Source organism: Massilia hydrophila (assembly GCF_020208145.1).
In the GTDB taxonomy this organism is placed as follows: Bacteria; Pseudomonadota; Gammaproteobacteria; order Burkholderiales; family Burkholderiaceae_D; genus Telluria; species Telluria hydrophila.
On record NZ_JAHYBX010000001.1, the window covers coordinates 342,091 to 455,469 of the forward strand.

At 63.3% G+C, this 113,379-nt stretch carries 112 protein-coding genes (2 of these 112 cut by a window edge); 64 read left to right on the forward strand and 48 right to left on the reverse strand.

What is annotated here, in order from left to right:
- Positions 1–803 carry the start of an Rne/Rng family ribonuclease gene (locus LE190_RS01475; RefSeq protein ID WP_225237052.1) on the reverse strand. It extends 2,239 nt beyond the left edge of the window, so 803 of the gene's 3,042 nt are visible here — the first part of the coding sequence; its start codon is at positions 801–803; its stop codon lies off the left edge, out of view.
- 677 nt (positions 804–1,480) lie between these two features.
- Between LE190_RS01475 and LE190_RS01480 the strand changes: the two genes are divergently transcribed.
- The 4 genes from LE190_RS01480 (at position 1,481) to LE190_RS01495 (ending at position 4,753) form a co-directional block, all read left to right on the forward strand.
- Positions 1,481–2,470 carry an RluA family pseudouridine synthase gene (locus LE190_RS01480; RefSeq protein WP_439847465.1) on the forward strand — a complete coding sequence of 330 codons (990 nt, stop codon included), beginning with the start codon at positions 1,481–1,483 and terminating at the stop codon, positions 2,468–2,470.
- Positions 2,471–2,654: 184 nt separating this feature from the next.
- Positions 2,655–3,314, forward strand: coding sequence for an HAD-IIIA family hydrolase (locus tag LE190_RS01485; protein WP_225237054.1), 660 nt, complete (start codon positions 2,655–2,657; stop codon positions 3,312–3,314).
- Between the two features lie 2 nt (positions 3,315–3,316).
- The gene (locus tag LE190_RS01490; RefSeq protein ID WP_225237055.1) at positions 3,317–3,703 is read left to right on the forward strand and encodes a Rieske (2Fe-2S) protein; all 387 of its coding nucleotides are present in this window, start codon (positions 3,317–3,319) and stop codon (positions 3,701–3,703) included.
- 48 nt (positions 3,704–3,751) lie between these two features.
- Complete coding sequence (locus tag LE190_RS01495) at positions 3,752–4,753, forward strand: S49 family peptidase (RefSeq protein ID WP_225237056.1); 1,002 nt, start codon at positions 3,752–3,754, stop codon at positions 4,751–4,753.
- A gap of 233 nt (positions 4,754–4,986) precedes the next feature.
- Here the strand turns inward: LE190_RS01495 and LE190_RS01500 are convergent, their stop codons facing one another.
- On the reverse strand, positions 4,987–5,325 hold the full coding sequence (locus tag LE190_RS01500; RefSeq protein ID WP_225237057.1) for a hypothetical protein: 339 nt from the start codon (positions 5,323–5,325) through the stop codon (positions 4,987–4,989).
- Positions 5,326–5,564: 239 nt separating this feature from the next.
- Between LE190_RS01500 and LE190_RS01505 the strand changes: the two genes are divergently transcribed.
- The 3 genes from LE190_RS01505 to LE190_RS01515 all read left to right on the forward strand — a co-directional run bounded on the left by LE190_RS01505 (position 5,565) and on the right by LE190_RS01515 (position 8,668).
- Entirely contained in the window at positions 5,565–6,275 is a 711-nt protein-coding gene (locus LE190_RS01505) for a pseudouridine synthase (RefSeq protein WP_225237058.1), read from the forward strand.
- A 202-nt stretch (positions 6,276–6,477) separates the two neighbouring features.
- Positions 6,478–7,596: a phospholipase A gene (locus tag LE190_RS01510; RefSeq protein ID WP_225237059.1), complete on the forward strand. Its 1,119-nt coding sequence runs from the start codon at positions 6,478–6,480 to the stop codon at positions 7,594–7,596.
- A gap of 76 nt (positions 7,597–7,672) precedes the next feature.
- Positions 7,673–8,668, forward strand: coding sequence for a fumarylacetoacetate hydrolase family protein (locus LE190_RS01515; RefSeq protein ID WP_225237060.1), 996 nt, complete (start codon positions 7,673–7,675; stop codon positions 8,666–8,668).
- 75 nt (positions 8,669–8,743) lie between these two features.
- Here the strand turns inward: LE190_RS01515 and LE190_RS01520 are convergent, their stop codons facing one another.
- Positions 8,744–9,883, reverse strand: coding sequence for a hypothetical protein (locus LE190_RS01520; protein WP_225237061.1), 1,140 nt, complete (start codon positions 9,881–9,883; stop codon positions 8,744–8,746).
- A 319-nt stretch (positions 9,884–10,202) separates the two neighbouring features.
- On the opposite strand from LE190_RS01520, the gene LE190_RS01525 reads away from it, so the two are divergent.
- The 26 genes from LE190_RS01525 (at position 10,203) to LE190_RS01650 (ending at position 44,337) form a co-directional block, all read left to right on the forward strand.
- On the forward strand, positions 10,203–11,354 hold the full coding sequence (locus LE190_RS01525; protein WP_225237062.1) for an MraY family glycosyltransferase: 1,152 nt from the start codon (positions 10,203–10,205) through the stop codon (positions 11,352–11,354).
- A 180-nt stretch (positions 11,355–11,534) separates the two neighbouring features.
- Positions 11,535–12,485: a dTDP-4-dehydrorhamnose reductase gene (gene rfbD, locus LE190_RS01530; RefSeq protein WP_225238031.1), complete on the forward strand. Its 951-nt coding sequence runs from the start codon at positions 11,535–11,537 to the stop codon at positions 12,483–12,485.
- 111 nt (positions 12,486–12,596) lie between these two features.
- Positions 12,597–13,142, forward strand: coding sequence for a dTDP-4-dehydrorhamnose 3,5-epimerase (rfbC, locus tag LE190_RS01535; protein ID WP_225237063.1), 546 nt, complete (start codon positions 12,597–12,599; stop codon positions 13,140–13,142).
- Between the two features lie 312 nt (positions 13,143–13,454).
- Positions 13,455–15,767: a polysaccharide biosynthesis/export family protein gene (locus LE190_RS01540; RefSeq protein WP_225237064.1), complete on the forward strand. Its 2,313-nt coding sequence runs from the start codon at positions 13,455–13,457 to the stop codon at positions 15,765–15,767.
- A gap of 14 nt (positions 15,768–15,781) precedes the next feature.
- On the forward strand, positions 15,782–16,978 hold the full coding sequence (locus LE190_RS01545) for a GumC family protein (RefSeq protein ID WP_225237065.1): 1,197 nt from the start codon (positions 15,782–15,784) through the stop codon (positions 16,976–16,978).
- Positions 16,979–17,322: 344 nt separating this feature from the next.
- Positions 17,323–18,420 carry a dTDP-glucose 4,6-dehydratase gene (rfbB, locus tag LE190_RS01550; protein WP_225238032.1) on the forward strand — a complete coding sequence of 366 codons (1,098 nt, stop codon included), beginning with the start codon at positions 17,323–17,325 and terminating at the stop codon, positions 18,418–18,420.
- A complete protein-coding gene (gene rfbA, locus LE190_RS01555; RefSeq protein ID WP_225237066.1) occupies positions 18,417–19,331 on the forward strand; it encodes a glucose-1-phosphate thymidylyltransferase RfbA in 915 nt (304 codons plus the stop codon). Before rfbB ends, rfbA begins: the two co-directional genes overlap by 4 nt.
- A gap of 23 nt (positions 19,332–19,354) precedes the next feature.
- The gene (tviB, locus tag LE190_RS01560) at positions 19,355–20,632 is read left to right on the forward strand and encodes a Vi polysaccharide biosynthesis UDP-N-acetylglucosamine C-6 dehydrogenase TviB (protein WP_225237067.1); all 1,278 of its coding nucleotides are present in this window, start codon (positions 19,355–19,357) and stop codon (positions 20,630–20,632) included.
- 26 nt (positions 20,633–20,658) lie between these two features.
- Positions 20,659–21,684, forward strand: coding sequence for an SDR family oxidoreductase (locus LE190_RS01565; protein ID WP_225237068.1), 1,026 nt, complete (start codon positions 20,659–20,661; stop codon positions 21,682–21,684).
- A gap of 57 nt (positions 21,685–21,741) precedes the next feature.
- Positions 21,742–22,857 (forward strand): DegT/DnrJ/EryC1/StrS family aminotransferase, encoded by a 1,116-nt coding sequence (locus LE190_RS01570; RefSeq protein WP_225237069.1) that lies wholly within the window; start codon positions 21,742–21,744, stop codon positions 22,855–22,857.
- The gene (locus LE190_RS01575; RefSeq protein ID WP_225237070.1) at positions 22,857–23,555 is read left to right on the forward strand and encodes a WbqC family protein; all 699 of its coding nucleotides are present in this window, start codon (positions 22,857–22,859) and stop codon (positions 23,553–23,555) included. Before LE190_RS01570 ends, LE190_RS01575 begins: the two co-directional genes overlap by 1 nt.
- Positions 23,552–24,535: a hypothetical protein gene (locus LE190_RS01580; RefSeq protein ID WP_225237071.1), complete on the forward strand. Its 984-nt coding sequence runs from the start codon at positions 23,552–23,554 to the stop codon at positions 24,533–24,535. The genes LE190_RS01575 and LE190_RS01580 overlap by 4 nt, the downstream gene beginning before the upstream one ends.
- Positions 24,536–24,545: 10 nt before the next feature.
- The gene (locus LE190_RS01585) at positions 24,546–25,106 is read left to right on the forward strand and encodes a GNAT family N-acetyltransferase (protein ID WP_225237072.1); all 561 of its coding nucleotides are present in this window, start codon (positions 24,546–24,548) and stop codon (positions 25,104–25,106) included.
- 27 nt (positions 25,107–25,133) lie between these two features.
- The gene (locus tag LE190_RS01590; RefSeq protein WP_225237073.1) at positions 25,134–26,648 is read left to right on the forward strand and encodes an oligosaccharide flippase family protein; all 1,515 of its coding nucleotides are present in this window, start codon (positions 25,134–25,136) and stop codon (positions 26,646–26,648) included.
- On the forward strand, positions 26,648–27,559 hold the full coding sequence (locus tag LE190_RS01595; RefSeq protein WP_225237074.1) for a glycosyltransferase family 2 protein: 912 nt from the start codon (positions 26,648–26,650) through the stop codon (positions 27,557–27,559). Before LE190_RS01590 ends, LE190_RS01595 begins: the two co-directional genes overlap by 1 nt.
- Positions 27,559–28,089 carry a serine O-acetyltransferase gene (locus LE190_RS01600; RefSeq protein WP_225237075.1) on the forward strand — a complete coding sequence of 177 codons (531 nt, stop codon included), beginning with the start codon at positions 27,559–27,561 and terminating at the stop codon, positions 28,087–28,089. Before LE190_RS01595 ends, LE190_RS01600 begins: the two co-directional genes overlap by 1 nt.
- A gap of 50 nt (positions 28,090–28,139) precedes the next feature.
- Complete coding sequence (locus LE190_RS01605; protein WP_225237076.1) at positions 28,140–29,492, forward strand: hypothetical protein; 1,353 nt, start codon at positions 28,140–28,142, stop codon at positions 29,490–29,492.
- Between the two features lie 40 nt (positions 29,493–29,532).
- Entirely contained in the window at positions 29,533–30,486 is a 954-nt protein-coding gene (locus LE190_RS01610) for a polysaccharide deacetylase family protein (protein ID WP_225237077.1), read from the forward strand.
- Positions 30,483–31,244 (forward strand): formyl transferase, encoded by a 762-nt coding sequence (locus LE190_RS01615; RefSeq protein ID WP_225237078.1) that lies wholly within the window; start codon positions 30,483–30,485, stop codon positions 31,242–31,244. The genes LE190_RS01610 and LE190_RS01615 overlap by 4 nt, the downstream gene beginning before the upstream one ends.
- Entirely contained in the window at positions 31,244–32,365 is a 1,122-nt protein-coding gene (locus LE190_RS01620; protein WP_225237079.1) for a glycosyltransferase family 4 protein, read from the forward strand. The genes LE190_RS01615 and LE190_RS01620 overlap by 1 nt, the downstream gene beginning before the upstream one ends.
- Positions 32,366–32,377: 12 nt before the next feature.
- Positions 32,378–34,363: an asparagine synthase (glutamine-hydrolyzing) gene (gene asnB / locus LE190_RS01625; RefSeq protein WP_225237080.1), complete on the forward strand. Its 1,986-nt coding sequence runs from the start codon at positions 32,378–32,380 to the stop codon at positions 34,361–34,363.
- Between the two features lie 133 nt (positions 34,364–34,496).
- Positions 34,497–35,660 carry a glycosyltransferase family 4 protein gene (locus LE190_RS01630; protein WP_225237081.1) on the forward strand — a complete coding sequence of 388 codons (1,164 nt, stop codon included), beginning with the start codon at positions 34,497–34,499 and terminating at the stop codon, positions 35,658–35,660.
- Between the two features lie 149 nt (positions 35,661–35,809).
- Positions 35,810–38,602: a YjbH domain-containing protein gene (locus tag LE190_RS01635; RefSeq protein ID WP_225237082.1), complete on the forward strand. Its 2,793-nt coding sequence runs from the start codon at positions 35,810–35,812 to the stop codon at positions 38,600–38,602.
- Positions 38,603–39,343: 741 nt separating this feature from the next.
- The gene (gene flhB, locus LE190_RS01640; protein ID WP_225237083.1) at positions 39,344–40,519 is read left to right on the forward strand and encodes a flagellar biosynthesis protein FlhB; all 1,176 of its coding nucleotides are present in this window, start codon (positions 39,344–39,346) and stop codon (positions 40,517–40,519) included.
- A gap of 148 nt (positions 40,520–40,667) precedes the next feature.
- Positions 40,668–42,788 (forward strand): flagellar biosynthesis protein FlhA, encoded by a 2,121-nt coding sequence (gene flhA / locus LE190_RS01645; RefSeq protein ID WP_225237084.1) that lies wholly within the window; start codon positions 40,668–40,670, stop codon positions 42,786–42,788.
- 406 nt (positions 42,789–43,194) lie between these two features.
- Positions 43,195–44,337, forward strand: coding sequence for an MraY family glycosyltransferase (locus tag LE190_RS01650; protein ID WP_225237085.1), 1,143 nt, complete (start codon positions 43,195–43,197; stop codon positions 44,335–44,337).
- A gap of 30 nt (positions 44,338–44,367) precedes the next feature.
- Here LE190_RS01650 and LE190_RS01655 read toward each other — a convergent pair whose 3' ends face one another.
- The 3 genes from LE190_RS01655 to LE190_RS01665 form a co-directional block, all read right to left on the reverse strand.
- Positions 44,368–44,604 carry a hypothetical protein gene (locus tag LE190_RS01655; protein ID WP_225237086.1) on the reverse strand — a complete coding sequence of 79 codons (237 nt, stop codon included), beginning with the start codon at positions 44,602–44,604 and terminating at the stop codon, positions 44,368–44,370.
- A 440-nt stretch (positions 44,605–45,044) separates the two neighbouring features.
- Entirely contained in the window at positions 45,045–45,197 is a 153-nt protein-coding gene (locus LE190_RS01660) for a PEP-CTERM sorting domain-containing protein (protein ID WP_225237087.1), read from the reverse strand.
- A 36-nt stretch (positions 45,198–45,233) separates the two neighbouring features.
- Positions 45,234–45,911 (reverse strand): L-type lectin family protein, encoded by a 678-nt coding sequence (locus tag LE190_RS01665; RefSeq protein ID WP_225237088.1) that lies wholly within the window; start codon positions 45,909–45,911, stop codon positions 45,234–45,236.
- 284 nt (positions 45,912–46,195) lie between these two features.
- Here LE190_RS01665 and flhF point away from each other — a divergent pair, with 284 nt between their 5' ends.
- From flhF to motD, 5 genes are all read left to right on the forward strand, one after another.
- Positions 46,196–47,665 carry a flagellar biosynthesis GTPase FlhF gene (gene flhF, locus LE190_RS01670; RefSeq protein WP_225238033.1) on the forward strand — a complete coding sequence of 490 codons (1,470 nt, stop codon included), beginning with the start codon at positions 46,196–46,198 and terminating at the stop codon, positions 47,663–47,665.
- Positions 47,658–48,470 carry a MinD/ParA family ATP-binding protein gene (locus LE190_RS01675; protein WP_225237089.1) on the forward strand — a complete coding sequence of 271 codons (813 nt, stop codon included), beginning with the start codon at positions 47,658–47,660 and terminating at the stop codon, positions 48,468–48,470. The genes flhF and LE190_RS01675 overlap by 8 nt, the downstream gene beginning before the upstream one ends.
- A 166-nt stretch (positions 48,471–48,636) precedes the next feature.
- The gene (locus LE190_RS01680; protein ID WP_225237090.1) at positions 48,637–49,374 is read left to right on the forward strand and encodes an RNA polymerase sigma factor FliA; all 738 of its coding nucleotides are present in this window, start codon (positions 48,637–48,639) and stop codon (positions 49,372–49,374) included.
- On the forward strand, positions 49,356–50,099 hold the full coding sequence (locus LE190_RS01685; RefSeq protein WP_225237091.1) for a flagellar motor protein: 744 nt from the start codon (positions 49,356–49,358) through the stop codon (positions 50,097–50,099). The genes LE190_RS01680 and LE190_RS01685 overlap by 19 nt, the downstream gene beginning before the upstream one ends.
- Before the next feature lie 9 nt (positions 50,100–50,108).
- Positions 50,109–50,864, forward strand: a complete 756-nt coding sequence (motD, locus tag LE190_RS01690) for a flagellar motor protein MotD (protein WP_225237092.1) — start codon at positions 50,109–50,111, stop codon at positions 50,862–50,864.
- Between the two features lie 230 nt (positions 50,865–51,094).
- Here motD and LE190_RS01695 read toward each other — a convergent pair whose 3' ends face one another.
- A complete protein-coding gene (locus LE190_RS01695; protein WP_225237093.1) occupies positions 51,095–52,207 on the reverse strand; it encodes a M35 family metalloendopeptidase in 1,113 nt (370 codons plus the stop codon).
- A 283-nt stretch (positions 52,208–52,490) separates the two neighbouring features.
- On the opposite strand from LE190_RS01695, the gene LE190_RS01700 reads away from it, so the two are divergent.
- The gene (locus tag LE190_RS01700; RefSeq protein WP_225237094.1) at positions 52,491–55,058 is read left to right on the forward strand and encodes an EAL domain-containing protein; all 2,568 of its coding nucleotides are present in this window, start codon (positions 52,491–52,493) and stop codon (positions 55,056–55,058) included.
- A 101-nt stretch (positions 55,059–55,159) separates the two neighbouring features.
- Here the strand turns inward: LE190_RS01700 and LE190_RS01705 are convergent, their stop codons facing one another.
- The gene (locus tag LE190_RS01705; protein WP_225237095.1) at positions 55,160–55,510 is read right to left on the reverse strand and encodes a translation initiation factor Sui1; all 351 of its coding nucleotides are present in this window, start codon (positions 55,508–55,510) and stop codon (positions 55,160–55,162) included.
- A 175-nt stretch (positions 55,511–55,685) separates the two neighbouring features.
- Between LE190_RS01705 and LE190_RS01710 the strand changes: the two genes are divergently transcribed.
- Positions 55,686–56,135 carry a hypothetical protein gene (locus tag LE190_RS01710; protein WP_225237096.1) on the forward strand — a complete coding sequence of 150 codons (450 nt, stop codon included), beginning with the start codon at positions 55,686–55,688 and terminating at the stop codon, positions 56,133–56,135.
- A gap of 77 nt (positions 56,136–56,212) precedes the next feature.
- Here the strand turns inward: LE190_RS01710 and LE190_RS01715 are convergent, their stop codons facing one another.
- The 3 genes from LE190_RS01715 to flgA form a co-directional block, all read right to left on the reverse strand.
- A complete protein-coding gene (locus tag LE190_RS01715) occupies positions 56,213–56,683 on the reverse strand; it encodes a flagella synthesis protein FlgN (protein ID WP_225237097.1) in 471 nt (156 codons plus the stop codon).
- Positions 56,684–56,689: 6 nt separating this feature from the next.
- Positions 56,690–57,019: a flagellar biosynthesis anti-sigma factor FlgM gene (gene flgM / locus LE190_RS01720; RefSeq protein ID WP_225237098.1), complete on the reverse strand. Its 330-nt coding sequence runs from the start codon at positions 57,017–57,019 to the stop codon at positions 56,690–56,692.
- A gap of 133 nt (positions 57,020–57,152) precedes the next feature.
- Positions 57,153–57,878 (reverse strand): flagellar basal body P-ring formation chaperone FlgA, encoded by a 726-nt coding sequence (flgA, locus tag LE190_RS01725; RefSeq protein ID WP_225237099.1) that lies wholly within the window; start codon positions 57,876–57,878, stop codon positions 57,153–57,155.
- 158 nt (positions 57,879–58,036) lie between these two features.
- Here flgA and flgB point away from each other — a divergent pair, with 158 nt between their 5' ends.
- From flgB to flgL, 11 genes are all read left to right on the forward strand, one after another.
- A complete protein-coding gene (gene flgB, locus LE190_RS01730) occupies positions 58,037–58,453 on the forward strand; it encodes a flagellar basal body rod protein FlgB (protein WP_225237100.1) in 417 nt (138 codons plus the stop codon).
- Positions 58,454–58,486: 33 nt separating this feature from the next.
- A complete protein-coding gene (flgC, locus tag LE190_RS01735) occupies positions 58,487–58,888 on the forward strand; it encodes a flagellar basal body rod protein FlgC (protein WP_225237101.1) in 402 nt (133 codons plus the stop codon).
- An 18-nt stretch (positions 58,889–58,906) separates the two neighbouring features.
- Positions 58,907–59,620, forward strand: coding sequence for a flagellar hook assembly protein FlgD (locus LE190_RS01740; protein WP_225237102.1), 714 nt, complete (start codon positions 58,907–58,909; stop codon positions 59,618–59,620).
- Positions 59,621–59,656: 36 nt separating this feature from the next.
- The gene (locus LE190_RS01745) at positions 59,657–61,192 is read left to right on the forward strand and encodes a flagellar hook protein FlgE (RefSeq protein ID WP_225237103.1); all 1,536 of its coding nucleotides are present in this window, start codon (positions 59,657–59,659) and stop codon (positions 61,190–61,192) included.
- A gap of 190 nt (positions 61,193–61,382) precedes the next feature.
- Positions 61,383–62,123 carry a flagellar basal-body rod protein FlgF gene (flgF, locus tag LE190_RS01750; protein ID WP_225237104.1) on the forward strand — a complete coding sequence of 247 codons (741 nt, stop codon included), beginning with the start codon at positions 61,383–61,385 and terminating at the stop codon, positions 62,121–62,123.
- A gap of 64 nt (positions 62,124–62,187) precedes the next feature.
- Positions 62,188–62,970 carry a flagellar basal-body rod protein FlgG gene (gene flgG, locus LE190_RS01755; protein ID WP_225237105.1) on the forward strand — a complete coding sequence of 261 codons (783 nt, stop codon included), beginning with the start codon at positions 62,188–62,190 and terminating at the stop codon, positions 62,968–62,970.
- Between the two features lie 23 nt (positions 62,971–62,993).
- Entirely contained in the window at positions 62,994–63,641 is a 648-nt protein-coding gene (locus tag LE190_RS01760; RefSeq protein WP_225237106.1) for a flagellar basal body L-ring protein FlgH, read from the forward strand.
- An 8-nt stretch (positions 63,642–63,649) separates the two neighbouring features.
- On the forward strand, positions 63,650–64,759 hold the full coding sequence (locus tag LE190_RS01765) for a flagellar basal body P-ring protein FlgI (protein WP_225237107.1): 1,110 nt from the start codon (positions 63,650–63,652) through the stop codon (positions 64,757–64,759).
- Between the two features lie 21 nt (positions 64,760–64,780).
- Complete coding sequence (gene flgJ, locus LE190_RS01770; protein WP_225237108.1) at positions 64,781–65,746, forward strand: flagellar assembly peptidoglycan hydrolase FlgJ; 966 nt, start codon at positions 64,781–64,783, stop codon at positions 65,744–65,746.
- Between the two features lie 224 nt (positions 65,747–65,970).
- Positions 65,971–67,932, forward strand: coding sequence for a flagellar hook-associated protein FlgK (flgK, locus tag LE190_RS01775; protein ID WP_225237109.1), 1,962 nt, complete (start codon positions 65,971–65,973; stop codon positions 67,930–67,932).
- 18 nt (positions 67,933–67,950) lie between these two features.
- A complete protein-coding gene (flgL, locus tag LE190_RS01780; protein WP_225237110.1) occupies positions 67,951–69,156 on the forward strand; it encodes a flagellar hook-associated protein FlgL in 1,206 nt (401 codons plus the stop codon).
- Positions 69,157–69,168: 12 nt separating this feature from the next.
- Here flgL and LE190_RS01785 read toward each other — a convergent pair whose 3' ends face one another.
- The 14 genes from LE190_RS01785 to fliF form a co-directional block, all read right to left on the reverse strand.
- Complete coding sequence (locus LE190_RS01785) at positions 69,169–69,582, reverse strand: hypothetical protein (RefSeq protein ID WP_225237111.1); 414 nt, start codon at positions 69,580–69,582, stop codon at positions 69,169–69,171.
- 131 nt (positions 69,583–69,713) lie between these two features.
- On the reverse strand, positions 69,714–70,547 hold the full coding sequence (gene fliR / locus LE190_RS01790; protein ID WP_225237112.1) for a flagellar biosynthetic protein FliR: 834 nt from the start codon (positions 70,545–70,547) through the stop codon (positions 69,714–69,716).
- 13 nt (positions 70,548–70,560) lie between these two features.
- Entirely contained in the window at positions 70,561–70,830 is a 270-nt protein-coding gene (fliQ, locus tag LE190_RS01795) for a flagellar biosynthesis protein FliQ (protein ID WP_225237113.1), read from the reverse strand.
- A 9-nt stretch (positions 70,831–70,839) separates the two neighbouring features.
- Positions 70,840–71,580 carry a flagellar type III secretion system pore protein FliP gene (fliP, locus tag LE190_RS01800; protein ID WP_225237114.1) on the reverse strand — a complete coding sequence of 247 codons (741 nt, stop codon included), beginning with the start codon at positions 71,578–71,580 and terminating at the stop codon, positions 70,840–70,842.
- Positions 71,570–72,190, reverse strand: a complete 621-nt coding sequence (gene fliO, locus LE190_RS01805; RefSeq protein ID WP_225237115.1) for a flagellar biosynthetic protein FliO — start codon at positions 72,188–72,190, stop codon at positions 71,570–71,572. The genes fliP and fliO overlap by 11 nt, the downstream gene beginning before the upstream one ends.
- 167 nt (positions 72,191–72,357) lie before the next feature.
- Entirely contained in the window at positions 72,358–72,795 is a 438-nt protein-coding gene (gene fliN, locus LE190_RS01810) for a flagellar motor switch protein FliN (protein ID WP_225237116.1), read from the reverse strand.
- A gap of 54 nt (positions 72,796–72,849) precedes the next feature.
- On the reverse strand, positions 72,850–73,836 hold the full coding sequence (gene fliM / locus LE190_RS01815) for a flagellar motor switch protein FliM (RefSeq protein ID WP_225237117.1): 987 nt from the start codon (positions 73,834–73,836) through the stop codon (positions 72,850–72,852).
- 12 nt (positions 73,837–73,848) lie between these two features.
- Positions 73,849–74,388, reverse strand: coding sequence for a flagellar basal body-associated protein FliL (gene fliL, locus LE190_RS01820; RefSeq protein WP_225237118.1), 540 nt, complete (start codon positions 74,386–74,388; stop codon positions 73,849–73,851).
- 117 nt (positions 74,389–74,505) lie between these two features.
- Positions 74,506–76,113 (reverse strand): flagellar hook-length control protein FliK, encoded by a 1,608-nt coding sequence (locus tag LE190_RS01825; RefSeq protein WP_225237119.1) that lies wholly within the window; start codon positions 76,111–76,113, stop codon positions 74,506–74,508.
- Positions 76,114–76,129: 16 nt separating this feature from the next.
- Positions 76,130–76,570 (reverse strand): flagellar export protein FliJ, encoded by a 441-nt coding sequence (gene fliJ / locus LE190_RS01830; RefSeq protein ID WP_224948019.1) that lies wholly within the window; start codon positions 76,568–76,570, stop codon positions 76,130–76,132.
- A gap of 50 nt (positions 76,571–76,620) precedes the next feature.
- Positions 76,621–78,021 (reverse strand): flagellar protein export ATPase FliI, encoded by a 1,401-nt coding sequence (gene fliI / locus LE190_RS01835; RefSeq protein WP_307734645.1) that lies wholly within the window; start codon positions 78,019–78,021, stop codon positions 76,621–76,623.
- A gap of 6 nt (positions 78,022–78,027) precedes the next feature.
- A complete protein-coding gene (locus LE190_RS01840; protein WP_225237120.1) occupies positions 78,028–78,729 on the reverse strand; it encodes a flagellar assembly protein FliH in 702 nt (233 codons plus the stop codon).
- Positions 78,729–79,733, reverse strand: coding sequence for a flagellar motor switch protein FliG (fliG, locus tag LE190_RS01845; protein ID WP_225237121.1), 1,005 nt, complete (start codon positions 79,731–79,733; stop codon positions 78,729–78,731). Before fliG ends, LE190_RS01840 begins: the two co-directional genes overlap by 1 nt.
- Complete coding sequence (gene fliF, locus LE190_RS01850) at positions 79,726–81,432, reverse strand: flagellar basal-body MS-ring/collar protein FliF (RefSeq protein ID WP_225237122.1); 1,707 nt, start codon at positions 81,430–81,432, stop codon at positions 79,726–79,728. The genes fliG and fliF overlap by 8 nt, the downstream gene beginning before the upstream one ends.
- A gap of 185 nt (positions 81,433–81,617) precedes the next feature.
- On the opposite strand from fliF, the gene fliE reads away from it, so the two are divergent.
- A complete protein-coding gene (gene fliE / locus LE190_RS01855) occupies positions 81,618–81,980 on the forward strand; it encodes a flagellar hook-basal body complex protein FliE (protein WP_224948023.1) in 363 nt (120 codons plus the stop codon).
- A 70-nt stretch (positions 81,981–82,050) separates the two neighbouring features.
- On the forward strand, positions 82,051–82,395 hold the full coding sequence (locus tag LE190_RS01860; RefSeq protein ID WP_225237123.1) for a hypothetical protein: 345 nt from the start codon (positions 82,051–82,053) through the stop codon (positions 82,393–82,395).
- 29 nt (positions 82,396–82,424) lie between these two features.
- Here LE190_RS01860 and LE190_RS01865 read toward each other — a convergent pair whose 3' ends face one another.
- The gene (locus LE190_RS01865) at positions 82,425–83,561 is read right to left on the reverse strand and encodes a GGDEF domain-containing protein (RefSeq protein WP_225237124.1); all 1,137 of its coding nucleotides are present in this window, start codon (positions 83,559–83,561) and stop codon (positions 82,425–82,427) included.
- Positions 83,562–83,784: 223 nt separating this feature from the next.
- Positions 83,785–84,246: an RrF2 family transcriptional regulator gene (locus tag LE190_RS01870; RefSeq protein WP_225237125.1), complete on the reverse strand. Its 462-nt coding sequence runs from the start codon at positions 84,244–84,246 to the stop codon at positions 83,785–83,787.
- Positions 84,247–84,435: 189 nt separating this feature from the next.
- Here LE190_RS01870 and LE190_RS01875 point away from each other — a divergent pair, with 189 nt between their 5' ends.
- On the forward strand, positions 84,436–85,065 hold the full coding sequence (locus tag LE190_RS01875) for a response regulator transcription factor (protein ID WP_225237126.1): 630 nt from the start codon (positions 84,436–84,438) through the stop codon (positions 85,063–85,065).
- Positions 85,066–85,092: 27 nt separating this feature from the next.
- Here the strand turns inward: LE190_RS01875 and LE190_RS01880 are convergent, their stop codons facing one another.
- From LE190_RS01880 to LE190_RS21890, 8 genes are all read right to left on the reverse strand, one after another.
- A complete protein-coding gene (locus LE190_RS01880; RefSeq protein WP_225237127.1) occupies positions 85,093–85,848 on the reverse strand; it encodes a flagellar brake protein in 756 nt (251 codons plus the stop codon).
- Positions 85,845–86,225, reverse strand: coding sequence for an EscU/YscU/HrcU family type III secretion system export apparatus switch protein (locus tag LE190_RS01885; RefSeq protein WP_225237128.1), 381 nt, complete (start codon positions 86,223–86,225; stop codon positions 85,845–85,847). The genes LE190_RS01880 and LE190_RS01885 overlap by 4 nt, the downstream gene beginning before the upstream one ends.
- A complete protein-coding gene (gene fliK, locus LE190_RS01890) occupies positions 86,222–87,445 on the reverse strand; it encodes a flagellar hook-length control protein FliK (protein ID WP_225237129.1) in 1,224 nt (407 codons plus the stop codon). The genes LE190_RS01885 and fliK overlap by 4 nt, the downstream gene beginning before the upstream one ends.
- Positions 87,446–87,458: 13 nt before the next feature.
- Positions 87,459–87,788, reverse strand: coding sequence for a flagellar protein FliT (locus tag LE190_RS01895; protein WP_225237130.1), 330 nt, complete (start codon positions 87,786–87,788; stop codon positions 87,459–87,461).
- A gap of 4 nt (positions 87,789–87,792) precedes the next feature.
- Positions 87,793–88,230 (reverse strand): flagellar export chaperone FliS, encoded by a 438-nt coding sequence (gene fliS / locus LE190_RS01900; RefSeq protein ID WP_225237131.1) that lies wholly within the window; start codon positions 88,228–88,230, stop codon positions 87,793–87,795.
- A gap of 138 nt (positions 88,231–88,368) precedes the next feature.
- Positions 88,369–89,862 (reverse strand): flagellar filament capping protein FliD, encoded by a 1,494-nt coding sequence (gene fliD / locus LE190_RS01905; protein WP_225237132.1) that lies wholly within the window; start codon positions 89,860–89,862, stop codon positions 88,369–88,371.
- Between the two features lie 62 nt (positions 89,863–89,924).
- On the reverse strand, positions 89,925–90,293 hold the full coding sequence (locus LE190_RS01910) for a flagellar protein FlaG (protein ID WP_225237133.1): 369 nt from the start codon (positions 90,291–90,293) through the stop codon (positions 89,925–89,927).
- A gap of 75 nt (positions 90,294–90,368) precedes the next feature.
- Positions 90,369–92,804, reverse strand: a complete 2,436-nt coding sequence (locus LE190_RS21890; protein ID WP_307734646.1) for a flagellin N-terminal helical domain-containing protein — start codon at positions 92,802–92,804, stop codon at positions 90,369–90,371.
- A 258-nt stretch (positions 92,805–93,062) separates the two neighbouring features.
- Here LE190_RS21890 and LE190_RS01925 point away from each other — a divergent pair, with 258 nt between their 5' ends.
- Both LE190_RS01925 and LE190_RS01930 read left to right on the forward strand, forming a co-directional pair.
- Positions 93,063–94,112 (forward strand): glycosyltransferase, encoded by a 1,050-nt coding sequence (locus LE190_RS01925; protein ID WP_225237134.1) that lies wholly within the window; start codon positions 93,063–93,065, stop codon positions 94,110–94,112.
- 111 nt (positions 94,113–94,223) lie between these two features.
- The gene (locus tag LE190_RS01930) at positions 94,224–94,490 is read left to right on the forward strand and encodes a hypothetical protein (RefSeq protein ID WP_224948037.1); all 267 of its coding nucleotides are present in this window, start codon (positions 94,224–94,226) and stop codon (positions 94,488–94,490) included.
- A gap of 48 nt (positions 94,491–94,538) precedes the next feature.
- Here LE190_RS01930 and LE190_RS01935 read toward each other — a convergent pair whose 3' ends face one another.
- The 4 genes from LE190_RS01935 to LE190_RS01950 form a co-directional block, all read right to left on the reverse strand.
- The gene (locus LE190_RS01935; protein ID WP_225237135.1) at positions 94,539–96,101 is read right to left on the reverse strand and encodes a GGDEF domain-containing protein; all 1,563 of its coding nucleotides are present in this window, start codon (positions 96,099–96,101) and stop codon (positions 94,539–94,541) included.
- A 172-nt stretch (positions 96,102–96,273) separates the two neighbouring features.
- Complete coding sequence (locus LE190_RS01940) at positions 96,274–96,921, reverse strand: response regulator (RefSeq protein ID WP_225237136.1); 648 nt, start codon at positions 96,919–96,921, stop codon at positions 96,274–96,276.
- On the reverse strand, positions 96,914–98,389 hold the full coding sequence (locus LE190_RS01945; RefSeq protein WP_225237137.1) for a sensor histidine kinase: 1,476 nt from the start codon (positions 98,387–98,389) through the stop codon (positions 96,914–96,916). Before LE190_RS01945 ends, LE190_RS01940 begins: the two co-directional genes overlap by 8 nt.
- Positions 98,386–99,015, reverse strand: coding sequence for a hypothetical protein (locus tag LE190_RS01950; RefSeq protein WP_225237138.1), 630 nt, complete (start codon positions 99,013–99,015; stop codon positions 98,386–98,388). The genes LE190_RS01945 and LE190_RS01950 overlap by 4 nt, the downstream gene beginning before the upstream one ends.
- Positions 99,016–99,073: 58 nt before the next feature.
- On the opposite strand from LE190_RS01950, the gene greB reads away from it, so the two are divergent.
- Genes greB through LE190_RS01965 form a run of 3 tightly spaced genes read left to right on the forward strand, consistent with a single transcriptional unit; the run spans position 99,074 to position 100,806 of the window.
- On the forward strand, positions 99,074–99,643 hold the full coding sequence (gene greB, locus LE190_RS01955) for a transcription elongation factor GreB (RefSeq protein WP_225237139.1): 570 nt from the start codon (positions 99,074–99,076) through the stop codon (positions 99,641–99,643).
- Positions 99,644–99,698: 55 nt separating this feature from the next.
- Positions 99,699–100,319, forward strand: a complete 621-nt coding sequence (locus LE190_RS01960) for a biliverdin-producing heme oxygenase (protein ID WP_225237140.1) — start codon at positions 99,699–99,701, stop codon at positions 100,317–100,319.
- Between the two features lie 52 nt (positions 100,320–100,371).
- A complete protein-coding gene (locus LE190_RS01965) occupies positions 100,372–100,806 on the forward strand; it encodes a YciI family protein (protein ID WP_225237141.1) in 435 nt (144 codons plus the stop codon).
- Here the strand turns inward: LE190_RS01965 and LE190_RS01970 are convergent.
- From LE190_RS01970 to LE190_RS01995, 6 genes are all read right to left on the reverse strand, one after another.
- Positions 100,803–101,690 carry a PilZ domain-containing protein gene (locus LE190_RS01970; RefSeq protein ID WP_225237142.1) on the reverse strand — a complete coding sequence of 296 codons (888 nt, stop codon included), beginning with the start codon at positions 101,688–101,690 and terminating at the stop codon, positions 100,803–100,805. The genes LE190_RS01965 and LE190_RS01970 overlap by 4 nt on opposite strands.
- Positions 101,691–101,808: 118 nt before the next feature.
- Complete coding sequence (locus tag LE190_RS01975; RefSeq protein WP_225237143.1) at positions 101,809–102,195, reverse strand: VOC family protein; 387 nt, start codon at positions 102,193–102,195, stop codon at positions 101,809–101,811.
- 87 nt (positions 102,196–102,282) lie between these two features.
- The gene (locus tag LE190_RS01980; protein ID WP_225237144.1) at positions 102,283–104,526 is read right to left on the reverse strand and encodes a RelA/SpoT family protein; all 2,244 of its coding nucleotides are present in this window, start codon (positions 104,524–104,526) and stop codon (positions 102,283–102,285) included.
- A gap of 72 nt (positions 104,527–104,598) precedes the next feature.
- Positions 104,599–104,802 (reverse strand): DNA-directed RNA polymerase subunit omega, encoded by a 204-nt coding sequence (rpoZ, locus tag LE190_RS01985; protein WP_056443456.1) that lies wholly within the window; start codon positions 104,800–104,802, stop codon positions 104,599–104,601.
- A 53-nt stretch (positions 104,803–104,855) separates the two neighbouring features.
- Positions 104,856–105,500 (reverse strand): guanylate kinase, encoded by a 645-nt coding sequence (gmk, locus tag LE190_RS01990; protein ID WP_225237145.1) that lies wholly within the window; start codon positions 105,498–105,500, stop codon positions 104,856–104,858.
- A 162-nt stretch (positions 105,501–105,662) separates the two neighbouring features.
- Complete coding sequence (locus LE190_RS01995; protein WP_225237146.1) at positions 105,663–106,550, reverse strand: YicC/YloC family endoribonuclease; 888 nt, start codon at positions 106,548–106,550, stop codon at positions 105,663–105,665.
- A 161-nt stretch (positions 106,551–106,711) separates the two neighbouring features.
- On the opposite strand from LE190_RS01995, the gene LE190_RS02000 reads away from it, so the two are divergent.
- The 3 genes from LE190_RS02000 to rph are packed head-to-tail and all read left to right on the forward strand — an operon-like array spanning position 106,712 to position 109,401.
- Positions 106,712–107,695, forward strand: coding sequence for a serine/threonine-protein kinase (locus LE190_RS02000; protein WP_225237147.1), 984 nt, complete (start codon positions 106,712–106,714; stop codon positions 107,693–107,695).
- 18 nt (positions 107,696–107,713) lie between these two features.
- The gene (locus LE190_RS02005; RefSeq protein WP_225237148.1) at positions 107,714–108,649 is read left to right on the forward strand and encodes a PP2C family protein-serine/threonine phosphatase; all 936 of its coding nucleotides are present in this window, start codon (positions 107,714–107,716) and stop codon (positions 108,647–108,649) included.
- A gap of 23 nt (positions 108,650–108,672) precedes the next feature.
- A complete protein-coding gene (gene rph, locus LE190_RS02010) occupies positions 108,673–109,401 on the forward strand; it encodes a ribonuclease PH (RefSeq protein ID WP_225237149.1) in 729 nt (242 codons plus the stop codon).
- On the opposite strand, the gene LE190_RS02015 is transcribed toward rph, so the two are convergent.
- The gene (locus LE190_RS02015) at positions 109,402–110,145 is read right to left on the reverse strand and encodes a CPBP family intramembrane glutamic endopeptidase (RefSeq protein WP_225237150.1); all 744 of its coding nucleotides are present in this window, start codon (positions 110,143–110,145) and stop codon (positions 109,402–109,404) included.
- Between the two features lie 174 nt (positions 110,146–110,319).
- Here LE190_RS02015 and rdgB point away from each other — a divergent pair, with 174 nt between their 5' ends.
- Together rdgB and hemW are read left to right on the forward strand one after the other, a co-directional pair.
- Positions 110,320–110,904 (forward strand): RdgB/HAM1 family non-canonical purine NTP pyrophosphatase, encoded by a 585-nt coding sequence (gene rdgB, locus LE190_RS02020; protein WP_225237151.1) that lies wholly within the window; start codon positions 110,320–110,322, stop codon positions 110,902–110,904.
- Positions 110,901–112,148: a radical SAM family heme chaperone HemW gene (hemW, locus tag LE190_RS02025; RefSeq protein WP_225237152.1), complete on the forward strand. Its 1,248-nt coding sequence runs from the start codon at positions 110,901–110,903 to the stop codon at positions 112,146–112,148. Before rdgB ends, hemW begins: the two co-directional genes overlap by 4 nt.
- A 46-nt stretch (positions 112,149–112,194) precedes the next feature.
- On the opposite strand, the gene LE190_RS02030 is transcribed toward hemW, so the two are convergent.
- Both LE190_RS02030 and LE190_RS02035 read right to left on the reverse strand, forming a co-directional pair.
- A complete protein-coding gene (locus LE190_RS02030; protein WP_225237153.1) occupies positions 112,195–113,028 on the reverse strand; it encodes a M28 family peptidase in 834 nt (277 codons plus the stop codon).
- A 136-nt stretch (positions 113,029–113,164) separates the two neighbouring features.
- On the reverse strand, positions 113,165–113,379 hold the 3' portion of the coding sequence (locus tag LE190_RS02035; protein ID WP_225237154.1) for an efflux transporter outer membrane subunit. 1,216 nt of this gene lie beyond the right edge of the window; 215 of the gene's 1,431 nt are visible here — the last part of the coding sequence; its start codon lies beyond the right edge, outside the window — the gene reads right to left on this strand; it ends in the stop codon at positions 113,165–113,167.

The following is a 113,379-nucleotide window of genomic DNA, read 5'->3' on the forward strand; positions in this document are numbered from 1 at the left end:
TGGAAACGCGAGAACAGGGGCACGTCGTCGCTGTAGCGCTTCACACGGTGCGCCATGTCGGGCATCACGTGCGACATGAACTGCTGCGCCTGTTCATAGATGTCGTCGGTGTCGATCAGGACTTCGCCGATGTCCGGCTGGAAGTAGTCGCGGATCGCGCGGATCACCAGCGAGGATTCCTGGTAGATCAGGAACGGGCCGGCGGCCGACTTGCCGGCGCCTTCGATCGCGCGCCACAGCTGCATCAGGTAGTTCAGGTCCCACTGCAGTTCTTCGACGGTGCGGCCGATGCCGGCGGTGCGGGCGATCACCGACATGCCCTGCGGCAGGTCGAGCTTGTCCATGGTCTCGCGCAGTTCCTGGCGCTCTTCGCCTTCGACACGGCGCGACACGCCGCCGCCGCGCGGGTTGTTCGGCATCAGGACCAGGTAGCGGCCGGCCAGCGAGATGAACGAGGTCAGGGCTGCACCCTTGTTGCCGCGCTCTTCCTTCTCGACCTGGACCATGATCTCCTGGCCTTCCTTGAGGGCCTCCTTGATGGTGCAGTTACGCACGTCGACGCCATCGCGGAAATAGGAACGGGCAACTTCTTTGAAGGGGAGGAAACCGTGGCGGTCTTCGCCGTAGGAGACGAAGCAGGCTTCGAGGGAGGGTTCGATGCGGGTGATGACACCCTTGTAGATATTCGACTTGCGTTGCTCGCGACCGGCGGTCTCGATATCGATGTCGATCAGTTTTTGGCCGTCGACAATCGCTACGCGCAGCTCTTCTTGCTGCGTAGCGTTAAACAACATACGTTTCATTTTTATAAACTCCGCGGCCCGGGGGCCGTGTCATGCCGCGTTGGTAAGGCGCAGCGAAAGTACAGGGAATGTACGCGGAGAAGACATGCTGGAGGGGGGAATACCCGGGACGGGGCAGGGCGACGCAATGCATCGCTGCCGCACGGGGCGCAGTGGAGCCGAACGTCATTGTCTACGCACGCCGCAACCAGCGACTGGTCCCGACTGCCACCACGTTGGGGTGGGCACGGCGGGACCGGCGGGGCGGTGTGCAACAACGTGCCAGACCGTAACCAGCGAACAACCAAGACTTCGATACCGAGGCGATCAACCAGCCTTCTGTAACACTCAAGCCTTCAGGTGAGGCTTACTTCGGGTCGGGCCACAACGACAAGCGTTATCGACACCATCAACCGGCAAGCCACCAGTGGGGCGGCTTGCCGGTACTTATCCATACAAATCCAGACAATCCAATCCTGCACTCAGCCGCGCAACCCGATTACAACTGCAGGTGCAACCCTGATTCGCGCCTGAATGTGCGTACACGTTTTTTTCCACCGAATTTGCTCAGGGCAGGGCCGGTGGAACGCGCCCCTGTGTAAAATATCGTTTTAATTCTTACACCAGCAGAGGTTTGACCGCCGCCTGTCGATTATATATTCAAAATGAAGGACTTAGAGAGAATTTCTGGGAAGACAATGCGAACAGTAGACCAGAACAAGGATGTTTCCCCTTCATCACAGGCAACAATCCAGGCGCAATTCGTCACAATTACCGAAGAAGAAGCCGGGCAGCGCATCGATAACTACCTGTTGCGCGTCTGCAAAGGCGTCCCGAAAAGCCATATCTACCGCATCCTCCGTTCGGGAGAGGTCAGGGTCAACAAGGGGCGTATCGACCAGCTGTACCGCCTCGTGGAAGGCGACCTGGTACGCATCCCGCCGATCCGCATCGCCGAGAAGGCCAGCCAGGGGACCACGCCCGGCGCCGAGTTTCCCGTCGTGTTCGAGGACACGCACCTGCTCGTCATCGACAAGCCGGCCGGGGTGGCCGTGCATGGCGGTTCGGGCGTGTCGTACGGCGTGATCGAGCAATTGCGCGCGGCGCGGCCGCAGGCCAAGTTCCTGGAACTCGTGCACCGGCTCGACCGCGAGACGTCCGGCCTGCTGCTCATCGCCAAGAAGCGTTCGGCACTAACCAACCTGCACGACCAGATGCGCGACGGGGTGACCGACAAGCGCTACCTGGTCGCGGTGCACGGCGACTGGGTGAACAAGCGCCAGCATGTAAAGCTCCCTTTACATAAATTCACGACGCCCGATGGCGAGCGGCGCGTGGTGGTGCAGGCCGGAGGGCAGGAAGCGCACACGGTGTTCAACCTGAAGCGCAAGTGGAAGGACTTCGCTCTGCTGGAAGCCGAACTCAAGACGGGGCGCACGCATCAGATCCGGGTACACCTGGCGTCGAGCGGCTTTCCCATCCTCGGTGACGAGAAGTACGGCGATTTTGCATTGAACAAGCAGCTTCAGAAGGCAAACGACGAGCGCGGGGCGCTCAAGCGCATGTTCCTGCATGCCTACCAGATCACGTTTACCCACCCCGATACCGGCCAGCCGCTCACCCTGCGGGCGCCGCTGCCTGCTGAGTGCGACCGATTCTTGGTAAGCTTGGGGCAAGCAATAGCATGAGACCGGCTCGTGATTTTGTAGGGTGGGCAGATTTTCTGCCCACGCGGTCAGCCGGCCGCAAGATCATTGAGCGCGGGTATTCATGCGTTAACTATCACTCATGCACGTGAACGCGTGGGCGGGAAACCCGCCCACCCTACGGACAACAATTATCAACAGGAACTGGCAGTAGTAGCCATAGAACATGCCAAGAAAGCAATTTGACCTGATCGTCTTCGACTGGGACGGCACCCTGATGGACAGCACCGCGGCCATCGTCCGCTGCATCCAGTCCGCCGCGCGCGACCTCGGCCTGCCGGTGCCGAGCGACGCCTCGGCTTCGCACGTGATCGGCCTCGGCCTGCTGGAAGCGATGCAGGCCGTGCTGCCCGACATCGACCCGGTGCTGTACCCGCGCATGATCGAGCGCTACCGCTATCACTTCCTGACGAAAGACCACGAACTGGTGCTGTTCAAGGGCGTTCGCGAGATGTTGGCCGAACTTGCACAGCTGGGCTACTTCCTGGCGGTGGCCACCGGCAAGAGCCGGGTCGGCCTGAACCGGGCCATGAACGCGGCCGGCCTGCTGTCGGTGTTCGATGCGACCCGTTGCGCCGACGAAACCTTTTCCAAGCCGCACCCTGCGATGCTGCAGGAACTGACGCGCGAACTGGGGCAGGACCTGCGCCGCACCGTCATGATCGGCGACACCACCCACGACCTGATGATGGCGAACAACGCCGGCGCGGCCGGCATCGCGGTCGAGTTTGGCGCCCATCCGGTACAACAGCTGCAGGCCTGCAAGCCGGTCTTCTCGGCCCGTACGATCCCCGAACTGCATGCCTGGCTGCTGGAGCATGCCTGAGCATGGCCGTCCTTGACGAGGGGACCGGCACGCTGTTCGTCTGCGAAGCGGCGGCACTGGTGGATGGCGGCAAGGGCGTGCGCTTCCCGGTGCTTGCTTTTGGACACCCAGCCACGGGCTTTGTGGTACGTTACGACGGTAAACCATTTGCCTACCTGAACCGTTGTGCACATGTGCCGATCGAACTCGACTGGTCGCAAGGCGAATTCTTCGAGTCGAGCGGGCTTTACCTGATGTGCGCGACCCACGGTGCGGTCTATCAGCCGGACACGGGCAAGTGCGCCGGCGGACCCTGCCGCGGCGGCCGGCTGCGGCCGATCGCCGTCAGCGAGCGCGATGGCGGCATCTGGTGGCAGCCGAACGACGCGGTGCGCGCACCCGCAGCCTAGCGGGCGTGGAATGGAACAATCAGCGAAAATCAGCGAAACAGTGAGCGAATGAGCGAGCAAACGAGTCACGACCAACCGGACGGCAAGCTGCTTGCCGCCAATCCCACCGTCGGCAACTGGGAGCGCGAAACGCTCGAGAAGCTGGTGTTCGCCACCGTGCAGGAGCGCCGCGCGGCGCGGCGCTGGGGCATCTTCTTCAAGCTGAGCTTTCTGCTGGTGGCCATCCTGGCCCTGCTGACCTATATGGATTCGACCTTCGGCCTGAGCGGGGACGAGAACCTGGGCCGCCACACCGCACTCATCGAAATCAATGGCGAGATCGAATCGGAAGGCAGCGGCGCCGCCGATACCGTGATTCCTTCGCTCAACAAAGCCTTTTCCGACGCCGGCTCGGCGGCCGTGGTGCTGCGCATCGACAGCCCGGGCGGCAGTCCGGTGCAGGCCGGCATCATCGTGGACGAGATCCGGCGCCTCAAGCGCGGCTATCCCGACAAGCCGCTGTACGTCGTGGTGGACGAGATGTGCGCCTCGGGCGGCTATTACATTGCCTCGGCGGCCGACCGCATCTATGTCAACAAGGCCTCGATCGTCGGCTCGGTGGGCGTGCTGATGGACAGCTTCGGCTTCACCGGCACGATGGAGAAGCTCGGCGTGGAGCGGCGCCTCTTGACCGCCGGCGAGAACAAGGGCTTCCTCGACCCCTTCAGCCCGCAGTCCGAACGCCACAAGGGGCACGCCCAGGCCATGCTGAACGAAATCCACCAGCAGTTCATCTCCGTGGTGCGCGCCGGCCGCGGCAAGCGCCTGAAGGAAACCCCGGAAACTTTCTCCGGCCTGTACTGGACCGGCGCCAAGGCCGTCGAAATGGGCCTGGCCGACGGCTTCGGCACTGTGGACAGCGTGGCGCGCGACATCGTCAAGGCCGAGGACATCGTCGACTACACGGCCCATGAAGGCTTGCCAGAACGTGTCCTGAAGAGATTCGGCGCCGCGGTCGGCAATGGCGCCGTCAGCGCGGCATTCAAGGGCGCCGTGCCGCAGGTGCGATGACATTTTGCTTGCATCCGGCGGAACATGTTCTATATTACGTGTAGCGACTTGGAGACGGGCCGGCCACGACACCATCCATCGTGATCACCCGGATCAGGAGCCGCTCCCCAACTGCACCAGCGGTGCAGCTTCGAGAGAATTCCATTCCTCACAGTAGCGAAAACTTCCCAGGAAGTGGAAACGACGGCTTCGGCCGTCGTTTTCGTTTTCCCGTCGCCATCGTGTCTCCGGTATCAGGTGCAAGTGCCGATCTGCTGCGCATCGCCTTCGCCGGCGGGGCGGTAGGCAACTGGCGGCTGCGGACAGGGCGACTGCGGCGCTTCGTCATACTGGCTGAAACCGCCCCGGTCGAGCCAGGCCTGGAAATTGCGCTGCGCGGCCGCATGCCAGTCGCTGCGCAGGGCCAGCGGGCTGCCGCGCTGCAGGCGCAGCAGGGGGCTGCCGTGCTGCCAGCGCTCGAGTGCCAGCCGGGTCGGAAACAGGGCGGCATGCAGGCGGGCGCGGCGGCGCCGCTCCTCGGCGTCGCCTGTAGGCGGGGATGATCGATCGCTCGATTGGGGGTCGGTATGCACGATATGGTCCTCGTCGATGCGCGGAAGCTCTACGGTAAGAACTCCCTAGTGCGTTAGGCGGATTCCTAACGCGTTGAAGTCTATCAATGAGAAGACCGCAAAGTTTGACGTTAATCAAATGAGCGCATGCATCTAACGCGGCTGCAAGGAATGCTCCACCCCCGATGGGGGCGCTGGGGATGCGTGCGGCCGTGGCGGCGCTTGGTTGGGTGCCAGCCCTTCTGTTAAAGTGGCGCCCCATGAGCAAACTTTCCCTGGACCGGATCCTGCAATCGCAGGGATTCGGCACCCGCAAATACTGCCGCGCCCTGATCGAGGACGGCGACGTGCTGGTCAACGGCACGCTCGAGGACAACTACAAGGCGACGTTCGACACCACCGACCTGGTGCTGACCGTGTTCGACGAGGAATGGCGCTACCGCGAGCACCTGTACATCGCGCTGTACAAGCCGGCCAACTACGAGTGTTCGCGAAAGCCGAGCCACCACCCGGGCGTGCTGACCCTGCTGCCGGAACAGTTCAGCTGGCGCGAGGTGCAGCCGGTTGGCCGCCTGGACCACGACACCACCGGCCTGCTGCTGATGTCGGATGACGGTCCCTTCATCCACGCCCAGTCGTCGCCCAAGCGCCATGTGCCCAAGGTCTACCAGGCGACTACCGCCGAACCGGTCACCGAGGCACTGGTCGCACAGCTGCTGGCCGGCGTCCAGCTGCATGACGAGCCGGCGCCCCTGAAAGCCGTCTCCTGCGTGCAGCGCGGCGAGCACCAGCTCGAGATCGTGCTCGAACAGGGCAAGTACCACCAGGTGAAGCGCATGCTGGCCGCCGCCGGCAACCACTGCAACGCACTGCACCGCTCGCAGATCGGCGGCCTGACCCTGGAAGCGCTGGGCCTGCAGGAAGGGGAGTGGTGCTTCCTCGAACAAGCCCAGCTGGACCTGCTCGTGTAGGGTGGGCGGGTTTCCCGCCCACGCGGTGATTGTTACCGGCTCTGTTTCCACTCCGGATGATCTTGCCGCAACGATCACCGCGTGGGCGGACAAGCCGCGCACCGTACGTGCACATCACGCCTAACGGTGCGACACCAACGCAGCTTTTCCGCGACACTGCTGTTGACAATTCGCCATGTCATGGCTGCTTCCAAAGAAAACCATGCAAGTAAAATCGCTTCCCGCAGCCCTGCTGCCGTTCCTGCTCGCCTCGCCCGTCCTTGCCCAGCAATCCGCTCCCTCGCTGACCCAGCAACTGGGTGACTGCACCCGGCTCACCGATACCAGCGCGCGCCTGGCCTGCTTCGACAGCCTGGCCGCTGCCCACGGCGCCACCGCGGCCGCACCCGCGGCGCCGGTCGCCGCTTCCGGCGCCGAGCCCGCGCCGCCGCCGATCGCCAGCGCCACGCCCGGCCAGGCGCCCACGGCCTTCCCAGCCAGGATCTTGCCGAACCCAAGCGCATCGGTCGACCCCACCGTGGAGGCGGCCGCCGAGTACACCATGGCCAGCCACTGGGAACTGGACGACAAGCATAAGCGCGGCATTTTCGTTTTCCGTCCGCACAATCCGAACTACCTGATCGGGGCGCGCACCTACAGTCCGAATGAAGCGCCCTACAAGCCCTTCCGCGCGGCCGACTTCACCGGCAAGCTGTCGCACGCCGAACTGCAATACCAGCTCGGCTTCAAGATGAAGGCGATCGAGACCGCGTTCTCGCTGCCGGTCGACGTCTGGTTCGGCTATACCCAGAACAGCTTCTGGCAGGCCGGCAACCGCGAAGCCTCGAGCCCCTTCCGCGAGACCAATTACCAGCCAGAGGTCATGCTGGTGACGCCGCTGAACGTGAGCGTGTTCGGCGCCAACCTGAAATACCTGAACCTGGGCCTGAACCACCAGTCCAACGGCCAGGCATCGAGCCTGTCGCGCAGCTGGAACCGGATCTATGCCCAGGTCGGCCTCGAGCGCGGGCGGCTGGCGCTGACCGGGCGCGTCTGGAAGCGCATCAATGAATCGCTCGAAGACGACAACAACCCGGACATCGTCGACTACATGGGCCGCATGGAGCTGAGCGGCAGCTACCGCATGGACGGGCACGAGTTCTCGGCCATGGTGCGCCATAATTTCCACACGAGCAAAAGCGCGACCCAGCTCGGCTGGGCCTTCCCGCTGGTGGGACCGCTCAAGGGGTATGTGCACTGGTTCTCGGGCTATGGCCAGAGCCTGATCGACTACAACTACTTCCAGCGCACGATCGGCGCGGGCGTCGTTGTCCAGTATTGAGGCAGCCGGGCGGCGCCCGCCGGTCCGCGGGCATGAGGCTTTACAATAGCGGGTTGCCAATACACCCTCGCTACCGATGAAACTCGCCACACTCAAGGATGGCAGCCGCGACGGCCAGCTGATCGTCGTCGCGCGCGACCTGAAGACCGCCCACGTCGCCGACGGCATCGCGCCCACGCTCCAGGCCGCCCTCGACGACTGGGGATTCATCGCGCCCCAGCTGGCCGAACTGTCCCTGCTGCTCAATGAAGGGCGGGTGGAAGGACCGGCGCGCCGTCCCTTCGATTTCGATCCCGCGCGCTGCATGGCGCCGCTGCCGCGCGCCTACCAGTGGGCCGACGGCTCCGCCTATGTGAACCACGTCGAACTGGTACGCAAGGCGCGCAAGGCCGAGATGCCGGCCTCGTTCTGGGAAGATCCGTTGATGTACCAGGGCGGCAGCGACGATTTCCTCGGTCCACAGGACGACATCGTGCTGGCCCATGAGGAATGGGGCATCGATTTCGAGGCCGAGGTGGCGGTGATCACCGGCGACGTGCCGATGGGCGCGACGCCGGACGAGGCGCACGGCCAGATCCGCCTGCTCATGCTGGCCAACGACGTCTCGCTGCGCAATCTCATCCCGGACGAACTGGCCAAGGGGTTTGGTTTCCTGCAGTCGAAGCCGGCGACGAGCTTTTCTCCGATGGCGGTCACGCCGGACGAGCTGGGCGACGCATGGCGCGGCGGCAAGCTGCACCTGCCGCTGCGCTCGACTTGGAACGGCCACCTCGTCGGGCGGCCGGATGCCGGCACCGACATGGTGTTCAATTTCCCGCAGCTGGTGGCGCACCTGGCCAAGACGCGCAATGTGCGCGCCGGCAGCATCGTCGGCTCGGGCACGGTGTCGAACAAGGATGCGTCGCGCGGTTACTCATGCATCGCCGAGCAACGCTGCCTGGAACTGATTGCCGATGGCGAGGCCAGCACGCCCTTCATGCGCTTCGGCGACACCATCCGCATCGAGATGCTAGACGAGAAGGGCAAATCGATCTTCGGCGCCATCGACCAGGCTGTGAAACGCCTGGCGTAGGGTGGGCGGGTCCCCCGCCCACGCGGTGATCGCGATCGGCTCCATTCTCGTGCCCGATGATCTCGCCGCTACCTATCACCGCGTGGGCGGCGAAGCCGCCCACCCTACGGACCAGAACGCATCCGGCGCCGCATCCCCACGCAAGTCCACATCAACCGGCCGGCTGATCCTGCGCAATACCTCCGCCGCCACCAGCCGCCCATCCGGCTCATGCAGCCGGTACCACAGCAAGGCCACCCCCGACAGCCGCAAATGCTGCCCCGTAAACAGGTTCTCCTTCACGATGCTCATGCCTTCCAGGCGCAGGTCCACATCGAGTACCAGGCTGCCCGCCGTCCGTTCGCCATACCCGAGATAGCGCGCCGTATTAAACAGCGGACTCCTGTCGCTGGCTTCCCCGGCCCTGAGCGAATCGACGAAGGCATCCACCGCCTTCAGCTGTGCCTGTGCGGCCTGGACCACGGCCGCAATCTCCTTCTTCTGCTCGCCCTTGGCCGCATCGACCAGTCCCTGCAGCTCGGCAATGCGCTGGGCGTAGGTGGCGCGCTGGGTGGCAAGACCCTGTAGGCGGCCGAGCAGCTGCTCGTAGCGCTGCCAGTCGAGTTCACCGAGGTAGCCGCCGCCGAGTCCGCTGATGCGCTCCGGACAGGCTTGGGCCAGGGCGCTGGCGAACAGGCTGCGCGCACCGTCGCCATAAGCCATTCCCGCCACGGCGACGTCGCTGCGCAGCAGGGCAGTGAGGTCGGCGCCGGCGCGTACCGTGGCCGGGACCACGGTCAATAGCGTGGGCAAGCCTGGCGCCAGCGCCACCATGCCGGCTGGGCGGGAGGCGTCGAGCAGGCGCTGCAGCGCCCGGTTTCGCTCCGCCAGCTCGACGGCAAGGCGGGTGAGGGCGCTGTCCACCGTGCGGGCCGCCACCATGCCCTGGGCCGTGGCGGGATCGTAGAGGACAGTGGGCCGGTCCCGCGGCAGGCGTTCGCACAGGCCGGCGGCCAGCTCGCGCGCCAGGTCGACAGCGCGCACCAACCCGGCAGCGCCGAACTGGCGGGTGTCGATCGTGCCGGCTAGCGGCTTCGACTGGCTCGGGGCCAGGCGCGCGAGCAGTTCGGCGCGCTCGGCTTCGGCCAGGGATTGGCGTGCCTCGGCTTCGAGCTGGCGGGTGCGCAGCTCGGCCAGGTGGGAAGATGGCTGGGCATGGGCCGAAGCGGAGTTCAAGACCAGTATCAGAGGGAGGACCCAGTACGCAGGTAACAACGAGACTGGAAGCTCAATGCGCCAGGGCAGGGTAAGACGGCAGCGAAGCGACATGTGGCTCCTACAGTCCTGTGAACGAAATATTTCCTGTAGTAAATGTAAGAAATTGTCGGAAAGATTAGAAGAAGTTTCTGCCTAGTTGATTGCGAAATATCAAGGTCCATAGAATTGCTGGATTTCTCAGGTACATGTTCGGAATACTAAGCAAGCTCATGCGTGTAGCGTAGCGAACCTGACTGAACGGTATGCGGTAAAATTGTCGAGTTAACCAAATGGTTTTATGAGCATCATTCACTATCCATTTACTGCTGTGGAGCTTGGCTTTGCCGTTTCGCTCGCCTGTTCGCTGCTGCTCGTCGTGACGACGCGCTGGCACGGACAGTTTTCGCTCGACGCAATACACGGCGTGCAAAAATTTCACGTCACTCCGACGCCGCGCATCGGTGGCGCAGCCGTCGCGCTCGGTCTATGGCTGTCGCTTGGGGCGTTGCCGGCAGAGCAATACAAGCTCCTACTGCCAGTGTTGGTTTCAGCCATGCCCGCCTTCATCTTTGGACTCGCCGAAGACGTGACTCGCAGAGTGTCCGTGCGTGCTCGCCTGCTCGCCACCATGGCCAGCGGCATCTGCTGCTGGGGCCTGACCGGCGTCACGCTGCTGCACATCGGTATTGCGCCCCTGGATGCGTTGCTGGGCTGGCTCCCGGCCTCGGTGCTGTTCACCGCCTTCGCGGTTGGTGGCGTGGCCAATGCGATCAACATCATCGATGGCTTCAATGGTCTGGCCAGCGGCACCGTCTTCATCGGTATGGCCACGCTGGGACTGATCGCGCAGAATGCCGGAGATCCCGACCTGGCCCAGCTGTGCTTTGTCGTCTGCGCTGTCACGGCAGGCTTCTTTGTCGTGAACTTTCCGTTCGGGAAACTGTTCCTCGGCGATGGCGGCGCCTACCTGCTCGGCTTTCTGCTGGCCTGGATGGCGGTGATGCTGGTATACCGTAACCCGCAAGTGTCGCCCTGGGCCGCACTGCTGGCCTGTGGCTATCCAGTCTTCGAAACCGTCTTTACCATCGTGCGCCGCGCATGGGGACGGCGTCACCCGGGTCATCCGGACAGTGCCCACCTGCACAGCCTGGTCAAGACGGTGATCGCTGCCCATTACTTCCGCGCGCTGCCGACAGCATTGCGCAATGCTGCAGTGTCGCCAATTTCGTGGGTGGTGGCGCTGGTGCCGGCGTGGATGGCAGTACGCTTCGCAGCCGAGCCGGACTTCCTGCTACAGTGTGTGCTGGCCAGCTTTTCGTTGTATTTGTCGATGTATGCCTGCCTGGCGTCGGCCCGGCGAGCGCGGCTTCGCAATGCCGAAGATCCGGCGCAGTTGCCCGCAATCGTACTCGGCGAGGCCGACACATCCTTGCTGCAACGTGGGCTGTAAGCCCCGCCGTACGTCCAAACACGCCATAATCCAAACATCGTAGGCGTACGCCTTTACCCCAGCATGCTTGCAAGCCATGACTATCCTCGTTTCCCGAGGCGCCGTTTCCATTGGCGCCAGTTTCGTGCCCGAGCGGCTCGTTCAGCATGAGGAGCGCGCTGATAAGCGCGGCGAGCTGGACTGTGCCGCCGAGCTCGCCAGCGTCGGATCATGAAGATCCTGTTGTTTGGCAAGAATGGACAGCTTGGCTTGGAACTGCGCCGTGCGCTTGCACCGCTCGGTGAGCTGCACGCGCTTGGCCGGTACGATGCCGACTTTGCCAGGCCGGACACGCTACGGGCATGCGTGCGTCGCTATCGTCCGGACGTCATCGTCAACGCCGCCGCCTACACGGCGGTGGACCGCGCCGAGCATGACGAAGCCGCAGCGCATGCGATCAACGCGCTGGCGCCGGGTGTGCTGGCCGAAGAGGCCCGCGCGTGCGGCGCCTGGATGGTGCATTACTCGACCGATTATGTATTCAACGGCGCGAAGGGAAGTGGGGCCGGCGGCGGCTATCTCGAAACCGATGCGACCAGCCCATTGTCGGCCTACGGGCGTACCAAGCTCGGCGGTGAGGAACGCATCCGCGCCAGCGGGGCGCATCACTTGATTCTGCGAACGGGCTGGGTATTCGGACGCCACGGCGCCAACTTCTTGAAAACGATCCTGCGCTTGGCGAAGGATCGACCACGGCTCGAGGTCGTAACCGACCAATATGGCGCGCCCACCGGCGCTGAACTGCTGGCGGATGCCACTGCGCTGGCGCTTTACCGCATTGCCCTCCAGCGCGAGGCGATTGAGTTGCTGTCGGGTACGTATCACGTGGCAGCATCTGGAGAGACGAGCTGGCATGCCTATGCCTGTCACGTGATTGAACGGGCACTGGCACAAGGTATGGAGCTTGCTGTGAGGGTGGACCAGGTCCTTCCGGTTGCCGCGGCGGATTGGGGTGCGCCAGCCGCACGTCCGGCCAATTCCCTGCTCGATACGAGCAAGTTCCGCACTACCTTCGACCTGGTACTGCCGGACTGGCGCGAGCACGTCGACCGCCTGGTTGCAGAAATCGCGTCGAGCGGCAGCACCATATGAGAAAGAACATGATCGAAACGAATAATGGTTCGGCATTATCCTGGCCATGCCGATGCGGGATGCTGGCCATGGACAAATTTCGATATGCGTCCTGAGCGAAAAGGTGTACTGATGCAGATTACCCGTCTGGCCATTCCCGATGTCTTGCGGATCGAACCGCAGGTGTTCACCGATGAGCGCGGATCCCTCTATGAAAGTTTCCACCAGGCCCGCTTCGAGGAAGCCATCGGGCGCAAGGTGAAATTTGTGCAGGATAACCATTCGACATCGGTGAGGAATGTACTGCGCGGTCTGCATTACCAGGTAGGGAAGCCGCAGGGAAAACTGGTTCGCACTGTGTCGGGTAGTGTCTTCGATGTCGCCGTTGACCTGCGACGTTCATCTCCTACATTTGGTCGGTGGGTCGGCGAGGTGCTCAGTGGAGAGAACAAGGCCCAGTTGTGGGTACCGGAAGGGTTTGCCCATGGGTTTCTCGTGCTGTCGGAAACGGCTGATGTTGTGTATAAGTTGACAGACTATTATGCTCCCGAGCACGAGCGTTGCATTTCCTGGAACGATCCTAGCTTGAATATTTCATGGCCGCTTACTGGTGTGTTGCGGGTCTCATCCAAGGACGAGAACGGCGCCCAGTTCACGAACGCGGACTGTTTTGCTTAAAGATTACAACTTTCCCCCATGAAGGGGGTTTCAAGTTATGTGATAGTCGGTATATAACAAAAAGTTATGGCTCGCTTTTTCTTTTGTCACATTTTCAAGCAAGATATTAAAGAGCTAATTGACAAAGATAGGCATTGTACAAAATTTATCTTTTCCCATCGCTCATCGCGCGATCTGGTTTTCTTGGGAAAATAAGTGTTGTATGTCAGGGATTTTAGCCATCCGTAACAATTTCCCGCTGTTACCATACTGCCGAGACGGATATAATTGCAGGTTATCCGACTGTTACCATCTCTCTGTTCAGAATATCAAATGTCCAAGTTCTTGCTTCGCGCAGCGGCGCTTACGCTAGCCGCCACCTCGAGTATTGCTGCTGCTCAAGAAGTATCTGCACGTGCTGACGAGATGTTTGGTCAAGAATTGACCAGCTCAGTCGCTGCCGCAACGCCAGCCGCAGCGCGCCGGGTGTCGATCTCGAACACTACCGCAGCCCAGGCTCAGGCGAGTCAGGCGGCGGCCCCTTCGATTCCCGCTGCACCGGCAGCGAACGCGGCACAGGCCAGGCCGCAGACCGAGTTCCAGAAGTTCATCTTCGACAGCGTCGGGCAGGAACTTCCTATCTTCGGCGCTAGTTTTTTCGCCAACGCCCCATCGACGTTTGCGCCCATCCTGAACTCGCCCGTGCCATCGGAGTACGTGCTCGGCCCGGGCGACGAGCTCCTGATCCGCGGGTGGGGAACCATTGATATCGACTTTCGGGCAACCATCGACCGCAATGGCACGATTTCGATCCCGACCATCGGATCGGTGGTGCTGGCAGGGGTGAAGGCAGGCGACGCCGATGGCGTCATCCGCAGCGCCGTTGCCAAGCTCTACAAGGGTGTCACCATCAGCGTGAATTTCGGGCAGTTGCGCGCGATTACCGTGTACGTGGTTGGTCAGGCGAGCCGTCCAGGCACCTATACCGTTTCCAGCCTGTCGACCCTTGTGACCGCGCTGTTCGCCAGCGGGGGGCCGAATGCCAACGGCAGCATGCGCCGCGTGCAAGTGAAGCGTGCCGGCCGCGTCGTCACCGAGCTCGACTTGTATGCCTTCATCGCGAAAGGCGACAAGTCGGCCGACGTCAAGCTGCAGGATGGCGACTCGATCTATATTCCGCCGGCTGCCGGCTACGTGGCCCTGGTCGGCAAGGTCAACAGTCCAGCCGTGTATGAACTCAAGACCGGCAGCGACACCATCGAATCGATGCTCGATTTTGCTGGCGGCACGCCGGTGGTTGCCGACCCGCGTCGCGCGTTCCTGGAACGCATCGATCCGACCAGGAACCGCCCTCGCAGTGTGGAGCAATTCGCGCTCGACTCCGCTAGCCTGAAGCGTCCGCTGAAGGACGGCGACGTGCTGAACATTACGTCGATCACGCCGGAATTCTCGAATGCGGTGATCTTACGTGGCAATGTGGATCAGCCCGTCCGGGCGCCGTTCAGTGCGGGCATGCGCGTTAGCGACCTGATCCCAAGCCGCGACTACCTGATTACCCGTGCGTCGGTGAAGCGCCAGAACGAAGTCGTATCGACCGGACAGACCGAGCGAGTCACCAACCAGCGCGCCGATACGATCGCAGCCAGTGTCGGTAACCTGATCGATGAGGTGAACTGGGACTACGCGGTGGTCGAACGCATCAACCGTAGCGACCTTTCGGTAACCCTGATCCCCTTTAACCTGGGCAACGTCTTTGCCAATCCAACTGGTGCGGACAACATCCAGCTTCAGCCAGGTGACACCGTAACGGTTTTCTCGCAACAGGATGTGGCTGTTCCGATGGACAAGCGGCGCGTGATGGTGCGCATCGAAGGTGAAGTCAAGGTGCCTGGCGTGTATCAGATGAGCGCAGGCGATACCCTGCAAAGCCTGCTGGCCAAGGCCGGCGGCCCGACCGTCAACGCTTACCTGTTCGGTACGGCATTCCACCGCGAGACCGTTCGCCGGGAGCAGGAAGTTAACCTCGAAAAAGCTGCTCGTCGTCTCGAAGCTCAGATTAACAAAGAGCAAAGTCTTGCTCTTGCCAACCAGCAGGGTTTGACTACAGTTAACCCACAAATGCTTGAAGCACAACAGCGGGCACAGGCCGCATTGGCGCGACAGAAGATCGAACAATTCCGCCAGTTAAAGCCGACTGGAAGGATTGCTTTCAATCTGGACCCTAAAGAACGTTCCTTCAGCCGCCTGCCCCAAATCAAGCTTGAAAACGGTGACCGACTGGTTGTGCCTGCAGCGCCTGCCTTCGTGCACGTATTTGGCGCGGTCAACGTGGAATCTTCCTCGCTCTGGAAACCGAATGCACGCGTCAAGGATTACCTGAATACGGCGGGAGTTACCGCTGACGCGGATATCGACCAGGCCTTCGTTATCCGCGCCGACGGTAGCGTCGTTTCGCGCGAATCGGGCGGTTGGATGTTCGGCAGCGTTGGCGGGCTTGAGGTCATGCCTGGTGACAGTGTCGTCGTTCCAGAAAAATTCGATCGCGAAACCAAATGGACAAAATTCATGAAGGGAACACGCGAGTGGGCGCAGATTTTCGCAAATTTCGGGCTGGGTGCCGCTGCAATCAAGACGTTGCGTGATTAGGATAGTGTGCAAGTATGAATGATGAAATGTTGAAAAAAACTGCGGAAAGCAATGCGAGGGATGGCGAAATCAGTCTGGTGGATTTACTAATTGTCGTCGCAAAACGAAAAAAACTAATTTTTGGCGTGCCGGTCACTGTTGCTGTTCTGTCTGCCGCCTTGAGTTTTGCGATACCGAAGACCTTCCAAGCATCGGCCAAGTTGCTGCCGCCTCAGCAAAACCAGTCGAGCGCTTCGGCACTGCTGTCGCAGCTGGGCGGCATGGCCGGCGTTGCAGCGGGAGCGGCCGGGCTGAAAAATCCAAACGATCTCTATATTGGAATGCTCAAAAGCCGTACCGTGGCGGATCGCTTGATCGCCCAGTTTGGCCTAAAGGATGTATACAAGGCCGATACGATGGAAATGGCCAGAAATAGGTTGGAGGCAAATACCAGCATTAATTCCGGCAAGGATGGTTTGATCACCATCGCGGTTGAGGGACGAGATCAGAAGCTCGTAGCACCTCTTGCCAATGCTTATGTAAGTGAACTGCTGCGCTTGACTAAAGTGCTTGCTGTAACCGAAGCTTCTCAGCGCCGCATGTTTTACGAACATCAGTTCGAGCAAGTGAAAGACAATCTGGCGAAGGCGGAGATGGCGCTGAAAGGTGCACTGAATACACGAGGAGTAGTGAGCATTGATGGTGAGAGTCGGGCTATTGTGGAAACAGTAGGGCGATTGAAAGCGCAGGTTTCAGCCAAGGAAATTCAGCTGAGCTCAATGCGCGCATTCGTTACCAATGCAAACCCCGAATACCGCCGTGCGGAGGAGGAGCTGAATGGCTTGCGCAGCGAATTGTCGAAACTTGAAAACGGTCGCGGTGCCGCGGTATCAGCCGCAAGTGAGAGCAAACCGGGCGGCCTGGAAAATATCAAGCTGCTGCGAGATCTCAAGTATCACCAGATGCTCTACGAGATGCTGGCTAAGCAGTACGAGATCTCACGCCTCGACGAAGCAAAGGATCCATCGATCGTTCAGGTTCTCGACAAGGCTATCGAGCCGGAGAGAAAATCCAAACCAAGTCGTGCGCTGATCGTGGTGCTGTCGACAATGATGTCGTTCGTGCTCGCACTGCTATGGGCATTCTTCAGCGAAAGCCACCGAAAAGCGATGCAGTCACAGGACGAAGCTGCCCGGTGGAGCGAGCTAAAATCTTATCTGAAATTCAGATAAGCCAGCGATATCAAAGTTTTACGCATAGGTCCAGACCGGTGATCCCTCCGGGTCGCCGCCGCAGAAGCGGCGCAAACATTCTTACGACAAATGGATTGGGGCGTAGTTCTTACGGCCCAGTCGGTTCAGACAGACGCCGGAAATTGCCGTCTTCGCATGTTCAATGTCCGGGCGGCAGTGGTTCGACTCAAGATTGTGACCCATGTCGGGAAAGCGACAATAACAGCTGTGTTGACTTGGACCAGGCCGGCCTGGTGTGCTTACGTTTTGCCTGTCCAACCAGGCTGAATACGCCGAATCTTGACGTGCATGAACGTTGAAACGCAATCTTCTTGGGTTTAGAAATGATTTTAGTTACTGGCGGTGCCGGATTCATTGGATCAAATTTTGTGCTTGACTGGCTTGCACAAAGTGATGAATCCGTAATTAATCTCGACAAGCTCACTTATGCGGGAAATCTCGACAACCTGAGCACTATTGCTAATGATTCACGACATATTTTCGTGCGCGGTGACATTGGCGACACGGCCCTCGTCGGCAGCCTGCTGGCGGAATACCGCCCACGCGCGGTCGTTCATTTTGCCGCTGAAAGTCACGTGGACCGTTCCATCCTCGGCCCTGCCGCGTTTATCGAAACGAATGTAACGGGTACATTCAAGCTGCTCGAGGCGGTGCGCGCTTACTGGAACAGCCTGCCCGCGACCGAGGGCAGCAGTTTCCGCTTCCTCCACGTTTCCACCGACGAGGTGTACGGTTCGCTGGAGCCGGATGCCCCGCCTTTCACCGAAACTACGGCATACGCCCCCAATAGTCCATATTCGGCCTCCAAAGCAGCCTCGGATCACCTGGTTCGTTCCTACCATCACACCTATGGCCTGCCGGTACTGACTACTAATTGCTCCAATAACTATGGTCCCTACCATTTTCCGGAGAAGTTGATTCCCTTGATCCTGACGAATGCCAGGGCCGGCAAGGCCCTGCCTGTGTATGGCGATGGGCAGCAAGTACGCGATTGGCTCTATGTGGGCGACCATTGCGCGGCGATCCGCCGCGTGCTGGCGGACGGCCGCGTCGGGGAGGTATATAACGTTGGAGGTTGGAACGAAAAGACGAACCTGGATGTGGTGCGTAGCCTGTGCACCATGCTGGACCTGCTTGACCCGAAGCAGCCTGGCATGGATGGAGCGGTACACAGCTATGCAGAGCAGATAACCTTCGTTGAGGATCGCCCGGGTCATGACCGTCGCTATGCGATAGATGCACGCAAGCTTGAACGCGAACTTGGCTGGCGCCCGGCCGAAACTTTTGAAACCGGCATCGAGAAGACCGTGCGCTGGTATCTGGCCAACGAAGAGTGGGTTCGCAACGTGCAGTCGGGAGACTACCAGAACTGGCTGGAAAAGAACTACGCTGGCCGAGACCAGCGAAAGGAGCGGCCATGAGTGCCAACGCATTGCCCCGCAAGGGGATTATCCTGGCCGGCGGTTCCGGGACCAGGCTCTATCCGGTGACTGTCTCTGTTTCTAAACAGCTCTTGCCGGTCTATGACAAGCCGATGATCTATTATCCTTTAACCACGTTAATGTTGGCAGGGATTCACGACATCCTGATCATCTCGACGCCGCAAGATACGCCGCGTTTCCAGGAAATGCTGGGTGACGGGCATCAGTGGGGACTGAACCTGAGCTATGCAGTGCAGCCGACGGCAGACGGACTGGCGCAAGCTTTCATCATCGGCAGGGAGTTCGTCGGTAATCATCCTTCCACCCTCATCCTGGGCGATAACATCTACTACGGCCATGACTTCGAGGCGCAGTTGCGTCGTGCTGCCGACCGCAGCAGTGGAGCAACTGTGTTTGCCTACCGCGTACAGGATCCAGAGCGCTATGGCGTAGTCGAGTTCGACGAGCTACGGCGCGCGATCAGTATCGAGGAGAAGCCCGAGCAGCCAAAGTCCAACTATGCACTGACAGGTCTTTATTTCTACGACAGTTCTGTATGCGACATCGCAGCACAGGTAAAGCCTTCTCCGCGTGGAGAGCTGGAGATTACTGACGTGAATCGCACTTACCTCCAGCGCGATCAGCTCAACGTCGAACTGATGCGGCGTGGCATGGCCTGGCTTGATACAGGCACCCACGACTCATTGCTGGAAGCAGGCCAGTTTATCGCCACCATCCAGCACCGGCAGGGGCTGAAAGTAGCCTGTCCCGAAGAAATCGCCTACCGCAAAGGCTATATCACTGCTGCCGAACTGGAAGCGCTGGCCCAGCCCCTCAAGAAAAACGAATACGGTCAATATCTGCTGCGACTGCTTTACGATTCCGCGGCCGATCCCCTGATACTCAAGTAATAGGTTTTACTAAAGAAATCGCCATGCAACTCACAAACAATACCCGCATCGCCATCATCGGACTGGGCTACGTCGGCCTGCCTCTGGCCGTCGAGTTCGGGAAAAAGTACCCAACTACCGGTTTCGACATCAATCAAGGCCGTGTACAAGAACTGAAGAACGGTGTCGATCACACCCTGGAAACCGACTCCCACGAGCTAGAAGCGGCCAAGCTGCTTGGCTATACGACGGATGCCGAGGATCTGCGCGAAGCTACGGTCTACATCGTTACCGTACCCACTCCGATCGACGATTACAAACAGCCGGACCTAACGCCACTGCGAAAAGCGTCCGAAACGCTCGGCAAGGTGATCAAGAAAGGCGACGTCGTCGTCTATGAGTCGACCGTGTACCCGGGCGCGACCGAAGAGTATTGCGTACCTGTGCTCGAACAGGTCTCGGGCCTGGTATTCAACCAGGACTTCTACATCGGCTACAGCCCCGAGCGTATCAATCCGGGCGACAAGGAGCACCGCCTTACGACCATCATGAAGGTGACTTCGGGCTCGACCCCGGAAGTGGCGGATTTCGTCGACGCGCTCTACGGCAGCATCATCGAGGCCGGCACCCACAAGGCGTCTTCGGTCAAGGTGGCTGAAGCCGCCAAAGTCATCGAGAACACCCAGCGCGACCTGAACATCGCGCTGATGAACGAACTGGCGATCATTTTCGCGAAGCTGGACATCGATACCGAAGACGTACTCAAAGCCGCGGGCACGAAATGGAACTTCCTGCCGTTCCGCCCAGGGCTGGTCGGCGGTCACTGCATCGGGGTCGATCCATACTACCTGACCCACAAGGCAGAAGCCATTGGTTACCATCCGCAAGTCATCCTCGCCGGACGTCGCATCAATGACGGTATGGGCGCCCATGTCGTTGGCCGACTCGTGAAACACATGATCAAGCGCCGCATCCAGGTCGATGGTGCGCACGTGCTGGTCATGGGCCTGACGTTCAAGGAGAACTGCCCGGACCTGCGTAACACGAAGGTCGTCGACATCATCAATGAGCTCAAGGATTACAACATCAACGTCGATGTCTATGACCCATGGGTGAGCGCGGAAGCCGCGCAGCACGAATACGCCATCACCCCTGTCCAGGCGCCTGTGCAGGGTAAATACGATGCGGTCATCATGGCTGTCGCGCATCGCGAGTTCAAGGAAATCGGCGCCAGCGGATTGCGCGCACTGGGCAAGCTCGAGCACGTCCTGTTCGACCTCAAATATGTGCTGCCTAAGGGCAAGGCGGACATCCGTCTCTGATCTACATGCCAAGTGACTGTAAATCCATGAATCGTTTTGATACCGTCCAACAAGAACTGCGCGCCCAGCCGAAGAAATGGCTGATTACCGGCTGCGCAGGCTTTATCGGTTCCAATTTGCTGGAAACCCTACTGAAACTCGACCAGAGCGTCGTCGGGCTCGATAGTTTTGCGACCGGCCACCAGTGTAACCTCGACGAGGTGCGCGAGATCGTTGGCGCCGAGCGTTGGTCGCGATTTAACTTCATCGAAGGCGACATTCGCGACGTCGCGGCCTGCCGTGCCGCAGTGGCCGGTGTCGACTATGTGCTGCACCAGGCTGCATTGGGCTCGGTACCGCGTTCGGTCAAGGATCCGCTGACGACCAACGACGTCAACATCAGCGGTTTCCTCAATATGCTCGACGCCGCCAGGAATGCCAACGTGAGCTCATTCGTCTATGCCGCTTCGAGCTCGACGTATGGCGACCATCCTGGCCTGCCGAAGTTTGAAGACCGAATCGGTAATCCATTGTCGCCTTATGCCGTCACCAAATACGTCAACGAACTGTACGCAAGCGTTTTCGCACGTTGCTACGGTTTCAAGGCAATTGGACTTCGCTACTTCAATGTGTTTGGAAAACGCCAGGATCCGCATGGCGCCTATGCAGCCGTGATCCCGAAATGGATTGCTGCAATGCTTGCGAACGAAGACGTCATGATCAACGGCGACGGGGACACGAGCCGCGACTTCTGTTTCGTCGAAAACGCAGTTCAAGCAAATTTGTTGGCCGCAACGACTGCCGAGGAAAACAAGGACGAGGTGTATAACGTCGCCGTAGGCGATATGACCACTCTGAATGAACTTCTCGGACATCTCCAGTCCGTCCTTGCCTCGCATGGTGTGGTCTACGACAAAGCTGCGGTCTATCGCGCATTCCGCGAGGGAGACGTACGGCATTCGCAGGCGGATATCGGGAAAGTGTCGCAGCGCCTGGGCTATGCACCGACCCATCCAATCCGCTCAGGGATTGAGACCGCGATGCCGTGGTACCTGTCGAATCGTCTCAACTGATCAAACCCGCACCAGCAGTGGCGCGCAGGTTCTGCTCCTGTGCGCAATGAGAACACTATGAACAATACGAAACCGATCTACGTTACCCAGCCGCACCTGCCTCCGCTGGAGGAGTTTTATCCATACCTGGAAAAGATTTGGGAAAACAAGATCCTGACCAACGGCGGTCCTTTCCACCAGCAGCTCGAGCGCGCATTGTGCGAATACCTGGGTGTCGAGCATCTGGCATTGTTCAGCAATGGCACGATCGCACTGGTCACAGCGCTGCAAGCGCTGCGTGTTACCGGTGAGGTGATCACAACGCCATATTCATTCGTCGCAACCGCGCATTCATTGCTGTGGAACGGTATTAAACCAGTGTTCGTGGATGTCGATCCAGTGACGCTGAACCTGGATCCCGCCAAGATCGAGGCCGCGATCACGCCGCAAACGACGGCGATCATGCCGGTGCATTGTTATGGCAATCCTTGTGACGTCGAGGCCATCCAGAAGATCGCCGATAACTACAACCTGCGCGTGATCTACGACGCCGCACATGCATTTGGTGTGCAGACCCAGAACGGCAGCGTATTGAAATACGGCGACCTTTCGGTGCTGAGCTTCCATGCGACCAAGGTCTTCAATACCTTCGAGGGCGGTGCAATCATCTGCCCCGACGCGAAGACCAAGCTGCGTATCGACCAGCTGAAGAATTTCGGTTTCGTCGACGAGCTGACGGTCGTCGCGCCTGGCATTAACGGCAAAATGAGCGAAATTAACGCGGCTTTTGGCATGCTCCAGCTGCAGGGCGTCGACCAGGCGATCGCACGCCGCCAGGAGATCGACACCATGTACCGGCGCCTGCTCAAGGACGTTAAGGGCATTCACTGCCTGGACGATGCGGGTCAGGAGGTATCCAATTACTCCTACTTCCCGATCCTCGTGAAGGATGGCTATCCCCTCGACCGCGATGCGCTGTTCGAAAAACTGAAAGATCATTTGGTCTTCGCGCGCCGCTACTTCTATCCGTTGATTTCCGACTTTCCGATGTACCGCGGCCTGCCCTCGGCGAACTCCGCCAACCTGCCGATTGCAAACAGGGCAGCGAAGCAGGTGCTCTGCCTGCCGATCTACCCGAATCTGGGCGACGATGACGTCGAGCGCGTAGCAAACCTCATCATCGGGGACGACTAATGAAACTCGCGATCATGCAGCCCTATTTTTTTCCATATCTGGGGTATTTTCAGCTGATTGCTTCGGTCGACAAGTTCGTATTCTACGATGACGTCAATTTCATCAAGAATGGATGGATCAACCGGAACCGCCTGTACCTGGCCGGCGCCACGCGTTATATCACCGTGCCTTTGGCTGGTGCCAGCCCGTTTCTAAAAATTAATGAAATTCAGGTGCAGCAGGGCGAAGGCTGGCGTCGCAAGATTGCTGAAAGCGTTCGCCACTCCTACTCGCGTGCGCCATATTTCGCCGAAGTCGGCGAACTTCTGCATCGCGTGCTGTTCTCGAGCGAGACGAAAATTGGCGACACGGCCAAGGCAAGCATCACCGAAGTGTGCGCCTACCTCGACCTGGCGCCGGAGTTCGTGGCAAGCTCGACTGTCTATGGCAACGCGCAGCTAACTGGTGCAGAACGGGTTCTGGATATCTGTGCGCAGGAAGGCGCCCGGCACTACTACAACCCTCCCGGAGGGCGCGAGCTGTACAACGACGAGGAATTCAACGCGCGTGACATCGGACTGCACTTCATCCATCCGGAGCTTAAACCTTATCCGCAATTCGCAGAGCAATTCGAGCCGGGCCTGTCGATCATTGATGTGCTAATGTTCAATGATCGCGAAACTGTCAAGGCGATGATCCAGACCGGAGAGCGGCCGTGAGCCAGCACGCGATCGGCGGCTACTTCGAGCTTCCCCTTGTGTCGCAACAGGAGCAGATATTGCCTCAAGCGGCGCGCTTTCAATCTGCACGGTCGGCCTTCCTGACCTTGCTGCGCCTCGGGAAACCGCGTCGCGTATGGATGCCCTATTACTTGTGCGACTCGATGTATGCGCCTTTGCGCGAGGCCGGTGTCCCTTGGCAGTCATATTCCCTGTCCGAAGCCTTTGAGATCGCTGGTGAGCCCGATGTGCGTGAGGGTGACTGGCTTTACTACGTCAATTACTTTGGTATTTGCGATGGAAAGATCGATGCCTTACTGCATCAATACAACCCGCAGCAAGTTGTGCTTGATCACTGCCAGGCTTTTTATAGCCAACCCAGGTCCTGTCTCGCTAATATCTACTCTCCGCGAAAATTCTTCGGAGTACCCGACGGTGGGTTGCTCATCACTGCGCTGCCTGTCGAAGAACCGGCGCAGGAAGATACGGAATCGATTGCCCGCGCAAGCTATCTGCTGAAGCGCTTTGCTGACACACCAGAGGCTGGCTATGGCGACTATCAAGCATCCGAGCGGTCCTTGGACAACATGGAACCGAGGCGGATGTCGCGCCTGACAGAAAAGCTGTTGTCGTCGGTATCGCTGAAAGACGTCATGGAAAGGCGCAATGCAAACTTTGGGTATCTGCAACAGCGACTGTCGGAATGGAATCGTTGTGCTATACCCGAAACCGTCAATGCTCCTCTTTGCTATCCGTTGCTTGTCAAGTCTCCAGGTCTGCGTGAGCATCTGATCGGGCAACGCATCTTTGTTCCCAAATACTGGCCGGATGTACAGAATTCAGTGGAAGAGGGATCGGTTGAACACGTTTTTACCAACTGCCTGCTACCGCTGCCATGCGACCAACGTTATGGAGTTGAAGACATGATGCGGATTGCAGACACCTGTATCGATTACATCAATCGAAACTGCAACAGTTAAAAGAGAAACTATGAACATTCGCGGAAAAATCGTAACCCTCCGGGCTCCGGAACTAGCGGACGTGGAAAAACTGAGCAAGTGGAGCAATGATCCGGAAATCTGGAGCATGCTCGGGGGCTGGCATTTCCCGTTTTCTAGTCGTTCCACGGAAGAATGGGTAAAGGGCCGAAAAGATGGCAACCTGATCGACCACGTGTTCTGTATCGATACGCCCGAAGACGGCATGATCGGTACGGCCAACCTGGTGAATATTGACTGGAAAAACAAGAATGCTTTCCACGGCATGATGATCGGGGAATCCAACTTGCGCGGCAGGGGATATGCGCTGGATACCGTGTTCGCCCTCATGCGCTACGCGTTTATGGAACTCGGCCTGAACCGGCTTGATGGCGACATGATCGCCTATAACGAGCGTTCAATTCGGTTCTATCTTGAGAAATGCGGCTGGAAGCAAGAGGGTATCCGACGCGACTGGTTTTTCCGCAATGGACAGTTTTATGACAAGGTTGTTGTCGGGGTTACCCGCAACGATTATCTGGCTGCATTAGAAGCTAACAAATATTGGGACTAATCCCAGCAACAAGTAATTGGTTCTTCCTTGTCTCTCAAATCTAATATCCTCGCGAATTACGCAAGCCAGATCTATGTAACGCTGATCGGTATCGTTATGGTTCCCGTGTACGTCCAGTACATGGGGGCAGAGGCGTATGGCCTTGTCGGGTTCTTTACGATGCTCCAGGCATGGTTTCAGTTGCTCGATATTGGCCTGACTCCAACCATGGCCCGTGCGACTGCGCGTTATAACGGCGGTGCAATCGATCAACGCAGCTTAAGGCAACTCCTGCGTGCACTTGAAGGGATATTTGTCGGTGTTGCTTTTGTCGGAAGTATAGCAATTCTGGTCGGAGCGAACAAAATCGCTGCCGAATGGCTTCAGGTGCAGCACTTAGCCGTATCTGAAGTGCGTGAAGCAATTGTCCTGATGGGCTTTATCGTCGCATTACGATGGGTCTCAGGACTTTACCGCGGCGTCATTAGCGGATTTGAGAAAATGGTCTGGCTGAGCGGTTTTAATATCGCGATGGCGACAGCGCGATTTGTTCTGATCATCCCTGTTTTTCTTTTTGTAGGATCCGAACCGGCACACTTCTTTAGCTACCAGCTGTTACTTGCCGTGCTTGAATTGTCTATACTGATTTATAAAGCATATAGCTCACTGCCAAAGGGAGTTCAGGAAAACGGGGCGAGGTGGTCTTGGGGGCCGTTACGCGGAGTACTAAAGTTTTCGCTTAGCATCGCTTTTACAAGTTCAGTATGGATTCTAATTACACAGACTGACAAATTGGTCTTGTCGAAGTTATTGCCATTGGCAGATTACGCATATTTTACGTTAGCGGTGCTCGTTGCTGGAGGCGTTATGGCATTAAGCGGGCCAATTAGTTCAGCGCTTCTTCCCCGGTTAACAAGGATGGCCGCTATTAACGATGACGTTGGCCTGACAAAACTCTACCGTGGCGCCACGCAACTGGTAGGAGTGGCGACAATACCGGCGTCGCTGGTTTTGGCATTATTTTCCGAGCAAGTGCTCTGGGCCTGGACCGGAGATATTGCAATAGCACGTGCCGCTGGTCCTGTCTTGCAACTTTATGCATTAGGCAACGGTATTCTTACTTTAGCAGCATTTCCGTATTATCTCCAATATGCAAAAGGCGACATGCGTTTGCATCTCATTGGAAACGCTGTCTTTATAATTATGTTGATACCGGCATTGATCTGGGGTACTGCCAAATATGGGGTTATTGGTGCAGGTTACGCTTGGCTGATTTCTAATTTTTTGTATTTCATTCTGTGGGTGCCTAAGGTGCATAATCGCTTCTACAAAGGCTTACATTTCAATTGGTTGACGTCAGACGTTACTAAACCGATCCTTGTCACCAGTTTGGCTGCGCTTGCCATAAGGTCAATAGTAGAGTGGCCTCAAGATCGCGCTTTGATGGCAGTATCTTTAGTGGTTATAGGAATCTTCCTTCTTTTAACGACGGCAGTTACATCAAAACAAATTCGAGCACGTCTCGTTAGCTCATCACGTGCTCTTTTGCTTAAGAAATATTAATGGATACAAGAAATCGTCCAAAAGTGTCGGTATGCATCGTCACTTACAATCATGAAAAATATATCCGAGGCTGTTTGCAGAGTCTCGTTGATCAGGCAAGGAATTTTCTCTTCGAGATTGTTATCGCTGATGATTGTTCAACTGATAATACGCGTTGTATCGTCCAAGAGTATGCTAGAAAGTATCCAGACATAATTCGAACATTTTTTCACGAAAAGAACATCGGCCCGGCAAAAAATTACGTCTTTGTTCACGAACAGGCGGTAGGCGAATATATTGCGCATGTGGACGGGGACGATTATGCTCTGCCCGGAAAACTTCAGATGCAGGTAGATTATCTCGACAGTAATCCAGAGTGTAATATTGTTTGGCATCGCATGCGGTTGTTAAACGTGGCTAAAGACTTGTTGGTCGATGATCTCATCGACATTTCGTCTCTTCCGAAAACAAGATTTGATCGGGGTGATATTCTTCGGTTTATTACAATCGGAATGAATAGTTCAAAAATGTATCGGGCAAATGTACGGGATTTTCCGCTGCCGATTTTCCCTGTTGTAGACTATTTTATTAATGTTGAACAAGTTGGTAGCGGTTATGCAGCTTTTGTAGGTACAGAGCCTTTAGGAGTTTATCGGGTAGGTGGGGGAGTGGCGTCTGCAGGTAATTTGACCAGGATCGTTCTCCGTGACTCATTTTTGTATTTTTTGTCGAAATACCCGAAGCACGCAAAAGACATCGGTGTTGCAGCTTTTGTCTTGTTCGTTGCTGCACTTAAGAATAAACAGTGGTCCAATGTTAGGTTATTCGGTAGTGTAGTTCTAAAGACATTTAGGTTAGAGACTATGTCACTTATTCTGTCGAGCAGGAAAATGGTATCAATGTTGAAATTGCCTGTCGATGTCAGGAGGTGATGGTGAGCCTAAAATTCTTTGTAAGCGATCTGAAAGCTGCAAGTCGGTCTAGCAATTTTCTCATCAACGCCAAATGGTTTTTGTTGAATCATTCGATTCACATTGTCTTTTTTTACCGCCTTGGGCAGTCGGCAGCGCGAGTGCCGATTTTTGGTAAATTACTCCGGTTTGTCGTTGAGTACGCGATAAGAGTGTTGTACGCAAGCGATATTTCTTGTCTTTCAAAGATTGGAGAAGGCTTAATTATTGTTCACGGGCATGACATCGTTATTGGAGCTGACGTTGTCATAGGAAGGAACTGCAAGATATTCAATGGCGTAACTCTTGGAAACAAGGACATAGAGCAGTCCAGCAAGGGCAATCAGCCAACGCTTGGTGATCATGTGGTCCTGTCAACAGGAGCTAAATTGCTTGGACCGATAGAGATTGGATCCTACGTGACTATCGGGGCAAACAGCGTTGTTCTGAACGACTGTCCAAGTAGGTCAGTTGTTGTAGGAGTTCCAGCAAGAGTTGTGAAGAAGATCTGAGTTAACCTTGCTGCATTGCACTTGATCTAGGCGATTGGTAGCATGGGCTCTTGGTAAAGGAGTTTAGACTGGAAACGATTGATAAAGCGCCAAGAAAATTATGCTTTCTAAAACAAGCATTTTTTACTTTGGCCTTATTTTGTTATATTTTTAATTTCACTCTGCTCAGTGTTGGGGTGTCAGCTGCCGTGTTTGTATTAGTCGGATGTGCTGTTGCATTAGTGCTAAAAAGCAGTTATCGCGATCACTTGATCCATGCAGTTGCTGAGAATCTTGTCCTGTTTTTGCTGCTGGTTTTTGCGGGGTTATACGGCTCGACATTAAGCGCGCTCATGGGGGACGGAGAGGTAGTATTTGCCGGAATATTTTTTAAGAATGTAGCATTTTTCACTGCAGCAGTAGTTCTTGGCCTCCGATTAAAGAGCGAGGCCGATTCGTTAGGCTCGAATAGTCCTGCGAAAGGAATCTTGTACGTATTCGATTTGTGTTTTTACGCAATATTCATACAGGGCGTTCTGGTTATTTGGACTTTCATTGACCCTAGTATGAAAGAGCTGTTGTCGGATCTAATTTTAAATAGAGGCAACATCGACCTAGACCATGCATTTCGATTCCGTGGCTTGCACGATAGCGGTGGATTTACTCTCGGGGTAATTCTGGGATTGGGAGCTGTGTACGGGATGTTCACATTTGTTACCAAGACAGTTGAGAATTCTTTACTGCGCTTGTTCATGGTAATCGTACTATTTTTCTCGACGCTTCTCGTCGCGCGAACCGGCATTGTGGTCGTAATTATTGGTTTGGTTATGTTGCTAATCCGCTGGCCTACAGTCCGACATTTATGCGCATATTTGTTTTTATTTTTGTTTTGCTTTATCGTAGTGATATTTGCAAAAATATTTTTTTCAGAACAATATGATTTTTTTAATGACGTAATTTTTGGATATGCGTTCGAGTTTTTTGTCAACTATCAGTCAGGGCAAGGACTTCGTACAGAGTCATCGGATGATTTGAAGACAATGCTATTTATTCCTGATTTATTTCATATGTTTTTCGGAAGCGGTTCTTATGATTTGCCGAGCAATGGTGTTGATCGGTCCGATTCAGGTTATATGAAAACTCTTCTTGCGAGCGGAGTTCTTGGAGTGTTTATCGTATACGGGGCTTATGCATCTATTGCCCTGCGTATTCGCAATACACTTCGCATGGAAAAAAATATTCCGGAAATCTTGGGTATTCTTGGAATAATTCTTCTGGTTATTGAGATTAAAGCGCCGGTTTTCTATCAAAATGACACGAGCAGATTATTCTGGCTTGTATATGGCACTGTGTTAGCCTATAGCATCAGTGCTAAACGCACGTCCGTGCATATGCCAGCCGACGCACCAAGAATTTGCACCTAGGGTATGCTTGTGTTCGTTTATCAACGAATAGAGGAATTAATTGTCTGATTTAGTCATCTCGCTCGATTTGGAGCTTTTTTGGGGCGTAGCCGACTCGCGCACAGTTGAAGGTTATAGAAAGAACATTGAAGGTTCTTTTGCCGCTATTCCCCGCATGCTGTCCATGTTCAAGCAGTACGATGTTTGCGCGACTTGGGCAACGGTTGGTATGACGATGTGCCGCGATGTGAACCAATGGATGGAGATGCAGCCAGAAGTACTGCCGACCTATGCTCGGGGAGAATGCTCTTCCTATACGCTCCTCCAAAAAGTACGTGAATATCCGAACCTGTTCTTCAATCGCGGAGTGGTCGAGAAGATCCTTGCCACACCTGGCCAGGAACTGGCAACCCACACCTACAGCCATTTCTATTGTGGTGAATTTGGTGCTACGCCAGCCCAGTTCGCAGCTGATCTCGCGTGCGCGCAGCGCATCGCCGCAGAGCTAGGTGTGAGATATCGGAGTATCGTTTTTCCGCGTAATCAGACGCGGCCAGAGTATTTGCCGGAAGTGGCAAAGGCGGGCATTCAAGTGTACCGTGGCAATCCCAACCATTGGCTTTACAGGGACGGCCATGTGACGCCGGGAGGGATTGCGGGTCGCGCCGTCAGATTTGCCGATACCTGGTGTCCCCTGACTGGGCAGCATGTAGGCAAGCCTGTGCGTCACGACGGCTTGGTCAACGTACCTGCGAGCCTGTTCCTGCGCCCTTGGTCTCCGGGGCTGCAAGGCCTCGAGTTGCTGCGCTTACGCCGTGTGAAGAAGGCCATGGCGGCCGCGGCCAAGAGCGATGGAATCTTTCACCTTTGGTGGCACCCACACAACTTCGGTCTGGACCCTGACCAAAACCTGCATGCCCTGGAATTGATTTTGCAGGATTATCAACGCGTACGTGACCAGTACGGCATGCGTTCGGTCACAATGGGCGACTTCGCAGCGAATGAGGCGGCATGAAGATCCTTGTTCTTGCGCAGGACAGTGACACCACCTGGATGATGGTGAACGCATTACGGCCCAGTTTTCCTGATTTGCAGGTTATGCTCGAGCAGCCTGTGTCCCGCAGCATATTACTAAAGCGCCGTGTGGCACGGAAAGGCATCGTACCGGTCATTGGGCAGGTGCTTTTCATGATAGCGCTGCCCCTGCTTTGCGGTTCTGCTGGCGCACGGCGTCAACGTCTGATCGCGAATGCTGGCATGTCGGCTGAGCGGCCCGCGGATATCAAAGTCAGGGAGTGCGTGTCTGTCAATTCGGACGAATGTAAGGCGTGGCTGGCCGGCGAGAAACCTGATGTCGTGGTTGTGAACGGCACACGTATTATCGCGGCAGACGTCCTCGGTGCGTGCAATGCGATTTTCCTAAACACTCATTGCGGTATCACGCCGGCATACCGAGGCGTGCATGGGGGCTATTGGGCGATGTATCAGGGAGATGCCGCGAACATGGGGGTGACGGTTCACGTCGTCAACAGCGGTATCGATACGGGAGATATCATCTATCAGCAGGTCATTCACACTGAGCCAGAGGATAACTTCCTGACTTACCCAATCAAGCAATACCTGGCCGGTATTCCGCTCATGCAGAAAGCGATTTCTGACATCGCTAATAACTGCTTGCGTACGTCCATGAGAACGGACCTGGCATCTGCATTGTGGTACCACCCGACGCTCTGGCAGTACCTGTGGAAACGTTTGCGTCGAGGAGTGCGCTGATGAAGAAAGTCCTGCATGTCATCAGCGGATTAAAGGTAGGCGGTGCAGAAATGGTGTTGCTGCGACTGATCATGAGCTCCCGCGGCAGACCTTACTCCCATTCTGTCATCTCGCTGACGCCTGGCGGCGGAATGCGGCAACGGTTCGCTGACGCAGCTGTTGACGTCATCGAACTCGACTTCAAGCGAAATCCACTTGTAGCTTTTTTCCGACTAGTAAAAATAATTCGCGAGCGGCAACCCGACATTGTACAGACCTGGATGTACCATGCTGACCTTCTGGGAGGTGTGGCTGCTCGTCTTGCTGGTTGCACAAATGTGATTTGGGGTATCCGAACTACCGATGTGCAGGCTGGCGGCAGCCGGGCGACAACATTGCTTCGCAACTTGTGTGCCAAATTGTCAAGCCGCGTGCCACGCTTCATTGTTTGCGCGGCCCAAGCCTCGAAAATCAGTCACGCGGCCGTTGGCTACGACGCGCGCCGGATGATAGTCGTGCCGAACGGCTTTGATCTTTCGCGTTTGACAGCAAGTGCAGACCAGCGCAGCACGCTACGGGCCGATTGCGGCTTCGCCGATGAGGATCTGGTCGTGGGCTCGCTCGGCAGATTTAACCAAGCCAAAGATCCGAAAAATTTCGTCCTCGCTGCCGGCTTGCTGGCAAAACAATTTGCAAATGTAAGATTTTTAATGGTTGGCCGGGACATTGATGAATCGAATGACGAACTAAGGACCTGGATTACCGAGACCGGTAATGCGGATCGATTCGTGCTTCTGGGAGAACGGTCCGATGTGCCTGTATGTTTAGCTGCAATGGACGTGTTTTGCCTTTCGTCACGCACAGAGGGGTTTCCCAATGTGATTGGCGAGGCGATGGCGATGCGTCTGCCATGCGTGACCACGGATGTGGGCGATGCCGCGCTGTTGGTTGCCGAAACAGGAACGGTGGTTCCTAAAGAGAGTCCTGACGCGCTGGCGGATGGACTCGCAAAGGTTGTCCAGATGTCTGGTGAGGGGCGACGCCAGTTGGGGGAAAAGGCTTGTGCACGGCTATATGCTGAGTTCAGCATGGAGCGGGCACGGGACCGCTTTGAGTCGCTTTACAAAAAAATCGATAAATAAAGGCTGTCACAGATGTGTGGTTTAGTAGGATTTCTTGGTACAGGCGTTCACGATAGCCGTGAAAGCGCGAAATCGATCGTTGGGAGAATGACAGACACGATCAGCAATCGTGGACCGGATGATTCTGGGGCTTGGACATGCGAACATGGCTTGGTGGCACTTGGGCATCGCCGGCTCGCTATTGTTGATCTTTCGCCGGCAGGACACCAGCCCATGGCAGGTCCAAGCGGGCGCTACGTCATGGTATTTAATGGCGAAATCTATAATCATCTGAAACTGCGCTCGGCCTTGGAAAGTACGGGCCAGGCACCTGCCTGGCGCGGCCATTCAGATACCGAAACCCTCCTCGCAGGGTTTGACGTATGGGGCATCCAAGCTACCGTGGAGCGAGCTATCGGTATGTTTGCCATTGCAGTCTGGGATCGCGAAACCCGGACACTTACCCTCGCCAGAGACAGGCTCGGGGAAAAGCCTCTCTATTACGGATGGCAGGGCAGTGGAGCACAGGCTGTGTTTCTGTTCGGTTCTGAACTGAAGGCGCTACGTGTACATCCGTCGTTTGAGAATCGGATCGATCGCGGAGCACTGAGTCTGCAGTTGAGGAACAACTATATTCCAGCTCCGTATTCGATCTATCAAGGGATTTCGAAACTGCCACCAGGCAGCCTGTTGACTGTCTCCCTCAGCCAGCGCGAGGAGCGCGTGAGTCAGTATTGGTGTGCAGCAAGTGTGGCGCGAGAGGGGGTTGCTAATCCCTTTAAAGGTAGTGCAGAAGACGCTGTTGATCAACTTGAGGTTCTGCTGAAAGACGCAATTTCACAGCAGATGATGGCGGACGTCCCTTTGGGGGCGTTCTTGTCAGGCGGGATAGACTCAAGCACGATTGTTGCGCTTATGCAAGCACAATCCTCGCGCCCGGTTAAAACCTTCAGCATCGGCTTTAACGAGGTGGGCTATAACGAGGCAGAGCATGCCAAAGCGGTAGCTGCTCATCTGGGAACGGAGCATACTGAATTGTACGTTACGGCACAGCAGGCCCGCGACGTTATTCCATTATTGCCTCAGATCTATGACGAGCCTTTTTCAGATTCGTCACAGATTCCGACCTACCTTGTGTCGCAATTAGCTAAAAAACACGTTACTGTTTCTTTGTCTGGGGATGCCGGAGATGAGTTGTTCTGCGGTTATACGCGATATCAAAGCGCTGAGCGGATATGGAGTAAGGTCGGTATGGCACCTCGTCCATTCCGCCAACTGGTGGCGGCCGGCATCACGTCGGTTTCGCCTCAACGGTGGAACATGATTGGTCAAGGGCTTCAGGGCATTATTCCAGCATCGTTACGTGTCCCGGCTTTCGGCGACAAGCTCCATAAAGGAGCTGACGTACTCACGTCCCGCGATTTTGATGCGTTCTACCTAGGTTTGTGCGCGCACTGGCCCGATCCTTCAGCTATTGTCGTAGACGGTTATCATCCGCCAACCACGTTAGTGGAGAACGCGCCGCGTCTGCCAGGGTTCAGCCGTGTTCAGCGAATGATGGCACTAGACATGCTTTCGTATTTGCCTGGCGACATTCTTACCAAGGTTGACCGGGCTGCCATGGGTGTTTCGCTCGAAACCAGGGTGCCCTTCCTTGATCATCGTGTTGTTGAACTCGCCTGGCGTTTACCTCAGTCGGTGAAAGTGCGTGATGGGAAAAGCAAGTGGGTGCTGCGACAGGTCTTGTACCGCCATGTTCCTCAAGCTCTGATCGAACGTCCGAAAATGGGTTTCGGCGTGCCGATCGGGGCTTGGCTTCGCGGCCCGCTACGCGATTGGGCCGAATCCTTGCTTGATGAGCAACGTCTGAAACAGGAAGGTTTCTTCCATCCGGCGCCAATCCGCAAGAAATGGCGCGAGCATCTCTCGGGACAGCGCAACTGGCAACACCATCTCTGGGATGTGCTGATGTTCCAGGCCTGGCATGAAGAAAACCGTTCACTTGCAACAGTTTGCTGACTAAGCGTTAGCCTTGGGTTCGCTGTTGCGTTATCCTATTGTCCGTAGGGAAAATCGATCCGCGCCTTGCAGCGCGGATTTTTATGTGTATTAACAAGCAGTAGATGCTGTCGTTCGTATCTTGGTAACTACAATGAAGCGCAAGATTGTCATTTCGATTAACACCGCCTGGAATATCTATAATTTCCGTGCGGGCCTCATTCAGGCAATGCTGGGGGCAGGGTATGAAGTGATTGCGCTTGCGCCTCATGACCAGTACTCTGCACGCCTCGAGGAGCTCGGCTGCAAGGTGGTCGACATCCCGATGGATAACAACGGCACCCATCCGGGGCGTGACCTGTTGTTGCTTGTTCGATATTATTTCGCGCTACGTGCGCTACGTCCGCATGCCTTCCTCGGCTACACCGTCAAGCCGAACGTCTATGGTTCCCTCGCGGCGCATGCCTTGGGCATCCCGGTCGTCAACAATATCGCTGGTCTCGGCGCTACTTTCATCCGTGACAGTCTTGTCACTAAAGTTGTAAAAGCGCTCTATAAAGCTGCCTTGAAGCGCTCGCACAAGGTCTTTTTCCAAAATGCCGATGATTTGGCATTGTTCACCGGGGCAGGTCTCGTCCCTCAGGCCTCGACTGGACTGTTGCCTGGTTCTGGACTCAACCTCGATCATTATGTCCCGGCGCCACTCGAAGTGACTGCCGGACGCCCGTTCCGCTTCCTCCTCGTTGCACGCATGTTGAAGGACAAGGGAATCGAAGAGTACGTCGAGGCAGCTCGCCTGGTCCGTGCTCAACACCCAGCGGTGGAGTTTCATCTGTTGGGCGCTGATGGGAGGAACAACCCTAACGGTATTCCTGCTGCCGCCATGGCGGCATGGGTGAGCGAAGGCCTGGTGACCTATCACGGCAAGACTGAGGATGTGCGACCCTATCTGGCAGCCACGGACTGCGTTGTATTGCCGTCGTATCGGGAAGGTGTTCCTCGCTCCCTGCTTGAGGCAGCCGCGATGGCACGGCCGGTCATCGCGACCGACGTGGTGGGGTGTCGCGACGCGGTTCAAGACAAGCTGACAGGCATGTTGTGCGAAGTGAGATCTCCAGCATCGCTGGCAGACAAAATGCATGCCATGCTTGCGTTATCATCAGCGGAACGGGCTGCGATGGGGGCAGCCGGGCGAAGCATGGTCGAAGAAAAGTTCGACGAGCAGATCGTCATCCAAAAGTACTTACAAGCACTCAATGCAGTGGCGAAACCCTTGTCGGCGCAGCCGAGCTGGCAGACCAGATCCGCAAAAAGATGAACTCCTGAGCTTGTTCGCTCACATTCAATTGAAACATCGTTAACACTCGTCGAACCCGGCACCTTACTGGCTGGTTTGCTATCGATTTACTTCACAGGCCTTAAGTGCAATTCGACCCTCGTCTTCCGCTCCAACTATCTTTATTCGGCATGCTGGCGCTGACGGTTGCCAACGCGATCGCTGCAACACCCACGGTGCATGGTCAGTCGGGTTACGTCAACATGCCCAATGCGAATGTTGAAGCTGATTCGACGTTTACGATCGGCTACGGTTACGATAGTCCTTATGGGAGTTTTTGGGCCGCGGTGACGCCGCTGCCGTTCCTGCAGGTGACCGGTCGATATGTGTCCATCACGGGCATTCCTGGATTTGATCGTAATCCAGACGGATACGGGAGCGAATACGGCCGGTATAAGGACAAAATCGCCGACGCCAAACTGCAGCTCGTCAAAGAATCCACGTGGATGCCAGCAGTCGCCGTCGGCGCAACCGATCTGCTCGGTACCGAGCTGTTCCAGGGGCGTTATATCGTCGCCTCCAAGACCTTTGGCAGCGCACGAAACCTTGAGGCGAGTCTGGGATTCGGCCGGAATCGGCCTTCGGGTGCCTTTGCAGGTGTCCGCTGGGCGCCGGTGTCGATGCCCGGATGGGCTTTTGTCGCGGAATACGACGCCATTGATTACGCCAAGGATTTTCGCGCAGCCGAGACCGATGCTGGGCAGCGAAAGAAAGGGCCGGTCGTCGCTGCAGAATATCGTTGGGGATGGCTTGGTGCTCAAATCGCCCGCCATCGGGACCATTTCAGCGCCAACGCCTACATCAGCATCCCGTTCTCCGAACGCGAATTCATACCAAAGCTGTACGAGCCCGCCTATTTCCAGGCGAAAAACGCACCTGCCCGCGTCAGCCTGGAAGAATGGCGCAGCAGCACCCATCCCGCGGCGCTGGTCCAGGCCCTCGTCAGGCAGGACTATAAGAACGTGCGCGTGGAGCTGGACGGCGCGACGCTCCGGCTGTCGCTGACCAACAACCGGATCTCCGACATGGGCCGCGCGGTCGGGCGAGCCAGCCGTACCGCGCTGGCCTTCGCGCCGGCCGGCGTGCGCGCGATCCACGTCACCTACACCAAGCTCGAACAGCCGATCGCCACCTACGAATTCTTCGACATCCAGCGCCTGTCTGACTACCTGACCGGCCTGGCCGACCGCGAATCCTTCCTGCAGACGGTGCTGGTGCGTTATTCGAACCCCGCGGACAAGGTGGGCGAGGAACGAAGCCTGCTGGCCGCGATCCGCGACGATGGCGCGGCGCTGGGCGTGCAGATCAACCACGATGGCAACTTCGTGCAGGTCAGCTCGGAAGACCGCGAGGCGAACCGCTTCAAGCTGGTGCCCAAGTTCTCCCTGTTCTTCAACGATCCGAGCGGGGCCCTGCGCTATGAAACAGCGGTGGCCGCCAATTACGACAAGCGGCTGGGCGAAGGACTGTACTTCAATAGCGCCTTCAAGCTGAACCTGTTCGAGAACGTGTCAGGCGTCACCCAGCCGTCCAACAGCCTGCTGCCGCACGTGCGCACCGACATCGCCGAGTACAAGCGCGGCGGACGCTTCAAGCTGCAGCGCGCCCTGGTCAACAAGTACATGACCATCGACGAGCACTGGTACGCGCGCGCGTCTGGTGGCCTGTACGAAGAGATGTTTCGCGGGGCGGGCGGCCAGGTCCTGTACTTGCCGCAGGACCGGCGCTGGGCGGCCGACCTGACCGTTGACGCCCTCCAGCAGCGTGACGTCAAGGGATGGCTCGGCAGGCGCGACTACAAGACCGTGACCGCGCTGGGCGCGCTGCACTACCAGCTGCCCTATGACGTCACCGTCACCGGCCGCGCGGGCCGCTTCCTGGCGAAGGACGAAGGCGTCCGCCTCGAATTCAAGCGCCGCTTCCGCTCGGGTGTGGAAATCGGCGCCTGGTTTACCAAGACCAATGGCAAGGACATCACCAGTCCCGGCACGCCGGCCGATCCGTACAACGACAAGGGTATCTTCCTGTCGATTCCCCTGAATATCACGCTGCCTTCGGATAGCCAGGCGGTTGCCGGTTTCGCGATCTCGCCCTGGACCCGCGACGTGGGCCAGATGGTGGCCAGCCCCGGCGAACTGTACGAGCTGTTCGAGGATCCGCGCCGTGACCTGAATGCCTACGATGGGCTGGGGAACTTTGCCGAACGGCGGGACGAGCAGCAGCGCGACGTGATCACGCGACCCGTGCAGCGGCTGCCCGATGCCTGGCCGCGTTTCCGCTGGCGCGTGGAGCAGTCCGTATCGGCCACGCCGACCTTGCCGCAGTGGGCGAGGGGCTCGCTGCTGGCCGGCGGCGCCGTGCTCGCCAGCGCCGCGCTCGACAAGCCAGTCGACCGTTTCGTCCGCCCACGGGAAGACAACCGCGTCCTCGACGCATGGGGCAAGGCGGGCAAGGCCATGCCGGTCGTGCTGGCCGGTGCCGCGGGCGCGGCGGTCGCCTTTGGCGACAATCGCATGCAAAACATGGGCATCATCTCGCTGCAATCGATCGCCGGCGCGGCCGGTGTATCCATGGTGAGCAAGCGGGTCATCGGCCGTGCGCGTCCGAACGAGGAACTGGGAGCAAGTAGCCATGCAGGCAAGCGCTCGGATGCTTCCTTCCCCTCGAATCATGCTGCAGTGGCGTTCGCAGCGGTGACTCCGTTTGCGCAGGAATACGATGCGCCCTGGCTGTATGGCCTCGCTGCAATCGGTTCGCTCGGCCGCGTTGCCGACCGCCAGCACTGGGTATCGGATGTCGTGGCGGGCGGCGTGGTCGGGTACGCGATCGGCAGTTGGCTATGGCAGGCCCAGCGGGATGATTCGCGTTTTGCCATTACCCCGGGTTCCAAACAGATCGCCGTGACCTGGAGTGGAACGTATTGAAATGGCAGGGCGCTGTCATGGCGCCTTGTTGATATGTCCTGACGTACAAAAAGAAACTGGCCGCTGATGCGGCCAGTGTACGTTTACCTCGGGACGGCAAGCGTCCGTCGGATTACTGGTGCGAGGTAGCCGAGTGGCTGGTGCTCGAGTCGCTATCCGAAGCGGCGACTGCCACGGCGGCGACAGCAGCGCCAATACCGATCAGGGCCGTGGTCGACAGGCCAGCCAGGGCGGTACCGCCCAGCAGACCACCCGTGCCAGCGGCACCAGCGGCACCAGCAGCACCAGCAGCAGTGCCAGTTCCAGCGGCAGTACCCGTACCGGCAGCAGTACCCGTCGAGCTACCAGCGCCAGCAGTGGTCTGCGGAGCAGGAGTCTGTGGCTGGGCAGGGGTGGACTGTGCGAACACCGGAGCCGACAGCAGGCTCAGGATCGCGGTGGCGGCGATAAGCTTTTTCATAGGTAAATCCTTGGTTATTCTGATTACAGGAATCAGGGGAGTTGAAAGCAGATTATATTACCAAAACATTTCTTCCAGTTAAAAAGTAAAGGCCGACTGTGACATTTTGACACAAAGTTCACGGGACGCCGCTGTCCCCACGTGTTTCGGCCCACCTGTTTCATGTCCCGTCACGGTGTGAATACACGCTATTTTTCCTGCCTGTTCCATGTATGGCTGCGAGGCAACATCAGCGATAATCCTGAACTTGCACTACGCACGAGCAATACACGGATACGGCAATGGCAGAAGACAGCGACGCAGAAAAGACCGAACCAGCGTCACCCAGAAGACTGGAAAAGGCCCGTGAAGAAGGCGATGTTCCCCGCTCGCGGGAGCTGGCCACGTTCACGGTCCTGATGACCGCCGGCGCTGGTCTGTGGATGACCGGCGGCTCGCTCGCAGGCAAGCTGGGTGAGGCGCTGCATTCCGGCCTCTCGCTTACGCGCGAGCAGGTCTACAACCCGAATATCCTGATCGAACGCATCACCACCGACCTGGTGGCCGTGCTGCTGGCCTGCCTGCCACTGGCCGGCCTTATCATGCTGGTCGCGCTTGCGTCTCCGCTCTTGATCGGTGGCTGGAATTTCTCGTCCAAGGCCTTCGTGCCCAACTTCATGAAGCTGAACCCGATCTCAGGCATCGGGAACATGTTCTCCACCAATTCCCTGGTCGAACTGCTGAAGGCCATCGCCAAGACCCTGGTGGTGGGCGCCGTGGCCTGGGTCGTCATCATGGGCCAGAAGGAAGCCATGCTCGGTCTGGCGGTGGAACCGCTGAATGCCGGCAGCGCCCACGTGGGCGAGCTGATGGCCAAGGCTTTTCTCTTCATCGTCGGCGCGCTGGGCGTGATCGCCGCCATCGACGGGCCCTGGCAGCTTTGGCATTACCACGACAAGATGAAGATGACGCGCCAGGAAATGATCCAGGAGTCGAAGGAGTCGGACGGCAATCCTCAGATCAAGGGCAAGATTCGCCAGATGCAGCGCGAAATGGCACGCGGCCGCATGATGCAGAATGTGCCTACTGCGGACGTGATCGTCACCAACCCGACCCACTACGCGGTGGCACTGAAGTACAGCGACGGCCAGAAGGGCGCACCGCGGGTGGTGGCCAAGGGCGTGGACGACGTGGCCGCCAAGATCCGCGAACTCGGCATCGAGCACAAGGTAACCATGCTGGAAGCCCCGGCCCTGGCCCGTGCGCTCTACAAGCACACCGACATCGACGAAGAAATCCCGGAAAAGCTGTTCTCGGCGGTGGCGGAAGTGCTGGCCTATGTCTACCAGCTGCGTGCCTACAAGAAGGGCGAAGGCAACTACCCGGATCGTCCGCGCAAGCTCGCGGTGCCGGCCGAGATGGACCCGAACGACCCGGCGTACAAAGGACCTGGGGCGAACACGGGCTTGTTGCAGTAAGCGATCCACGTAGGGTGGGCGGATCCTCCGCCCACGCGGTGATAGTTGGCGGCAAGATCATCCGGCGCGAAAGCGGAGCCGATAACAATCACCGCGTGGGCGGGAGATCCGCCCACCCTACAAATACGAATAGCGGAGCATTGCACGAATGAACAGCATCAAACTGCCGGCATGGACGAACGGGCTCGCTTCACGTGGCGCCAGCGCGCTCGCCGCCCCGATCTTCATCATCATCCTGCTGGCGATGATGATCCTGCCGCTGCCGGCCTTCGTGCTGGACGTGTTCTTCAGCTTTAATATCGCACTGTCCGTCATCGTCCTGCTGACCGCGCTGTACACGGTCAAGCCGCTCGACTTCATGGCCTTCCCGGCCATCCTCCTGATCTCGACCATGCTGCGCCTGGCGCTGAACGTGGCCTCGACCCGTATCGTCCTTACCGAAGGCCACACCGGCGGGGCGGCCGCGGGCAAGGTGGTCGAGGCCTTCGGCCACTTCCTCATCGGCGGCAATTTCACCGTCGGTATCGTCGTGTTCATCATCCTGACCATCATTAACTTTTCGGTGGTCACCAAGGGCGCCGGCCGTATCGCCGAAGTGGGCGCGCGCTTCGCCCTGGATGCAATGCCGGGCAAGCAGATGGCGATCGATGCCGACCTGAACGCCGGCCTGATCGGCGAAGCCGACGCCCGCAAGCGCCGCAGCGAAGTGGCGCAGGAAGCCGAGTTCTACGGCGCCATGGATGGTGCCTCCAAATACGTGAAGGGCGACGCGGTCGCGGGCATCATGATTACCCTGATCAACGTGATCGGCGGCCTGGTCATCGGTGTGGTCCAGCACGACCTGAGCTTCGGCCAGGCGTCCGAGGTGTATACGCTGCTGGCCATCGGTGACGGCCTGGTGGCCCAGATTCCTTCGCTGATCATCTCGATCGCCGCCGGTATGGTGGTTTCGCGCGTCGCCAACGAAGACGATATCAGCAGCCAGGTGACCAACCAGCTGCTCAACCGTCCAGAAGTGCTGTACATCACCGGCGGCATCATCTTTGCGCTGGGCCTGATTCCCGGCATGCCAAACCTGGTGTTCCTGCTGCTGGGCAGCGCCCTGTGCGGCGGCGGCTACATGATCACCAAGCGCGGCAAGGACCAGCCGGCCAAGGAAGCTGCAGCGGCGGCACAGGCCGCGGCAGCCAGCGCGGTCAGCGGCAGCACCGGTCCGGCGGAGTCGGAAGAAGCGACCTGGCAAGACGTGATGGCGGTCGATACCCTGGGCCTGGAAGTGGGCTACCGCCTGATTCCGCTGGTGGACAAGAACCAGGGCGGCGAGCTGCTCAAGCGCATCAAGGGCATCCGCAAGAAGTTCGCCCAGGAAGTCGGCTTCCTGGCACCGCCGGTGCACATCCGCGACAACCTGGAACTCAAGCCGTCCGGCTACCGCATCACCCTGAAAGGCGTGGAAGTTGGGGCGGGCGAGGCGATGAACGGCCAGTTTTTGGCGATTAACCCGGGCATGGCCAGCGGCACGCTGCCGGGCGAACCCACCGTCGACCCGGCCTTCGGCCTGCCGGCTACCTGGATCGATGCCAGCCTGCGCGACGAGGCGCAGAGCCTGGGCTATACGGTGGTCGACGCCGGCACCGTCGTCGCGACCCACCTGAACCACCTGATCACGACCCACGCCTCGGAACTGCTGGGCCGCATGGAAGTGCAGGCGCTGCTGGATCACCTTGGCAAGGAAACCCCGAAGCTGGTGGAAGACCTGGTACCGAAGGTCGTGTCGCTGTCGACCCTGCAGAAGGTGCTGCAGAACCTGCTGCAGGAAGGCGTGCACATCCGCGACATGCGCACCATCATCGAGTCACTGTCGGAGTATGCGGGCCAGACCCAAGACCCGGGCGAGCTGACCGCCATGGTGCGGGTGGCGCTGGGCCGGGCCATCGTGCAGCAGCTGTTCCCGGGCACCAACGAGCTGTCGGTGATGACCCTGGACAACCGACTCGAGCGTTTGCTGATGCAGGCGATGGGGCAGGGCGGCGATGGCACCGGCATCGAGCCGGGCCTGGCCGATACCATCGCCCAGCAGGCGGCCAATGCCACTGCCCAGCAGGAGCAGATGGGCCTGAGCCCGGTGCTGCTGGTGCCGGCGCCGCTGCGGGTGCTGCTGTCGCGTTTCCTGCGCCGCGCCGTGCCGCAGTTGAAGGTGCTGTCGCATAACGAGATTCCGGAAACCAAGACGATCCGGGTGACGAGCCTGGTGGGCGTGCCAATGTAGCGGCGCCCGCACTGATGAGTCGCCCCGTTCGGAATCAGCTCACCCCGTGTTGACCGGTAACTGGCGAATGCTGTCAATAAACATGTTGTTGCATGGCGAAATCTGGAAACCAGAACGCTTCATGCAAAGGCAGCCAGTTGGTATCAGAATGTGACGAATTTGATGCCGCACGGAAAGTTCCTTAGTCCCGATCCGTCTCTTTTTTGCCGCATTCCCCCTCTGATGGGGGCACTTACCCATGTCGAATGTCAACTTACTTTGTTGATCTGTGATAACATTTGGTTGCTCCAGAAAGTAGAGCAAAACCGTTTCCTACCGCTGTCTGAGCGGTTTATTTACAACAGCCTTCCGATCAGCCAACGTGGTTCAGTTGGATTGAACGCGTTCGGTGTCTAAGCGATATTAAATGTCGGAATATCATCAAGTTGAACTTGGCGTGGCGGCGTTCGCCGTCAGTTTTGCAGTGTGCCTGTTGATCGTGCTGTCGCAGAAGTGGCATGGCAAGCTCTCCCACGACCATGACCTGAGTGGCGTACAGAAGGTGCATACCACGGCGGTACCGCGTATCGGCGGCATTGGCGTTATCGCCGGCGTGTTGCTGGGACTGGCGCTATTCCAGCTGCTGGCGCCTGCTGGCATTGACGCTTCCGATTCTGCCGGTGTCCGACTGCTGCTGCTTGCCAGCTTGCCCGCATTCCTGGCCGGCCTGATCGAGGATTTCACCAAGCGGGTGTCGGTGCGCGTGCGCCTGATGGCAACCGCTGTCAGCGCCATGGTTGCCAGTGCCTTGCTGGGTGCGACCGTGACCGAACTCGACCTGTGGGGGGTGGATACCCTGCTAGCCTTCGCCCCATTCGCCATCGTGGTCACGGCCGTGGTGGTGTCCGGTGGCTCGAACGCGATCAACATCATCGACGGCTTCAATGGTTTGTCGGGAAGCACGATCATCATCATGTCCGCCGGCCTTGCCGCCGTCGGGTTCCAGCAGGGCGACCAATTGGTCATGGCCCTGGGCGCACTGTGCATCGGTACGACGCTGGGCTTCCTGGTGCTGAACTATCCATTCGGGAAGCTGTTCCTGGGGGATGGTGGGGCATATTTCCTGGGCTTCCTGGTGTCGGAGATGGCCGTCTTGCTGCTGGTGCGTCATCCGGAAGTGAATGCCTGGCAGGTACTGGCGATCTGCGCCTACCCGGTGATCGAGGTGCTGTTCAGCATGTATCGCCGGCGCGTGATCAAGAAAGTCAGCCCGGGAGCGCCGGATGCGCTGCACCTGCATACGCTGGTGTTCCGCAGGGTGGTATTCCAGCGCGTGCGCCGCGATGCCAGCCGTCCGTGGAATCGCAATGCGAGCGTGGTCTGTTTCATTGCCCCGGTGGTGGCGCTGTGCGTGGCGGTCAGCGTGATCGCTGGCGCTTCGGCTTCGGTCGCCCTGGCGATCGTGCTGGCCCAGCTGGCGCTCTACATCGTGGCGTATCGCCGTCTTGTGCACGGCCGCTGGAGCTTCGCTGGCCGTAGCGCTGATACGGTTATTTCTACCAGCGCCTGAACTTCTTCGATACCGGACTGAGGTCCGGTATCAGCGCTGACGCCGCACTACCCACCAATTCTCGAACCAGATCGAGAACTGCAACAGCAGGCCAGTGACGAACAGAAAGTCGCCGGCTCTGTTCATGCCCATGCCCGTGGCCAGAATCCCTGCAACCAGGAAAGCCGTCCTCAGGACCGGGATACTCTTGTCGAGGGCTTTGCAGAAGGTAATCAAATGAGCTTCTTCAGGCATATGGGCCCGACGCTTCGGAATCCTGAATTTCATTTTTACCACCTTTGTTATTGTTCATGAAACCTGTGGGTTCAGTATGCCTTAGATTTTAGGCCGTTACAATCTGAGACAAATGGTATTCGTCAATTTTTCCACAAAGAATTAGTAACTATATGCATAAAGTGTTGCTAATAATTCTATATTAGCATTCCCGGAACAATCTTGGCTGTTTGATAATTCCTATCGTGGCAGGTGAGGGCGATTGTTTGCTTCTCCAGGATTTTTTACCACACTACCATCGTTCGCCAACGAAAATGCCGGCATCGGCCCAATGCCGCCTACACGGTGATCGGTGTGATATGAACAGTCGCACCGGCTGCAGTACTGTAATTTGACCGCGTGGGCGGAAGACCCGCCCACCCTACGGATGAGCAGCACCTCTTAAGACAGGCATCGGGCGTCAGTCGGGGCATAAAGCAAGCGTGTCCTAAGTCTCAGCCTCGTGAGCTGACGCGGCGCCGCGACATCAGTCCCGTCAAGCCCAGCAGTCCGATCCCAAAGATCCAGGCCGTCGCCGGCTCCGGCACTTCCCCCGGCAGCTGCGCGGTATCCGCGAAGGTCCAGTTCAGGATGTCATGGTTGGCCATGGACCCGCCGGTAGCCGCCGTGAAGCCGGCGTACGCCTAGTTGCTGCCCAGGATGGCCGCGATATCGATCTCGTAGTCGCTCAACGCGATGAAGTCCGCGCCCAGGCCGCTGTCGCGCAGCCGCACCGACAGGCGCGCGCCGTCATAGGTGATGGTGGCTGTCCACAGGCCCCCATTCGACAGGCAGCCCGCCGTGTCGCTTCCCGCGCAATTGCCGTTGCCATAGACATTGATCACCGGCGAGACCGGAACGAGCGAACCGTTGGCGCCGACTGCCACATGGTTGTCGCTCTCGTTATCGTTGCTGCCGTTGTTGTAGGTGTCGAATTCGACAATGAAACTGTTCGCCACGGCTTCATAGCCGAGGCCGCCGCCGTTCGCGCCCATGCCGCCCGGGTTGGCAGCCAGCACGAAGGCCAGGCCGTCGGCAGGGAAGCCCACATGGGTCATGCGGAACTGGAAGCTGGTGCTGAAGGTGGCGTTGGTGCCGAGCGTCAGGCTGTCGGTACTGTAGAAGGCGCCGCTGCGGTACCCGGCATCCGGAACGACGCGCAGTACCGCGCCGTCGGCTGTGTTCACGGGGGCGGCGTCGCCGACCAGCGTCAGGCCGGACGTGTTCGAAAAATCGGCATAGGTGACGACGCCGGCCTGGGCGGCGGCGCTGCCGAGGGCGGTCAGGACGAGCAGGTAACGCAGGAACGATGGCAAGCGCATGACGGTCTCCCTTTGCATGGACGTTATGGGAACTGCGCCAGCCTTGACAGCAAGTTTCGCGCCATCTTGAAAACCGCCAGTAAATCAGTGGCTTGTACAGACAGTCTCCCTCGACTGTAAGCAGGTTCGACGCCCGCTCCCGGCATACCTGCCGAAATGACCCGGTTTCCCCTTCCTTTTCCCCCGATGGTTTCCTGATGGCATCGCCAATAATGTTGGCTATGGACGGGCGATGGCGCCTGCCCGGCAAATAGAACAGTACAGTCGAAGTGCGGAGAGAAATGATGAACGTAAAGAAATTTACAGCGGCTACTTCCCGTGACGCCCTGCGCAAGGTGCGCGAGGCGCTCGGCCCTGACGCGGTCATCCTCTCCAACCGCCCGGTCGATGGCGTGGTCGAGATCCTGGCGCTGGACAACGATGACGTGGCCGCACTGTCCGTACCCGCGGTCGACGCGCCGGCTCCACGCGTTCCCCAGGCGCCCGCGTTCCAGGCCTTCGACGACGATTTCGACCCGGAGCCGGTATTCTCGCGCGCCGCCGTCTCGCAGTCCCAGGCCGAACTGCGCCAGCCTGAATTCCGCCAGGCCCCGCGCGCCGCCGCTCCCCAGTCCGCCCCCTTCGGCGGCCAGCCTGACGTGGCCCGGCCTTTTGTGGAACGCCGCGCCGCCCCCGAAGGGGAGATCCCGCCGACCTACGTCAACCGCCGCGCCGCCAGCCCGGAAACGGGCATCGACATGGCCGCCATGACCCAGATGATGAGCGCCGCCATCGCCTCGGCCAAGGAATCGGCCGCGCTCGAGATGGGCGGCATGATGAACGAGATCCGCGCCATGCGCGGCCTGATGGAAACCCAGCTGGCCGAGCTGTCCTGGAATGCCACCGCCCAGCGCGAGCCGTACAAGGCCAGCGTGCTGCGCGAGATGCTGGCCGCCGGCTTCTCGGCCACCCTGGCACGCTACCTGATCGAGAAAATGCCGGTCGCCAAGGACGCCGGCGAAGCGCTGCGCTGGATCAAGACCGTGCTGGCGCGCAACCTCACCACCATCGCCAACGAAGACGACCTGCTGGCCCGCGGCGGCGTGTTCGCCCTGGTTGGCCCGACCGGCGTCGGCAAGACCACCACCACCGCAAAACTGGCGGCGCGCTGCGTGATGCGCCACGGCCCGGACAAGCTGGCCCTGATCACGACCGATGCCTACCGTATCGGCGGTCACGAGCAGCTGCGCATCTACGGCAAGATCCTGGGCGTGATGGTGCACTCGGTGAAGGACGAAGCCGACCTGCGCATCGCCCTGAAAGAACTGAAGAACAAGCATACCGTGCTGATCGACACCATCGGCATGTCGCAGCGCGACCAGATGGTGACGGAACAGGTGGCCATGCTGAGCGAATCCGGCGCCGACGTGAAGCGCCTGCTGTGCCTGAACGCGACCTCGACCGGCGAGACCCTGAACGAAGTGGTACGCGCCTACCAGGGCACGGGCCTGGCCGGCTGCATCATGACCAAGCTGGACGAAGCCGCCTCGATCGGCAACGTGCTCGACGTGGTCATCCGTCAGAAGCTGAACCTGCATTACATCTCGAATGGCCAGCGCGTGCCGGAAGACCTGCACCTGGCCGACCGCGCCATGCTGATCGACCGCGCCTTCCGCAACACCCGCCACGCCAGCGCCCAGTTCGGCGACGCCGACCTGCCGGTCATGATGGCCGCCGCCGCCCACGATCGCCTGCACGAGGTGCACCTTGGCTAGTTTCGATTTCGACCAGGCCGAAGGCCTGCGCCGGATGCTGCAGGGCCCGCGCCCGCGCATCGTCACTTTCCTGTCCGCCACGCCCGAAGACGACAAGGGCGCGATGCTGGTCAACCTGGGCGCCTCGCTGGCCCAGCTGGGGAACGACGTCCTGATTGTCGACGCCTGCGAGCGCGACTATGGCGTCGCGCGCCGCCTGGGCCTGAGCCGCGCGGCTAGCCTGGCCAGCGTGGCGCGCCAGGAATGCGGACTGAACCAGGTGCTGCACCCGGTGCCGCAAGGCTTCTCGGTGGCCACACTGGGCGCGCCCCAGCGCGGCGGTCCGGCTGCCGGCGTCGAGACGCGGCGCCTGGCCAAGACCTTCGACGTGCTGGTCAAGCAGGCCGGCATCGTGATCGTCGATGGCGAGCTTGGTCCGGATGGCGAATTCCCGCTGCCGCTGATGGCCAGTTCGGAGATCGTGGTGCAGGTCGGTACCTCGGCCGTCTCGATCACCAACGCCTACGCGCTGATCAAGCGCCTGGCCCAGCAGCTCGGCCGACGCCCCTTCGGCATCCTGGTCACCGGCGCGACCGAGGCTGAGGCCAAGGTGGTATACGATAATATGTCTACTGCGGCAACACGTTACCTGGCAGTAAACCTCAGCTCGATGGGTTCGGTGCCGGCCGACGAGTACCTGCACCGGGCCGCGCGCCTGGGCCGGGCGGTGGTCGATGCCTTTCCGCTGGCGGGTGCCTCGGTCGCGTTTCGCAGGCTCGCAGGCAGGTTCGCGCTGCATGCGATGCCTGGGATGAGCAGGGGATGACTGTAGGGTGGGCGGATTTTCCGCCCACGCGGTGATCGTTATCCGATGAATGAACGCACAGGCGGATCCAACAGGATTTGACCGCGTGAGCGTTGGTAATTCCGGGCACTGCCCGAAATTACCCCGCCCACCGTACGAATTTAAGAATAGACAAAAAACAAAACGCATGTACACGGTCAAAGGGAAAGCGGACAAGAACCATTTGCTGACGGAGCACATGCCGTTGGTGAAGCGTCTTGCCCACCACATGAAGGCCAAGCTGCCGCCTTCCGTGGAAGTCGATGACCTGGTGCAGGCAGGCATGATCGGCCTGCTCGATGCCATCAACCGCTACGAGGACAGCCACGGCGCCCAGTTCGAGACCTATGCCGTGCTGCGCATCCGCGGAGCCATGCTGGATGAGCTGCGCAACAATGACTGGATGCCGCGCTCCACGCGCCAGAACATGCGCAAGGTGGAGGCCGCGATGGAGGCGCTGCAGCAGCGCCTGGGCCGTCCGGCCAGCGAATCCGAGATCGCCAGGTCGCTCCAGATGTCGCTCGCCGACTACCAGGAGATGCTGGGCGATGGCGGCGGCCACCAGCTGGTGTACTACGAAGACTTCAACGACAACGACGGCGAGGGCGGCAGCGCGAGCTTCCTCGACCGCCATGCAGTGGACGACAGCGATCCGCTGCGCAGCCTGCTCGATACGGGCTTTCGGCAGGCCGTCATCGACGCCATCGACCGGCTGCCGCCGCGCGAGAAGATGCTGATGGGCCTCTATTACGAGGAAGAACTCAATTTGAAGGAAATCGGCGCCGTGATGGGCGTGAGCGAGTCGCGGGTGTCGCAGCTGCACACCCAGGCCGTCTCGCGCCTGCGCGCGACGCTACGGGAGCAATTATGGACTGGGCCAGCGTAGCGGGCCTGGCGCTCGCGGTAGCGGGCGTCCTGCTCGGCCACACGCTGGACGGCGGGCGCTTCGCCTCGCTGCTGCAGCCGGCCGCCTTTGCCATCGTGGTGGTCGGCACCTTCGGCGCCACCCTGCTGCAGAGCGAAGGGCGGTCCTTCCTGCTCGGCCTGCGCATGCTGCGCTGGGTATTCTTTCCACCCGCGTCCGGGCGCGAGAAGCTGTCGCGCGAAATCACCCTGTGGAGCCTGACGGCGCGCCGCGACGGCCTGCTTTCGCTGGAACAGTACATGGGCACCAAGGACCCGTTCACCCAGAAAGGCCTGCGCCTGGTGGTGGACGGCATCCAGCCCGACAAGCTGCGCAGCCTGCTCGAGAGCGAGATCAGCGCCTACGAGTTCGCGCAGCGCCAGGCCGCACGCATCTGGGAATCGGCGGCCGGCTACGCGCCGACGATCGGCATCCTGGGCGCGGTGCTGGGCCTGATCCATGTGATGGAAAACCTGTCCGACCCGGCGCGCCTGGGTTCGGGCATCGCGATCGCTTTTGTGTCGACCGTGTACGGCGTGGGGCTGGCCAACCTGTTCTTCTACCCGGTCGCCAACAAGCTCAAGGCCATCGTCAGCGACAAGGTGGCCCAGTACGAGATCCTGGCCGAAGTCTTCCACGACCTCGCCAGCGGCGACCATACCCGCGTGCTCGAGGAGCGGGTGGCGAGCCTGCTGGTGCGCCACTAAAGGACAGGCATGGCACGCAAGCGCTACGACGATGCAGTCCCCGGCGAACACCACGAGCGCTGGCTGGTCTCGTACGCCGATTTCATCACGCTGCTGTTCGCCTTCTTCGTCGTCATGTACGCGATCTCGATCGTCAACGAGGGCAAGTACGCGGTGCTGTCCGAGGCGCTGGGCGATGCCTTCGGCGGACGCGGCGCCGCGCCCCAGGTCAATACCAATGTCGAGCCGGTACTGCCGCTGTCGCACATCGTCAACCGCCGCCGCCTGGAAGCGGCCAAGCGCGAACGCGAGCGCATGGAGAGGCTGGCCCAGGATTTGAACGCGACCCTGCTGCCGCTGGTGAAAGCGGGCCAGGTGCGCGTCACGCAGAATGCGCGCGGCATCAGCGTCGAACTGAATGCCAGCGTGCTGTTCGAACAGGGCGAGGCGGTGCTGCAGCCGGATGCGCGCGCGGTGCTGGGGCAGGTGGCGGGATTGCTGAAGAACGATCCACACCGGATCGAGGTCGAAGGCCATACCGATGACCGTCCCATCACCAACGAGCGCTTCGCCTCGAACTGGGAACTGTCGGTGGTGCGCGCGGCAAGCGTGGTGCGCCTGTTCATCGAGCAGGGCGTGGGCGATGCGCGCCTGGCCGCCATCGGCTATGGCGCCACGCGGCCGGTCGCACCGAACGACAGTCCGGACGGCCAGGCACGCAACCGGCGCGTGGCGGTGCTGATCCTGGCAACCGTGCCGGAGCCGCAACCGGTCACCATGCGGTGAAATAAAACACCGTTTTTGATGTTCTAATGAAATAATATTTCATGGCCGCTGCCGGGCCAGCAAGGCACCAAAGCCGGTGAATGACGGATATTCCTAGGGTGGGCGGCTCATGATCCGGTTCACTGGACCGGATCACCCCACGCGGTGATCGTTGTGATATGAACGCTCGCGCAGGCTGCAGTACTGTCATTTGACTGCGTGGGCAAGAAACCTCCGCCCACCTGCAAGCCCTAGCGCTGCGGCGGCGCATTCTCCCCGAAATACTCATACGAATCGGCGTTGCGCACCGCCCGCGCCGGATCGCTGCGCGCCAGCTCCACCGCCCCCGTCTTGCCATACACATGGTCATCCGTGCCCGCCACCACGTTGAAGTGGCTCAGTTCGTGCAACAGCGTGCCGCCGCGCGAGTCGGTGCCCGTGAGCGGCGCGCTCCAGAACGCCTTGCACACGTACACCGTGTATGGCTGGGCCGGATACACGTAGGCGAAGTATTTCTCCTTGCAGCCGCAGTCGATCGCCACCGGCCGGTTCTCGAACGCGTCGCGGATCGCGCCAAGCTTGGCCCTGACGGCAGCGACGCGCTCCGCGTCGGGTGCGCCGAACCAGGTAGCGTAGCGCGGCCCGTATCCGCTAGCTGTCGCGCCACCTGTCCCCGCGCCCGTCCCGGCGCCCGTCCCGGCGCCTGTTCCGGTTCCTTCGTCCAGGTAGCGCTGCGCATCGCGCGCCATCGCACGCCCGGCATCCACGGCCGCACCCAGCTGTTCCTGCTGCGCATTCGAACATCTCGGGAAGGCCGGATCAGCCGCGCCCGCCGCCAGCCCTGGTGGCGCAAGGGACCCGCGCGGCAGGCGCCCCTCGACCCAGATCTCGATTGGATTCGATGCCAGGCTGCCCGCCTGCGGCTGCATCGCACCCGTGCCATCCGGCGCGCCGGCCAGCAGGCCGGGGCCGGCGCTGCGGTAGCGCACCCGGTAGGTGCCTGTCACATGCATCTCGTACAGTGCCGACAGCTCGACCGTGGCGCTGAGGGTGGCGCCCGGTTCGATGCGCAGGTAATCGTCCGGCCCCGGGGCGGGGCGCTTGGCCAGCATGCCGAGGTAGCGCACCGGCTGACCGTCGCGCAGCACCTCGAACAGCGGCGTCGTGATCTCACCGAGCGGCGCCTGCCAGGACAGCAGGAAGCGCGGCGCGGCGCCAGTGTTGCGCAGGGTGACGCGCACCAGCACCTCGTCGCCGCGCGCGGTGCTGGTGCGCAGCGGCGCCAGGCGCACATCGAGTTCCTGCGCTGGCGCGGGCAAGGCGCAGCAGAGCAGCACGAAAGAGGGAAGGACGACAAGGCGCATGCGGGGCTCCACGAGATGGCAACCCGGCCAATGTGCCCCCGCCAACCGACATGCTTATTGAGTAGTAACAAGAAGCCATTTATTCATGGCAACAAACTACCCATGCATACTATGGCTGATAAACAACAAATAAAGGGTGTAACCAATGTTTACTCGATTCCTGCTACGATCATTGCTATTATGCAATAACAATATCTCGGCATAAATCTTCCCCTTCCGCCAGCGCAGGCTTTCCCATGTACACCCAGCACCGATCCTCCTCTTGGCGTTCAGGAGGCCAGTCATGAACGGCCTCCAGGAATACGTGGACGAGCTGGCCCGCGAGATCGGTCTTGACCATGACGAAGTCGCCGCGCGCAAGGCCTTCCTCGAGCTGGGCGAGGACGACGTCGAGGCGCTGCGCGACGTGCATGGGCTGCTGGCCACGCACCGCGACCTGTTCTCGGAGCGCTTCTATGCGCACCTGATGTCCTTCCCCCAGTTGCGGGCCATGCTGGGCGACGGCGTCGAGGCGCGCCTGCGCCGGGTGCAGGCGTCCTATTTCGACAGCCTGACCGCCGGCGACTACGACGAGGACTACATCCGCGAGCGCCTGCGTGTGGGCGCGACGCACGAGCGCATCGGGCTCGACCCGAAGTGGTACATCGGCGCCTACCGCAAGTACCTGTCCGAGCTGGTCGGTCTGTTGTGGCGCCGCTTGCAGGAACAGCCGGAACGCTTCCATACGGCGGTCGACGCGGTGCTCAAGATCGTCTGCTTCGACATGGGCCTGGCGCTCGACACCTACGCGCACGCCGGCCAGCGCAGCCTGCGGCAGAACCAGAACTACCTGGAGCAGGTCATCGATGGCATGCCGGCCGGCCTGATGGTGATCGACGCCGAACTGCGCGCCCACTCGATGAACCGGACGATGGCCGACCTGCTCGACGTGCCGGACGACCTGCTGCTCGAGCAGCGGCTTGCGCTGGAAGAACTGATCCCGAGTCCGGAGCTGGCCGTGCGCGCCGCTGAAGCGCTCGCCTCCGGTGCGCCGCACGACAACGTGCTGGTCACGCTCGACGGCCGCGCCGACGGGGTGCGCTACGCGGACTTCAACATCCGCCGCGCCTACAAGGACGGCGCCCCGATGCTGCTGCTGATCGGCCAGGACATGACCTTCCGCCGCAAGGCCAGGCTGCGCCTGCAGGAGAGCGAGGAATTCTTCCGGCTCACCTTCAACCAGGCCGCGGTCGGCATCGTGCTGCTGGGCGGCGACGGGCGCGTGCTGCGCACCAACAGCAAGATGTCGCAGATCCTCGGCTATTCCGAGATCGAACTGCTGCAGCGCTTCTACCAGCAGTTCATGGGCCAGGACGAGCTGGCCGAGGAGCAGGCCATGATCGCGCGCCTGCGTGGCGGCGAGGTCGCCGACTACCAGCGCGAGAAGCGCCTGCTGCGGCGCGACGGCAGCCAGGTCTGGGTCAGCGTCAACGTCTCGAGCATGCGCGACGCCAGCGGCAACCAGCGCTTCATCTGCGTGGTGCGCGACATCCAGCGCCAGAAGCAGGCCGAGGAAGCGCTGCTGCGCATGGCCAACCACGACGCCCTGACCGGCCTGCCGAACCGGCTCCTGATGCAGGACCGCCTGAGCCAGGCCATCATGCAGGCCCACCGCGCCGGGCGCCAGGTGGCGGTGATGTTCATCGACCTGGACCGCTTCAAGCATGTCAACGACAGCCTGGGCCACGACGCCGGCGACGCCCTGATCGTCGAGATCGCGCGCCGCCTGTCGGGCAGCCTGCGCGAAAGCGACACCGTGGCGCGCCAGGGTGGCGACGAATTCGTGGTGGTACTGCCCGACCTGGGCGGCCAGGAAGACGCCGGCAAGGTGGCGCGCAAGCTGCTCGACAACCTGTTCCAGCCGCTCGCCCTGTGCGGCCAGGAAGTGTTCCCGTCGGGGAGCATCGGCATCGCCATGTACCCGGGCGACGGCCTGGATGGCGCCACCCTGCTCAAGTGCGCCGACAGCGCCATGTACGGCTCCAAGGCCAAGGGCGGCAACCAGTACGCCTTCTATACCGCCGAAATGGGCGAGCAGGCCACCCAGCACCTGCGCCTGGAAGGCGCGCTCCAGCGCGCCCTGCAGCGCGACGAATTCCTGCTGCACTACCAGCCGGTGGTAGACATCGGCAGCGGCCGCGTGACCGGGGTCGAGGCCCTGTTGCGCTGGCAGCCGGCCGGGCATCCGATGGTTTCGCCGGCGGAGTTCATTCCGCTCGCCGAGGAAACCGGCCTGATCGTGCCGATCGGCGACTGGGTGCTGGCCACCGCCATGCGCCAGCAGGTGGCCTGGGTGCGCGCCGGCATCGGTCCGGTACGCATCAGCGTGAACCTGTCGGCGCGCCAGTTCCTGGGCCAGGACGTGGCCCAGCGCGTGGCGGCCCTGCTGGAGGAAACCGGCTGCGATCCGGGCTACCTGACGCTCGAGATCACCGAGAGCGTGCTGATGGAAAACCCGGCCGCGGCCACCGAGACCATGGGCCAGCTGGCCGCGATGGGGGTGCAGCTCGCGATCGACGATTTCGGCACCGGTTACTCGAGCCTGGCCAGCCTGAAGCGCTTCCCGATCCACAGCCTCAAGATCGACCGCTCCTTCGTGATGGACCTGACCCAGGACGCCGATGACGCCGCCATTGTCAATGCCGTGATCGCGCTGGCGCACTCGATGAAGCTGAACGTGATCGCCGAAGGCGTGGAAACCAATGAGCAGCTGGCCTTCCTGCAGGCGCGCGGCTGCGACCAGATGCAGGGCTACTGCTTCAGCCGGCCGGTGGAGCCGCAGCGCATCGAGGCGATGCTGCGTGTTTCGTAGGGTGGGCGGCCTCGCCGCCCACGCGGTGATAGTGACGATGTCATCAGCCGCACGGGCTGCGGTACTGTGATCTGAACGCGTGGGCGGAAAATCCGCCCACCCTACGCCCGCTTCGGCCGGTGCCCCAGGCCCTCGAGCGTGTTCATGACCATCTCGCAATGGTCCCCCTGTACCTCGATTACCCCATCCTTCACCGTCCCGCCCGACCCGCAGGCCGTGCGCAGCTGCTTGCCGAGCACCGCCAGCGCAACCGCATCGAGCGCCAGCCCTTTCACTACCGTGACGCACTTGCCGCCCCGCCCCTTGGTCTGGCGCGACACCCGCACCACGCCGTCGCCAGGTGGCGCGGCCTTGGCCTTGCATGCGCAGGCGCTGAGCTGCTGCCGGCATTCGGGACACATGCGTCCGCCTTCGGTCGAGTACACGAGACGGCTGTTGGAGGAATTGTTCATTTGATCCTGGCTGGAAGATTGCTGGGCTGGGCACGGTAGTTTACGTGCCCGCCCGGCTCCCGGGCAAGAGGCATGCGCACGGCGCCGTCGGACGAATCCACCACCAGTGGGGGTCTTGCGCGGCTGAGCCTCGCCCTATACTCCACGCCTGTCAAAAACATGCAAAGGTAAGACCATGAAACCGAGCAAGCTGTTCGCCGCCGCCTTCGTCGCCCTGCTGCTGTGCGCCACCCAGGCGCAGGCTGCCGAGCCCGAAGAGCATTTCCTGCTGACCCCGGCCCTGCTGGCCAAGCTGAAGGCCGCCGCTCCCGACATCAGGAAACTCGAGAAGAAGGACGACGAGGACGGGAATGAGGATGAGCGCAACAACAACCTGTCGGCCGAAGCCTTTGCCCGTGTGCTGGACAAGGAGCCGCGCGCGAAGGCCGTGCTCGCCAAACACGGCCTGAGCACCCGCGAGTTCGCGCTGTCCACCTACGCGATGCTGCATGCCGGGATGTTCGTCGGGCTGGAGCCGTCCATGAACAAGAAGCAGGCCGCCGACATGCTGGCCGGCTTCACCAGGGAGCAGCGCGCCAACGTGGCCCTGCTGCGCAAGACCGACATGCGCGCCTTCGGCAAGTAGGGTGGGCAAGTCCCTTGCCCACGCGGTCAAACCACGGTGATGCAGTCGGTGCGGCTGCTCAAAAGAAGAGGGCGCGTTCAGCCCACCACGTAGCGCTTCGACGGCCCGCCACCGAGCGCCTGGCCGCTGGCGCCGTACAGGCCGCCGGCTTCGGCGCCGGCCGGCATGCGCAGGGCGTTCAGCATGCCCTGGTTGTGGGCCAGTTGCCTGCTGATCAGCATGCCGTTGACGCGGTTGGCTTCCTTCGCCTCGCGCGCCAGGCCGAGCAGGGCGTCCCACTGGCTGCGCGCCTCCAGGCCGCCGGACACGGCCAGCCAGGGTTCCATGCCGGCTTCCGACGCTTCGCAGCCGGCCGCGCCGAGGGCCGCATGGCGCTGCGCCGCGAGGCCGGCGAGCGCCTGCAGCAGGGTGTTCTTGCGGGGAGTGAGTTCTGCCAGCCCGTCGGCGTCAGCGGCTACCAGGAGCTGCTGTTCCTCTTTCATCAGCGCCAGCAGGGCGCTGAGGTGTTGCTGTTCTGCGGCAAGAGTGGTGACGGGGCTGGAGGGCATGGAAGTTTATCGCTTGCGTGAGTGGAGCAGGTCGCGCACGGTATCGAGCAATCCGTCGGCGACCTTTTCCGAGTTGACCTGGAACTGGCCATCGGCAATGGCCATCTTGATGCGTTCGACTTTCTTGGTGTCGAAAACCTGGTTGTTGCCGGCAATCGCGCTGGCCATGGCCTGCCCGGCCGAGGACAGGCGCACGCTGTCGGTGGCGCCGGGATTGGCCGTCGTGGCCGCGGTGGCCGCACCACCGGCGGCCGTGGTGGCGCCGCGCGCGTTGGCCGCGCCATTGGTGTTGGTCGGCTGCAGGGCCGGGCCCTTGAGGTTATCGTTGATTTTCACGGCATCATCCTTCTCTGTTCGGAGCGGAAACTCCGGTATCTGCTTCGTGTATCGGCAAGGATGTCACAAACTTTAGCGCAGAAAAGGCTGTTCAGGAAAATAAGCAGGCGCCTGGCGTACAAGCCTGCAAGGCCTAGATCGCCACCTCGATGATGCCGCCGGCGCGTGCCGTGCCGCTCACCACCGTGCCGGATTGGGTACGCGCCTGCGCCACCTGGCCTTCGCCGGCATTGTTCAGGGCCTTCGCCTCACTCGACACCGCGAAGTTGGCGCCCTTCGATACCAGGCGCACGGCCTGGCCCTGCTGCACCACCGGCTTCGCCTTCAGGGTATCGAGGCGCAGCGGGGTACCGGCCGGCAGCGAAGCGGTCGGCGTGCGGCCGATGGCCTGGGCCATGTTGGTGATGATTCCGTTCGGCATGGCGGCGATGTCGCCCTTCACCAGGCCCAGCTGGCCGGCCTCGACCGGCTGGCCCTGGGCCAGCGGTACCGCCGCCACGACATAATCCGCCACCACGCTGACCGTGGCCTGCAAATAAATGGTCCAGGCCTGCGGCGCGCTGCAGCGCACCCCGACCGTGGTCTTGCCCCAGGCGCGCGCGCCCGGCTGCTGGAAGGCTTCCGGCGCCGGGCAGGCCGCCAGGCTGGTACGCGGGTCGACCTGGCCGACCTTGATGCTCACCTGGCCCGGCAGGCCGGCGGCCTGGGTCTGCAGGTATTGCTCGGCCACGGCGCGCAGCACCGGCAGGGCCTGGCGCTGGGCGCTGGAAGGCTGGGCAGGCTGGGCCGGGACCGCACTGGCGGAGGGCAGGGCCGCAAGGCAGAGCAGGGTGGCAAGGAGGCCGGGGATGAGCTTCATGGCGCAATGGGTTCGGGGAGATGCTGCCATTCTAGGCAGGGGGGGCATGCCGCGAAACCGGGAATAGCCGGGTTTTGGGCGTCTTACTCCTTCGATTGCGTTTTGTTGCTTGTACGTATTATCGGTCCTGTCCCAACAAGCATCCACCCGGAGGCGGCATGATCGGCAAGATCGACCAGTACCTGAGTTTCAACGAAAAAGCCCTGTCCCTGCGCGCCCAGCGCCAGGAAGTGCTGGCGTCGAACATCGCCAATGCCGACACCCCGAACTACAAGGCGCGCGACATCGACTTCGCCAGCGCGCTGCAGAACGCCCTCGGCCCGAAGAGCGCGTCAGGCCCGCTGGCGACCACCGCCGCCCGCCACATCGGCCAGGGCGGCGCCAGCGGCGACCTGCTGTCCAACGGCACCCCGCTGCTGTACCGCGGCGTGGTGCAGGGCAGCGTGGACGGCAATACGGTCGACATGGATGTCGAGCGCAATCAGTTCGCCGACAACGCGCTGCGCTACGAGGCGGGCATCACCATGATCAACAGCCAGATCAAGGGCCTGATGGCGGCCATCCAGGGCCAGTAAGCGCCCCAGCGGATCAATTAGCGAAATAAGACCATGTCCCTCTTCAATATCTTCAATGTCTCCGGTTCGGCCATGAGCGCCCAGGCGCAGCGCCTGAACACCGTGGCCTCCAACCTGGCCAACGCCGACAGCGCCACCAGTGCCAACGGCGAAGCCTACCGCGCCAAGGCGGTCGTGTTCGAGGCCGTGCCGCAGCAGTCCGGCGCCACCGCGGTGCGCGTGCGCGAAGTGGTCGAGGACCCGTCGCCGCTGAAGCAGGTCTACGACCCGAAGCACCCGATGGCCGACGAGAAGGGCTATGTGTCGATGCCGAACGTGAACGTGGTGGACGAGATGGTCAACATGCTGTCGGCCTCGCGTTCCTACCAGACCAACGTCGAAACCATGAATGCGGCCAAGAACATGCTGCTCAAGACCCTCACCCTGGGCCAGTAATCCCGCAGGAAGCACACCATGACCACCGTCTCGAACAGCCCGGCGCCACCGGCAGGCATCAACGAACTGATGTCGAACATGAACCCGAAGAAGAAGGAAGTCGACAGCGTCCAGGCCGACACCGACAAGTTCATGACCCTCCTGGTCACCCAGCTGAAGAACCAGGATCCGCTGAACCCGCTCGACAATGCCCAGGTCACCAGCCAGCTGGCCCAGCTCTCGACCGTCACCGGCGTCAACAAGCTCAACGCCACGCTGGAGTCGCTCAAGACGAGCTACCAGTCGTCCGAGGCGATGCAGGCGACCAACCTGATCGGCCACGGCGTGCTGGTCGAAGGCAACAAGCTGCAGCTGCAGGGCGGCAAGGCCATCCTCGGCGTCGAGCTCGACAGTCCGGCCGACAAGGTGCAGGTGGTCGTCACCAGCAACAAGACCGGCAAGGAAGTCGCCACCATCGACCTCGGCGCCCAGGAACGCGGCGTGGTGCCGATCGCCTGGGACGGCGTGCCGGACGCGAACGCGCTCGGGGCCGACGGCAAGCCGCTGGCGCTGCCGGACGGCGGCTATACCTACCGCGTGGTGGCCCTGCGCGGCGGCGAACCCTTGACCGATGCGCGCGCGCTGTCCTTCGACAGCGTGGCCAGCGTCACCACCAACGCCAAGGACGGCATCCGGCTTAACCTGCCGGGCAAGGGCGCCGTGACCATGGCCGATATTAAACAAGTCCTGTAAGCCGAGCCGCTTACTTCATTCATCCAGGAGTACACCATGTCTTTCCAACAAGGCCTGAGCGGCTTGAACGGCGCAGCCAAATCCCTCGACGTCATCGGTAATAACATCGCCAACGCCAGCACGGTCGGCTTCAAGGGCGCCACCACCCAGTTCGCCGACGTGTATGCGAACTCGCTCAGCGGCGCGGGCGGCGTCACCGCCGGCATCGGCGTGAAGGTGGCAGCGATCGCCCAGCAGTTCTCGCAGGGCAACGTCGAATCCTCGAACAACCCGCTCGACATGGCGATCAACGGCCCCGGCTTCTTCCGCACCGAGACCGCCGGCATGATCCAGTACACCCGCAACGGCCAGTTCTCGCTCGACAAGAACGGCTACATGGTGAACGCCCAGGGCGCGCGCCTCACCGGCTATGGCCTGAACGCGAACGGCCAGCTGGCCGCCGGCGCCCCGGTGGCGCTGCGCATCGAGACCGCCGACCTCGATCCGGTCGCCACCAGCAAGATCCAGGTCCAGATGAACCTCGATTCGCGCAGCCTGCCGCCGACCACGACGCCGTTCGACATCAACGACCCGACCACCTACAACCGCCAGACCCCGCTCAGCGTGTACGACACCCTCGGCAACGCGCACGTGCTGTCGACCTACTACGTGAAGACCGACGCCGGCACCTGGAACGTGTATGCCGCCAACGACGGCGTCGAAGTCAACGCCCTGAAGGCCGCCGCGGCCGCCACCGGCATCGGCCCCACCTTCACCGCCGTGAACGATGCCCGCGCCGCCTGGGAAACCGCGTCGCGCGCGGTGCCGCCGGTGCCGGCCGACATGACGGCCGCGCTGCAGGCGTATGCGGTCGCGGCCGGCGCCATGGTGACGGCCGCCGCCGGCGCCGGCCTGGCGACGCCCGAGAACCAGCTGGCGATCCAGGCCGCCGCCGACGCCGTGGCGATCGTGCCCGGCTCGACCCCGGAGCAGGTCGATGCCGCCATGACCAAGGCGATCCGCGTCCCGGCCGCCGTGATCGGCACGCTGCGCTTCGACACCAGCGGCAACCTGAACAAGCTGACCACCAGCCAGGGCGGCAAGATGACCTATGACGTGCCGATCTATCCGGATACCGGCGCGGAACTGGTGATGCCGGTCGAGATCGACTTCGACGGCACCACCCAGTACGGCATCGCCACCAGCGAGAAGAAGCTGCTCCAGAACGGCTACTCGCCGGGTACCCTGCAGCGCTTCAGCGCCGGCGCCGACGGCACCATCCTGGGCCAGTACAGCAATGGCCAGACCCGTCCGCTGGGTCAGGTGGTGCTGGCCAACTTCACCAACCCGAACGGGCTGGAGTCGCTCGGCAACAACGCCTGGGCCGAATCGGCCAACTCGGGCGTGCCGCTGATGGGCACGCCGGGCTCGGGCAGCATGGGCGTGCTGCAATCGTCGGCGGTGGAAAGCTCGAACGTCGACCTGACCGCGGAACTGGTCAACATGATCACCGCGCAGCGCGTGTACCAGGCGAATGCGCAGACCATCAAGACCCAGGACTCGGTGCTGCAGACGCTGGTGAACCTGCGTTAATCCTGGTTGATGGAACCGATGCATGTTGATACGTAGGGTGGGCGGCTCGTGATGCGGTCCGCTGGACCGCATCACCCCACGCGGTGATAGTTAGAAGCAAGATCATCCGGCGCGAAAGCGGAGCCGCAAGCAATCACCGCGTGGGCGGGAGACCCGCCCACCCTACGAACCCGGCAAGAAGGAATAAATAATGGACCGCCTGATTTACACCGCCGCCAGCGGCGCCAAGCATATCCTCGAGAAGCAGGCCACCACCTCGAACAACCTGGCCAACGTGAACACCACGGGCTTTCGCGCCCAGCTCGACGTGTTCCGCGCGGTGCCCGTGCAGGCCGAGGGCCTGCCGACGCGCGCCTTCGTGGTGAATTCGACGCCGGCCGCCAACTTCGCGCCTGGCGCGCTGCAGGTGACCGGGCGCGAGCTGGACGTGGCCGTGAAGGGCAATGGCTGGCTGGCGGTCGAGATGCCGGACGGTACCGAAGCCTATACCCGCAACGGCTCGCTGCAGATGAGCCCGAACGGCATCCTCACCACCGCCGGCGGCGTGCCGATCGCGGGCGAGGGCGGCCCGATCACGATTCCGCCCGACGCCACCGTCACCATCGGCGGCGACGGCACCATCTCGACCATGTCGCGGGTGGACCAGCCGGCGGTGCCGGTGATCCTGGGCCGCATCAAGCTGGTGAACCCGCCTGAGGCCGACCTGGTGCGCGGCGACGACGGCATGTTCCGCATGCGCGACGGCAGCGCGGCCGCGGCCGACCCGGCGGTGCGCGTGGCCGGCGGCGCGCTCGAGGGCAGCAACGTGAGCGCGATCGACTCGATGGTTGACATGATCAGCCTGGCACGTTCCTTCGACACCCAAATGAGCCTGCTGAAGAACGCCGAGAATAACGCCGCGAAAGCCACCCAGATCCTCGCTTTGAATTGATAGTTGCTGCAGCATAATTCTCCTGTACATGGCGGCCTCCGTCCGCCGCCCACAGGAGAATTCCATGATCCGTTCGCTGTTCATCGCCAAGACCGGCCTCGAAGCGCAACAAACGAACCTCGACGTCATCACCAACAACCTCGCCAACGTCAGCACGACCGGCTTCAAGCGTTCGCGTGCGGTGTTCGAGGACCTGCTGTACCAGAACGTGCGCCAGCCCGGCGCCCAGTCCTCGCAGCAGACCAACCTGCCATCGGGCCTGCAGATCGGTACCGGCGTGCGCGCCGTCGCCACCGAGCGCATGTTCACCCAGGGTAACCCGCAGCTCACCAGCAACCCGAAGGACGTCATGATCAACGGCACCGGCTTCTTCCCGGTGCTGCTGCCGGACGGCACCCAGGCCTATACCCGCGACGGCTCCTTCCAGAGCGATGCCAACGGCCGCCTGGTGACCTCCAGCGGCTACGCGGTGGAGCCGGCCATCACGATTCCCGCCAATGCGGAGTCGATCACGGTCGGGCGCGACGGCACGGTCTCGGTCAAGATGCCGGGTACCGTGGCCCCGACCCAGGTCGGTTCGCTGCAGCTGGCCACCTTCATCAACCCGTCGGGACTGGAATCGCGCGGCGAGAACCTGTACGTCGAGACCGGCTCCTCGGGCAATCCGAACCTGAACGTACCGGGCACGAATGGCGCCGGCGTGCTGATGCAGGGCTATGTCGAATCGTCGAACGTCAACGTGGTCGAGGAAATGGTCGCCATGATCCAGACCCAGCGCGCTTACGAGATCAACAGCAAGGCGATCACCACGTCCGACCAGATGCTGCAGAAACTGTCGCAGCTGTAACCCACCGCAGATCACCGCCAAGCATGAAAAACCTGTTCGCCATCTTCGCGCTGTCGGCCCTGGCCGCCTGCTCGACCACCCCAAGCACCATCGTGCAGGGCCCGACCTCGTCGCGTCCGATGCTGGTGCAGGCCGCGCCGGCCCTGGACGGCGCCATCTACAGCGCGGGCAGCTACCGCCCCATGTTCGAAGACCGCCGCGCGCGCCACATCGGCGACCTCTTGACCGTGAATATCACCGAGCGCACCTCGGCCGGCAAGTCGGGCGCCAGCACCGGCAGCAAGTCGGGCAGCGCCGAGTTCTCGGTGCCGGGCCCGCTGCAGGCCAAGCTGGGCGCCGGCGTGGGGCTGGAAGGCGCGAGCAAGTTCGCCGATGCCGACACCCAAAGCGCATCCAACAATTTCTCGGGCACCATCGGCGTCACCGTCACCGAAGTGCTCCCGAACGGCAACCTGATCGTGGCCGGCGAGAAGCAGGTCGCGATGAACAAGGGCATCGAGTTCATCCGCTTCTCGGGCATGGTTGCGCCGGACACCATCCAGACCGGCAACATCGTGTCCTCGACCGTGATCGCCGACGCCCGCGTCGAGTACCGCACCAACAGCCGGGTCGACCGGGCCGAGGTGAGCAACATGCTGTCGCGCTTCTTCCAGTCGATGCTGCCGTTCTGAGGATGACCATGCCTTCCAAGCTTAGCTCCTTCGCCATCCTCTGCCTGGCCCTGCTGGGTGCGGCGCCGGCCGCCCAGGCCGAGCGCCTGAAGGAACTGGCCAGCATCGCCGGCGTGCGCGAGAACCAGTTGTCCGGCTACGGCATCGTGGTCGGCCTGGACGGCACCGGCGACCAGACCAGCCAGACCCCGTTCACCGTGCAGTCGATCCAGGCCATGCTGCAGCAGAAGGGCATCAACCTGCCGCCGGGCACCCAGCTGCAGCTGAAGAACGTGGCGGCCGTGATGGTCACCACCTCGCTGCCGGCGTTTGCCCAGCCGGGCCAGACGATCGACATCACCGTCTCCTCGATCGGCAACGCGAAGAGCCTGCGCGGCGGCACCTTGCTCATGACGCCGCTGCACGGCGCGGACGGCCAGGTGTACGCCATGGCCCAGGGCAACGTGCTGGTGGGCGGCGTCGGCGCCCAGGTGGCCGGGGCGCAGGTGCAGGTGAATCACCTGTCCGTGGGCAAGATCTCGGCCGGCGCCACCGTCGAGCGCGCCGTCGCCTCGACCCTGGGCGCGGACAACCAGATCCGCCTCGAGCTCAAGCAAACCGATTTCTCCACCGCCGCGCGGGTGGTGGAAGCCATCAACGACCAGTTCGGCGCCGGCGTCGCCACCGCGCTCGACGGCCGCGTGGTGCGCGTGCGCACTCCGTCCTCGAGCGACCAGCGGGTGGCCTTCATCGGGCAGCTGGAGAACATCGACGTGAGTCGCGGCAAGGACGCGGCCAGGGTGGTCATGAACGCGCGCACCGGTTCGGTGGTGATGAACCAGGCCGTGATGCTGGACGACTGCGCCATCTCGCACGGCAACCTCACCGTGACCGTGGGCAGCGACACGAACGTCAGCCAGCCGGCCCCGGGCTCGCTGGGCGCCACCGCCGTCACCCAGACCCCGAGCGTGGAGGTCAAGAAGGATCCGGGCCGCGTCCTGATGCTCAAGGGCGGCGCCTCGCTGGCCGACGTCGTCAAGGCAATGAACGCGATCGGCACCACGCCGCAAGACCTGCTGGCCATCCTGCAGGCGCTCAAGTCGGCCGGCGCGCTGCGCGCCGAGCTCGAGATCATCTAAGCACCTTCCGGACCGCACATCATGATCGGCTCGCCTTCCACTGACCTGACCAGCAAGTTCGCCCTCGACACCAAGGGCCTTGGCGAACTCAAGCAATCGGCCAAGGCCGGCTCTCCGGCCGCGCTGAAGGAGGCGGCCACCCAGTTCGAAGCCATGTTCATCAACATGATGATGAAGAGCATGCGCGACGCCACCCCGCAGGACGGCATGCTGGACAACCAGCAGACCAAGATGTTTACCTCGATGCTGGACCAGCAGATGAGCCAGAACATGGCCAAGCGCGGCATGGGCCTGGCCGACGTGCTGACCCGCCAGCTGAGCGCGAACGGGATGGGGGCGCAGGCGCTGGCGATCGGCGCCGATGGCTATCCGGCCGCGGCCGGCAAGGCGGCTGCCGCGGCCCAGGGCCTGGCGCCGCTGGACGGCAGCATGCGCCCGGGCATGGATGCGGCCACCATGCTGCGCACCGGCGCCGGCCAGCCGGGCGCGCCGGCGCTGCCGCTCACCACCGACAGCGGCCGGGTGCAGGCCCCGCACGTGCGCGCCTTCCAGGAAAAGCTGCATGTCCACGCGGCCGAGGCCGAGCGCGCCACCGGCGTGCCGGCCAAGTTCATGCTGGGCCAGGCCGCGCTCGAAAGCGGCTGGGGCAAGCGCATGATCCGCAACGCCGACGGCAGCAACAGCCACAACCTGTTCGGCATCAAGGCCGGCCCGGGCTGGAAGGGCAAGGTCGCCACCGCCGTCACCACCGAATACGTCAACGGCCGCCCGCATACCAAGGTGGAGCGCTTCCGCGCCTACGATTCGCCGGCCGACTCGTTCAAGGACTACGCCAACATGCTGTCCAGGAATCCGCGCTACGGCAAGGTGCTGGCCAGCGGCGCCGACGCCAGCGCCTTCGCCCATGGCCTGCAGCGCGCCGGCTATGCGACCGACCCGCAGTACGCGGCCAAGCTGACCCGCATCATCAAGCATTCGCTCGCATGAAGATGAGCCAATACTTCCGTTGGGCGGCCGCTCCTCGGGCGCATGCGCATGCCGCCGTCCGTAGGGTGGGCGGGTCCCCCGCCCACGCGGCGATAGTTGACACAAGAGCAAGCGGACAGGCGGCAGCACCGTGGTTTGAACGCGTGGGCGGGAAACCCGCCCACCCTACGGTCAAGTTTTCCGGAAATCTGCCGTTGTTAGACTAGTCAGAGAAAGAAAAGCACATGTCCCTCCTCAGCATCGGTAAAAGCGGTCTGTTCGCCGCCCAGGCGGGCCTGACCACGACCGGCCACAACATCGCGAACGCCAACGTGGCCGGCTACAGCCGCCAGGTGGTGCAGCAGGCCACCGCGCCCATGCTCGACCAGGGCTACGGCTTCCTGGGTACCGGCACCCAGGTGGCCCAGATCAAGCGCTACAGCGACGAGTTCCTGAACGGCCAGGTGCGCACCGCCCAGGCCGGCGCCAGCGCGCTGGATGCCTACTACGGCCAGATCCGCCAGATCGACAACATGCTGGCCGACTCCAGCGCCGGCCTGTCGCCGGCCATGCAGGAATTCTTCAGCGGCGTGCAGGACATGGCGGGCGACCACGCCTCGGTGCCTTCGCGCCAGGCCATGCTGTCCGGCGCCGAGGCGCTGGCCACGCGCTTCCAGGCGATGGACAACCGCTTCCAGGAGATCCGCGAAGGCGTCAACAGCACGATCCAGTCGAACGTGACCTCGATCAATGCCTATGCCTCGCAAATCGCCGACCTGAACCGCCAGATCAGCACCTATTCCTCGAACGACCGCAAGGTCCCGAACGACCTGCTCGACAAGCGCAACCAGATGGTGCTTGAGCTGAACACCCACGTGAAGACCAGCGTGCGCCCGGGCGACAACAATACCCTGACGGTCTCGATCGGCAACGGCCAGCCGCTGGTGGTGGGCGAGCAGACCTTCCAGCTGGCGGCGGTGCGCTCGGCCTTCGACCAGGCCCGCCTGGAAGTCGGCTACGTGGTCGGCGGCAATGTGGTGCCGCTGGGCGACGCCGCCATGGCGGGTGGCGAACTGGGCGGCGTGCTCGAGTTCCGCAGCAAGACCCTGGACCCGGCCCAGAGCGCGCTCGGCAAGGTCGCGATCGGCATGGCGCTCGAGTTCAACGCCCAGCACCGCCTGGGCCTCGACCAGCGCGGCAACCCGGGCGAGAACTTCTTCAGCGTGGCGCGCGCCTGGACCGGCGCCCACGAGCGCAACGCCACCACCAGCGATACCGCGGTCGACGCCGTCGTGAGCGATCCTTCGCAGCTGAAGGACAGTGACTACGAGGTGCGCTACGACGGCGCCGGCTTCGACGTGGTGCGCCTGTCGGACAAGAAGGAAGTGATCTCGAACTATGTGCCGGACGGCCTGCCGGTGAGCGCCGACGGCATCGACTTCAACATCACCAGCACGATGGCCGCGGCCGGCGACCGCTTCCTGGTGCGCCCGACGATCGGCGGTGCCGCCAACTTCAACACCCTGGTCAAGGACCCGGCCATGATCGCCGCCGCCGTGCCGGTGGCCACCAGCGCCGAGGTCACCAATGGCGGCAATGTCAAGATCAGCGCGGGCACGGTCGACGCGCGCTTCCTGGCCACGCCGCCGCCGCTGCCGATCAACCTGGTCTACGACAGCCTGACCGGCAGCCTGAACGGCTTCCCGGCCGCCATGCAGGTCGATATCGTCGGCCGCGACGGCGTCGCCAAGCCCTCGGTGCTGCCGCCGGTCACCACGGTTCCCTACGCGGATGGCGACACCTTCACCGTGGGCGGGGTCAGCTTCACCCTGAGCGGCAACCCGGCCAACGGCGACCGCTTCGCCATCGCCGGCAACGGCGGCGGCGTGGGCGACGTGCGCAACGTCGGCAAGCTGGGCGAGCTGCAGACCAAGAATATTTTCAACGGCAACAACGCCACCCTGCAGGGCTCCTACGCGCAGCTGGTCAGCACCGTCGCCAACAAGACGCGCGAAGTCCAGGTGACCGGAGAGGCCAGCAATACCCTGCTGTCGCAGGTCCAGACCTCGGCGCAGGACGTCTCGGGCGTCAACCTGGACGAGGAAGCGACCAACCTGATCAAGTACCAGCAGGCCTACCAGGCGGCCGGCAAGATCATGCAGATCGCCGGCACCATCTTCGACACGCTGCTGTCGATCGGCCGATAACGAACGCGGAGCACCATCATGCGCATCAGTACCCTTTCGATCTACGGCAACGCCACCAGCCAGCTCAATTCCCTGCAGAGCGCGCTGGCGCGTACCCAGGAACAGCTGGCCACCAACCGCCGCGTGGTCTCGCCTTCGGACGATCCGATCGCCTCGGCGCGCGCGCTGCAGGTCGGCCAGTCGCTGCAGATGAACGAGCAGTTCGCCACCAACCGCTCATCGGCCCGCTCGGCCCTGGGCATGACGGAAGGGGCGCTGCAAAGCGCCGGCAACCTGCTGCAGGACATCCAGGAACTGGCGGTGCGTGCCGGCAGCGGCATCCTGCAGGCCAGCGACCGCGAAGCCCTGGCCACCGAGCTGGAAGGCCGCCTGGCCGACCTGATGGGCGTGGCCAACAGCAGCGACGGCAACGGCGGCTACCTGTTCTCGGGCTACCGCACCACCACCCAGCCGTATGCCAGCGTGCCGGGCGGCGCCCGCTACGACGGCGACCAGGGCCAGCGCCAGATGCAGGTGGCGTCTTCGCGCAAGATCCCGATGTCGGTGCCGGGCAGCACCGTGTTCGACGCCAATCCCACCGGCAACGGCCGCTTCCAGACCGCTGCCGCGGCCACGAATACCGGCACCGGCGTGGTCTCGACCGGTTCCGTCACCGGACCGGCCGGCCCCGGCGGCTACAACTTCTCGGTCAGCTTTTCCAGTGCCGGTACCTTCGACGTGTCCGACACCTCGGTGGCGCCGCCGGTGGTGATCCTGGCCAACCAGACCTACACCTCGGGCGCCGCGATCTCCTTCGGCGGCGTGAGCTTCGAGATCAAGGGCGACCCGGCGCCCGGCGACAGCTTCACGGTCGGTCCGAGCGCCAAGGAATCGGTGTTCACCACGGTGAGCGACATGATCACGGCCCTGCGCGCGCCGGGCGACGACGCGGCCGGCAAGACCGCGCTGTCCAACAGCCTGAACAAGGCGATGGGCACCCTCAGCTCGGCCCACGACAACATCCTGACCGTGCGCGCCTCGGTCGGCGCCCACCTGAAGGAACTCGACTACCTCGACGGCGCGGGAGACGACCTCGGCATCCAGTACAAGGCGACCCTGTCGACCCTGGAAGACCTCGACGTGGTGAAGGCGATCTCGGATTTCTCGCGCCAGCAGACCACGCTGCAGGCGGCCCAGATGTCGTTCAAGACCATGTCTGGGCTGTCGCTGTTCAACTACCTGTAAGGGCAGGGCTGCTCAGCGTACCCTGGGCCAACCCGGCGCCAGCAGCTCGACCGCTGGTCCGGGCAAGGTCTCGGCCGAGAGGAAGAGCCAGTCGTGGTTCCCGAGCCGGACCGCGACCCCGTGCACCGCGAACGCGGCGGCCAGGCCCGGCGTGAAGAACTGCTGGGGGCCGAGTTCGTAGGTGGCGCCATCGAGCAGGATGACCAGCCGCGAGCCGGTGGCGTCGACCGTGATGTGCTGTGTCGACAGCCTGGTGATCCTGCAGCGCCCGGTCTGCATCAGGCCGCCCAGCGAGCGGGCATAGACGAATGCGAGCTCCTTGCCTTCGCGCTGCCATTGACGCAGCTGCGCTGCGCCTTCCCCTTGCGCGTCCAGTTCTCCCAACAGGCCCTGATCGGCTGGCTGCAGTGTCACCGGGTGACCCATGTGTGTCCTCCTGTCGATGTCATGCGTCGGTCCACGCCGAGTGTATGCAGAAGCGGCGCGTGCCGCAAGCCATGCACGCGGCACGAGAACGCCTGATGCCGGCGGAACAGGCGACTCGGCTGGTACCACCCCTACGGTGCAGGAGCCGGTAGCGGCGCAGCGGGGGGCGGCGTAGCCGGGCGCGGCGCAGCGGCACGCGGTACGGCGCGCCCCGCTTCGATGCCGGCGTTGAACATGTTCACGATCGGCATGCCGAGATAAGGCATGGCCAGGCTCAGCGTCAGGAAACCGACCCCCAGCGTGACCGGAAAGCCGATGCCGAAGATGTTCAGCTGGGGCGCGGCGCGCGTCAGGATGCCGAGCGCGACGTTGGTGATCAGGAGCGCGGCGATGACCGGCAGCGCCAGCTGCAGGCCGCTGGAGAAGATGCGTCCGCCCCAGCGCGCCAGTTCCAGCGGCCCGTTGCCGGAGAAGGGCGTGGCCGCGATCGGCATCGCATGGAAGCTTTCCGCCAGCGCTGCCAGCAGCACCAGGTGGGCGTTCACGGCCAGGAAGGCCATGGTCGCCACCAGTGCCAGGAACTGGCCCACCGCCGACGAGCGGCCGTGCGAGTTCGGATCGAAGAACACGGCGAAGCCCAGGCCCATGGTCATGCTGGCGATTTCGCCCGCGTACTCGATGGCGGCGAACACGATGCGCATTGCGAAGCCCATCGCCAGCCCGATCAGGAGTTCCTTGGCCAGGATCAGCAGGCCGCCCCAGGAGGTCGGGTCGATGGCGGGAATGTCGGGCACGGTGGGCGCGATGACCGAGGCCAGCAGCACGCCGAGGGCGACCTTGATCGACATCGGCACGCCGGCATTGCCGAACAGGGGCGCGGAGGCGACCAGGCCGAGGATGCGCGTGAGCGGCCACAGCAGCCCCGCGATCCAGGCGTTCATCTCGCCCGTGGTCAAGCTCAGCAAGGCAGCGCTCCGTCTAGCCGATCATGCCGGGGATGCCGGTGAACACCCCGCGCATGTAGTCGAGCATGGTCGACAGCATCCAGGGCCCGGCCACCACCAGGGCGATGAAGATCCCGACCAGTTTCGGGATGAAGGACAGCGTCGCCTCGTTGATCTGGGTCGCGGCCTGGAAGATGCTGATGATCAGGCCGATGATCAGGGCCACCAGCAGCAGCGGCGCGGCCACCATCAGCGTGACTTCCATCGCATTGCGGCCCATGGTCATGACGGTTTCCGGAGTCATGCGCGCCCCCTAGTAGAAGCTCTGGGACAGCGAGCCGATCAGGAGCTGCCAGCCGTCTACCAGCACGAACAGCATCAGCTTGAAGGGCAGCGAGATCACGGCCGGCGACATCATCATCATGCCCATCGCCATCAGCACCGAAGCCACCACCATGTCGATGATCAGGAAGGGGATGAAGATCGCAAAGCCGATCTGGAAGGCAGTCTTCAGCTCGCTGGTGACGAAGGCCGGCACCAGTACCCGCAGCGGGATGTCTTCCGGGCCCTGCAGCGCGGGCGAGCGCGAAATCTTGACGAACAGGGCCAGGTCGGACTGGCGCGTCTGCTTGATCATGAACTCTTTCAGCGGTACCGCGCCGCGCTCCAGCGCTTCGCCCATCTGCATCCGGTTCTCCTGCAGCGGCAGGTAGGCCTCGGTGTACATGCGGTCGAACGTGGGACCCATCACGAAGAAGGTCAGGAACAGGGCCAGGCCCACCATCACCTGGTTCGGCGGCGCGGTGGCGGTGCCGATCGCCTGGCGCAGCAGCGACAGCACGATGATGATGCGGGTGAACGCCGTCATCATCAGGAGCGCGGCCGGCAGGAAGGTCAGCGCGGTCAGCAGGATCAGGGTCTGGACCGGCAGCGAATAGGCGGTGCCGCCGCCCGCCGCCGGGCTGGTGGTGAAGGCCGGGATGCCGGGCTGGGCCAGCGCGGCCAGCGGCAGCAGCGCCGCGGCGGCCACCAGCAGGAGTCGTTTAGTTCGCATTGCGTTTATCTATCGTATTCTTGAGCCACTCGCCGAAGCTGGCGGCAGCCGGCTGTCCGGCAGCGGGGGCCTGCACGGCCGCGCCTTCGCCGCGCGGCATGGTGGCGAGCGCATTCACGCGGCCGGGCGAGGCGCCGACCACGATCCACTGGTCGCCGACCTCGATCACCATGATGCGTTCGCGCCCGCCAAGGCTGAGGCCGCCGACCAGGCGCACGTTGGCGCCGCCGGCCATGGCGCGCGGCGCGAAGCGCTTCAGGAACCAGGCCAGGCCGAGCAGCAGGCCGAGCACCAGTACCAGGGCAAGGATGGTCTGCAGCAGGCTGCCGGTGCTGGGCGCGCCGGCCGGCATGGCGAACGCGGGCGGACGCTGGACCGGAGCGGGTGTCAGGGCCGGGGCGGTGGCAGCGACGGTGGCCGGATCCTGCACGGCCGGATCGGCCGGGCCGGCGGTCTGGACCGGGGTCGCGACCGGCGCGGATGGGGCAGGGCGGGCCGGGGTTGCCGGACGGCCGGTGGTGGTCGCGCCGGGCGGTAACGCCTGGGTTTCCTGGGAAGCAGGAGCAGGGACAGGAATGGGAACGGGAGCCGGCGCGGCCTGCCCGGCCATCGATGGCCCCGCCCAGACACCTAGTAGGAGCGCAGCTGCGCACCGTAGGGTGGGCGGCTTCGCCGCCCACGCGGCCAGCCAGCACCACGATGGACGCACCGGTGCGACATGGCCAGCCCCACCTGCCCGCATGGGCGGAATACCCGCCCCCACGCCGTTGCTCGAACTCATTTATTCAATTTTCTGATCCGTTCCGATGGCGTAATGATATCAGTCAAGCGAATCCCGAACTTGTCGTTCACGACCACGACCTCGCCCTGGGCGATCAGGCAGCCGTTGACCAGCACGTCCATCGGCTCGCCGGCCAGGCCGTCGAGTTCGACCACGGAACCCTGGGCCAGCTGCAGCAGGTTCTTGATCGCGATCTTGGTGCGCCCGAGCTCCACGGTCAGCTGCACCGGGATGTCGAGGATGAAGTCGATGTCGTTCGGGGTGTCGTTGCGTGCGCCCTTGTTCGAGAAATCCTTGAACACGGCAGCGGTGGCGGTGCTGGCCGCGGCCTGTTGCTGGCGCTCGAGCGCGGCCGCCTCGGCGGCGGCCTGCTCGGCGATCGCGGCGCCCCAATCGTCGTCGAGACCGCTCTGGTCGTCCTGGGTATCAGACATGGTGTCCTCCTGTTGCGCGGCCGCCGCCATCGGCGCCGCGACGCATTGCATGAATTAGGTTTTGTTGAAGTTGTCGCTGTTGGCGAGCAGTTTCTCGACCTTCAGCGCGTACTGGCCATTGAACACGCCATAGCTGCAGTCCATCACCGGCACCCCGTCCACCGTCGCCTGCAGCATCTCCGGCACGGTGATCGGGATGATGTCGCCGACCTTCATGTTCAGGATCTCGTCGAAGTTGGCGCGGCCTTCGCCCAGCACCGCCACCAGTTCGACCTCGGCGGCCTGGATCTGCTGGGTCATCAGGCGCACCCAGCGCTTGTCGACTTCCAGCGCCTCGCCCTGCAGGCTGGAGGTGAGCGCGTCGCGGATCGGCTCGATCATCGAGTAGGGCATGCAGAAGTGGATCTGGCCCGACACCGAGCCCAGCTCGACCGTGAAGGTGCAGGACACCACCACCTCGTTCGGGGTCGCGATGTTGGCGAACTGGGTGTTCATCTCGGAGCGGATGTACTCGAACTCGATCGGGTACACCGGCTCCCACGACTTGGTATAGGCCTCGAACACGATGTCCAGGATGCGCAGGATGATGCGCTGCTCGGTCTGGGTAAAGTCGCGCCCTTCCACGCGGGTGTGGAAACGGCCATCGCCGCCGAACAGGTTGTCCACCAGCAGGAACACCAGGCCCGGGTCGAACACCATCAGCGCGGTACCGCGCAGCGGCTTCATGTGGATCAGGTTGAGGTTGGTCGGCACCACCAGGTTGCGGATGAACTCGCTGTACTTGGAGACCCGCACCGACCCCACCGAGACCTCGGCGCTGCGGCGCAGGAAGTTGAACAGGCCAACCCGCAAATACCTGGCGAAACGCTCGTTGATGATCTCGAGCGTCGGCATGCGGCCGCGCACGATGCGCTCCTGCGTCGCCAGGTTGTAGGTGCGGACTCCCGAGGTGTCTTCAGGCGCCGCGATGTCGTCCTGATCGCCGTTGACCCCCTTCAGGAGGGCATCGACTTCTTCCTGTGAGAGGAAATTATCGGCCATGGTGCGTCGGGCTTACTGGATGATAAACGAGGTAAACAACACGTCGGTCACGTCCTGTTCGTCGCCTTCCTTGACGAAGGGCTCGCGCACGACGGCGCCGATCTCGGCGGCGAGCTGCTGCTTGCCCTCGAGCGTGCTGATCTCCGAGGCCTTCTTGCTCGACAGGAGCAGCAGCACGCGGTTGCGCACGATCGCCATGTTGTCCTTGATGAGCTGGCTCTGCTCGGCGCCCTCGACCTGCAGCGTGAACTGCACCTGCAGGTACTGCTCGCCGTTCTCCGGCTGCAGGTTGACGGTGAAGGCTTCGATCGGCAGGTATTCCGGCTTGGCGTGTTCGTCCTTTTTCTTTTTCTTTTTCTTGGCATCCTTGGCCGGTTCCTCGTGCGCGGCGGCGTCGCCCGCACCCAGGAAATACCAGGCCGCACCGCCGCCGCCGCCCAGCAGCAGCACGGCCGCAATGGCGATCACCATCAGCTTTTTCTTGGATCCGGCAGGGGCGGAAGGGTCCGCGTCGGCTTTCGGGTCCGCTTTCGATTTCGGATTGGCTTTCAAGATATTCAGTGCCTAAATAAGTGCCTAACAGAATGTATCGGTCATTATGCATTATGGCGGCCGGGCCAGTCCCGGCAAGCCCGGAAAAGAACCGATAAGCAACGCCTATCCACGCGATCAGGCAAATGTATCGACCGCGCCGCGCTCGCCCAGCACGACGGTGCGTGCCACCGGAACCGCGGTCTCGCCAGTGTCGCCGGCATCGCCGGCATTGCCGCCCGCCAGGCGGCCGGCGGCAGGCGCGTCGCGACGCTCGCCGTCCCACGACTGGCGGCCGTCCGGCGTGCCGGCGTCGACGGTAGCGTTACCGAGTGCGATGCCGCTCTCGCTCATCATCTCGCGCAGGCGGGGAAGGGCGTTCTCAAGGGCCTGGCGCACTTCCTGCTGGCTGGACGAGAAAGCCACGCTGGCGCCGTCATTGCCCACGTTCAGCACCACCTGCACCGGGCCGAGGTCCGGCGGATTCAGGGTAAGCGTTGCGGCCTGTTCCTTGCCGACCATGTAGACGATGCGCTGGCTGACCTGGTTGTCCCAGGCCTGGGTACCGAGACGGGCCGGGATGCGGTCGCCCGGCATGGCGGGCGCCCCGGCCAGGGTTTCCAGCCTGGATACCTGGGCCTGCAGCTGGGCCGCGGCCGGCGCCGGGGCGGCCGCCTCCACGCTGGCCCTGGCTTCGGCGGCGCGCGCCTGTGCCTGGGCCGCCAGCCTGGATGGGTCGGCCTGGGCGGCCGGGTTGGCCTGGTTGCCCACGCCACCTTGCTGCGGGTTGCGCGCCTGGCCGGCATCGGCCTGCGCCGCATGGGTGCCTGCGGCCGGCTGCGAAGCCGGGCCCCGGGTGGCGTCATCCGCCATGTCCGCCATGTCTGCCATTCCCGGCAGCGCGAAGGCGCCTGCCTGGGCCTGGCCCTCCTCGTCCATCTGGTCCGGCTGGTCCGCGGCGCCAGCCTGCGCAAGGGCCGGCTGCTGGCCGCTGGCCTGCAGCGCGACCGTGGCGCCGGCCAGCGCCGTTGCGGCGGCCTCGGCTGCAGGTGGGACGGCAGGGGCGGCCGCGCCGGCCTGGGCGGCGAGCATTGCCGCGAGCGCCGCCTGTGCGGCCGCGCCGTCGGCAGGCGCCGCCAGGGCAGGTACAGCATCGGCCGGCAGCTGTCCGGCAGCGTCGGCTTGCGCGGCCGCCGGGTCCGCCACCGCGGCCGGGGCCGGCTGGGTGGACAGGCCCAGGCTGGCCATCAGGGCCAGCATGTCGGTGGCGGGGCTGGACGCCGCCTGCGCAGCAGCTTCCGCCGCAGCTTCGGCTTCCGCTACTGCAGCCGATTCTGCAGCCGATTCCGCGTGCGCGGCGGCGCCATCCGCGGTGGCCGCGTCGGCCGCGGAACCGGACTTGCCGGCCGCGGCGGATTTGCCCGCCGGCGCGTCGCTTGCGCGGGCGGATTGCGCCGATGCCTGGCTGGCCTGATGCGGCGCCGGCGCCGCGTTGCGCTCGGCCGCTTGCTGCCTTGGCGGCGCGGCCGGCTTGCCCGCTCCCGCCGCCCTGGCGCTGGCCGGCGCCGTATTCGCCGCCGGTGCCTGTGCCGCAGCCTGGCGCTGCGCGATCTCGCGCGACAAGGTGGCGCCGAAGCCGCCATCGGCAGCCTGGGACGGCGTGCCCGCGCTGCTGCGCGGTGCCTGCGCCTGCGCCGGGGCCGCACCGGTCAGCTGGAAGGGAAGGGAAGAGGTCTGCATCGTCATGAAAGGTCCGCCTGGTTCAGCGTTTGTAGCGGGCGCCACGGGCCGCGTGGTCGTCCATCAGTTTCTGGTCGCGCTTGTTCTCGATCGCCAGTGCCTCGGCCGCCGCACGCTCGTTCAGCGTGCGGTAGGACAGGCGCTTGCGCTCGCTTTCCTGCCATGCCTTGCGTTCCACCTCCGCCTTGTACTTCGCATGCTTGATGACCTCGCGCTGGCCCGTGATCGCATTGTCCAGCTTGCCGATGAAGGCGATGAAGTTGTGATACGCGAAAGGCGTGATGCCGGCCATCTGGGCCGCGTCGAGCTTGCGCACGTATTCGTCCCGGTAGCCGTCCAGCATGCCCAGCTTCTGTTCCGCCTCGTCCACCGCCTGCAGGGCCGTGCCCAGGCGCTTGGCGATCGCGTCGGAATCGCGCTGCGCAAGGTCGATCAGGGTCTCGAGGGCGGAAGAATTGGCCATATCAGGGTCACACTAATGAGCAGAGTATAGTTCTGCCCGGCACTATTCCATCACTGGAATAGAGAGGTCAATTGCCCCAAACTCTCCAGCATGCCCGCGTTGTCGTGGATTTCCTGGCACAGGAAGGCTTCGATCTGCTCGTGCTTGGCGATCGCCTGGTCCAGCACCGGGTCGCTGCCGGCGGCGTAGGCGCCCACGCTGATCAGGTCGCGCGAACGCTGGTAGCGCGAGTACAGCTGCTTGAGCTTGCGCGCGGCCAGCTGGTGCTCGTGGGTGGTGATGCCATGCATGGCACGCGAGATCGACTGTTCGATGTCGATCGCCGGGTAGTGGCCGGCCTCGGCCAGGTGGCGGTTCAGCACGATGTGACCGTCCAGGATACCGCGTGCGGCGTCGGCGATCGGGTCCTGCTGGTCATCGCCCTCCGACAGCACGGTGTAGAAGGCGGTGATCGAACCGCCGCCCTCGATGCCATTGCCGGCCCGCTCCACCAGCACCGGCAGCTTGGCGAACACCGAAGGCGGATAGCCCTTGGTGGCGGGCGGCTCGCCGATGGCCAGTGCGATCTCGCGCTGCGCCATCGCGTAGCGGGTCAGCGAATCCATGATCAGCAGCACGTTCTTGCCCTGCTCGCGGAAGTGCTCGGCGATCGCCGTGGCATAGGCCGCGCCCTGCAAGCGCATCAGGGGCGGGGAGTCGGCCGGCGCGGCCACCACGGCCGAGCGGGCGCGGCCTTCCGGCCCCAGGATCTGCTCGATGAATTCCTTGACTTCGCGGCCTCGTTCGCCGATCAGGCCGACCACGATCACGTCGGCCGTCGTGTAGCGCGCGATCATGCCCAGCAGGACCGATTTGCCGACGCCGGTACCGGCGAACAGGCCCAGGCGCTGGCCGCGGCCCACCGTCAGCATGGCATTGATGGCGCGTACGCCCACGTCCAGGGTTTCCGAGATCGGCGCGCGGTCGAGCGGATTGATCGGGCGCGCGTTCAGCGGACCGACCTCGTCGGTGCCGAGCGGACCCTTGCCATCCAGCGGGCGGCCGGCGCCGTCGACCACCCGGCCCAGCAGCTGCATGCCGACCGGCAGGTGGCGCGCACGGTCGCTCGGACGGCGCCGCGGGTGCTGCACGCTGCCCGGCTTCGGCAGGGCGGTCTCGACCGGGAACACGCGCGAGCCGGGCACCACGCCCTCGACGTCGCTCTGCGGCATCAGGAACAGGCGCTCGCCCTCGAAGCCGACGACTTCGGCCTCGATCCTCAAGCCGTTGGTCACCGGGATGGTGCAGGCGCTGCCCACCGCCAGCTTCAGCCCCACGCATTCCATCACCAGGCCGGCCACGCGCGTGACGCGGCCCGAGACCTGCATGGGTTCGGCGAAGCCGACCAGGGCGTCGCAGTCCTTGATAAAGGATTGCCAGCGGGCGGTGTGGCGGTCGCTAGTCGTTGCCATGACCGTTTAATTCCCGAGCCAGTCGACATTCGACTGGAGCGCATGGGTCAGGCGCCCCCAGCGCGCCTGCGCCTGCGCATCGATCTGGTTGCTGGCGGTATCCACCTTGCAGCCGCCGCGCGCGAGCGAGGCATCGTCGACGATGCGCCAGCCGCCCTTGAGCAGCTCCTGGCCCATGGCCTGGCGCACGATCTCGGCGTCCTCCGGGTGCAGCGTGAGGGTGGCCGGCTGGGCCAGCACGGGCAGGTAGCCGATCGCCTCCTGCACCACCGGCAGGATCAGTTCCGGACGCACGTCGAAGGCCGTGCGCACCATGCCGCGCGCCAGGCGCAGGGCCAGTTCCAGCACGTCGTGGGCGATGGTCTCGTCGGCCTGCACCACGGCGTCGCTGAAGGTGGCGGCGATGCTGCGCAGGTGGTCGAGTTCCGCCTCCGCTTCGAGCCTGCCGGCGCGCTCGCCCTCGGCATAGCCTTCGGCATGGCCGGCGGCGCGGCCTTCCTGCAAGCCCTCGGCATAGCCTTCGGCGCGCGCGTTCTCGCGGATCGCCTCCAGCTCCTCGAGCGTGGGCAGGGCCACGTGCTGCACGATCTGCACCGGCTCCGCGGCCGGCGCCTGCGCGGCGCGGCGCGCCTGCGTGCTCGGGCGCTCGTCGCCGAACGAGGTCATTTCCCAGCGCTGGTAAGCGCTTTGCTGTTCCTTTGGAATCATCAGATGAACGAGTCCTCGCCTTTACCACCCAGCACGATCTGGCCTTCGTCCGCCAGGCGGCGCACGATCTGCAGGATCTGCTTCTGCTGGGACTCCACCTCCGACAGGCGCACCGGACCCTTCGACTCCAGGTCTTCGCGCATCATTTCGCTGGCGCGCTGCGACATGTTCTTGAAGATCTTCTCGCGCAGGTCTTGCGAGGCGCCCTTGAGCGCGATGATCAGCATGTCGGATTGCACTTCGCGCAGCAGCAGCTGGATGCCGCGGTCGTCGATGTCGAGGATGTTGTCGAACACGAACATCTCGTCCATGATCTTCTGCGCCATGTCGTTGTCGTAGTTCTTGATGTTGTCCATCACGGCCGCTTCCTGCTCGCCGCTCATGAAGTTCAGGATCTCGGCCGCGGTGCGCACGCCGCCCAGCGAGGACTTCTTGATGTTCTCGTTGCCCGACAGCAGCTTGGTCAGCACGTCGTTCAGCTCGCGCAGGGCGGCCGGCTGCACGCCGTCCAGGGTCGCGATACGCAGCACCACGTCGTTGCGCAGGCGGTCGGTGAAGTTGGCCAGGATCTCGCAGGCCTGGTCGCGCTCGAGGTGCACCAGGATGGTGGCGATGATCTGCGGGTGCTCGTTGCGGATCAGTTCCGCCACGGAAGGCGCGTCCATCCACTTCAGGCTTTCGATGCCCGAGGCGTCCTTGCCGCCCAGGATGCGGTTGAGCAGCACGGCGGCCTTGTCGTCGCCCAGCGCCTTGGTCAGCACCTGGCGGATGTACTCGTCCGAGTCGAGGCCGACGGTCGAATGCAGGTTGGTCTCCTCGACGAAGTTTTCCAGCACCTTGACCACGTCGCCGTGCTGCACCGATTTCATCTGGGCCATCGCCCCGCCGAGCTTGAGCACTTCGCGCGGGCCGAGGAACTTCATCACCTCGGCCGCTTCCGCTTCGCCCAGCGCCAGCATCAGGATCGCCGCCTGGGTCACGCCATCCTTGTCCTTGTCACTCATTTGATCCCAACCATGCTTTCACAACGTTAGCAACGATCCGCGGGTCCTGGCGGGCCAGGTCCTGCGCCATCTGCAGGTTCGCCCGGTAGCCCTGGTCGCGGCGTTCGATTTCCTGTTCCTCGAGTTCCTCTTCGGGGGAGGCGGCGCCGGCCTGCGCCTTGCCATCCTCTTCCTCCTCGGCCTGCTCTTCGTCCGGATCGGGCGGGACGGCAGTGACCTCGTCGAACTTCTTGATCGCCGGTCGCATCAGCGGCAGCAGGATCCGGTAGTAGAGGAAGGCCAGCACCGCGAACAGCAGCAGGTACTTGCCGATCTCCTTGGCCAGCGGCAGGTTGGCCGGGTCGCGCCACCAGTCCAGGCTAGGAGGGGTGTCGTCCGGGCGGTCCACGCCGTCGAACGGGGCATTGGTCACGTTCAGGGTGTCGCCGCGATTCTGCGAATAGCCCATCGCCTGCTTCACCAGCTCGTTGATCTGCGCGACCTCGTTCGCGGTGAGCGGCTTGACCACGACCTTGCCGGTCTTCGGATCGATCGAGCGGCGGTAGTTCACCACCACGCCCACGGTCAGGCGCTTGATGCCGCCCATCGGACGCTGCTCGTAGCGGATGGTCTTGTCGACTTCGTAGTTGGTGGTGGCGTCCTTGCGGGTCGGGCCGGCGGCCGGGGCAGCGCCTGCGGCGGCCGGCTGGCCGTCGATCGGCGCCGTGGCCACGCCCGGCGGCTGGTTCGACAGCGCGCCCGGGATGCCGGAGGCGCCCGGGCCGGCCTGGCTCGACTCCGAGGTCTGCTGGCTGCGGATCGCCTGCGGCTCCGGCGGCGAGTTCGGCTTGTACATCTCGGCCGCGGTATCGACCTGGGCGAAGTCGATCTCGGCGGTCGCCTCGGCGCGCACGTTTTCCTTGCCCACCAGCGGCGCGATGATCGATTCGACCTGCTTGATGATGTTCTGCTGGACCTGCTCGACGTACTTCAGCTGGGTGGCGTCCAGGCCCTTGTTGCCGGCCGCCTTGTTGCCGGTCTCGGACAGCAGGTTGCCGTTCTGGTCGACCACGGTGACGTTGCCGACCGTGAGTTCCGGCACGCTGGAGGCGACCAGGTGCACGATGGCGCTGACCTGGCCCTGGTCGAGGGCGCGGCCCGGCTGCAGGTTCAGCAGCACCGACGCGGTGGGCTTCTGCTGGTCGCGCACGAACACGGAGGGCTTGGGCAGGGCCAGGTGCACGCGCGCCGCGCTCACCGAGCCGAGCGACTGGATCGAGCGCGCCAGTTCGCCCTCGAGCGAGCGCTGGTAGTTCACCTGTTCCAGGAACTGCGAAGTGCCCAGCTTCTGGTTCTCCATCAGTTCGAAACCGACGTTGCCGCCCTTGGGCAGGCCCTGGGCGGCCAGCTTCAGGCGCAGGTCGTGGATCTGTTCGCTAGGGACCAGGATCGCGCTGCCGCCTTCGGAAAACTTGTACTTGACCCCCATCTGGTCCAGCGAGGCGGTGATCGCGCCGCCGTCGCGGTCGCTGTAGTTCGAGAACAGCACGCGGTATTCCGGCGCCTGGCTCCACATCCACAGCGCCGCCATGATGGCCACCACGAGCGCGATGCCGCCGCCGAGCGCGACCCGCTTGCCCATCGTGGTCTGCAAAAAGCCCTGTTTCGCGTCCTGGCCGGACGCTGGGGTGTCGATCAGATCATCAGCAACTGCTGCCATGGTGTCGGTTGGTGTCGAGGAGAGGGGGAAATCGGAGATTAGACCGCATTATGAAGCTGTGAGGCAACATTCAAACCCCGAAACAGGATGGGAAATGCCCGCTTCTTCGAAGGAGGAATGTGCATGGGCACTGATAAGCTGACAGCCTGAACAAAGAGTATGTCCCCGACACGCAGGAGCGAACGATGAGTATTGGTGGAATCGGCGGAATCGACAGCAGCCGCATCCAGGCAATGATGGAACAACTGAAAGCCGCGGCGAGCAAGCCGGCGGCCAGCCCGCTTGCGCCCGCCGGCCCGGCGGGCGGGGTGGCCCAGCCTGCCAAGCTCGACTTTGCCGATGCACTGAAGAGCTCGCTCCAGGAGGTCAGCAATACCCAGAAGGCGGCGCAGGAACTGGGGCAGCGTTTCGTGATGGGGGATGATACCGTGAGCCTGTCCGATACGATGATCGCGATGCAGAAATCGAGCCTCGCTTTCCAGGGAACGGTGCAAGTACGCAACAAACTGGTGTCAGCCTATCACGACATCATGAACATGCAGGTGTAAGCCTGCCAATGTGCAATTGCTGCTGAGCACGATCAGAAGGGGCCGGCAGCGGCGCAGCTATGCTCCGGGGATGACACCTCGCACCAGACCGCCTGCGCCCGGGAAGTCATCCGGCAAACGCTCCGCAACACCCAGCGCTCCCGACGAAATCGAGCCGCTGCCGCCCGCCGCCGGCATCGCGGCCTTCCTCATTCTGCTGCTGTTCGGCGCGCTGGCGCTGCTTGCGCTCAGGAACCTCTTCGTCATCGTTTTCGTCGGCACGATCTGCCACAAGGGCTCGGGCTGCGCCAGCTGGTCCGCAAGACCGTGGGACATGGGCTGGGAAACGGTAGGAACCGTGATGAGCCTGTTCTTCTCGGTGATGATCTGCTTGGGCTGCATCCAGGCGATCGGCCGCGTGAGCGATGGCGATTAGGCTTCCGGCACGGGCTACACGCCAAGTGCTCAGTTTGCGGCCGACATCGCCATACTGCGGGCGTCCGCCCTCGAACAAGCCGACTTGACGCGGTTGCGCCCCTCCTGCTTGGCCGCATACATGGCCTCGTCGGCGCCGGCCAGCAGTTGCTCCCAGTCGGCGTGATGTTCCGACAGGCATCCCAATCCCACGCTGACCGTCACCTTGAGCGTTTCGCCATCAAGCAGGTGCGCGGCCGCTTCCACTTCGGCGCGGATGCGCTCCCCATGGATCAAGGCGCTCTCCTCGCTGGCGCCGGGGAAGATGCACAGGAATTCTTCGCCACCCAGCCTGCCGAAATGGCCGGCCTGGCCCACGGCGCGCTGGCAGGCCTCGGCCACGCCCTTCAATACCTGGTCCCCGGCGGCATGCCCGAAGCGGTCGTTGACGCGCTTGAAATGGTCGATATCGATCATCGCGAAGGCCAGCCCTGCGCCCTCGCGCCGCGCGCGGTCGAAGGCGTGCGCCGCTTCCTTCTGGAGCCAGGCGCGGTTCGGGCAGCGCGTCAGCGCGTCATGGCTCGCGTCCCATTCCAGGCGTGCCTGTACCGCGAGGGAGGCGGCGCGCAGGCCGGAAGTGATCCGCATCTGCAGGAAAGCCACGGCCAGGCCGGCGCCATAGGTCAAGCCCACGCTGGCCAGTTCCGGCAGCGGGCCGCGCAGCAGGCAGCCAAACAGGAGCAGCGTCGGCGGCAGGGCGATCGCCAGGAAGCCGGCGCTGCTGCTGGCAATAAAGGGAATCAGGAACAGGCCGATGAGGATGCCGCCGCTGCCCTGCGACAGGCCGCCCTCCAGTTGCGCCATTGCCAGGATGACACCGGCCGAGAGCATCCAGTATGCCCAGCATGCCCGCCCCTGAGCGGTCCAGGGCAGGCCACTGGCCCAGAAGGCCGGGGCTGCCAGCGCGGCGAACAGCAGGCGGGTCAGGCCCGACTGGACGGCATTGGCCGGATCGAGCAGCAGGTCCCAACCGGTATACAGGACGACGAGCAGCGCCAGTCCTGGGCCGACGCGGGGCAGCAGCCGGGCGAGCTCGGCTTCGGTCCGCTGGCGCACGAAGTCGGCCTCGTGGCGCGACGGCGTGCCCTGCCCGGACAGGGGGTGCGAAATCAGCTGGGAAATCATCATCTTCGTTGTATGAAACGCGCAAGGTGCCGCCAGCGATGCCTTGCACTTATGCTGTTGGGATACTGATATGGTAGGCGGGAAACGATCTGCCCGGATCGTGGGGACTGCTTTATTGTCAAGAATAATGCGTCATTACAACTAAGCGAGACGACCGTTGCTATCCGGCGTTCATGGCGAAACGCCGTCTGCCTTAACACTGATGAAGCACCAAGCGCGAGCTCGACTAAGCCGGCGCGGTTTCCTTGCGGTGGAAGGTGACGGGAATGCTGCCGTCGCGCGGCGCCGGTTCCGGCAGCAGCGAGGCCAGGGTATGGCCGTCTAGTTCGGCGAGATAGGCGGCGGTGGCCTTGGTCAGCACGCCCTTGAGCGCGCAATCCTTCACCAGCCCGCACGGGTTGCCGGCCGGATCAAAACACTCGGCCATGTAGAAATCGCTTTCGCTCTGGCGCACCACGTCACCGATGTTGATCTCCTCCGGCTTGTGCGCCAGGCGAAAACCGCCGTTGCGGCCGCGGATGGTCTCGATCACGCCGTTGCGGCCCAGTTCGTGCACCACCTTCATCAGGTGGTTCTTCGAGATGCGGTGCAGGTCCGCGATTTCCTGGATCGTCACGAGGCGTCCGGGATTGCTGCCCAGGTGCAGCAGGGTCCGCAGGGTGTAGTCGGTGAAGGAGGTCAGGCGCATGATCGGGCAAGTATATCCCAAGCGCCGTGGCCGTGGACGATACCCGCAATGTGGCTTATATGCATATGGACCAGTTATTACAAACCATTACTTGCCTTGTTGTTCTTGTCGTTTCAATATGTCGGGATTCAGGCCGCGCACGCGCGCCGGCCACCATCCGCAGCCGTATGCCGGAGCAAGCACATGCACATGATCTCTTCTTCCATCCATATCATGCATGCCGACCCGATCGTGACCGTCGGGCTGCATGCCGTCCTGGCCGGCCAGCCCGGCCTGCGCGTGACCAGCCACCTGCACCAGCCCGAGGCGCAGCGCGTGGCGCGTGTACTGGTCACCGACTACGATGCCGGGGTTGCGCTGGCGCGCCAGGCCGCGGCGACTGCCGGTCCCGGCATGCCGCCGGTAGCGGTGCTGGTGGTGACCCAGTACGACAAGGAATGGGAAGTGCGGCTTGCGATGGAGGCCGGGGTGGCCGGCTACCTGCTGCAGTCCTGCGGCACCGACGAACTGGTGCATGCGGCCGGGCAGCTGGCGCGCGGCCAGCGCTACCTGAGCGAATCGATGACGCGCAGCGTGGCCGACAGCCTCACCCGCGAAGCGCTGACCGGACGCGAGACCGACGTGCTGCAATTGCTGGCCCAGGGCTGCTGCAACAAGTCGATCGCGCGCAAGCTGGGCATCGGCGTGGGCACCGTGAAGACCCACGTGAAAGGCGTGATGAGCAAGCTGGACGCTACCGCGCGCACGCATGCGGTGGTGGTGGCCACCCAGCGCGGCCTGATCCGGCCCGGGGCGGGTAGCGCGGCCGCCGCTTCCTGAGCGGCCGTTCCCTGGGTTGCCCGCGCCTCAGGCCAGGCCGGCCATGCGCGCGTTGCGCTCGCGTTCGAGGCGGGTGATGTAGCGCTGCACGGCGGCCATGCCGGCGCGCGAGATATCCACGAACTGCAGGCCGACGCGGCGGTTCGACTTGTTGTTCAGCAGGGTCAGGTCGTGCCAGTTGCGCACCTGCAGCGATACCGTGACCGGGCCCGTTTCGGGCAGCTCGATGCGGCAGTTGGGAATGGTGGTACCGGTGGCCGTGGCCAGCTGCAGCTGGTTGTCGAGCACGGCGATGCCGCCGCAGCTGATGTCGCGCAGGGGGAACACGCCCGAACCCGCGCCGGCCACCGCCGAAGGCGGCAGCGGAATCACCGCGCGCACCGGGTTCGAGACCGGGGTCTCCATCCGGTAGTATTCGCGCCGCTGCAGCCGGATCAGGGTCGGCGGGATGTCGGCGCGCAGGGCCGGGCTGCCTTCGAATTCGACCAGGCGCAGGTTCTCGATGCTGAACAGGATGCGGATCTTGTCGAGCGAGGTCTCGCAATGCAGCTTGCCCCCTTCCAGGATGCGCTCGTTCTGGAGAAGGTCCACCGAACGGTCCAGCACCATGGTGTCGCTGTCGGGATCGATATCGAGGATGGCGGTGACGCAGACGTCGCTCTCGCCCTTGACCAGCAGGCGCACCAGCTCGTGTTTCTCGCCGATCTGGCGCAGCAGCGCCAGGATCTCGCGGCGCGACTCCACCTCGTAGTCGTGCCAGTTCTCCAGTTCCTGATAATTCATGTTGCCTTCTTCGTGCCGGCCTGCGCGGCCTGTTCCAGGTTGAGGTGGGGCGTCGGGTCGGGAGGAGGGGGCAGGGGCGCTCCCTGCTGCCGGGCCGACTCGATATGATAAAGCCATGCCAACAGTTCCGCAATTGCACGGTACAGGGCGGGCGGAATGTGGCGGTCGAGGTCGACGTTCATCAGCAGCGTGACCAGTTCCTTCGATTCGTGCACGAACACGCCGGCCTCCCTGGCGCGCGCGATGATCTGCTCGGCCACCAGGCCCTGGCCCTTGGCCACCAGGCGCGGGGCGGCATCGCCGTCGCGGTAGGCCAGCACGGCCGCCTTCTGGCGCGGGCCGCGCGGGCGCGGCGGCCCGGCTGCTTCGTCGCTCACCTGGCTTCTCCGCCGGACCCGATGTTCAGGCCGGACAGCGCCAGGCCCGCGGCCCCGAGCGCGGTCTCCAGCGCCGCGCCATGCGCGCGCAGGCTGGCTTCGGTGTCCGGACTGGCGGCATGCAGGCGCAGCTGCAGCGTCTCGCCATGCAGGCTGAGGCTGGCCTCGACCTGGCCCAGCAGCGGGAACTGCAGCTTGAGCGTGCTGTGCCAGGCGCCGGCGCCATCCGCCGCGTCGCCCTGGCCATCCGCGCCATCGTCGCGCCCGGACGGCGGCTGGTGCGCGATGCGCCATTCCAGCGGCAGGCCCGGCACCAGCTGGCCCTGCCAGGCGACCTGCTGCAGTTCGTGGCTGGCCAGCTGCTGGGCCACCAGCTTGAGCGCGCCCGGTTCCTCGCTCGAGCGTTGCTGCATCTGCGGTTCGCCGCGCAGGCTGTCGAGTGTGCGCCGGCCCTCGTTCCAGTCGCCCAGGTGCGATTCGTAGAACAGGCCGCTTTTCTCGACCGTGCCCTGGAGCGCGGCGGCGATGCGGGGCGCCGCCAGCTCGCCCCCGGCCAGCAGGGGCGCCGCCGGACGCAGCGCCTGCGCGGCCGCGGCCGGGGCCTGCGCCAGCGCGCTGCCGATCAGGCGCGCGGCCGTGCTGAGCGATGCCGGTGCGCCGCCCGGTTCGGGCTGGGCGCCGGGCTGCGGGCCAGGAAGGGGAAGGGCGGGCGCGGCGGCGGTCCTGGCCGCGCCTTGCGCCTGCGGCGCCGCGCTGGCGCCGGCCGGCGTGCTCGCGGGCGTGGTCGTGCCGGCGCCGGCAGGCATGCCGCCTGCGCCGGCGGTGCCGTCCTTGCCGGCGGCAGGCGTGCCGGGCGTCTCGTCCTGGCCGGGCACGGCGGGACTGGCGACGGCCTGCGCCTGCAGCAGGCGCGGACTGCCATCGGCATGGGTGCCGAGCTGGAAGGTAGGGCGGGGCGTGGCGGCCACGACTGTCAAGGCGAGATTGGCGTTCTGGCCGATGCCGGCGGGCAGGGCCATGCGCACGTGGGCGCCGGCCACCTGCACCAGCGCGCTGCCGTCACCCGCGCGGGCCAGCACGCGCGCCGGCAGGGTCTGGCCCACTACGGTTTGCAGCGCGCGCTGGAACGCCTGCTGGCGTGGATGGCCGAGCGCCTCGACCGGGTCGACCGCGGTGATGCGCAGGACGGCGCCAAGCCGCCCGAGGTCGGTGCCAGCCATCGGCCGCGCGGCGTCAGACGCCGCCGTAGGCGCTGGTCAGGCGCGACTGTACGCGCGAGCTGCTGATCAGGGCCGACAGTTTCGCCATCCAGGGGGCGGCGAGGTCGCGAATGACGCGGTCGTCGGCCAGGATCTGGCGGATCAGCTCGGCCTTGCGCGCGCGGTGCGGTCCGCTCCATTCGACGCCAGGGTCCTTGTCGCGCAGCGTCTGCACATGGGCCGCGCATTCGCGTTCGAGTTCGGCCACGCCGTCCCAGTCGTCGGCCTGGGCCGCGGCCAGCATGCGGGTGCTCAGCTCGCCCATCGCCTGGTAGTGCAGGAGGATCTGGTCTGGGCTCAGCATGGCGTTACGCGGGCTGCAGTCCGGAGGCGTTGGCAGCGTCCGCGCGGTTCGGCGTGCCGATCTGGTCCCACGCGCCTTTCAGCTCCTTCAGCAGGTTGCGCACTTCCTCGATGTACTCGGGATGGTTGCCGATGTTGGCGGCGAGCAGGCGGTTGCTCATGTATTCGTACAGCGAATCGAGGCTTTCGGCGATCTCGCCGCCCTGTTTCTTGTCGAGACTGGCGCGCAGGCCGTTGTCGATGATCGAAATCGCCTGCGAGATCGAGTTCCCCTTGGCGGCGATGTCGCCGGCGCGCATCTGGGCACCGGCCTTGGCCAGCGCGGTCAGGGCGCCGTCGTACAGCATCGCGATGAGCTTGTGCGGGCTGGCCGAGTTGATGCTGGTTTCCAGCCCCACGGTGGCGTAGGCACCGGCCGGGTTGCGCGTCATCGATCCAAACATCTGTATTCCCCTTGTGTAACTGTTTAAGCCGTTAATGATGGTCAGCGATGATCAGTTTACGCCAGCGGAAAGATTGTGAAACGGCGGTCAGAGGGGACTTTACCCGTCAAATCCGCCGCGTCAGCCCCGGTTGGCCGGTCAGGAGTTGTTGTTGGCTGCCAGCGCAGCGAGCTGCTGGCTGAGGTAGGCGCTGGTAGTGGTCATGTTGGCCACCAGTTTGTCGAGCGCCGTGAACTGGTTGCGGTAGCGCTGCTCCACGCTCAGCAGGCGGGTCTTGATCGCATCGCGGTCGTCGCCCAGGCGCTTGATGTTTTCCTGGACGGCGGTGGCGCGGTTGTTCAGCGGGCCGATCGGGCTCAGGATCTTGCCGACCAGGACGTCCGCCTGCCAGGCATAGCCCTTGGTTCCGGCGCCGCTGCTGAACAGCTTGCTCAAGTCCTTGGACGGATCGGCGATCGCGGCGCTGAGCTTGGCGTCGTCGATGACCAGGGTCCCGGTCTTGTCGAAGCTCAGGCCGGCGTCGGACAGCAGGGCCGAGCCCTTCGGCGCGCCGGCAACCGGGGCCGACAGCACGCCGCGCAGCTGCGACTGCAGCGCGCGTACGGTGCTGTCGCCCACCAGCGGGGCGGCGGTGCCGGTCGTCTGGTTGACCGAGGTGGCGTCCCTCATGGCCTTGGTGGCTTCGTTGTAGGCTTTGACGAAGCCCTCGATCGCGGTCTTGACGTTGCTGGTGTCGCGCGCCACCGTGATCTTGGTCGAGGCGTCGGGCGCGGTGGTTTTCGTCAGGTTCAGGGTGACGCCCTGGATCGCTTCGGTGAGGGTATTGCTCGGGCTGGTGATCGGCACGTTGTCGACGATGATCTTCGCATCGGCGGCGGCCACGTTCTGGGTCATCTTGCTGGCACCCGTCGTGACGGTCGGGGGAATCGTGTCGGGATCCACCGTGGTGCTGGTACGGTCGTAGGCCAGCTGGCCCAGTTCGCCGATGGTGCCGGCGTCGCCGCCGACCGTGATCCGCATCTCGTTGCGCAGGCCGGTCTCGTTCGAGGTCAGGGCCAGGCGGTAGCCGCTACCGTCGTTGATGATGCTGGCCGAGACCCCGGCGTTGGCGCCGTTGATGGCGTCGCGGATGCCGGCCAGGGTGTTGTTGCTGCCGATCGTGATCGTCTTGCCGGGCTTGGCGGCGTTCGGAGTGAAGGTGGTATCCGCGCCCGCGCTTGCATAGGTGCCGAAATCGATGGTGATCGTGCCCTGGCCGACCACGCTGGTGGTGGCCGCATAGCCGCCGTTGGCGGCCGACGACATGGTGAGCTTTTGTGCCGCGGCCAGGCTCTCCACTTTCACGTCGTAGCTGCCGGCCACCGCGGAGGCGCTGGCGCTGGCGCCCAGGATCGCGCTGTCGGAGACGCTTGCCTTGGTCGGGGTGAACTTGTCGGGCGTGCTGAGCGCCTTGGCCGCCGTCTGGAAGGCGGAAAACGCGCCTTTCAGGCTGCCGATGGAGGACAGCTTGGCCTGGTAGCTTGCTTCTTTCTTGTCGAGCGCGGTGATCGGCATGCGCTCGACCGTCATCAGCTGGGAAACCAGCTCATCGACTTTCAGGCCCGAACCGATGCCTGCTGAAGAGATCGCCATGATGAAATTCCTTGTTCGACGTAGATGCGGTCAAGCGGTGATGTTCTGCTTGCCGGGCAGAACTAAGCCTTGTCTTTTACCAGCAGGCCCTGCATTTTGTCCAGCGCTTTGGAAATCTCGATGACTTCCTGTGTGGGTATTTGGCGAATAATGGTCTGGGTTTGCGTATCGATCAACTTCACCACCGTGATGCCGGTGTCTTCGTCGATCGAGAAGCGCAGGTCGCTGGCGGACGCTCCCATCGATTCCTCGATCTTCCCGACCGCGTCGCGCAGTTCTTCCTGGCCAGGCACCTCGTGCGGCTCGGCGGGCTTGGCAGCGCTGACGGAGGAAACGGGCGTGCTGCGCGGTATGGAGCTGGAGGCGGGTGTGGCCGCTGCGGCTGCCTGCTGGGCAGGGGCGGCGACAGCGCCAATGTTTGCTGCTGACATGATGGACTCCGAAAGTGGAAAAGGCGCGGTACCAAGGCACCGCGCCTGTCTTTACATCACTTGCTTGTCGCTAGATTAACCACGCAGCAGGCTCAGCACGCCGTTCGGCAGCGAGTTGGCCTGGGCCAGCATCGCGGTACCAGCTTGTTGCAGGATCTGGCCGCGGGTCATGTTGGCCGTTTCCTGGGCGAAGTCGGCGTCACGGATACGGCTACGCGAGGCGCTCAGGTTTTCCGAGGTCGACTGCAGGTTCGAGACCACGGCCGAGAAGCGGTTCTGGATCGCACCCAGGTTCGAACGTGCGCTGTTGACGGTCTTCAGGGCGTTGTCGAGAGCGACGATGGCCTTGTTAGCGCCTTCGGCGGTCGAGATGTCCAGCTTGTCCAGCGATTCGCCGCTGCGGCCGGCGCCGTAGGTGGCAGCCTTCAGACCCAGCGCGGCAGTACCGGCGTTGGTGCTGCCACTACCGATCTTGAACTCCGAAGTCGAAGACAAGGTGAGGGTGCTGGTGAAGGTCGCCGCGGTAGCTTCAGGCGCACTCACACCGCCAGCAGCCGGATTGCTCAGAGAAGCCGCATTCAGACCGGTCCTTGCACTGGTCAACCCACCGGAACCGGTGCCAGCAGCATCAGTCTGATACATGGTGATGTTACGACCGTCAGCAGCGCTGAGCGTCACGCCCTTCGTGTCGTCGTTGGTGTCCATGGCGGTGACACCGGTCTGGCCGCTGATCGCGTTGATGGCATCGACCACTGCCTTGCGGCTGGTGGCGTTATCGGCACCAGTGGTGACCAGAGCGGTCGACACGCCATTGATGACAATTTTACCGCTGACGGTGCCACCACTCGTCATTGCGCCGCCGCTGACTTCCGTCGAGTTGACCGTGGCGGTGACGCCGGTCTTGTCTGAGATGGCATTGATGGCGGCGGCTTTTGCGATACCGCTGCTTGCTTTGTCGAATGCCGAGGCGGTATCCGAACTAGCCACGGAAGCGCCGATGGCGGTACCGTTGATCGTAAAGTCACCCGCTGCGATGGCGGTATGCGCGCCGGCCGCGATGTTGGTGGTCGAAGCATACGCAGTCTGGGCCGAGAAGTTGCCTGCGATCAGACCTGCATCCTTGATGCCGCCAGAGCCCGCCGCGCCAGTCAGGTTCGACGAGACCATGATGTCCTTATCGGAATTCAGCGTGATCGAGCCGGTGCTCACAGAGGTGCCTTGGCCCGCAGTCAAACCTGTGCCCGCCGCAGTCAAGCCGCCACCTAATGCAACAGTAATACCGCCAGTGCTAGATGTAAGCTTAATGCCATCCGTGTCCGAGCCAGAATCGACTGCAGTCACACCGGTTGTCGTGGTTTGTGCATTGATGGCCGACACGATAGCAGCGCGGCTGGCGGCGTTATCGTTGAGTGTGGTGGTAAGAGCAATGTTCGTGCCGTTCAGCGTGAGGTTGCCAGTTTGCACAGCGCCGCCGCCAGCCGTCATGGCCGACCCAGCCGACTCGGTGGAAACGCTCAAACCAGTGTTGGCTGCCGTAAGCGATTGAGTGCCATCCATCGTCAACTGAATATTGCGACCGTCTGCGGCGACTAGCTTGACGCCGCCTTTGTCCGAGCCCGAATCCTCAGCAGTCACGCCAGTTTGCTGTGATTTTGCATTGATTGCCGCGACCACCGCCGAGCGCGATGCCGCTGCATCGGTCGAGGTGGCGAGGGTGATATCAACACCATTGAGCTTGATTGTTCCGTTGCCTGCGCCGGCAGTCATGGCGCTTCCGCCAACTTCAGTTGCGTTCACGGTGGCAGTGACGCCGGTTTCTGCCGATTTTGCATTGACCGCAGCAGCCTTGGCAATCGCGCTTGCAGCTGCGTTCGAGGTCGAAGCGGTATCGGCGCTGGACATCGACGGGCCAATAGCAACGCCATTCAGGGAGAACGCGCCTTCCTTCAGTGCGGTTTTGCCGGCGTTCTGGGCGGTGGTGATTGCGGCGCTGCTGCTGCTACCCAGGCTCTTGGTGTTGGCGCTGCCAACCGAGAACGAAATGGTTTCGCCGGCGTTCGCGCCGACCTGGAACTGCTGGTTCTTCAGCGAACCGTCGAGCAGGGTGCGGCCGTTGAATTTGGTCTGGGAAGCAACACGGTCGATTTCCTGCAGCAGCTGGTCTGCTTCTTCCTGCATCGATGCGCGGTCGGCGTCGGTGTTCGAGCCGTTGGCGGACTGGACGGCCAGTTCGCGGATACGCTGCAGGCTGTCGCCGATCGAGCTCAGCGCGCCTTCGGCGGTCTGGGCCATCGAGATACCATCGTTCGAGTTACGTGCAGCCTGGTTCAAGCCAGTGATCTGCGAGCTCATGCGTTCCGAGATCGCCATGCCTGCCGCGTCGTCCTTGGCGCTGTTGATGCGCAGGCCGGTCGACAGGCGCTGCAGCGAAGTCGTCAGCGAAGCTTGCGATTTGCTCAGGTTGTTCTGTGCGTTCAGCGACGACAGGTTGGTGTTGATCATTGAAGCCATGTTGTTTCTCCAGTTTTCTTTCGGGGCGGCAACTGTGCCTGTTCACGTTGGTCTGTCACCGTGTTCCGTGACAATCAAACCGCTGTTGATGCTGGTAACGTACGGCGCGCACAAAACTTTATGGTCGAGATCAAAAAAATTTTTGTAGGGCAACGCTTGTTGGGCTGGTTTTATGGGAGAGTGTGCTTGCGGGCGTATAATTCTCGCAAGAATTGATCCACGATCCGACCCGCGATCCCCAACCTGATGGAGCAAGGCATGACCCAACCCGCACTCGTAGTCATCGCACGCGACGAAGCGCCGACCCTCGCGCGCTGCCTGGAATCGGCGCGTCCCTTCGTGGCGGAGATGATCGTGCTCGACACCGGTTCCAGCGACGATACGGCACAGATCGCCGCCGCCTGCGGCGCCCGCGTCATTCCCTTCGCCTGGAACGACGACTATGGCGCCGCGCGCAATGCCGCGCTTGCCGCTTCGTCCGCGGACTGGAACCTGATGCTGGATGGCGACGAATGGATCGATGCGGCCCAGGGCGACGTGGCCGGCATCCTGGCCCAGGCCTGCGCCGCCGCGCCCGCCATCGGCATGCTGCCGGTGCGCCTGGGATTCGACCTGGCCGGGCGCGCCCTGGCCACCACCGCCTGGCGGCCGCGCCTGCTGCCGCGCGGCGTGCGCTATGCCGGTGCCGTCGACGAGGCGCCGGCGGACGAGCTGCCGCAGGTCCGCATTCCGCTCTGGATCGATAACGATGGCATGCGCCGCCCGGAGCGCGCCGCCAAGCGCGCCCAGCGCGCGGGCCTGCTGCTGGCGGCCCAGGCCGCCGCTCCGCAGGATGCGCGCCTGGCCTACCAGGCCGGCAAGCTGGAGGAAGCGCGCGGCGAGCACGCGGCCGCGGCCGCGCACTACCGCCATGCGCTGGCGCTCGCCGCGCCGGATGCCGCCTGGCGCCACGACCTGGTGGTGCGCGCCATGTTCACCCTCAAGATGGCCGGCCAGCCGGAAGAAGCGGTGCACCTGGCGGACCTCGAGATGGATCACTGGCAGGATTCGCCCGACTACTACTTTGCGCTGGGCGACGTGCTGCTCGAACTGGCCAGCCGGAATCCCGGCACGGCGCCGGAAGTCCTGCCCATGATCGAAGCCAGCTGGCTGCGCTGCCTGGAGCTGGGCGACCAGCCGGCCCTGGAAGGATCGGTGAGCGGGCGCGGCAGCTTCCTGGCGGCGCACAACCTGGCTGTGCTGTACGAGAGCCAGGGCGATGCGCAGCAGGCCGGCCGTTTCCAGGAGCTGGCCAGCCGTGGCGCATAAGCCGTGACAAACCCGCCCGCTTGCGGCAGCATGTGAATCCGGCACGACAATAAGACAAGACGACGCGGCCAGCGACCTGGACCGCGCTTCCCGTTCATTCAAGGAGACACGATGAAGGCATTCACGGTAGGGCTGGCAATGGCAGGCATGACGGGCATGGCAGGCATGGTGACGGGTTGCGCCACCGTGCCAGACAACGATCCTTCGCCGACCATGCAGGAAGTGGCGGCGGGCACCAACACGGCCGGCACGGGCGGCCACGGCATGACCGGCAGCCGCCTCAAGCGCGATTCGACCGACCGCATGCTCAAGGCCGTCGGTGCGCAAGGTGCGCGTGATGAAATGAACAACGCGCCGCGGCCGCTCGATTCCCGCTAGCACGCCAGTCGAGGGCCGGCCGGCGTCGCCGGCCGCGCCCGCGGCGCCTCAGTCGGCAATGACCACCCGGTTCTTGCCGCTATCCTTGGCCTGGTACATGGCGCGGTCCGCGCGCGCCACCAGGCTGGCCTGTTCCTCGTTCGGCAGGCGCAGCGCCACCCCGCAGGAGAAGGTGATCAGCATCTTCTCGTTCTCGTGCAGGAAGAAGTGGCGGGTCAGCTCGCGCTGCACCCGCACCATCGCCGCCGCCGCCGCCTCCACCGGCGTCTCCGGCATCAGGATCACGAATTCCTCGCCACCGAAGCGCGCGATCACGTCCATCGAGCGCAGCGTCTCGCGCACTACCTTCACCAGGTGCTTCAGCGCGCCGTCGCCGGCCAGGTGGCCATAGGTGTCGTTCAGCTTCTTGAAATTGTCCAGGTCGAGGATGGCCGCGCACAGCGGGGTGCCGCGGCGGTCGGCGCGCGCGCTTTCGCGCTCGAACACGTCGTCCAGGCCGCGACGGTTGAGGCTGCCGGTGAGCTGGTCTTCGCGCACCAGTTCGCTCATATGCTGCAGTTCGGCTTCCAGCGCGCGGATGCGCTCCTCGGCTTCCTGCGCCTCGCGGTGCGCCGCCACCATGCGGTCGCGCGAGGCCAGCGCCTCGTCCTGGGCGGCGCGCATCTCGCGCAGCACTTCCTCCATGACTTCGTTGAGTTCGCCGATGTCGGCGGCGCGGCCGATCCGGTCCGAATAATCCGCCAGGCGCGCGTGGCGGTCGCCGGTGGCCGCCGCCACCGACCCGAGACGGTCGATGAAGGTCATCATCATGTTCTTGACCGTGGCACGCACGTCGGCAATGCTGTTGCGCAGCCGGCCCTGCTTGAGCACCACGTCCTTCAGGCTGCGGGTGGCGTCTTCCAGGCTGCGCACGTCGAGGGGCCCGGCGATCAGCGCCTGCACGGCGGCGATCTGGCCGCGCATCCAGCTGTCGTCGTCGAGCAGTTCGCTGACGTTGTCGAGCAGCAGGCGGAACAGGCGCAGCAGCAGTTCCTGCTGTTCCGCGCTGTCGCCGCTGCGCAGTTCGATCTGGTAGCACAGCTGCTTCAGGCGGCCGGACAGCTCGCCCAGCTCCTCGCCATGGGCCAGCCTGACGGCGCCGCCCAGCGCCTCGGCTTCCTGCACCAGGGACGGGCTGCCGGCCAGCAGGGTGGCCAGGGCGAAAGCCAGTGCCCGGTTCAGCATCTCGCGCAGCTGGCGCGCGTCGGGGTCATCGTCGCCGAGCGCCATCAGCGGGGTGTTGCGGCGCAGGTGGCGGTCGGCGACCTGGGTCAGGCCCTGGGCATAGCCCGTCCAGTCGCCGGCCTTGACCGCGCGCAGCAGGCGGCGGCCGTATTCGGCCACTTCGCCGGGCGTGTCGGCCAGCTTGCGCGCAAAGCCGTCCAGCACCTCGACCGCCGCCTGGCCTGCGGCTTGGACGGGCGGGGCGGGCGGCACGCCGGCGATCTCGTCGTAGATGGCCCGGTAGGCGTCCGGCGTCGGCGCGATGCGGCGCGTCGCCAGGCGGCGGAAGGCTTCACGGGCGATGTCGGCGGGATTCTGGGCGGCGGCAGTGGGAGGCGGGATGGACATGGCTGAATGACGCGAGGAAGGCGAAGTAGCTTAATGATAAGCAACTTCTTTGCCAACCATCAATCAAAAAACAACAGAATGAGCTGTAAACACGACACCTACTACTTTTTGTAGGGTGGGCAAGTTCCTTGCCCACGCGTCCAGACAGTGCATGCGTGGGTTGAACGGGCAATCAGCCAACCAGCTGGTTGCGGATCGCGTAGTGGGTCAGCTCGGCGCTGTTCCTGAGCTTCATCTTGGCCAGCAGGCGGGCCCGGTATTCGCTCACGGTCTTGACCGACAGCGACAGTTCGCGCGCGATGTCGCTGACCGTCATGCCGGAGGCGATCATGGTGAGCGTCTGGTATTCGCGGTCGGACAGGGCCTCGTGCGGAGGCGCCTCGTGGTCGGCGCCGATCTGGGCCGCCAGGGTCTGGGCCAGCGCCGCGCTCACGTATTTCTGGCCCTGCGCCACCTGGCGGATCGCGATCACCAGTTCGCGCGGGGCGCTCTGCTTGGTCATGTAGCCGGCCGCCCCGGCCTTCAGCGAGCGGATCGCATACTGGTCTTCCCGGTGCATTGACAGCATCAGCACCGCCAGCTCCGGACGGTCCTTCTTGACCTGCTTGAGCACTTCGATGCCATTCCGGTCGGGCAGGGAGATATCGAGCAGCATCACGTGCGCACGCGCCTTGCCGACCAGCCTGATCGCATCGAGCCCGTTTTCGGCCTCGCCCGCGACGACGATGTCGCCCTGCTCGGCCAGGATCTGTTTCAGGCCTTCGCGGACGATCGCGTGGTCGTCGGCAATGAATACCCGGATGCTTGCTTTTTCACTCATGCTTGCCTGCGTTCTTGCTGGATGGGGCCGGTGATGCCAGCCTGGTCTTGATTGTAAGCATCGTGCCACCTCCGGGCGCGGACGACAAGGCCAGCGTACCGCCCAGCGCCTTGGCCCGCTCGCTCATGCCACGCAGGCCGAAGGAGTGCGGCTTGAGGCGGTCGCCCGGGGCGATGCCGCGTCCATTGTCGCTGATGGTCAGCGTCAGGTGGGCGCGCTGGCGCCGCAGGGCCACCGTCACCCGGGTCGCGTCCGCATGCTTGGCGATGTTGGTCAGTGCTTCCTGAAAGATACGGAACAGCGCCGTCGCATGGTCGTCGTCGAGCACGATGTCCGGATCCGGGCAGCGGAACAGGCAGGCGATGCCCATCTGCTTTTCGAATTCGCGTGCCTGCCACTCGAGCGCGGCCACGATGCCGAGGTCGAGCATGGTGGGGCGCAGGTCGAGCGAGATGCGGTGCACGGCCTCGATCGTGCGGTCGACCAGGTCGTCCAGGTAGTTCGCCTTTTCCAGCAGGGCCGGCTCGCCGTCCGGCAGCCGCGCCGACAGCATCGCCAGCGCCATCTTGATGGCGGTCAGGTTGCCGCCCAGGTCGTCGTGGATCTCGCGCGCGATGCGGGTCCGCTCCTGTTCCTTGAGCTGCTCGATGTGGTCGGTGAGTTCGGCCAGGCGCGCACGCGAGCGCAGCACTTCCTGCTGCTCCCCCTTGCTGGCGCTGATGTTGGTCATGATGCCGTCCCACTGCACCGCGCCGCCGTCCACCGGATGCGGGCTGGCGCGCAGGTTGATCCACTTGACGTCCTTCCAGGCGTCGATCCAGATCCGGCCTTCCCAGTTCCAGGCGGTCATGGCCGCGCGCGAGGCCGCCATCGATTCCTGGTAGCCCTTGCGGTCGTCAAGCAGGATCAGGCGCTCGAACAGGCTGGCGTCGCGCTGCAGTTCCAGCCTTGATAAGCCGAGCAGGGCCGAGCAGCCCTCGCTCAGCCAGGGAAAGTCGGTGCGGCCGTCCGCATGCAGCACGAACTGGTAGACCAGGCCCGGGGTGTTGCGCACGATGGCGTCGAAGCGCGCCTGCGACTGGGCCAGCGCGCGTGCCGCGGCCTGCTCCAGGGTCAGGTCGTCGGCGATCGCCAGCAGCAGGGCGCGGCTGTCACGCACGATGCGCAGGATGCACAGCTTGACCGGATAGCAACTCCCGTCCGCCCGCACCAGATGGGTGCGCAGGCTGACCTGGGCGCCCACTTCCTCGCCCAACCCGGCCAGCAGCTGGCTCAGCGCGCTGCGGTCCAGGCCGGGCGTGAGCGCGTGGAAATCCGTCGCGGCCAGGCGGCTTGCCTCCATGCCGAGGTTCAGGCGCGCGGCCTGGTTGGCGTCGACCACGGCCAGGGTGGCGGCGTCGAGCAGGAAGATCTCGGAAGCGGCGCCCTGCATTTCGGCGGCCAGGGCGGGAAGGGGCGGTGGGGTCATGGAAGCTCGGATTCGGTGTTGTCCTTGCCGGCGGCGGCGCGGGCGCCGATGCGTGCGCGCAGGCGGCGCAGCACGCGCAGCAGGTGGCTGGGCTGGCGCGCGGTGCGGCGCAGGGCACGGCGCAGGCCGCGCCGCATGCCGGCCAGGGCGCTGCGCGCCTGGCGCCAGAAGTGGCTGGCGCGCAGGGCGGCCAGCAGGCGGTCGCGCAGGCGCAGGAAGCCGGCGTGCCAGCGCGCGAACCAGGCCAGGGTGAGCAGGGCGGGCAGGGTCAGCACATAGATGCGCGCCACCACTGCCGCGCCGCCCAGCTTGGCCGCAATGAAGCCAAGCACGCCCGCCAGCGCATGGCCGTGGGCGATGGCGAGCAGGGCCAGCAGCTTGACCGGCAGCAGCAGCAGGCCGGGCAGCACGAAGGCGCCCAGGGCGGCCCAGGCCGGCAAGGAACGGATGCGCGCTTCCAGCCAGCGCAGCGGCGGCAGGCTAGCCAGGCGGGCGCCGGCCCGGCTGCCCAGTTCCCAAATCCAGGCCTCCACCAGCAGCACCAGCGCCGCCAGCTGCACCAGCGGCGCGAGCAGCGGGGAGCGGGCTGCGCCCCGGGTAGCCGTCTGCGGTTTCGCTCGTCTCATGCCGCCATGATACGGTAAGCGTGGGCTGCCGGGCGCTCCTTGCCGTTACAATAAGCCCATGAACAAGGCATTCGTAAAAGAGTCCGACAACGAGGACGACGACCCCGACGCGCTGGCACTGGCCCAGGCGATTCCGCCCGGGGCCAAGAACTACATCACGCCCGCCGGCTACCAGGCCATCAAGGATGAGCTGCTGCAGCTGATCGACATCGAGCGCCCGGAAGTGGTGAAGGTGGTGCACTGGGCCGCCTCGAACGGCGACCGCTCGGAGAACGGCGACTACATCTACGGCAAGCGCCGCCTGCGCGAGATCGACCGCCGTATCCGCTTCCTTACCAAGCGCCTGGATTCGGCCTTCGTGGTCGATCCCAGCGTCCACCACGGGAACGACCAGGTGTTCTTCGGCGCCACCGTCACCTACCTGAACAAGGCGGGCGAGGAGCATACCGTGACCATCGTCGGCGTCGACGAGCTCGACCCGCTCAAGGGCAGGATCAGCTGGGTCTCGCCGGTGGCGCGCGCCCTGACCAAGGGCAGGGAAGGCGACATGGTGACCCTGCAGACCCCGCTCGGCACCGATGAGCTCGAAATCCTCGCCGTCGACTACCCCGCGCCGCTAGCGGACTGAAGACACGGCCCGGGACTGGTAAGATGGCTGATTCGTCTTCCACTTCCCTGTCTTCATGAACCGTCCCCTCGCGCCCTTGCACGGCACCGACGTCTTGGCCGCGCTGCGCGCCGCCACCGGCGCACGCCATACGCGCCTGGACAGTGGGCTGCCGCTGTCGGCAGACCACCCCACCCTGGCCGATTACGCCGCCCACCTGCGCATGTTGCGCGACTGGCTGGCGCCGCTCGAACGCTGGCTGGCCGGTTTCACCGACGGCCCGCAGGCCGAGCCCACGCTGCCGCCGCAAGACCGGCTGGCCCTGATCGCCGCCGACCTCGACGAGCCGGGGATGGACGCCGCGCACGCCGGCGGCCGGGCGCCGACCCCGGTCCCGGCCAGGCCGCGTCAGGCCAGCGCCGCCTACCGCTGGGGCGCCGCCTATGTCATCGAAGGATCGCAGCTGGGCGGCGCCGTGCTCTATGCCCGCCTGTGCGGGCCGCTGGCGCCGCATCCGCTGCGCTACCTGCGCGGCGAAGCGCAGGGGCCGGGCCCGCGCTGGCGCGCCTTCCTGCAAGCCCTGCGCGCCCGGGTCACGACGTCGGAGGAGATCGCCGAATGCTGCGCCGGCGCCTGTGCGGCCTTCGATGCGATCCTGGCGCTGGCGCCGCCGCAGGGAGCGACATCGGCACCCTAGACGCGCGCTGCCGACCGGTGCATCATGGACAACCCACCAGACGGAGGATGCAATGCGATTCATGATTCTGCTGAAAGCGGACCAGCACAGCGAGGCGGGCGAACTGCCGGACGAGAAACTGCTCACCGAAATGGGCAAGTTCAACGATGAACTCATCAAGGCCGGCGTGATGCTGGCCGGCGAGGGCCTGCATCCGTCCGCGCGCGGCGCGCGCGTCCAGTTTGGCAAGGACGGGCAGGTGCGGGTGACCGATGGCCCGTTCACCCCGCTGGGAGAGGTCCTGGCCGGCTTCTGGATCTGGCAGCTGCCCTCGATGGAAGAGGCGGTCGCCTGGGTCAAGCGGGTGCCGATGCCGATGGCGGGCGGCGAAGCCGTGATCGAGATCCGCCAGATCTTCGAGATGGACGACTTTGGCGCGGCGATGAGCCCGGAACTGCGGGAACAGGAAACGCGCCAGCGCGCCTCGCTGGCCGAGGGTGCCGGCTAGCGTTCGGCCAGGTGCTCGTACACGAAGGACTTGAGCGCCAGCTCGGCCGCCTCGTCGATCCCGGATTCGAAGGCCACCCCGTACTGCATCTGCTGCGACAGCTTGCCCTTGATGCTGCGGATGGTGCCGTTCACCTGCACCAGGTGCGGCTTGCCGCCCACCTTGAAGCGGAAGGCCAGCTTGATCACGGTGCCGACGTCGCCCAGGATGAAGCCGGTCGAGATGGCGCAGCCGCCGCTCGACAGGTTGGTGATCATGCCCGGCACGGTGCCGTCGGCCAGGGTGATCGAGGTGGGCAGCTTGACCTCCACCCGCAGGGCCTGGCGGAAGGGCTTGCTGGCCGCTTCGGTCGGGTAGCGCAGGAACAGGTGGCCGCTCGGCAGTCCGGCGAAGCGCAGCAGCGAGGTCTTGAAGGCGCACACGGTGCGCCCGAACACGACTTGCGCCGTCATCGGCAAGCCCTCGAAATGCTGCCAGCTCTGGCCGTTCGCGGCGCGTACCGCCGGCGCCGAGACGATGATCGACTGCAGCGGGATGCGGCCATAGAAATCGACGTGGAGCGAGCGCGGATCGAAGTCACCGGGAAACTGGAAAGTGATGATCATGCTCTCGGCATTATGCTTCAGGGCCTGCAGCGGATCGACGGTACGCCCCGGCAGGTCGTCGACGTCCTCGCTGGCGGTCACCAGCTGGCTCGGCTTGTCGCCGGCCTGCGAGGCGCGCATCGGCTTGGCCAGCAGGATGCGGTCGCGCGAGGTCGCGTCCGCGATCACGTAGCCGGCCGGGGCAAGCAGTTCGCCTGAGCGCAGGTACAGTGCCCACGGAAGCGGTCCACCCACGCGTATGTCCTGCTCCGAGACATAGACGAACTGTTGCTTTTTCATGTTTTCCCATTCTGTGGACAGCCGCTGTGTCCGACAGTAATGTTGACATATATTAACAGCCGCAGCAATGCGCGGTGCGGCGTGTGTGGTAAGAAAATTACTTGCGGCAGAGGGCGGCTTATTGCCCCGGCGGCGGCTCCCAGAGCTCGACCTTGTTGCCTTCCGGGTCGATGACCCAGCCGAACTTGCCGAACTCGGAATCCTCGCTCTTGTCCAGCACCTGGCAGCCTTCCTCGCGCAGCGCCTGCAGCAGGGCGGCCAGGTCGGCGACACGGTAGTTGATCATGAAGGATGCCTTGCCGGGCGCAAAATGTTCGTTGCCGGCCTGGCCGATCGACCAGACGGTCATGCCGCCATCCGGCTGGCGGGCCTCGTCGGACCAGGGGAACACGGCGCCGCCCCATTCGAGCACGTCGACGCCGAGGTGGCGCGCATACCAGGCGCGCAGTGCCGCCGGGTCGTGCGCGTGAAAGAAGATGCCGCCAATGCCAGTAACCCGCTTCATGTGCTCTCCCTGGTCAGACAATCACTTGTCTATTTGTACATCGAAAGGCTGACAGGGTAGCAATGTGCGGCGCGGACCGCAAGCCGTTCAGGAGCGTTCGCGCTCGACCCGATTGACGCCGGCCACGCGGCGCAGGTTGCGGATCAGCTGCGCCAGGTGGACCCGGTCCTTGACCTGGATGGTGAAGCGCAGCTGGGTCATCAGGTGTTCGTCGTCCTCGTCCATGCCGACATAGGTGATGTTGGCGTCGGATTCGCCGATCTCGGCCGCGACCCGGGCCAGGATGCCCTTTTCGTTATTGATCAGGAGGCGGATGCGGCAGTCGAAGCGGCGGTTCAGTTCCTCGCCCCACTGGACCGCGATCCAGCGGTCCGGTTCCTTGGCGCGGATGCGCGCCGCCGGCAGGCAGTCGCGGGTATGCACCACCAGGCCCTGGTCGCGCCGCAGCTGGCCGGTGACCTGGTCGCCGGGGATCGGCAGGCAGCAGGGCGCGAGCTGCACCGCCACGCCTTCGCTGCCATAGATCGTGACCGGGTCGATGTCGCCGCCCGGCAGCGGGGCGCTGGCCGGCTTGTGTTCCGGGTCGGCATCCATCAGGCCGAAGATGTGGCGCGCCACCAGCTGCGGCATGCGCTTGCCGATGCCGATGTCGGCGTACAGTTCTTCCATCGACTTGGCCGAGGACTCGGCCAGCAGCCTTTCCACCGTGCCGGCGGGCAGCTCGGGCGAGACATTGCGCGCGGCCAGGGCGCCGGCCAGCAGTTCCTGGCCCAGCTCCACCGATTCGTTCACGTTCACCGTGCGCAGGTAGTGGCGGATCGCCGAGCGTGCCTTGCCGGTGCGGACAAAAGACAGCCACGTCGGGCTCGGGCGCGATTCCGGGTCGGTGACGATCTCGACGATGTCGCCGTTGTGCAGTTCGTTGCGCAGCGAGGCCGGTTCGTTGTTGATCTTGACCGAGACCGTGTGGTCGCCGATGCCGGTGTGGATCGAATAGGCGAAGTCGAGCGCGGTGGCGCCGCGCGGCAGGGCGATGATCTTCGACTTGGGCGTGAACACGTAGACCGAATCGGGGAACAGGTCGACCTTCACGTGTTCCAGGAATTCGGCCGAGTCGCCGGTCTGCTGCTGGATGTCGAGCAGCGACTGCAGCCAGGCATGGGTGCGCTGCTGCAGGTCCGACATGTTCGAGTCGCCGGTCTTGTACAGCCAGTGCGCCGCCACGCCGCTCTCGGCGGTGCGGTGCATGTCCTGGGTGCGGATCTGGAACTCGACCGGGGTGCCGTAGGGGCCGATCAGGGTCGTGTGCAGCGACTGGTAGCCGTTGATCTTGCGGATCGCGATGTAGTCCTTGAACTTGCCCGGCATCGGCTTGTACAGGGCGTGCAGGGTGCCGAGCGCCACGTAGCAGTTCGGGACCGTGTCGACCACCACCCGGAAGCCGTACACGTCCAGCACCTGCGAGAACGACAGGTGCTTGTTGCGCATCTTTTTATAGATGCCGTACAGGGTCTTTTCGCGGCCGTAGACTTCGGCCTGGATGCCGGCCCCGGCCAGCTGGTTCTTGACCGCTTCCAGGATCTTCTTGACCACTTCGCGACGGTTGCCGCGCGCCGCCTTGATGGCCTTGGCCAGCGTGTAGTAGCGCAGCGGGTACAGGTGCGAGAAGGACAGGTCCTGCAGTTCGCGGTAGATGTCGTTCAGACCGAGGCGGTGCGCGATCGGCACATAGACTTCCATGGTCTCGCGCGAAATGCGGCGGCGCTTGGCCGGGATCATCACGCCCATGGTACGCATGTTGTGCAGGCGGTCGGCCAGCTTGATCAGGATCACGCGCACGTCCGACGCCATGGCCAGCAGCATCTTGCGGAAGTTCTCGGCCTGGGCCTCGATCTGGCTCTGGAACTCGATCTTTTCCAGCTTCGACAGGCCGTCCACCATGTTGGCGACCTGGGCGCCGAAGCGCTCGATCAGCTCGTCCTTCTTGACGTCCTGGTCCTCGATTACGTCGTGCAGCAGGGCGGCCATGATGGCCTGCGCATCGAGCTTCCACTCGGCGCAGATCTCGGCGACAGCGATCGGATGGGAGATGTAGGGCTCGCCCGACTTGCGGACCTGGCCCAGGTGCATCTCGTCGGAGAAGCGGTAGGCTTCCTTGACCTTCTTGAGCTCGGCGGGGGTGAGGTAGTCGGACAGCTTGTTGATCAGCTGCGTGACCGAAGCGACGCCCGGGGCGGGCGCCGGCGCTTCGGCCGCCGGCGGCTTGCCCGGGCGCTTGCCGCGGGCGGGAGAGGGGACTGGATGGGTCGAATCCGGGGAAGACAATTTCATACGTTATATCGATCAGCCAGCATGAAGATCAGCATACCAGAATCGGCGGCCGTCACCCGAGCCCCTGGGGACTTACATGGGGACCTTCTTCAGCATTTCCAGGCCAACCTTGCCGGCGGCGATTTCACGCAGGGCGACGACGGTCGGCTTGTCCTTTGCCTCGACCTTCGGGGTATGGCCCTGCAGCAACTGGCGGGCGCGGTAGGTGGCGGCCAGGGTCAGCTGGAAGCGGTTCGGGATGTTCTTGAGGCAATCTTCGATGGTGATACGGGCCATGGTCACTCCTGAATGGACAATAAGCGGCAGCCATACGCGGCGCCGCGCTGTGATTACGTTGGTTGATGCGCGTGGATTCCCAGCTGGGCAAACAAGTCGGCGTTGCGCGCCGCCTGCTGGGCGAATCGGCAACGTGTCGCTTTGATAATCGCCTGCAGTTCCGCGAGGGCGACGTTGAACTCTTCGTTGATGATAGCATATTCGAACTCCGGCGCGTGAGCGATCTCCCCCCCGGCGGCCAGCAGGCGGCGGGTGATGATGTGGGGCTCGTCGGTGCCGCGCTTGTGCAGGCGTTCCTCCAGTGCTTCGATCGACGGCGGCAGGATGAAAATGCCGGCCGCGTCCGGGAACTGCTTGCGCACCTGGCGCGCGCCCTGCCAGTCGATCTCGAGCAGGATGTCGGTGCCGGTGCGCATCTCCTGCTCCACGGTCAGGCGGCTGGTGCCGTAGTAGTTGCCATGGACTTCCGCCCATTCCAGGAACTCGCCGCGCTCGGCGCGCGCGACGAAGTCTTCCGCCGTCGTGAAGTGGTATTCGCGGCCATCCTGCTCGCCCGGGCGCGGCGGGCGCGTGGTGGTCGAGATCGACAGCTTGATGCCGGGTTCCAGCTTCAGCAGGGCGTTGACCAGGGTCGACTTGCCGGCGCCGCTCGGGGCGGCGACGACGAACAGGCTGCCGGAGAGGGCAGGAGTGATCATATTCAATTCCTTGTTTGGTGCGTGGTATTCATCATAACGTTGAACGCGTGGGCAAGAAACTTGCCCACCCTACAAAATCGCTCTTGTAGGGTGGGCGGATCTCCCGCCCACGCGTTCAAAGCCGCTCGCGCATTGTTGCGCGACGACAACAATCCATGCCGATTATTCGAGGTTCTGCACCTGCTCGCGCATCTGCTCGATTAGGAGTTTCAACTCCATCGACGCATCCGCCAGTTCTTTCACCGACGCCTTGGCGCCCAGCGTGTTCGCCTCGCGGTTCAGCTCCTGCATCATGAAATCGAGGCGCTTGCCGACCTGGCCGCCCTTCTTGAGGATGTGGCGGGTCTCGTTGAGGTGGGCCGACAGGCGCGACAGTTCTTCCGACACGTCGATCCGGATGCCGTACAGCGTCACCTCCTGGCGGATCCGTTCCAGCACTTCCTGGCGGCTCAGCACCGACGGGTTGCCATGGCCGGCCAGGCCCAGCGCGTCCTGCATGCGCTCGACCGCCTTTTGCTGGAACTGCGAGATCACTTGCGGGATGAGCGGGGTGATGCGCTTGACGATGGCTTCCATCGCGTCGATGCGCGACAGCAGCATCGTCGCCAAAGCCGCGCCTTCGCGCCGGCGGCTGTCCACAAAAGCGGCGACAGTGGTGGCGGTGAGGGCGGCCACGTCCGCCTGCAGGGATTCCTGGCCGACGGTCGATTCCTCGATCACGCCGGGCCAGCGCAGCAGCTCGGCTACCGTCATCTGCGGCGCTTGTGCGAAGTGCTGGCTGATTTCGGCCTGCAGGCGAGCCAGGTCGGCCAGCAGTTCCTGGTTCAGCGCTTGCGAGCCGCCGGCGGTCTTGCGGCCGAAGGAGAGGCGCACTTCGACCTTGCCGCGGGTGATCGCGGCCATGATGGCGGCGCGCAGGTCGGGTTCCAGTGCGCGCAGGTCGTCATTGATGCGGAATTGCAGGTCCAGGAAGCGCGAGTTGACGCTCTTGATCTCGATGGTGAGGGTGCCGGCGGCGCCTTCGCTGGTGGCTACCGCATAACCGGTCATGCTTGAAATGCTCAATGGGGTCCCCGTTCTTATTCTTCACACATGCCGAAAAACCGGTCACGGACCGCCAGTGCAATGCGCATCCGGTTTATCGAGGTGGCCTTTACAAAGGCGACATTTATCCCACACAATCCCCCTGTTAAGCAAGGAAAGCTTCCTGAATGGCCGCACAGAATAATGCCCCCCTGCCCGATGGCCTGGAAATTGCCGGATACCGCATTGTAAAGAAAATCGCGACTGGCGGGTTCAGTATTGTTTATCTGGCATATGACGGCGAAGGCAATGCGGTGGCCATCAAGGAGTACCTGCCCAGCCAGCTCGCGCTGCGCGCGCCGGGCGAACTCGTTCCCACCGTATCGCGGCCCAACCTGCCGATCTTTCGCATCGGTCTGAAGTGCTTCTTCGAAGAGGGGCGGGCGCTGGCGCGCATCGTTCATCCGAACGTGGTACGGGTGGTGAACTTCTTCCGCGCCAACGAGACCGTCTACATGGTGATGGCCTATGAATCCGGCCACACCTTGCAGGACCACATCGCGCGCCTGCATGCCAGGGGCAGCCGCATGGGCGAGACGGCGATCCGCCAGATGTCCCAGGGCGTGTGCGCGGGCGTGCGCGAAGTCCACGCCAACAAGCTGCTGCACCTGGACCTGAAACCCGCCAACATCTACCTGCGCGGCGACGGTTCGCCCCTGCTGCTCGACTTCGGCGCGGCGCGCCAGACCATCGACATCGACGCGCCCATGCTGGCGCCGATGTACACGCCCGGTTTCGCGGCGCCCGAGCTGTACAGCAAGGGAAGCGCGCTCGGTCCCTGGACCGATATCTACAGCATTGGCGCCGCCATGTATGCCTGCATGACGCGCAGCATGCCGCCGGCGGTGGAGGCGCGCCGCCAGGACGACGCTACCGTCACGCAGTTCGGCAAACTCGCCGGCAGCTATTCGCCGGAACTGGTGGAGATGGTGCGTGCCTGCATGGCGCTCGATCCGCTGGCGCGCCCGCAAAGCGTGTTCGCGATGCAGAAGGTGCTGCAGGCGCCGCCTTCGCTGGCGCCGCCTGCCGACGAAGAAGCGCCGCCGGCGGCGGGCGGCTGGCGCGGCCTGGTCGGACGCCTGGGCGGGGCCGGCCGCAAGCAGCGCGCCTGACAGGAACGAGGAGCGAAGATGCAGTTTTCCGTCTACCAGCAGACCCACATCGGCGGTCGCAAGCTCAACCAGGACCGCATGGGCTACAGCTTCACGCGTGACGCGCTGCTGCTGGTGCTGGCCGACGGCATGGGCGGCCATGCGGCCGGCGAAGTCGCCGCCACCATCGCGCTGCAGACCCTGTCGATGATGTTCCGGATGCAGGCCAGGCCCTACGTGAAGAAGCCGGAGCGCTTCCTGGAAGACGCGCTGGAACAGGCGCACTGGGACATCCTGGCCTATGCCAACGCCCACCAGATGCCGGAGACGCCGCGCACCACGGTGGTGGCCTGTCTGGTGCAGCACAACTGCGCCGTGTGGGCCCACTGCGGCGATTCGCGCCTGTACTGGGTGCGCCGCAACCAGGTGCTGGCGCGTACGCGCGACCACTCGCACCTCGAATACCTGATCGAGCGCGGCCGTGCGCGCGAATCCGAGCGCAACACCCACCCCGACCGCAACAAGCTGTACAACTGCCTGGGCGCCGGCCAGGCGCCGAGAATCGAGATCTCGCGCCAGGTCACGCTGGAGCCCGGCGACACCCTGCTGCTGTGTTCCGACGGCCTGTGGTCGATGCTGCCCGAGACCGAGATCGTGCATCGCCTGTCCACCTCCACCATCGTGCAGGCGGTGCCGGACCTGGTGTCGATGGCGGCCGCGATCGGCGGCGCGCGTGCCGACAACACCACGGCGCTGGCGATCACCTGGCAGGGCGCCGACACGACAGGATCCAGTCCGCCGGGCGTGATCTCGACCCGCATGCTGCTCGACGACGAGGTCAGCTCGACCATCGTCGCCGGCGAGCCGCTGCCGCCCGGGGCCGAGGCGGCCGACGCCTTCGACGAGGACGCCATCGAGCGGGCGATCGCCGAGATCCGCGAAGCGATCGAGAAATCGTCCCAGCTGCTTAAATAACCCCGTTCTTATAAAGGTACCCCATGAGCTTCGAACAACGTCCGAGCGGCCGCGCGGTCGACCAGCTGCGCAGCATCCGCCTCACCCGCCAGTACACCCGGCATGCAGAAGGCTCGGTGCTGATCGAGTGCGGCGACACCAAGGTCATCTGCACCGCCAGCATCGAGGACAAGGTGCCCGGCTTCCTGAAGGGGAAAGGGCAGGGCTGGCTGACGGCGGAGTACGGCATGCTGCCGCGCTCGACCCACACCCGCATGGACCGCGAAGCGGCGCGCGGCAAGCAGAGTGGCCGCACCCAGGAAATCCAGCGCCTGATCGGCCGCTCGCTGCGCGCCGCCTTCGACCTGGAGGCGTTCGGCGAGCGCACCCTGCACCTGGACTGCGACGTGATCCAGGCCGACGGCGGCACCCGCACCGCCTCGATTACCGGCGCCATGGTGGCGGCCCATGACGCCTTCGCCAAGCTGGTGGAGCAGGGCCTGCTGCCTGCGGTGCCGGTGAAGCACTTCGTGGCCGCGGTCTCGGTGGGCGTCTACCAGGGCATGCCGGTGCTGGACCTCGACTACGTCGAGGATTCAGGCTGCGATACCGACATGAACGTGGTGATGACCGAGAGCGGCCACTTCATCGAGGTGCAGGGCACGGCGGAAGGCGCGGCCTTCGACCGCGCCGGCATGGACCGCCTGCTGGACCTGGCGCAGGGTGGCATCGCCCGGCTGGTGGCGCTGCAGAAGGAGGCGCTGGGCCTCTGATCAGGCGCGCCCCGCCCCGGCCGGGCGGTGGCGCCATGCGGTCACGATCACATACAGGCCCAGCACCACCTCGGCGACCTTGGTTGCATACTGCACCGCCACGAGCATCTGCGGTCCCGCCACGGCCTCGATGTTCGAATACATGCTGGCCAGGTTCAGGACCATGTGCAGGACGACCACCAGCCACAGGCTGCCGGTGCGTTCGCGCGCGGCGGCGAACATCATGCCGGCGCAGGAGCTCATCATGGCCCAGCCCAGCGCATGGCTCCAGTTGCCATCCATGTAGCCGTGGATCAGGTGCATCGAGCCGAACAGCACGCCGTTGAGCACGATGGCCTGCCACACGGGCAGGCGCAGCAGGATTACGAAGATCACGCCGCGAAACAGCAGCTCTTCGCCGAAGGCGTTCAGCGACTGGATCAGGAGGTCGCCGCCAATGCCGCCCTGGGGCAGGTGCAGGCCGAGCGCGGCGAACATCAGCACCGGCAGCAGGCAGGCGAGGAAAAAGCCGTTCGGCCTGATGCTGCCGAAGCCGACCTCGCGCCACATGCCGAAAACCTGCGTCAGCAGCAGCGGCAGCAGCACGGTGGAGGCAAAGGCCAGCAGCTTGACCTTGCCCCAGGCTTCCGGCGGGGCCAGCAGCTTGCCGGCCTTGAGGATCAGGATCGTGAGGCCGAACTGCAGGGCAGCGCAGCCGGTGGCGGCCAGGACCGGGTGCCGGTCGGCGAATTCACGCAGGCGCATCGTCTTCTCATGTTGATGGTTGGAGTGCCGCCACTCTAGCGGCATCGCCGCCGCCGTCCCATGCCGGTGCGACAGGCTGCAGGAATCGCGGAACAGCCCGTCAATACGGGGCGCATCGGCGGCGGCGCGGTGGAAACGGTAAAATAGCGGGCCTGACCCAGCCAGCTTTCCGCCATGACCCAACGCCTGATCCTCGCCTCCAACAACGCCGGCAAACTGAAGGAGTTCGCCCAGATCCTCGCCCCCATCGGATTCGAATTGCATCCGCAAGGCGAATTCGGTGTCCCGGAAGCGGAAGAACCTTTCGCTACCTTCGTCGAAAACGCGCTGGCCAAGGCGCGCCACGCGTCGCGCCTGACCGGCCTGCCGGCGCTGGCGGACGACTCGGGTGTGTGCGTCAACGCGCTCGGCGGCGCGCCCGGCGTGTATTCGGCGCGCTACGCCGGCGAGCCGAAATCCGATGCCCGCAACAGCGAGAAGCTGGTGGCCGACCTTGCCGCGCACGCCGACAAGTCGGCCTATTACTATTGCGTGCTGGTCTATGTGCGCCATGCCGACGATCCGCAGCCGGTGATTGCCGACGGCCAGTGGCACGGCGAGATCATCGACACGCCGCGCGGGACCAACGGCTTCGGCTACGACCCGCACTTCCTGATTCCGGCGCTGGGCAAGACCACGGCCGAGCTGGAACCGGGCGTGAAGAATGCCCACTCGCACCGTGGCCAGGCCCTGCGCGCGCTGGTGGAAAAACTGACATGATTCCAATTAAAGTCGCCGCGCCGGGTCCCGGGCCGGCCTCGGGCGCGCCCCGTTCGCCCGCCACCACCGCGCTGCAGTACCTGCAGCCCGGCGCGCTGAACCTGGCGGTCCTGCCGCCGCTGGCGCTCTATATCCACTTCCCCTGGTGCGTACGCAAGTGCCCGTATTGCGACTTCAATTCGCACGAGGCCAGGGGCGAGCTGCCCGAGCAGGACTACCTGGACGCGGTGCGCCTCGACCTGGAGCAGTCGCTGCCGATGATCTGGGGCCGCAAGATCCATACCGTCTTCATCGGCGGCGGCACCCCGAGCCTGATGTCGGCCGCCGGGCTGGAGCGCCTGCTGTCGGACGTGCGCACCCTGCTGCCGCTGGCGCTCGACGCCGAGATCACGATGGAAGCCAATCCGGGCACCTTCGAGGCCGAGCGCTTCAGGTCCTACCGCGACAGCGGCGTGAACCGCCTGTCGATCGGCATCCAGAGCTTCAACGGCGCGCACCTTAAGGCCCTGGGACGCATCCATGACGAAGCGGAAGCCCTGCGCGCGGTGGAAATCGCCCGTTCCACCTTCGAGAACTTCAACCTCGACCTGATGTTCGCGCTGCCCTCGCAGACGCTGGCCGAGGCGCGCCGCGACCTGGAAACGGCGCTCGCCTTCGCGCCGCCGCACCTGTCGATGTACCACCTGACGATGGAGCCGAACACGGTGTTCGCGAAGTACCCGCCGGCGCTGCCCGACGACGACCTGAGCGCCGACATGCAGGATATGATCCTGGAGGCGACCGCCAGCGCAGGCTACGAGCACTACGAAGTTTCGGCCTATGCCCAGCCGGGCAAGCGCGCCCGGCACAACCTGAACTACTGGCAGTTCGGCGACTACCTCGGCATCGGCGCCGGCGCGCACTCGAAGATCTCCTTCCCGCACCGCGTGCTGCGCCAGGCGCGCTACAAGCAGCCGGCTTCCTTCATCGAGGCCGCGAAACGCGGCAATCCGGTGCAGGAAGAGCACGAGATCGCACGCGGCGACATGGGCTTCGAGTTCATGCTCAATGCCCTGCGCCTGACGGAAGGCTTCGATCCGAACCTGTTCGGCGAGCGCACCGGCATGGGCATCGGCGCCATCACCCAGGCCCTGAACGAGGCCGAGAGCAAGGGTTTGCTGTACCGCGATCACAAGCTGATCAGGCCGACCGCGCTTGGCCAGCGCTTCCTGAACGACCTGCAGGAAATGTTCCTGAACTCGTAGGGATGGGCGGCGCAAGGTAGGCCAGTGGACGACATTCCCGTCTACCCTAGGTTGTCGCCGCCCCCGCGAGCGAGCCGATGGTCCGCGCCAGCCCCTCCAGCACCCGCGCCATGCCCGCGTAATCGAGCCTGTCCGGGGCTTCCCGTGCATTTTGCGCAGTGTGGTAGTAGGGATAGCGCAGGAAGGCGGTGTCCGTGATCATCAGGGCGGGGGCGCCCTGCTGCCGGTAGGCGGCGTGGTTCGACAGCGTTACCCCCATCACGTGTGCCGGCGCCGCCAGGCCTTCGGCCGGATGATCGGGCTGCGCCTGGAATGCCGCCAGTGCCTGCCGGACGGGCGCCGAGGATGCGAGCGTGCCGACGTAGGCGATGAAGTTGGCGCTGCCCGCCGCGCCGGGCACGACGTCGGACGCATTTCCATCCACGAAGAAGACGAATTTCACTTCGGTGCCACGGCTCGGCCGCATGGCCTTGAGCAGGCGCGCCAGTTCCAGCACGGCGGCGGTGCCGCTGGCATTGTCGCCTGTATCGCCTGTATCACGGTTCGCCGGAACGTAGTGGGCGCCGACGATGAAGATGCGCTCAGGCTTCGCCCCGGGTGCGGCGTTCGATACCGACACCTCGATCTTGCGCACCTGGTGGGCGCCTGCGCCGTATTCCTGCCGCTGCAGGCGGTAGCCATGGCTGGCGAGCGTGGCCGCGATGTGGCGCGCGGTCGCGTCCTGTCCCCGCGCGGCGATCGCCTCGACATGGGTGCGCAGGCGGGCGGACAGGTCGGGAGCCCGCGAGGCGGAATCGGTTTCCAGGGTCAGTGTCGCCAGCACGATCGCCAGCAGGATCGCGATGAGGACCTTCCAGTGTGAGCGGGCGAATTTGCGCATGGCAGTCGGGCGGTCAGCCCCCAGGCGGTCATGCGTCCAGTGTAGCGATTTGTGCAAACGGGCAGCGTTTCGATTCCGCGCTTCAACTCGCAGCAGGCAAGGGTGAAAAAAAGGGCTGCCGAAGCAGCCCGTTTCCTCAGCGCGCCGCCACCGGCGCCGCGGGTTCGGTCCAGCCGCCCCCCAGTACGCTGTACAGCGTGACCTGGTTCTGCAGGCGCTGCAGGTTGGCCTGCACCGCCTGCTGCTGCGCCTGGAACAGCGCACGCTGGGCGTCGAGCAGCTCGAGATAGCTGGCCGCGCCGTTACGGTAGCGCAGGTCGGCCAGGTTGAAGCGGTCGGCCTCGGCCTCGG

Coding starts and splice junctions, on each gene's coding strand:
- LE190_RS01700 (WP_225237094.1), top strand. CDS start 52,491: ATGAACGGCCTCCAGGAATACGTGGACGAGCTGGCCCGCGAGATCGGT.
- flgG (WP_225237105.1), top strand. CDS start 62,188: ATGATCCGTTCGCTGTTCATCGCCAAGACCGGCCTCGAAGCGCAACAA.
- tviB (WP_225237067.1), top strand. CDS start 19,355: ATGCAACTCACAAACAATACCCGCATCGCCATCATCGGACTGGGCTAC.
- LE190_RS01480 (WP_439847465.1), top strand. CDS start 1,481: ATGCGAACAGTAGACCAGAACAAGGATGTTTCCCCTTCATCACAGGCA.
- rpoZ (WP_056443456.1), bottom strand. CDS start 104,802: ATGGCCCGTATCACCATCGAAGATTGCCTCAAGAACATCCCGAACCGC.
- fliE (WP_224948023.1), top strand. CDS start 81,618: ATGAGTATTGGTGGAATCGGCGGAATCGACAGCAGCCGCATCCAGGCA.
- flhB (WP_225237083.1), top strand. CDS start 39,344: ATGGCAGAAGACAGCGACGCAGAAAAGACCGAACCAGCGTCACCCAGA.
- LE190_RS02015 (WP_225237150.1), bottom strand. CDS start 110,145: ATGCGCCTGCGTGAATTCGCCGACCGGCACCCGGTCCTGGCCGCCACC.
- LE190_RS01665 (WP_225237088.1), bottom strand. CDS start 45,911: ATGCGCTTGCCATCGTTCCTGCGTTACCTGCTCGTCCTGACCGCCCTC.
- LE190_RS01860 (WP_225237123.1), top strand. CDS start 82,051: ATGACACCTCGCACCAGACCGCCTGCGCCCGGGAAGTCATCCGGCAAA.
- flhA (WP_225237084.1), top strand. CDS start 40,668: ATGAACAGCATCAAACTGCCGGCATGGACGAACGGGCTCGCTTCACGT.
- LE190_RS01965 (WP_225237141.1), top strand. CDS start 100,372: ATGCGATTCATGATTCTGCTGAAAGCGGACCAGCACAGCGAGGCGGGC.
- LE190_RS01975 (WP_225237143.1), bottom strand. CDS start 102,195: ATGAAGCGGGTTACTGGCATTGGCGGCATCTTCTTTCACGCGCACGAC.
- LE190_RS01705 (WP_225237095.1), bottom strand. CDS start 55,510: ATGAACAATTCCTCCAACAGCCGTCTCGTGTACTCGACCGAAGGCGGA.
- hemW (WP_225237152.1), top strand. CDS start 110,901: ATGATTCCAATTAAAGTCGCCGCGCCGGGTCCCGGGCCGGCCTCGGGC.
- LE190_RS01785 (WP_225237111.1), bottom strand. CDS start 69,582: ATGGGTCACCCGGTGACACTGCAGCCAGCCGATCAGGGCCTGTTGGGA.
- LE190_RS01505 (WP_225237058.1), top strand. CDS start 5,565: ATGAGCAAACTTTCCCTGGACCGGATCCTGCAATCGCAGGGATTCGGC.
- LE190_RS01540 (WP_225237064.1), top strand. CDS start 13,455: ATGTCCAAGTTCTTGCTTCGCGCAGCGGCGCTTACGCTAGCCGCCACC.
- LE190_RS02005 (WP_225237148.1), top strand. CDS start 107,714: ATGCAGTTTTCCGTCTACCAGCAGACCCACATCGGCGGTCGCAAGCTC.
- rph (WP_225237149.1), top strand. CDS start 108,673: ATGAGCTTCGAACAACGTCCGAGCGGCCGCGCGGTCGACCAGCTGCGC.
- fliP (WP_225237114.1), bottom strand. CDS start 71,580: ATGCGAACTAAACGACTCCTGCTGGTGGCCGCCGCGGCGCTGCTGCCG.
- LE190_RS01485 (WP_225237054.1), top strand. CDS start 2,655: ATGCCAAGAAAGCAATTTGACCTGATCGTCTTCGACTGGGACGGCACC.
- LE190_RS01715 (WP_225237097.1), bottom strand. CDS start 56,683: ATGCCCTCCAGCCCCGTCACCACTCTTGCCGCAGAACAGCAACACCTC.
- LE190_RS01895 (WP_225237130.1), bottom strand. CDS start 87,788: ATGCTGAGCCCAGACCAGATCCTCCTGCACTACCAGGCGATGGGCGAG.
- fliI (WP_307734645.1), bottom strand. CDS start 78,021: ATGGCAACGACTAGCGACCGCCACACCGCCCGCTGGCAATCCTTTATC.
- fliS (WP_225237131.1), bottom strand. CDS start 88,230: ATGTTTGGATCGATGACGCGCAACCCGGCCGGTGCCTACGCCACCGTG.
- flgJ (WP_225237108.1), top strand. CDS start 64,781: ATGATCGGCTCGCCTTCCACTGACCTGACCAGCAAGTTCGCCCTCGAC.
- LE190_RS01840 (WP_225237120.1), bottom strand. CDS start 78,729: ATGATTCCAAAGGAACAGCAAAGCGCTTACCAGCGCTGGGAAATGACC.
- LE190_RS01945 (WP_225237137.1), bottom strand. CDS start 98,389: ATGACCCCACCGCCCCTTCCCGCCCTGGCCGCCGAAATGCAGGGCGCC.
- LE190_RS01650 (WP_225237085.1), top strand. CDS start 43,195: ATGTCGGAATATCATCAAGTTGAACTTGGCGTGGCGGCGTTCGCCGTC.
- flhF (WP_225238033.1), top strand. CDS start 46,196: ATGAACGTAAAGAAATTTACAGCGGCTACTTCCCGTGACGCCCTGCGC.
- LE190_RS01615 (WP_225237078.1), top strand. CDS start 30,483: ATGAAGATCCTTGTTCTTGCGCAGGACAGTGACACCACCTGGATGATG.
- flgC (WP_225237101.1), top strand. CDS start 58,487: ATGTCCCTCTTCAATATCTTCAATGTCTCCGGTTCGGCCATGAGCGCC.
- LE190_RS02000 (WP_225237147.1), top strand. CDS start 106,712: ATGGCCGCACAGAATAATGCCCCCCTGCCCGATGGCCTGGAAATTGCC.
- LE190_RS01510 (WP_225237059.1), top strand. CDS start 6,478: ATGCAAGTAAAATCGCTTCCCGCAGCCCTGCTGCCGTTCCTGCTCGCC.
- LE190_RS01545 (WP_225237065.1), top strand. CDS start 15,782: ATGAATGATGAAATGTTGAAAAAAACTGCGGAAAGCAATGCGAGGGAT.
- fliN (WP_225237116.1), bottom strand. CDS start 72,795: ATGTCTGATACCCAGGACGACCAGAGCGGTCTCGACGACGATTGGGGC.
- LE190_RS02030 (WP_225237153.1), bottom strand. CDS start 113,028: ATGCGCAAATTCGCCCGCTCACACTGGAAGGTCCTCATCGCGATCCTG.
- LE190_RS01595 (WP_225237074.1), top strand. CDS start 26,648: ATGGATACAAGAAATCGTCCAAAAGTGTCGGTATGCATCGTCACTTAC.
- LE190_RS01935 (WP_225237135.1), bottom strand. CDS start 96,101: ATGTCCATCCCGCCTCCCACTGCCGCCGCCCAGAATCCCGCCGACATC.
- LE190_RS01620 (WP_225237079.1), top strand. CDS start 31,244: ATGAAGAAAGTCCTGCATGTCATCAGCGGATTAAAGGTAGGCGGTGCA.
- rdgB (WP_225237151.1), top strand. CDS start 110,320: ATGACCCAACGCCTGATCCTCGCCTCCAACAACGCCGGCAAACTGAAG.
- LE190_RS01630 (WP_225237081.1), top strand. CDS start 34,497: ATGAAGCGCAAGATTGTCATTTCGATTAACACCGCCTGGAATATCTAT.
- LE190_RS01745 (WP_225237103.1), top strand. CDS start 59,657: ATGTCTTTCCAACAAGGCCTGAGCGGCTTGAACGGCGCAGCCAAATCC.
- LE190_RS01910 (WP_225237133.1), bottom strand. CDS start 90,293: ATGTCAGCAGCAAACATTGGCGCTGTCGCCGCCCCTGCCCAGCAGGCA.
- LE190_RS01940 (WP_225237136.1), bottom strand. CDS start 96,921: ATGAGTGAAAAAGCAAGCATCCGGGTATTCATTGCCGACGACCACGCG.
- LE190_RS01695 (WP_225237093.1), bottom strand. CDS start 52,207: ATGCGCCTTGTCGTCCTTCCCTCTTTCGTGCTGCTCTGCTGCGCCTTG.
- LE190_RS01635 (WP_225237082.1), top strand. CDS start 35,810: ATGCTGGCGCTGACGGTTGCCAACGCGATCGCTGCAACACCCACGGTG.
- LE190_RS21890 (WP_307734646.1), bottom strand. CDS start 92,804: ATGGCTTCAATGATCAACACCAACCTGTCGTCGCTGAACGCACAGAAC.
- LE190_RS01710 (WP_225237096.1), top strand. CDS start 55,686: ATGAAACCGAGCAAGCTGTTCGCCGCCGCCTTCGTCGCCCTGCTGCTG.
- LE190_RS01960 (WP_225237140.1), top strand. CDS start 99,699: ATGAACCGTCCCCTCGCGCCCTTGCACGGCACCGACGTCTTGGCCGCG.
- fliD (WP_225237132.1), bottom strand. CDS start 89,862: ATGGCGATCTCTTCAGCAGGCATCGGTTCGGGCCTGAAAGTCGATGAG.
- flgA (WP_225237099.1), bottom strand. CDS start 57,878: ATGAAGCTCATCCCCGGCCTCCTTGCCACCCTGCTCTGCCTTGCGGCC.
- LE190_RS01740 (WP_225237102.1), top strand. CDS start 58,907: ATGACCACCGTCTCGAACAGCCCGGCGCCACCGGCAGGCATCAACGAA.
- LE190_RS01495 (WP_225237056.1), top strand. CDS start 3,752: ATGAGCGAGCAAACGAGTCACGACCAACCGGACGGCAAGCTGCTTGCC.
- LE190_RS01515 (WP_225237060.1), top strand. CDS start 7,673: ATGAAACTCGCCACACTCAAGGATGGCAGCCGCGACGGCCAGCTGATC.
- flgB (WP_225237100.1), top strand. CDS start 58,037: ATGATCGGCAAGATCGACCAGTACCTGAGTTTCAACGAAAAAGCCCTG.
- LE190_RS01490 (WP_225237055.1), top strand. CDS start 3,317: ATGGCCGTCCTTGACGAGGGGACCGGCACGCTGTTCGTCTGCGAAGCG.
- motD (WP_225237092.1), top strand. CDS start 50,109: ATGGCACGCAAGCGCTACGACGATGCAGTCCCCGGCGAACACCACGAG.
- LE190_RS01995 (WP_225237146.1), bottom strand. CDS start 106,550: ATGACCGGTTATGCGGTAGCCACCAGCGAAGGCGCCGCCGGCACCCTC.
- LE190_RS01565 (WP_225237068.1), top strand. CDS start 20,659: ATGAATCGTTTTGATACCGTCCAACAAGAACTGCGCGCCCAGCCGAAG.
- LE190_RS01950 (WP_225237138.1), bottom strand. CDS start 99,015: ATGAGACGAGCGAAACCGCAGACGGCTACCCGGGGCGCAGCCCGCTCC.
- LE190_RS01880 (WP_225237127.1), bottom strand. CDS start 85,848: ATGAATTATCAGGAACTGGAGAACTGGCACGACTACGAGGTGGAGTCG.
- LE190_RS01570 (WP_225237069.1), top strand. CDS start 21,742: ATGAACAATACGAAACCGATCTACGTTACCCAGCCGCACCTGCCTCCG.
- LE190_RS01760 (WP_225237106.1), top strand. CDS start 62,994: ATGAAAAACCTGTTCGCCATCTTCGCGCTGTCGGCCCTGGCCGCCTGC.
- LE190_RS01585 (WP_225237072.1), top strand. CDS start 24,546: ATGAACATTCGCGGAAAAATCGTAACCCTCCGGGCTCCGGAACTAGCG.
- LE190_RS01875 (WP_225237126.1), top strand. CDS start 84,436: ATGATCTCTTCTTCCATCCATATCATGCATGCCGACCCGATCGTGACC.
- LE190_RS01825 (WP_225237119.1), bottom strand. CDS start 76,113: ATGACGATGCAGACCTCTTCCCTTCCCTTCCAGCTGACCGGTGCGGCC.
- LE190_RS01865 (WP_225237124.1), bottom strand. CDS start 83,561: ATGATGATTTCCCAGCTGATTTCGCACCCCCTGTCCGGGCAGGGCACG.
- LE190_RS01970 (WP_225237142.1), bottom strand. CDS start 101,690: ATGAAAAAGCAACAGTTCGTCTATGTCTCGGAGCAGGACATACGCGTG.
- LE190_RS01525 (WP_225237062.1), top strand. CDS start 10,203: ATGAGCATCATTCACTATCCATTTACTGCTGTGGAGCTTGGCTTTGCC.
- gmk (WP_225237145.1), bottom strand. CDS start 105,500: ATGATCACTCCTGCCCTCTCCGGCAGCCTGTTCGTCGTCGCCGCCCCG.
- LE190_RS01925 (WP_225237134.1), top strand. CDS start 93,063: ATGACCCAACCCGCACTCGTAGTCATCGCACGCGACGAAGCGCCGACC.
- rfbC (WP_225237063.1), top strand. CDS start 12,597: ATGCAGATTACCCGTCTGGCCATTCCCGATGTCTTGCGGATCGAACCG.
- rfbB (WP_225238032.1), top strand. CDS start 17,323: ATGATTTTAGTTACTGGCGGTGCCGGATTCATTGGATCAAATTTTGTG.
- LE190_RS01685 (WP_225237091.1), top strand. CDS start 49,356: ATGGACTGGGCCAGCGTAGCGGGCCTGGCGCTCGCGGTAGCGGGCGTC.
- LE190_RS01930 (WP_224948037.1), top strand. CDS start 94,224: ATGAAGGCATTCACGGTAGGGCTGGCAATGGCAGGCATGACGGGCATG.
- fliO (WP_225237115.1), bottom strand. CDS start 72,190: ATGGCCGGGCAGGCCGCGCCGGCTCCCGTTCCCATTCCTGTCCCTGCT.
- rfbA (WP_225237066.1), top strand. CDS start 18,417: ATGAGTGCCAACGCATTGCCCCGCAAGGGGATTATCCTGGCCGGCGGT.
- asnB (WP_225237080.1), top strand. CDS start 32,378: ATGTGTGGTTTAGTAGGATTTCTTGGTACAGGCGTTCACGATAGCCGT.
- fliK (WP_225237129.1), bottom strand. CDS start 87,445: ATGGCTGGCACCGACCTCGGGCGGCTTGGCGCCGTCCTGCGCATCACC.
- LE190_RS01600 (WP_225237075.1), top strand. CDS start 27,559: ATGGTGAGCCTAAAATTCTTTGTAAGCGATCTGAAAGCTGCAAGTCGG.
- LE190_RS01980 (WP_225237144.1), bottom strand. CDS start 104,526: ATGAAATTGTCTTCCCCGGATTCGACCCATCCAGTCCCCTCTCCCGCC.
- fliM (WP_225237117.1), bottom strand. CDS start 73,836: ATGGCCGATAATTTCCTCTCACAGGAAGAAGTCGATGCCCTCCTGAAG.
- fliF (WP_225237122.1), bottom strand. CDS start 81,432: ATGGCAGCAGTTGCTGATGATCTGATCGACACCCCAGCGTCCGGCCAG.
- LE190_RS01575 (WP_225237070.1), top strand. CDS start 22,857: ATGAAACTCGCGATCATGCAGCCCTATTTTTTTCCATATCTGGGGTAT.
- fliG (WP_225237121.1), bottom strand. CDS start 79,733: ATGAGTGACAAGGACAAGGATGGCGTGACCCAGGCGGCGATCCTGATG.
- flgL (WP_225237110.1), top strand. CDS start 67,951: ATGCGCATCAGTACCCTTTCGATCTACGGCAACGCCACCAGCCAGCTC.
- LE190_RS01660 (WP_225237087.1), bottom strand. CDS start 45,197: ATGGCCAACCATGACATCCTGAACTGGACCTTCGCGGATACCGCGCAG.
- greB (WP_225237139.1), top strand. CDS start 99,074: ATGAACAAGGCATTCGTAAAAGAGTCCGACAACGAGGACGACGACCCC.
- fliQ (WP_225237113.1), bottom strand. CDS start 70,830: ATGACTCCGGAAACCGTCATGACCATGGGCCGCAATGCGATGGAAGTC.
- flgF (WP_225237104.1), top strand. CDS start 61,383: ATGGACCGCCTGATTTACACCGCCGCCAGCGGCGCCAAGCATATCCTC.
- LE190_RS01655 (WP_225237086.1), bottom strand. CDS start 44,604: ATGAAATTCAGGATTCCGAAGCGTCGGGCCCATATGCCTGAAGAAGCT.
- flgK (WP_225237109.1), top strand. CDS start 65,971: ATGTCCCTCCTCAGCATCGGTAAAAGCGGTCTGTTCGCCGCCCAGGCG.
- LE190_RS01765 (WP_225237107.1), top strand. CDS start 63,650: ATGCCTTCCAAGCTTAGCTCCTTCGCCATCCTCTGCCTGGCCCTGCTG.
- LE190_RS01870 (WP_225237125.1), bottom strand. CDS start 84,246: ATGCGCCTGACCTCCTTCACCGACTACACCCTGCGGACCCTGCTGCAC.
- LE190_RS01680 (WP_225237090.1), top strand. CDS start 48,637: ATGTACACGGTCAAAGGGAAAGCGGACAAGAACCATTTGCTGACGGAG.
- fliJ (WP_224948019.1), bottom strand. CDS start 76,570: ATGGCCAATTCTTCCGCCCTCGAGACCCTGATCGACCTTGCGCAGCGC.